General features: G+C 71.5%; 110 protein-coding genes (2 of these 110 only partly in view). 47 read left to right on the forward strand and 63 right to left on the reverse strand.

Annotation, left to right across the window (positions count from 1 at the left end; all coding sequences use genetic code 11):
• The 13 genes from AMIS_RS30720 to AMIS_RS30785 form a co-directional block, all read right to left on the reverse strand.
• Positions 1–202, reverse strand: the 5' end (the start) of a protein-coding gene (locus tag AMIS_RS30720; RefSeq protein ID WP_014446344.1) for a replication-associated recombination protein A. Its footprint begins 1,403 nt before the window's first position; only the first 202 of its 1,605 coding nucleotides appear in the window; the start codon lies at positions 200–202; its stop codon lies off the left edge, out of view.
• A 369-nt stretch (positions 203–571) separates the two neighbouring features.
• Positions 572–790 (reverse strand): hypothetical protein, encoded by a 219-nt coding sequence (locus AMIS_RS30725; RefSeq protein ID WP_014446345.1) that lies wholly within the window; start codon positions 788–790, stop codon positions 572–574.
• 17 nt (positions 791–807) lie between these two features.
• On the reverse strand, positions 808–2,070 hold the full coding sequence (locus AMIS_RS30730; protein WP_014446346.1) for an MFS transporter: 1,263 nt from the start codon (positions 2,068–2,070) through the stop codon (positions 808–810).
• A complete protein-coding gene (locus tag AMIS_RS30735) occupies positions 2,070–2,651 on the reverse strand; it encodes a winged helix-turn-helix domain-containing protein (RefSeq protein WP_014446347.1) in 582 nt (193 codons plus the stop codon). Before AMIS_RS30735 ends, AMIS_RS30730 begins: the two co-directional genes overlap by 1 nt.
• Positions 2,652–2,771: 120 nt before the next feature.
• Positions 2,772–3,260 carry a GyrI-like domain-containing protein gene (locus AMIS_RS30740; protein WP_014446348.1) on the reverse strand — a complete coding sequence of 163 codons (489 nt, stop codon included), beginning with the start codon at positions 3,258–3,260 and terminating at the stop codon, positions 2,772–2,774.
• A gap of 150 nt (positions 3,261–3,410) precedes the next feature.
• Positions 3,411–5,213 carry an aspartate--tRNA ligase gene (aspS, locus tag AMIS_RS30745; protein WP_014446349.1) on the reverse strand — a complete coding sequence of 601 codons (1,803 nt, stop codon included), beginning with the start codon at positions 5,211–5,213 and terminating at the stop codon, positions 3,411–3,413.
• Between the two features lie 75 nt (positions 5,214–5,288).
• Positions 5,289–5,822 carry a hypothetical protein gene (locus tag AMIS_RS30750; protein ID WP_157435138.1) on the reverse strand — a complete coding sequence of 178 codons (534 nt, stop codon included), beginning with the start codon at positions 5,820–5,822 and terminating at the stop codon, positions 5,289–5,291.
• 780 nt (positions 5,823–6,602) lie between these two features.
• The gene (locus AMIS_RS30760) at positions 6,603–7,550 is read right to left on the reverse strand and encodes a 2-phosphosulfolactate phosphatase (protein WP_231859124.1); all 948 of its coding nucleotides are present in this window, start codon (positions 7,548–7,550) and stop codon (positions 6,603–6,605) included.
• Positions 7,551–7,732: 182 nt separating this feature from the next.
• The gene (locus tag AMIS_RS30765) at positions 7,733–8,917 is read right to left on the reverse strand and encodes an alanine racemase (protein WP_041830162.1); all 1,185 of its coding nucleotides are present in this window, start codon (positions 8,915–8,917) and stop codon (positions 7,733–7,735) included.
• A gap of 79 nt (positions 8,918–8,996) precedes the next feature.
• On the reverse strand, positions 8,997–10,472 hold the full coding sequence (locus AMIS_RS30770) for a beta-N-acetylhexosaminidase (RefSeq protein ID WP_014446354.1): 1,476 nt from the start codon (positions 10,470–10,472) through the stop codon (positions 8,997–8,999).
• On the reverse strand, positions 10,469–11,308 hold the full coding sequence (locus AMIS_RS30775; protein ID WP_014446355.1) for a carbohydrate ABC transporter permease: 840 nt from the start codon (positions 11,306–11,308) through the stop codon (positions 10,469–10,471). The genes AMIS_RS30770 and AMIS_RS30775 overlap by 4 nt, the downstream gene beginning before the upstream one ends.
• On the reverse strand, positions 11,305–12,186 hold the full coding sequence (locus tag AMIS_RS30780) for a carbohydrate ABC transporter permease (protein WP_014446356.1): 882 nt from the start codon (positions 12,184–12,186) through the stop codon (positions 11,305–11,307). Before AMIS_RS30780 ends, AMIS_RS30775 begins: the two co-directional genes overlap by 4 nt.
• Entirely contained in the window at positions 12,183–13,445 is a 1,263-nt protein-coding gene (locus AMIS_RS30785) for an extracellular solute-binding protein (protein ID WP_014446357.1), read from the reverse strand. Before AMIS_RS30785 ends, AMIS_RS30780 begins: the two co-directional genes overlap by 4 nt.
• A 188-nt stretch (positions 13,446–13,633) precedes the next feature.
• Here AMIS_RS30785 and AMIS_RS30790 point away from each other — a divergent pair, with 188 nt between their 5' ends.
• From AMIS_RS30790 to AMIS_RS30840, 11 genes are all read left to right on the forward strand, one after another.
• Positions 13,634–14,908 (forward strand): helix-turn-helix domain-containing protein, encoded by a 1,275-nt coding sequence (locus AMIS_RS30790; RefSeq protein ID WP_014446358.1) that lies wholly within the window; start codon positions 13,634–13,636, stop codon positions 14,906–14,908.
• Positions 14,905–16,104 (forward strand): amidohydrolase family protein, encoded by a 1,200-nt coding sequence (locus AMIS_RS30795; protein ID WP_014446359.1) that lies wholly within the window; start codon positions 14,905–14,907, stop codon positions 16,102–16,104. Before AMIS_RS30790 ends, AMIS_RS30795 begins: the two co-directional genes overlap by 4 nt.
• Positions 16,104–16,484: a RidA family protein gene (locus tag AMIS_RS30800; protein ID WP_014446360.1), complete on the forward strand. Its 381-nt coding sequence runs from the start codon at positions 16,104–16,106 to the stop codon at positions 16,482–16,484. Before AMIS_RS30795 ends, AMIS_RS30800 begins: the two co-directional genes overlap by 1 nt.
• A 97-nt stretch (positions 16,485–16,581) precedes the next feature.
• Positions 16,582–18,162 carry a serine/threonine-protein kinase gene (locus AMIS_RS30805; RefSeq protein WP_014446361.1) on the forward strand — a complete coding sequence of 527 codons (1,581 nt, stop codon included), beginning with the start codon at positions 16,582–16,584 and terminating at the stop codon, positions 18,160–18,162.
• 100 nt (positions 18,163–18,262) lie between these two features.
• Positions 18,263–20,497, forward strand: coding sequence for an acyltransferase family protein (locus AMIS_RS30810; RefSeq protein ID WP_014446362.1), 2,235 nt, complete (start codon positions 18,263–18,265; stop codon positions 20,495–20,497).
• 139 nt (positions 20,498–20,636) lie between these two features.
• Positions 20,637–20,939 (forward strand): urease subunit gamma, encoded by a 303-nt coding sequence (locus AMIS_RS30815; protein ID WP_014446363.1) that lies wholly within the window; start codon positions 20,637–20,639, stop codon positions 20,937–20,939.
• Positions 20,936–21,355 carry an urease subunit beta gene (locus tag AMIS_RS30820; RefSeq protein ID WP_014446364.1) on the forward strand — a complete coding sequence of 140 codons (420 nt, stop codon included), beginning with the start codon at positions 20,936–20,938 and terminating at the stop codon, positions 21,353–21,355. The genes AMIS_RS30815 and AMIS_RS30820 overlap by 4 nt, the downstream gene beginning before the upstream one ends.
• 43 nt (positions 21,356–21,398) lie before the next feature.
• Positions 21,399–23,117: an urease subunit alpha gene (locus AMIS_RS30825; RefSeq protein WP_014446365.1), complete on the forward strand. Its 1,719-nt coding sequence runs from the start codon at positions 21,399–21,401 to the stop codon at positions 23,115–23,117.
• A 49-nt stretch (positions 23,118–23,166) separates the two neighbouring features.
• Positions 23,167–23,814, forward strand: a complete 648-nt coding sequence (locus AMIS_RS30830) for an urease accessory protein UreF (RefSeq protein ID WP_014446366.1) — start codon at positions 23,167–23,169, stop codon at positions 23,812–23,814.
• Positions 23,804–24,502: an urease accessory protein UreG gene (ureG, locus tag AMIS_RS30835; protein ID WP_041830163.1), complete on the forward strand. Its 699-nt coding sequence runs from the start codon at positions 23,804–23,806 to the stop codon at positions 24,500–24,502. The genes AMIS_RS30830 and ureG overlap by 11 nt, the downstream gene beginning before the upstream one ends.
• On the forward strand, positions 24,492–25,364 hold the full coding sequence (locus AMIS_RS30840; RefSeq protein ID WP_014446368.1) for an urease accessory protein UreD: 873 nt from the start codon (positions 24,492–24,494) through the stop codon (positions 25,362–25,364). Before ureG ends, AMIS_RS30840 begins: the two co-directional genes overlap by 11 nt.
• Before the next feature lie 132 nt (positions 25,365–25,496).
• Here AMIS_RS30840 and AMIS_RS30845 read toward each other — a convergent pair whose 3' ends face one another.
• The 7 genes from AMIS_RS30845 to AMIS_RS30875 form a co-directional block, all read right to left on the reverse strand.
• Positions 25,497–26,399 carry a sigma-70 family RNA polymerase sigma factor gene (locus AMIS_RS30845; RefSeq protein WP_014446369.1) on the reverse strand — a complete coding sequence of 301 codons (903 nt, stop codon included), beginning with the start codon at positions 26,397–26,399 and terminating at the stop codon, positions 25,497–25,499.
• Between the two features lie 196 nt (positions 26,400–26,595).
• Complete coding sequence (locus AMIS_RS30850) at positions 26,596–26,847, reverse strand: hypothetical protein (protein WP_014446370.1); 252 nt, start codon at positions 26,845–26,847, stop codon at positions 26,596–26,598.
• A 212-nt stretch (positions 26,848–27,059) separates the two neighbouring features.
• Positions 27,060–27,782, reverse strand: coding sequence for a cellulose binding domain-containing protein (locus AMIS_RS30855; protein ID WP_041830164.1), 723 nt, complete (start codon positions 27,780–27,782; stop codon positions 27,060–27,062).
• The gene (locus AMIS_RS44335) at positions 27,674–29,080 is read right to left on the reverse strand and encodes a serine/threonine-protein kinase (RefSeq protein ID WP_051042210.1); all 1,407 of its coding nucleotides are present in this window, start codon (positions 29,078–29,080) and stop codon (positions 27,674–27,676) included. Before AMIS_RS44335 ends, AMIS_RS30855 begins: the two co-directional genes overlap by 109 nt.
• 387 nt (positions 29,081–29,467) lie before the next feature.
• A complete protein-coding gene (cphA, locus tag AMIS_RS30865) occupies positions 29,468–32,233 on the reverse strand; it encodes a cyanophycin synthetase (protein ID WP_014446373.1) in 2,766 nt (921 codons plus the stop codon).
• On the reverse strand, positions 32,230–33,045 hold the full coding sequence (locus AMIS_RS30870; protein WP_014446374.1) for a cyanophycinase: 816 nt from the start codon (positions 33,043–33,045) through the stop codon (positions 32,230–32,232). The genes cphA and AMIS_RS30870 overlap by 4 nt, the downstream gene beginning before the upstream one ends.
• A 150-nt stretch (positions 33,046–33,195) precedes the next feature.
• Entirely contained in the window at positions 33,196–33,714 is a 519-nt protein-coding gene (locus AMIS_RS30875) for a PaaI family thioesterase (protein WP_014446375.1), read from the reverse strand.
• 56 nt (positions 33,715–33,770) lie between these two features.
• Here AMIS_RS30875 and AMIS_RS30880 point away from each other — a divergent pair, with 56 nt between their 5' ends.
• Positions 33,771–34,271, forward strand: coding sequence for a winged helix-turn-helix transcriptional regulator (locus AMIS_RS30880; protein ID WP_014446376.1), 501 nt, complete (start codon positions 33,771–33,773; stop codon positions 34,269–34,271).
• Positions 34,272–34,297: 26 nt separating this feature from the next.
• Positions 34,298–35,875 (forward strand): MFS transporter, encoded by a 1,578-nt coding sequence (locus AMIS_RS30885; protein ID WP_014446377.1) that lies wholly within the window; start codon positions 34,298–34,300, stop codon positions 35,873–35,875.
• 184 nt (positions 35,876–36,059) lie between these two features.
• On the opposite strand, the gene hisS is transcribed toward AMIS_RS30885, so the two are convergent.
• Together hisS and AMIS_RS30895 are read right to left on the reverse strand one after the other, a co-directional pair.
• Entirely contained in the window at positions 36,060–37,373 is a 1,314-nt protein-coding gene (gene hisS / locus AMIS_RS30890) for a histidine--tRNA ligase (RefSeq protein WP_041830165.1), read from the reverse strand.
• A 14-nt stretch (positions 37,374–37,387) separates the two neighbouring features.
• Complete coding sequence (locus tag AMIS_RS30895) at positions 37,388–38,080, reverse strand: MBL fold metallo-hydrolase (RefSeq protein WP_014446379.1); 693 nt, start codon at positions 38,078–38,080, stop codon at positions 37,388–37,390.
• 156 nt (positions 38,081–38,236) lie between these two features.
• On the opposite strand from AMIS_RS30895, the gene AMIS_RS30900 reads away from it, so the two are divergent.
• Positions 38,237–39,100 (forward strand): peptidylprolyl isomerase, encoded by an 864-nt coding sequence (locus tag AMIS_RS30900; protein WP_014446380.1) that lies wholly within the window; start codon positions 38,237–38,239, stop codon positions 39,098–39,100.
• A 152-nt stretch (positions 39,101–39,252) separates the two neighbouring features.
• On the forward strand, positions 39,253–40,080 hold the full coding sequence (locus AMIS_RS30905) for a peptidylprolyl isomerase (protein WP_041831468.1): 828 nt from the start codon (positions 39,253–39,255) through the stop codon (positions 40,078–40,080).
• Between the two features lie 694 nt (positions 40,081–40,774).
• On the opposite strand, the gene AMIS_RS30910 is transcribed toward AMIS_RS30905, so the two are convergent.
• The 8 genes from AMIS_RS30910 to ruvC all read right to left on the reverse strand — a co-directional run bounded on the left by AMIS_RS30910 (position 40,775) and on the right by ruvC (position 49,915).
• A complete protein-coding gene (locus AMIS_RS30910; RefSeq protein WP_041830166.1) occupies positions 40,775–43,219 on the reverse strand; it encodes a RelA/SpoT family protein in 2,445 nt (814 codons plus the stop codon).
• 189 nt (positions 43,220–43,408) lie between these two features.
• Complete coding sequence (locus AMIS_RS30915) at positions 43,409–43,939, reverse strand: adenine phosphoribosyltransferase (protein WP_014446383.1); 531 nt, start codon at positions 43,937–43,939, stop codon at positions 43,409–43,411.
• A gap of 57 nt (positions 43,940–43,996) precedes the next feature.
• On the reverse strand, positions 43,997–45,175 hold the full coding sequence (gene secF / locus AMIS_RS30920; protein ID WP_014446384.1) for a protein translocase subunit SecF: 1,179 nt from the start codon (positions 45,173–45,175) through the stop codon (positions 43,997–43,999).
• A gap of 2 nt (positions 45,176–45,177) precedes the next feature.
• Positions 45,178–47,070 (reverse strand): protein translocase subunit SecD, encoded by a 1,893-nt coding sequence (gene secD, locus AMIS_RS30925; RefSeq protein ID WP_041830167.1) that lies wholly within the window; start codon positions 47,068–47,070, stop codon positions 45,178–45,180.
• A 160-nt stretch (positions 47,071–47,230) separates the two neighbouring features.
• The gene (yajC, locus tag AMIS_RS30930) at positions 47,231–47,617 is read right to left on the reverse strand and encodes a preprotein translocase subunit YajC (RefSeq protein WP_014446386.1); all 387 of its coding nucleotides are present in this window, start codon (positions 47,615–47,617) and stop codon (positions 47,231–47,233) included.
• Positions 47,618–47,763: 146 nt separating this feature from the next.
• Positions 47,764–48,807, reverse strand: a complete 1,044-nt coding sequence (gene ruvB, locus AMIS_RS30935) for a Holliday junction branch migration DNA helicase RuvB (protein ID WP_014446387.1) — start codon at positions 48,805–48,807, stop codon at positions 47,764–47,766.
• Positions 48,804–49,403 (reverse strand): Holliday junction branch migration protein RuvA, encoded by a 600-nt coding sequence (ruvA, locus tag AMIS_RS30940; RefSeq protein WP_014446388.1) that lies wholly within the window; start codon positions 49,401–49,403, stop codon positions 48,804–48,806. The genes ruvB and ruvA overlap by 4 nt, the downstream gene beginning before the upstream one ends.
• Positions 49,400–49,915 (reverse strand): crossover junction endodeoxyribonuclease RuvC, encoded by a 516-nt coding sequence (gene ruvC, locus AMIS_RS30945; protein ID WP_041831469.1) that lies wholly within the window; start codon positions 49,913–49,915, stop codon positions 49,400–49,402. The genes ruvA and ruvC overlap by 4 nt, the downstream gene beginning before the upstream one ends.
• A 109-nt stretch (positions 49,916–50,024) precedes the next feature.
• Here ruvC and AMIS_RS30950 point away from each other — a divergent pair, with 109 nt between their 5' ends.
• Positions 50,025–50,549: a hypothetical protein gene (locus AMIS_RS30950; RefSeq protein ID WP_041830168.1), complete on the forward strand. Its 525-nt coding sequence runs from the start codon at positions 50,025–50,027 to the stop codon at positions 50,547–50,549.
• Between the two features lie 6 nt (positions 50,550–50,555).
• Here the strand turns inward: AMIS_RS30950 and AMIS_RS30955 are convergent, their stop codons facing one another.
• Together AMIS_RS30955 and pdxT are read right to left on the reverse strand one after the other, a co-directional pair.
• Positions 50,556–51,311 (reverse strand): YebC/PmpR family DNA-binding transcriptional regulator, encoded by a 756-nt coding sequence (locus AMIS_RS30955; protein WP_014446391.1) that lies wholly within the window; start codon positions 51,309–51,311, stop codon positions 50,556–50,558.
• Between the two features lie 15 nt (positions 51,312–51,326).
• Positions 51,327–51,959: a pyridoxal 5'-phosphate synthase glutaminase subunit PdxT gene (gene pdxT / locus AMIS_RS30960; RefSeq protein WP_014446392.1), complete on the reverse strand. Its 633-nt coding sequence runs from the start codon at positions 51,957–51,959 to the stop codon at positions 51,327–51,329.
• Positions 51,960–52,053: 94 nt separating this feature from the next.
• Here pdxT and pdxS point away from each other — a divergent pair, with 94 nt between their 5' ends.
• Positions 52,054–52,950, forward strand: coding sequence for a pyridoxal 5'-phosphate synthase lyase subunit PdxS (pdxS, locus tag AMIS_RS30965; RefSeq protein WP_014446393.1), 897 nt, complete (start codon positions 52,054–52,056; stop codon positions 52,948–52,950).
• Between the two features lie 830 nt (positions 52,951–53,780).
• Here pdxS and AMIS_RS30970 read toward each other — a convergent pair.
• The 4 genes from AMIS_RS30970 to pgsA are packed head-to-tail and all read right to left on the reverse strand — an operon-like array spanning position 53,781 to position 57,005.
• A complete protein-coding gene (locus tag AMIS_RS30970; protein WP_014446394.1) occupies positions 53,781–54,332 on the reverse strand; it encodes a hypothetical protein in 552 nt (183 codons plus the stop codon).
• 43 nt (positions 54,333–54,375) lie between these two features.
• The gene (locus AMIS_RS30975) at positions 54,376–55,512 is read right to left on the reverse strand and encodes a glycosyltransferase family 4 protein (RefSeq protein WP_014446395.1); all 1,137 of its coding nucleotides are present in this window, start codon (positions 55,510–55,512) and stop codon (positions 54,376–54,378) included.
• A 9-nt stretch (positions 55,513–55,521) separates the two neighbouring features.
• On the reverse strand, positions 55,522–56,388 hold the full coding sequence (locus tag AMIS_RS30980; protein WP_014446396.1) for a phosphatidylinositol mannoside acyltransferase: 867 nt from the start codon (positions 56,386–56,388) through the stop codon (positions 55,522–55,524).
• A complete protein-coding gene (gene pgsA, locus AMIS_RS30985) occupies positions 56,385–57,005 on the reverse strand; it encodes a phosphatidylinositol phosphate synthase (RefSeq protein WP_014446397.1) in 621 nt (206 codons plus the stop codon). Before pgsA ends, AMIS_RS30980 begins: the two co-directional genes overlap by 4 nt.
• Before the next feature lie 142 nt (positions 57,006–57,147).
• Between pgsA and AMIS_RS30990 the strand changes: the two genes are divergently transcribed.
• On the forward strand, positions 57,148–59,298 hold the full coding sequence (locus AMIS_RS30990) for an elongation factor G-like protein EF-G2 (RefSeq protein WP_014446398.1): 2,151 nt from the start codon (positions 57,148–57,150) through the stop codon (positions 59,296–59,298).
• On the opposite strand, the gene AMIS_RS30995 is transcribed toward AMIS_RS30990, so the two are convergent.
• Positions 59,295–60,446, reverse strand: a complete 1,152-nt coding sequence (locus tag AMIS_RS30995; RefSeq protein WP_014446399.1) for an FAD-dependent monooxygenase — start codon at positions 60,444–60,446, stop codon at positions 59,295–59,297. The genes AMIS_RS30990 and AMIS_RS30995 overlap by 4 nt on opposite strands.
• A gap of 53 nt (positions 60,447–60,499) precedes the next feature.
• Between AMIS_RS30995 and AMIS_RS31000 the strand changes: the two genes are divergently transcribed.
• Complete coding sequence (locus AMIS_RS31000; RefSeq protein ID WP_014446400.1) at positions 60,500–61,081, forward strand: TetR/AcrR family transcriptional regulator; 582 nt, start codon at positions 60,500–60,502, stop codon at positions 61,079–61,081.
• On the opposite strand, the gene AMIS_RS31005 is transcribed toward AMIS_RS31000, so the two are convergent.
• The 4 genes from AMIS_RS31005 to AMIS_RS31020 form a co-directional block, all read right to left on the reverse strand.
• Positions 61,052–61,522 (reverse strand): HIT family protein, encoded by a 471-nt coding sequence (locus AMIS_RS31005; RefSeq protein WP_083888844.1) that lies wholly within the window; start codon positions 61,520–61,522, stop codon positions 61,052–61,054. The two genes, AMIS_RS31000 and AMIS_RS31005, sit on opposite strands and share 30 nt — an antisense overlap.
• A 52-nt stretch (positions 61,523–61,574) precedes the next feature.
• A complete protein-coding gene (locus AMIS_RS40965) occupies positions 61,575–63,587 on the reverse strand; it encodes a GGDEF domain-containing protein (protein ID WP_014446402.1) in 2,013 nt (670 codons plus the stop codon).
• 62 nt (positions 63,588–63,649) lie between these two features.
• The gene (gene thrS / locus AMIS_RS31015; RefSeq protein ID WP_172666637.1) at positions 63,650–65,647 is read right to left on the reverse strand and encodes a threonine--tRNA ligase; all 1,998 of its coding nucleotides are present in this window, start codon (positions 65,645–65,647) and stop codon (positions 63,650–63,652) included.
• A 941-nt stretch (positions 65,648–66,588) separates the two neighbouring features.
• Positions 66,589–67,503, reverse strand: coding sequence for an ADP-ribosylglycohydrolase family protein (locus tag AMIS_RS31020; RefSeq protein ID WP_014446404.1), 915 nt, complete (start codon positions 67,501–67,503; stop codon positions 66,589–66,591).
• Positions 67,504–67,599: 96 nt separating this feature from the next.
• On the opposite strand from AMIS_RS31020, the gene AMIS_RS31025 reads away from it, so the two are divergent.
• The 4 genes from AMIS_RS31025 to AMIS_RS43480 all read left to right on the forward strand — a co-directional run bounded on the left by AMIS_RS31025 (position 67,600) and on the right by AMIS_RS43480 (position 72,375).
• Positions 67,600–68,289 (forward strand): response regulator transcription factor, encoded by a 690-nt coding sequence (locus tag AMIS_RS31025; RefSeq protein WP_014446405.1) that lies wholly within the window; start codon positions 67,600–67,602, stop codon positions 68,287–68,289.
• 2 nt (positions 68,290–68,291) lie between these two features.
• Positions 68,292–69,710 (forward strand): HAMP domain-containing sensor histidine kinase, encoded by a 1,419-nt coding sequence (locus tag AMIS_RS31030; RefSeq protein ID WP_014446406.1) that lies wholly within the window; start codon positions 68,292–68,294, stop codon positions 69,708–69,710.
• 233 nt (positions 69,711–69,943) lie between these two features.
• Positions 69,944–72,214: an RICIN domain-containing protein gene (locus AMIS_RS31035; protein WP_014446407.1), complete on the forward strand. Its 2,271-nt coding sequence runs from the start codon at positions 69,944–69,946 to the stop codon at positions 72,212–72,214.
• Positions 72,215–72,228: 14 nt separating this feature from the next.
• Positions 72,229–72,375: a hypothetical protein gene (locus AMIS_RS43480; RefSeq protein WP_014446408.1), complete on the forward strand. Its 147-nt coding sequence runs from the start codon at positions 72,229–72,231 to the stop codon at positions 72,373–72,375.
• Here the strand turns inward: AMIS_RS43480 and AMIS_RS31040 are convergent.
• Entirely contained in the window at positions 72,366–73,388 is a 1,023-nt protein-coding gene (locus AMIS_RS31040) for an adenosine deaminase (RefSeq protein ID WP_014446409.1), read from the reverse strand. The genes AMIS_RS43480 and AMIS_RS31040 overlap by 10 nt on opposite strands.
• A gap of 15 nt (positions 73,389–73,403) precedes the next feature.
• On the reverse strand, positions 73,404–74,135 hold the full coding sequence (locus AMIS_RS31045) for a methyltransferase domain-containing protein (protein WP_014446410.1): 732 nt from the start codon (positions 74,133–74,135) through the stop codon (positions 73,404–73,406).
• Positions 74,136–74,203: 68 nt separating this feature from the next.
• On the opposite strand from AMIS_RS31045, the gene AMIS_RS31050 reads away from it, so the two are divergent.
• Positions 74,204–75,181, forward strand: coding sequence for an aldo/keto reductase (locus AMIS_RS31050; RefSeq protein WP_014446411.1), 978 nt, complete (start codon positions 74,204–74,206; stop codon positions 75,179–75,181).
• A gap of 11 nt (positions 75,182–75,192) precedes the next feature.
• Positions 75,193–75,414 carry a hypothetical protein gene (locus AMIS_RS31055; protein WP_231859125.1) on the forward strand — a complete coding sequence of 74 codons (222 nt, stop codon included), beginning with the start codon at positions 75,193–75,195 and terminating at the stop codon, positions 75,412–75,414.
• 118 nt (positions 75,415–75,532) lie between these two features.
• Here the strand turns inward: AMIS_RS31055 and AMIS_RS31060 are convergent, their stop codons facing one another.
• From AMIS_RS31060 to AMIS_RS31090, 7 genes are all read right to left on the reverse strand, one after another.
• A complete protein-coding gene (locus AMIS_RS31060) occupies positions 75,533–75,736 on the reverse strand; it encodes a cold-shock protein (protein ID WP_011905669.1) in 204 nt (67 codons plus the stop codon).
• Between the two features lie 331 nt (positions 75,737–76,067).
• On the reverse strand, positions 76,068–76,340 hold the full coding sequence (locus AMIS_RS31065; protein WP_014446413.1) for a DUF4235 domain-containing protein: 273 nt from the start codon (positions 76,338–76,340) through the stop codon (positions 76,068–76,070).
• Entirely contained in the window at positions 76,340–76,678 is a 339-nt protein-coding gene (locus AMIS_RS31070) for a DUF3618 domain-containing protein (RefSeq protein WP_014446414.1), read from the reverse strand. The genes AMIS_RS31065 and AMIS_RS31070 overlap by 1 nt, the downstream gene beginning before the upstream one ends.
• On the reverse strand, positions 76,675–77,145 hold the full coding sequence (locus AMIS_RS31075) for a phage holin family protein (RefSeq protein WP_014446415.1): 471 nt from the start codon (positions 77,143–77,145) through the stop codon (positions 76,675–76,677). The genes AMIS_RS31070 and AMIS_RS31075 overlap by 4 nt, the downstream gene beginning before the upstream one ends.
• 80 nt (positions 77,146–77,225) lie before the next feature.
• Positions 77,226–78,413, reverse strand: a complete 1,188-nt coding sequence (locus AMIS_RS31080; RefSeq protein ID WP_041830171.1) for a mechanosensitive ion channel family protein — start codon at positions 78,411–78,413, stop codon at positions 77,226–77,228.
• Between the two features lie 131 nt (positions 78,414–78,544).
• A complete protein-coding gene (locus AMIS_RS31085; protein ID WP_014446417.1) occupies positions 78,545–79,369 on the reverse strand; it encodes a DUF1206 domain-containing protein in 825 nt (274 codons plus the stop codon).
• Positions 79,370–79,429: 60 nt separating this feature from the next.
• Complete coding sequence (locus tag AMIS_RS31090) at positions 79,430–79,759, reverse strand: hypothetical protein (RefSeq protein ID WP_014446418.1); 330 nt, start codon at positions 79,757–79,759, stop codon at positions 79,430–79,432.
• A gap of 41 nt (positions 79,760–79,800) precedes the next feature.
• Between AMIS_RS31090 and AMIS_RS31095 the strand changes: the two genes are divergently transcribed.
• Complete coding sequence (locus AMIS_RS31095; RefSeq protein ID WP_014446419.1) at positions 79,801–80,088, forward strand: GNAT family N-acetyltransferase; 288 nt, start codon at positions 79,801–79,803, stop codon at positions 80,086–80,088.
• A gap of 68 nt (positions 80,089–80,156) precedes the next feature.
• Here AMIS_RS31095 and AMIS_RS31100 read toward each other — a convergent pair whose 3' ends face one another.
• Positions 80,157–81,746: a glycoside hydrolase family 3 protein gene (locus AMIS_RS31100; RefSeq protein WP_014446420.1), complete on the reverse strand. Its 1,590-nt coding sequence runs from the start codon at positions 81,744–81,746 to the stop codon at positions 80,157–80,159.
• 138 nt (positions 81,747–81,884) lie between these two features.
• On the opposite strand from AMIS_RS31100, the gene AMIS_RS44730 reads away from it, so the two are divergent.
• The 3 genes from AMIS_RS44730 to AMIS_RS31110 are packed head-to-tail and all read left to right on the forward strand — an operon-like array spanning position 81,885 to position 84,620.
• Positions 81,885–82,013, forward strand: coding sequence for a hypothetical protein (locus AMIS_RS44730; protein ID WP_014446421.1), 129 nt, complete (start codon positions 81,885–81,887; stop codon positions 82,011–82,013).
• A gap of 16 nt (positions 82,014–82,029) precedes the next feature.
• Positions 82,030–82,980, forward strand: a complete 951-nt coding sequence (locus AMIS_RS31105; RefSeq protein WP_014446422.1) for a TIGR03557 family F420-dependent LLM class oxidoreductase — start codon at positions 82,030–82,032, stop codon at positions 82,978–82,980.
• Complete coding sequence (locus tag AMIS_RS31110; RefSeq protein WP_014446423.1) at positions 82,977–84,620, forward strand: RecQ family ATP-dependent DNA helicase; 1,644 nt, start codon at positions 82,977–82,979, stop codon at positions 84,618–84,620. Before AMIS_RS31105 ends, AMIS_RS31110 begins: the two co-directional genes overlap by 4 nt.
• Positions 84,621–84,699: 79 nt before the next feature.
• Here the strand turns inward: AMIS_RS31110 and AMIS_RS31115 are convergent, their stop codons facing one another.
• On the reverse strand, positions 84,700–85,143 hold the full coding sequence (locus tag AMIS_RS31115) for a hypothetical protein (protein ID WP_014446424.1): 444 nt from the start codon (positions 85,141–85,143) through the stop codon (positions 84,700–84,702).
• Positions 85,144–85,231: 88 nt separating this feature from the next.
• Between AMIS_RS31115 and AMIS_RS31120 the strand changes: the two genes are divergently transcribed.
• The 5 genes from AMIS_RS31120 to AMIS_RS31140 all read left to right on the forward strand — a co-directional run bounded on the left by AMIS_RS31120 (position 85,232) and on the right by AMIS_RS31140 (position 90,813).
• Complete coding sequence (locus tag AMIS_RS31120; RefSeq protein ID WP_014446425.1) at positions 85,232–86,500, forward strand: TIGR04053 family radical SAM/SPASM domain-containing protein; 1,269 nt, start codon at positions 85,232–85,234, stop codon at positions 86,498–86,500.
• A gap of 5 nt (positions 86,501–86,505) precedes the next feature.
• Positions 86,506–86,970: a hypothetical protein gene (locus AMIS_RS31125; RefSeq protein WP_014446426.1), complete on the forward strand. Its 465-nt coding sequence runs from the start codon at positions 86,506–86,508 to the stop codon at positions 86,968–86,970.
• Between the two features lie 136 nt (positions 86,971–87,106).
• Entirely contained in the window at positions 87,107–88,225 is a 1,119-nt protein-coding gene (locus AMIS_RS31130; protein WP_014446427.1) for a hypothetical protein, read from the forward strand.
• A 14-nt stretch (positions 88,226–88,239) separates the two neighbouring features.
• Entirely contained in the window at positions 88,240–89,427 is a 1,188-nt protein-coding gene (locus AMIS_RS31135; RefSeq protein WP_197537979.1) for a hypothetical protein, read from the forward strand.
• A gap of 3 nt (positions 89,428–89,430) precedes the next feature.
• Positions 89,431–90,813, forward strand: coding sequence for a multicopper oxidase domain-containing protein (locus tag AMIS_RS31140; protein ID WP_014446429.1), 1,383 nt, complete (start codon positions 89,431–89,433; stop codon positions 90,811–90,813).
• 2 nt (positions 90,814–90,815) lie between these two features.
• Here the strand turns inward: AMIS_RS31140 and AMIS_RS31145 are convergent, their stop codons facing one another.
• Positions 90,816–91,847, reverse strand: a complete 1,032-nt coding sequence (locus tag AMIS_RS31145; RefSeq protein ID WP_014446430.1) for a LacI family DNA-binding transcriptional regulator — start codon at positions 91,845–91,847, stop codon at positions 90,816–90,818.
• Positions 91,848–92,020: 173 nt separating this feature from the next.
• Here AMIS_RS31145 and AMIS_RS31150 point away from each other — a divergent pair, with 173 nt between their 5' ends.
• From AMIS_RS31150 to AMIS_RS31180, 7 genes are read left to right on the forward strand one after another with little or no spacing between them, the layout of a single operon-like run.
• Positions 92,021–93,193 carry an amino acid ABC transporter substrate-binding protein gene (locus tag AMIS_RS31150; RefSeq protein ID WP_014446431.1) on the forward strand — a complete coding sequence of 391 codons (1,173 nt, stop codon included), beginning with the start codon at positions 92,021–92,023 and terminating at the stop codon, positions 93,191–93,193.
• 7 nt (positions 93,194–93,200) lie between these two features.
• On the forward strand, positions 93,201–94,088 hold the full coding sequence (locus AMIS_RS31155; RefSeq protein ID WP_014446432.1) for a branched-chain amino acid ABC transporter permease: 888 nt from the start codon (positions 93,201–93,203) through the stop codon (positions 94,086–94,088).
• Positions 94,072–95,109, forward strand: a complete 1,038-nt coding sequence (locus tag AMIS_RS31160) for a branched-chain amino acid ABC transporter permease (protein ID WP_014446433.1) — start codon at positions 94,072–94,074, stop codon at positions 95,107–95,109. Before AMIS_RS31155 ends, AMIS_RS31160 begins: the two co-directional genes overlap by 17 nt.
• On the forward strand, positions 95,106–95,843 hold the full coding sequence (locus tag AMIS_RS31165; protein ID WP_014446434.1) for an ABC transporter ATP-binding protein: 738 nt from the start codon (positions 95,106–95,108) through the stop codon (positions 95,841–95,843). The genes AMIS_RS31160 and AMIS_RS31165 overlap by 4 nt, the downstream gene beginning before the upstream one ends.
• On the forward strand, positions 95,833–96,582 hold the full coding sequence (locus AMIS_RS31170) for an ABC transporter ATP-binding protein (RefSeq protein WP_014446435.1): 750 nt from the start codon (positions 95,833–95,835) through the stop codon (positions 96,580–96,582). The genes AMIS_RS31165 and AMIS_RS31170 overlap by 11 nt, the downstream gene beginning before the upstream one ends.
• Positions 96,583–96,592: 10 nt before the next feature.
• Positions 96,593–97,534: a LamG-like jellyroll fold domain-containing protein gene (locus AMIS_RS31175; RefSeq protein ID WP_014446436.1), complete on the forward strand. Its 942-nt coding sequence runs from the start codon at positions 96,593–96,595 to the stop codon at positions 97,532–97,534.
• A gap of 48 nt (positions 97,535–97,582) precedes the next feature.
• Complete coding sequence (locus tag AMIS_RS31180) at positions 97,583–99,607, forward strand: PQQ-dependent sugar dehydrogenase (RefSeq protein WP_231859126.1); 2,025 nt, start codon at positions 97,583–97,585, stop codon at positions 99,605–99,607.
• A gap of 23 nt (positions 99,608–99,630) precedes the next feature.
• On the opposite strand, the gene AMIS_RS31185 is transcribed toward AMIS_RS31180, so the two are convergent.
• Entirely contained in the window at positions 99,631–100,302 is a 672-nt protein-coding gene (locus tag AMIS_RS31185) for an MBL fold metallo-hydrolase (RefSeq protein WP_041830172.1), read from the reverse strand.
• A gap of 4 nt (positions 100,303–100,306) precedes the next feature.
• Complete coding sequence (locus AMIS_RS31190) at positions 100,307–102,868, reverse strand: ATP-binding protein (protein WP_014446439.1); 2,562 nt, start codon at positions 102,866–102,868, stop codon at positions 100,307–100,309.
• Positions 102,869–102,944: 76 nt separating this feature from the next.
• Here AMIS_RS31190 and AMIS_RS31195 point away from each other — a divergent pair, with 76 nt between their 5' ends.
• A complete protein-coding gene (locus AMIS_RS31195) occupies positions 102,945–103,985 on the forward strand; it encodes a class I SAM-dependent methyltransferase (RefSeq protein WP_014446440.1) in 1,041 nt (346 codons plus the stop codon).
• Positions 103,986–104,048: 63 nt separating this feature from the next.
• The gene (locus AMIS_RS31200) at positions 104,049–104,552 is read left to right on the forward strand and encodes a hypothetical protein (RefSeq protein WP_014446441.1); all 504 of its coding nucleotides are present in this window, start codon (positions 104,049–104,051) and stop codon (positions 104,550–104,552) included.
• A gap of 60 nt (positions 104,553–104,612) precedes the next feature.
• Here AMIS_RS31200 and AMIS_RS31205 read toward each other — a convergent pair whose 3' ends face one another.
• Positions 104,613–105,767 carry an FAD-dependent monooxygenase gene (locus tag AMIS_RS31205; protein ID WP_014446442.1) on the reverse strand — a complete coding sequence of 385 codons (1,155 nt, stop codon included), beginning with the start codon at positions 105,765–105,767 and terminating at the stop codon, positions 104,613–104,615.
• Positions 105,768–105,796: 29 nt separating this feature from the next.
• Between AMIS_RS31205 and AMIS_RS31210 the strand changes: the two genes are divergently transcribed.
• Positions 105,797–106,663: a helix-turn-helix domain-containing protein gene (locus tag AMIS_RS31210; RefSeq protein ID WP_014446443.1), complete on the forward strand. Its 867-nt coding sequence runs from the start codon at positions 105,797–105,799 to the stop codon at positions 106,661–106,663.
• Positions 106,629–107,012, forward strand: coding sequence for a VOC family protein (locus tag AMIS_RS31215; RefSeq protein ID WP_157435140.1), 384 nt, complete (start codon positions 106,629–106,631; stop codon positions 107,010–107,012). The genes AMIS_RS31210 and AMIS_RS31215 overlap by 35 nt, the downstream gene beginning before the upstream one ends.
• A gap of 15 nt (positions 107,013–107,027) precedes the next feature.
• Here the strand turns inward: AMIS_RS31215 and AMIS_RS31220 are convergent, their stop codons facing one another.
• From AMIS_RS31220 to AMIS_RS31250, 7 genes are all read right to left on the reverse strand, one after another.
• A complete protein-coding gene (locus AMIS_RS31220; protein WP_014446445.1) occupies positions 107,028–107,636 on the reverse strand; it encodes a hypothetical protein in 609 nt (202 codons plus the stop codon).
• Complete coding sequence (locus tag AMIS_RS31225; protein WP_014446446.1) at positions 107,626–108,123, reverse strand: SigE family RNA polymerase sigma factor; 498 nt, start codon at positions 108,121–108,123, stop codon at positions 107,626–107,628. The genes AMIS_RS31220 and AMIS_RS31225 overlap by 11 nt, the downstream gene beginning before the upstream one ends.
• 41 nt (positions 108,124–108,164) lie before the next feature.
• Positions 108,165–108,791 (reverse strand): response regulator, encoded by a 627-nt coding sequence (locus AMIS_RS31230; RefSeq protein WP_014446447.1) that lies wholly within the window; start codon positions 108,789–108,791, stop codon positions 108,165–108,167.
• Positions 108,788–110,065 carry a sensor histidine kinase gene (locus AMIS_RS31235; RefSeq protein WP_014446448.1) on the reverse strand — a complete coding sequence of 426 codons (1,278 nt, stop codon included), beginning with the start codon at positions 110,063–110,065 and terminating at the stop codon, positions 108,788–108,790. Before AMIS_RS31235 ends, AMIS_RS31230 begins: the two co-directional genes overlap by 4 nt.
• A 6-nt stretch (positions 110,066–110,071) precedes the next feature.
• A complete protein-coding gene (locus tag AMIS_RS31240) occupies positions 110,072–110,812 on the reverse strand; it encodes an ABC transporter permease (protein ID WP_014446449.1) in 741 nt (246 codons plus the stop codon).
• Positions 110,809–111,723, reverse strand: a complete 915-nt coding sequence (locus tag AMIS_RS31245) for an ABC transporter ATP-binding protein (RefSeq protein WP_014446450.1) — start codon at positions 111,721–111,723, stop codon at positions 110,809–110,811. Before AMIS_RS31245 ends, AMIS_RS31240 begins: the two co-directional genes overlap by 4 nt.
• 81 nt (positions 111,724–111,804) lie before the next feature.
• Positions 111,805–113,007 carry a glycosyltransferase gene (locus AMIS_RS31250; protein WP_014446451.1) on the reverse strand — a complete coding sequence of 401 codons (1,203 nt, stop codon included), beginning with the start codon at positions 113,005–113,007 and terminating at the stop codon, positions 111,805–111,807.
• 121 nt (positions 113,008–113,128) lie between these two features.
• Between AMIS_RS31250 and AMIS_RS31255 the strand changes: the two genes are divergently transcribed.
• Positions 113,129–113,569, forward strand: a complete 441-nt coding sequence (locus tag AMIS_RS31255) for an SRPBCC family protein (protein ID WP_014446452.1) — start codon at positions 113,129–113,131, stop codon at positions 113,567–113,569.
• 68 nt (positions 113,570–113,637) lie between these two features.
• Positions 113,638–113,775, forward strand: partial view of a DUF6082 family protein gene (locus AMIS_RS31260; protein ID WP_014446453.1) — the start only. 522 nt of this gene lie beyond the right edge of the window; the window shows 138 of its 660 coding nt (coding positions 1–138); the start codon lies at positions 113,638–113,640; its stop codon lies beyond the right edge, outside the window.

Raw genomic sequence — 113,775 nt, forward strand, 5'->3', positions numbered from 1 at the left:
CACCGGTCACCAGCTGGCGCAGCGGCGCACCCGGCGCGAGCAGATGCTCCTGCCCGACGAGCTCGTCCAGCGACGCCGGTCGCATCCGCACCGGCAACGGCGCGTCCGTCGAAGGCGTCCCGAATCCACCGGCGTCACCACCGGCCGGGGTCGCCGCCGGGGCGCCCGGCGGCGCGAGAGAGAAGAGCCCGTCCGTGTCCATCACAATCGACAGTACCGGCCGCCCCGACCCAACCCGAAACCGCCAACACCCAGCCAACTCCCAGCGTCGTCAGGTACCGAAGCGGCCTGTGAGACGGCTGCCGGACGCCGCAGCTGGCCGTGAGCTGCTTGCTGCCGGCCATCCGTCTCGCGTTGCCGGCGAACGCCGCACGCCGCGCTCGTCCTACCGCGACCGGCGGGTCAATCAGCGACCGGCGGGTCAATCAGCGACCGGCGGGTCAATCAGCGACCGGCGGGTCAATCAGCGACCGGCGGGTGAATCAGCGACGACCGGCCGGTGAATCAGCGACGGCCCGGGTCAGCAGTCAGCGCGTGCTGGCTGCGGCCCGGGCCGTCGCTGGGAAGAAGGTCAGCCGCGACCCGGCCGCCGGCCGTAGAAGCGACGGCCGCTCGAGCCGGTGCCGGCGCGCGGGCCGCTACCGATGCCGGCCAGGTAGAGCGAGAGCAGCAACAGACCCAGCGAAGCCAGGGTGGGGAAGTTGAACAGGTCGGGGGCGCCGAAGTTCGTGTCCAGCAGGTCAGCAAGCAGCCAGATGCCGAAGACGACGGCGGCAGCGATGGCGAGCATCAATTACCTCCGGGGGATCAGAGAGCCAGTGACCTGCTGGTACCCGTCTGGGAGTGCTCCCGAAACACCTCCTTCGATCTAACGAGGTAGAGCGGCGCCGCAGCGGCCAGCACGATGCCGCCCACGACGATCGCGGTCGGCGTCCCCGCGCCGGCTGCCACCGCGGTCAGCACGATCGCGCCGAGCGAGAAGCCGGGCTGGCCCACCATGGAGTTGAGCGAGAGCAGGCTCGTCCGGTACTCCCCCTCGGCCTGCCGGTGCAGCAGACCGGCGTGCACCGGGTTCGCCGCGCCGTGCACCGCGTAACAGAGCAGGAAAGCGCCGATCACCCCGGCCGGGCCGGCGAACAGGCCCATCCCGACGATCGTCACGCCCTGCACGATCTTCAGCGTGAACCCCGCCCAGGCCGGACCCACGCGCCGCGTCAGCAAGGGGACGAGCGCCGCCCCGGCCGCCGACGCCGCCCACGCCGCGGAGTTGACCGGGCCGAGCAGCGCACCGGCCGTGTCCGTGCTGGTGATCTCGCTGAGGCGAACCGCCATCAGCTTCTCGAAGGTCACCATCCCGACGCTCCAGAAGAACTCCACCAGGATCAGAGCCAGCACCACCCGCGAGCGGCGAACCAGCCGGAGCGCTCCGCCGATCGCGACCGGCACGCCCCGGACCGAGGTGGCGAGCGCCGCGAGACCGCGCGCCGGACGCTCCTCGGTCATCAGCAGCGCCACGGCGATGGTGCTGATCAAGCTGAGCCCGAGCGCGACCAGCACGGGCACGGTCAGCGCGCTCACCGGCCCGATCGGGCCCAGCCAGACCAGGCCACCACTGATCAGCGCGGCGCCGGCGATTGCGAGGCCGAGCACCACGCCACTGCGGGACAGGCCACCCTCGATGTCGGCTTTCGGGTCAGCGGCCAGGGCATGGTCGACATACCACGCCTCGAGGGGACCGCTGTCGAGCGCACGATAGATGCCCTGCAACAGGTAGACCACGGCGAAGAGCGCCACCGAGTCGGCGAAGCTCCAGATCGCCAGCGAGGCCAGGTTGACCACCCCGGCGATCAGCAGCACCGGGCGGCGGCCGAGTGCATCGGAGAGGCCGCCGGTGGGCAGCTCCAGCACCAGCACCGTGAACCCCTGGATCGCCGCGACGGCGCCCACCTGGGCGATGCTCAGCCCTCGCTCCAGCGGCAACAGGACCAGCACCGGGATCGTCAGCCCGACCGGAAACCAGCGCAGCCCGAGCAGGAACAGATAGCGGAATCGAGCCTGCTCGACGGTCATCACGACGCCTCCGTCTCGGACCTCGATTTCGGCAGGGCGGCCATGTAGAAGTCGACCCGGCGGGCGCCGGGCTCAGGATCGGCTCGCGCATAGCGCTCCACGACCTCGTCCAGCTCGTCCAGCATGCTGCGGACCTGGGCCGGGCTCAGGGTCAGCAGGTAGTCGGAGATCCCGCCCGTGTCGCTCCACTCCTGCGACTCCTGGGACAGGCCGTGCTGCCATGTCTCGGCCAGCTCGACGAACCGATTGACCTGGAACGTCTCCAGCCACACGACGGCGGCTGCGGCGTCCGGGTCGTCGACATAGTCGCTGCGGTGCCAGCTGGACATGTCATGGACTGCCCGCCACCACCGCTGACGGCCGCCACCCGGGCGCTCCTCCTCGACGACCAGGCCGGCTTCGGCGAGCTGCCGCAGGTGATAGCTGGTCGCGCCGGTGTTGGTGCTGAGCGTGTTGGCCAGCTGGGTGGCCGTCGCCGGCCCGTCGCCGCGCAACCGGGCGAGCAGGCGGATCCGCAGCGGATGAGCGAGCACCCGGATCTGCCGGCCGGTGAGATGGACGTGGCTGAGTTCGTCTGCCATGTCTGCACATTATCTGTGCACAAACCCTTTGCACAAGTTCTGTGCATGGCTAATGTGGAAGCGCGACCGGGCCCCCGGCGCGGACCGCGCGGAGGGCCTGGAAGGAAAGGCGACAGGAGATCAGTCAGCGAGTTTGAAGAGCAGGACCGTTTCCCACTGGTGCATGTCGGGCTGTTCGGCCGGGTTGGTCATGAGCATCTCCAACCGGCAGCCCCACACCTCCCCGGTGGGGGTGGGCGTCATGTCCCAGGTGAGGCCCCGGTCCTGTGCCCAGTCGAGGAGGCGTGCGGTGACAGCCATCAACTCATCCGGGTGGCCGACGTGAGCGACAGTCACGTAACGGCCGGCCGGCAGCGTGCCGGCGAAACCGGGCCCGTCCACCTCGACCGGCCCGGCGACCGGGATGCCGGCCTCGACCACCATCTCGGCGGCCATCTCGATCTCGCGGTAACGGAAGAACGGCGCGCCCGCGACCGGGACCCCACGGCTCGCCAGGCCGGCGAACATGGTGGGGAGGTGGTCGGCGACGCGGGCGAACTCGGTCATGGTGATCGACTCACGGCGGCCGAGGTAAGGCTGCTCGGGTCGCTGGACGATCGTCGGCTCCACCCGGACAGTCTCACAGGAATGCCCGGCAGCCGCATGCCGGCGCGGCCGGGGTGGGGAATCAGGACGGCGACACGGCCCGGTGCACCGCCGGAAACAAAGCCGGACCAGCTCGGGCAGCGAGCTGGTCCGGCGTCCCGGTCGGCCGGGGGTTCAGTTCGAGTGCTGGACCGGGGCGGCCTGTCCGTCCGTGCCAGGCGTGCCTGCCGCCGCCTTCGGCTTGGCGTCGATGCCTGCTTCGAGGCGCTGCTGCGCGGTGATCGGCGTCGGCGCGGTGGTCAGCGGGTCGAAACCGCCACGGGTCTTCGGGAAGGCGATGACCTCACGGATCGACTCGTTGCCGGAGAGCAGCATGCAGGTCCGGTCCCAGCCGAGCGCGATGCCGGCGTGCGGCGGCGGGCCGTACTTGAAGGCCTCGAGCAGGAAGCCGAACTTGTCCGCGGCCTCCTCCGGCGTGATGCCGAGCAGGTCGAAGACCCGGCTCTGCACGTCGGCGCGGTGAATACGGACCGAGCCGCCACCGATCTCGTTGCCGTTGCAGACGATGTCGTAGGCGTAGGCGAGCGCCTGGTCGGGCGCCTCCTCGAAACGGGGCTCCCACTCCTCGTTCGGCGAGGTGAAGGGGTGGTGCACCGCCGTCCAGCCGCCCTCGTCGGTCTTCTCGAACATGGGAGCGTCGACGACCCAGCAGAACGCCCAGGCCGACTCGTCGATCAGGTTCGCCCGCTTGGCGATCTCGATCCGAGCCGCGCCCAGCAGTTCCTGGGCCTCACGCCGCTCGGCCGCCGCCGCGAAGAAGATCGCGTCGCCCGGCTTCGCGCCGACCGCGTCGGCCAGCCCGGCCAGGTGCTCGGCGGACAGGTTCTTCGCGACCGGGCCGCGGGCCTCACCGGTCTCCGCGTCCAGCACGACGTAGGCGAGGCCACGGGCGCCGCGCGCCTTCGCCCAGTCCTGCCAGCCGTCCAGCTCCTTGCGGGTCTGCGACGCGCCACCCGGCATGACGACCGCGCCGACGTAACCGCCCGCGTCGATCGCTCCGGCGAAGACCCGGAAGGAGGTCCCCCGGAGGTAACCGGTGAGCTCCACCAGCTCGACGGAGTACCGCAGGTCCGGCTTGTCCGAGCCGTAACGGTTCATCGCGTCGGTCCAGGTGATCCGCGGGATCGGCAGCGGGATCTGGTAACCCGCGAGCTCGCTCCACAGCTTGGAGACGATCTCCTCGCCGAGCGCGATCACGTCGTCCTGGGTGACGAACGACATCTCGATGTCCAGCTGGGTGAACTCCGGCTGTCGGTCGGCACGGAAATCCTCGTCCCGGTAACACCGGGCGATCTGGTAGTAACGCTCCATACCGGCGACCATCAGCAGCTGCTTGAAGAGCTGCGGGGACTGCGGCAGGGCGTACCAGGTGCCGGGCTGGAGCCGGACCGGGACCAGGAAGTCACGGGCGCCCTCGGGCGTCGACCGGGTCAGGGTCGGCGTCTCGATCTCGTTGAAGTCGTGGGCGTGCAGCACCTCACGCGCGATCTGGTTGGCGCGGCTGCGCAGGCGCAGCGCCTTCGCCGGGCCGGAACGCCGCAGGTCGAGGTAACGGTACTTGAGACGCAGGTCGTCGGCCGCGGTGATGGTGTCGTCGATCGGCAACGGCAGCGGAGCCGCCTCGGAGAGAACGACCAGCTCGCTCGCGACGACCTCGATCGCACCGGTGGCCAGCTCCGGGTTCTCGTTGCCGGCCGGGCGGGCGTTGACCTCGCCGACGACCTTCACGCAGAACTCGTTGCGCAGCGCGTGCGCGTCCTCCTCGCGGAACACGACCTGGACCACGCCGGAGGCGTCACGGAGGTCGACGAAGATGACACCGCCGTGGTCGCGCCGGCGGGCGACCCACCCGGCGAGCGTCACCGTCGTGCCGGCGTCACTGGCGCGCAGTGTGCCGGCGTCATGGGTACGGATCACGGAAATGTCTCCTTACAGGGTTCGCGGGGCGCACCCGACATTCTGTCAGGCACGCCCCGCGCTGCGTGCCACGGGTTAGTCAAGGACCTTCCACGACGTGGCCCGCAGGCCGGCGGTGCCGGTGCCGCCGACGTCGATGATCTCCACAAGAGCGAGGACCGCTGGGACGCTCGCCGTCAGCACACACAGCGCCGCACCTTTCTTCACCACGACATCCGCGCCGGGCCCGAGCGGGCTGGTCCGGATCGACCGCAGGCAACCGGCCGCGTCCGTGTCGGCGTTGCTCCGCGGGCTGCCGCTCGCCGCTCCGGCGCCCAGACTCAGGCGAGGCGGCTCGTCCCCGCACCGGCTGTCGTAACGCAGGTCGGCCACCTGCTCCTGAGCGTCGGCACGCGGCTCGTCCAGGTCCAGGAAGATCACGGCGGAGCAGCCGACCTGGACACGCAGCGGCTCCTTCGCGTAGGCGACCGGGTACTGCTCGGGCGCGGGCGGCCGGTCGACAGGGGTGGTGCCGACCGGCATCGCGTGACGCATCGGAGCCATGGTGAGCGCCCGCCAGGAGAAGTAGCCGGCGACCGCCGAGACCAGCAACGCGAGGACGCTGATCACGACAGCGACGGCTGCGCCGCCGCGCCGCCGCTTGGTTGTGGGTTGCGGTTTCGCCTGATGAAGCGGCTCGGTGGGCCCCTCGGAGAAGACTTCGGGGGTACGGGTGGACCACGGCCGCTCCCGAGAGGGGTGAGGTGCGGCCGCCGGACGGTTCCGGGAGGTGCCCCGGTCGTCCGCCGGCACGGACGTCCCCTGGATCACTTGGTGACGCCGTCCCGAGCCCTGGGGGTAGGACGCGTTGGGGGCGGGATAGGCGGTGTTGCCGACGGGTGAGAACTGAGGTCGAGGAGAAGGCTGCGGCCGACCGGGCCGAGGGCTGGGCCGCCCGGCCGCCTGAGCAGGAACGTGCTGAGCAGGAACGTGCTGCACAGCAACGTGCTGAGCAGAGGCGTGCTGAGTGGGAACGTGCTGAGCAGGGACGTGCTGAGCAGGGACGTGCTGGGCAGGGACGTGCTGGGCAGGGGCGTGCTGGGCAGGGGCGTGCTGAGCAGCGGTGTTCGGGGCAGCGGTGTTCGGGGCAGGAACATGGGGCGTGGGCGGGGCGGACTGGTGGGTCGGGAGGTGGTTGTCGGGTGGATTCGCGGGCTGGTTGCCGGCTGCACGGAACACGGGCATGGCGAACTCCGGCTGCGCATAGGGGGAAAATGCTTCAACGGCGCCCAACTACCGTAAACAGGCTCTATCCCGGCAGACCATCCCTCGGTGAGGCGACCCACCACATGGATGATTTCCCATGGGCAGGCCGGTCACCGTGGCGGATGCTCCGCGGCCGGGCGGGTTTCAGGAGCGGGCTTCGCGGAACCACCCGTCGCGCAGAACCGGCACCACATCGCTGGCCCCGGCAGCCGCGGCCACCTCCACGTCGGACCGATAGCCGCCGGCGATCAGCTCCCGCCTGGAAGCCGTCTCCGCCAGAACACCGGCCGGATCGCCCGGCACAGCGCCCGGCAGAACACCCGGCAGCACGTCCGGCACTGCGCCCGGCTGAACACCCGGCACTGCGCCCGGCTGAACACCCAGCACTGCGCCCGGCTGAACACCCAGCACTGCGCCCGGCTGAACACCCAGCACTGCGCCCGGCAGATCACCGGCTATCGCGCGGTAGGCCGCGACAGCGGCACGGGCCTCCGGCGACAATCCGGTGGAGCGCTCGCCGGCACTTCCACCGGTGGGTGGCTCGGTGAGGAAATGGAGGAACGCGCCTGCGCCCCATAAGTCTTCGACCGCTGGGCGGAGCGAACCGTCCGGCCACCGTTCACCGGCGGCGACGACTGCCACCGGGCGGCCGGCCGCCTGCTCGCGCACCCAGCGGGCCGCTGCGGCGGCGTTGCACAGGCAGACGCCGACCACCGTGACACCTGCGGCGGCCAGCCCTGCCGAGATCGTGGAGCCGTTCGGTGAGGGCAGCACCAGCCGTTCGATCCGGCGGCGGGATGCGGCGGCCACGATCGTCGCCGGGGAGAGGCTGATCTCGCCGGGGCCGGCGGCGGAGCGGCCCACCGCCAGTTCGGCCCGATGGCGGGCGGCTGCCGCGGCCGCCGAGTCGTCGCGCCAGCGGTACGGCAGGACAGCCGTCCCGTGCTCCACCGCCACCGTGAGCGCGGTCGTGAACGACAGCACGTCCACCACCGCGACGAATGCCGTTCCCGGCGCGATCGCCGCCGCCCCGCCCGGCCCCCAGTCGAACCGGCGGCCGAAGTCTCCCTGCCCGAACACATCAGTAGTCACGCCGACCGAAATTAGCCAGGCCGACCGAAATAAGCCACGCCGACCGAAATTAGTCACGCCGACCGAAGGCAGGCCGACCCCAACCGGTCAGTGCTGCCCAAAGCAGTCAGGCCGACCGAAGCCGGGGCCGGCCAAAAGAATCAGACCGACCGAACACCGAAGAAGCAGTGCACCCACCCGCCTCAGAAATACGTGTGCAAAACGTCCACCACACGACGCTCCTCATCAACCACCGGGATGTCGCGCCACTTGTCGAACGCCGTACACGGATGGGAGATGCCGAACCGGATCAGATCACCCGGGACCAATTCCACCTCGTCGACCGCCAGATACGTGTGATGGTCGTTGAGCTTGTCGACCCGGATGCCGGTCGCCGCCCTCAACGAGCCCTCCGCGTCACGGACCTCCAGCGGCACCGGCAGCCCTTCGTCGAACGGCGCGTCCCGCTTTCCCATCCCGGCGATGGCGAGGCCCGGCTCCGGCGCCGACAGCACCTGCGCCCAGATCTCCAGCGCCGCCGCGAGCGGCCCCTCCCCCGGCACCCGGACGAACGGCGTGCGCTCCCGGTAGAACCCGTCGTCGTGGGTGACCGACGCGCCGGAGCGCAGGATCACCCGCGTGCCGGGGGCGAGCCGGCGGAATCGGTCGACGACCCGGTCGAACCACGCGCTGCCGCCGGCCGACACGATGGGTCGCTCCGGCAGCAGCCCGGCCTTGGTGAGCCGCTCGACGCCGTCGACGAGCCGGTCCAGGTAGGCGTCCACTTCGGCCTGGTCGTGGAGTTGCCCTTCGTACCCGGTGACTCCGGCGAGTTCCAGACCCGGCGCCGAAGCCGCGGCCCGGGCCACTTCCGCAAGCCCTTCGAGGGTACGAACCCCGGTACGCCCACCAGGGTGCCCGAGCTCGACCAGGATCCGCAGTGGACCGCCGGTGGCCGCCGCCGCCGTGACCCCGGCGACCGAGTCGACCTGGAAGTACACCTCCCAGCCGGCCGCCGACTCCCGTGCCAGCCAGCCCAGCGCCACCGGGTCGAGAACCTCGTTGGCGATCAGCACCCGTTCGACGCCGAGCCGCCGCAGGACCAGCGCCTGGTTGGGCGTGGCCACGGTCATCCCCCACGCTCCGGCCCGCAGCTGGGCTTCGAGCAGGCCGGGCGCCATGGTGGTCTTGGCGTGCGGGGCGAAGTCCGCGCCGTGCCGCCGGCAGTACGCGGCCATCGTCGCGATGTTCGCCTGCACGGCGTCACGTCGCACCACCAGCAACGGCCAGGTGAAGCCGCCGCCGAAGATGCTGGGCCGGCTCTCCCCGACCGGTGGCAGAGCCTCGTCCGGCGCCCAGAATCCCTTGCTACGCCAGTCCACAGTCACGATGGCCTCCTCAGCCGACGGTCACGAGCGACGGTCACGACGCTCACACGAGCGCGAGCGTGAGAACAATCCTTCACCCCTAAGGTCCGGAATCGCCGGGGCCTCGCAGGTCAGCGGTCATCTCGTGCAGCTCGGCGAGCCGGTCGGCGAGGGTCCGCGGGTTGCCCGGGGCGTCCGGCCGCGCGTCGGCCGGGCGCGGGCCGCTCAGCGGCCGGTAGTTGACGCCCATCGCGTCGAGCCGGCTCAGGTGCTCGGGCAGCCGGGCCAGGAAGTCGGCGAGGTCGCGCTCCTTCGGACCCCAGACGACCTCGGCGAACGCGCAGAGCCGGGGGAACGCCATGTACTCCACGCGGCGCAGCGACTCCATGTGCTCGGTCCAGAGGTTCGCCTGCGCGCCGAGCACGAGCGGCGAGTCCGGCGGCTCGTAGCGGTAGACGTCCTCGAGCGTGAGCAGCGTGCCCACCGGGGTGGGCTCGCCGGGGTCGTCCGACTGGCGGTAGTCGAGGTAGAGCCGCACGTCCGGGCAGCAGACCACCTGGTGACCGGCCCGGATGGCGACCTCGGCCGGCTCCTCGCCGCGCCACGCCGCGACGACCGCGCCGGGCGGCGCGCCACCGGCCAGGATCTCGTCCCAGCCGTAGAGGCGGCGGCCGCGCCGGTCCAGGTGCGCGGCCATCTCGGCGGTGAACGCGACCTGCAGTTCCCGTCCGCCGGGCCATTCGTCGGCCGGGCACTCGTCGCCGCCGATCCCGATCACCGGGGAGTCGAAGACGTCGCAGACGTGGTCGAGCACCTGCCGGCAGAAGTCCAGGGTGGCCGGTTCCAGGTTGAGCACGTGCGTGGAGATGCCCCAGGCGGTCCGGACGCCGCCGCGGAATCCGTTGCCCAGTTCCGGGTACGCGGCGATCGCCGCCTGCATGTGCCCCGGCATGTCCACCTCGGGCACCACGGTGATGTGCCGCTGGGCCGCGTACGCCACGATCCGCCGCAGATCGTCCGTGGTGTAGAAGCCGCCGTGCGGGCGCCCGTCGTACCGCTCGTGGACCCGCGCGCCGAGCATCGACTCGTCCCGCCATGCGCCGACCGACGTGAGCCGCGGCCATCCCGGCACCTCGAAGCGCCAGCCCTGGTCGTCGGTGAGATGCAGGTGCAGGACGTTCAGCCGGTGGAACGCCAGAAGATCGACGAACTTCAGCACATCGGGTACGGGCATGAAGTGTCGCGCCACATCGAGCAGCACCCCGCGCCACTCGAAGCGCGGCGCGTCCTCGATGCGCACGCGCGGGACAAGCGACGAGTCCCGCGCCCCGGGGGCCGGCGACGAGTCCCGCGCCCCAGGGGCCAGCGGCGAGCCGGGCGTCGCCAGCCGGTCCAGCGTCTGCCGGCCGTAGTGGAGGCCGGCCGCCGAGCCGCCGCGCAGCTCGGCGACGTCACCGGTGGTGTCCAGCACGTAGCCCTCACGGGGAAGCGCCGCATCCTCTCGGACCCGGATGCCGCCGTCGCTGATCGACAGGTGACCCTGCTCCGGCCGTACCGAATGGGGTCGGGGAATCAATCCTTCACCGCCCCGCCCAGGCCGGCCACCAGGCGCCGGCGCACCACCAGGAAGAAGATCAGCACGGGAATGGTCATCAGCGTCGACGCCGCCATGATCGCCCCCCAGTCGTTCTCGTCGGGTTTGAAGAAGACCAGCAGCGCCATCGGCAGCGTCTGGTTGTCGGCCTCGCTGATGATGAACGTCCGCGCGAACAGGAAGTCGTTCCACGCGTGGATGAACGAGAACACGCTGGTGGCGGCGAGTCCCGGAGCGACGAGCGGGAACAGGATCCGCCACAGCACGGTGAACCGGCCGGCACCGTCCAGCTGCGCCGCCTCGTCGAGCTCGTCCGGGATCGCCTGGACGAAGCCGCGCAGCATCCAGATCGCGAACGGCAGCGTGAAGGCGGTGTGCACCAGCATCAGCGAGCCGAGCGTGTTGAGGCCGACGCCCGGCACCGCGGTTCCGAGGTCGCGCACCAGGAAGAAGAGCGGGATGGTCAGCGCCTCGATCGGCACCATCTGCGCGATCAGGAACGTCACCAGGATCGTGGTGCGGAACCGGAAGTGGAAGCGGGTCAGCGCGACCGCGGCGAGGAACGCGACGAGCCCGGACGCCAGCACCACGACCAGCGCGACGACCACGCTGTTGAGCAGGTAGCGACCGAAGTCGTTGACTTCGAGGACCCGGCGGAACGCGTCCAGCGACGGGTGCAGGGTCCACGGTTTCTGGTCCAGCGACTGGATCTCGCCGGCCGGCTTCACCGCGGAGAGCACCATCCAGTAGATCGGGAAGACGGTGATCAGCGCGATCAGCACCGCCACCGCATCCAGCAGGCGACGACCGGCTCTCATAGCTGCTCCCCCGATCGGCGCAGAGTCCTGAGGTAAAGGAGGGTGACCGCGAGCAGGATCAGCATCATCACCACGCCGATGGCGGCGCCCCGGCTGTACTCACTGGAGGCGAAGGCCTGCTGGTACGCATACACGTTGAGGGTGAGATTCTGACCGGCCAGGCCACCGCCCCGGGTCATCACGTAGATCTGGGTGAAGACCTTGAAGTCCCAGATGATCGACTGGATCACCACGATCGCCAGGACCGGGCGCAGGATCGGCACCATGATCCGCCAGAACGTGCGCCACGCGCTGGCGCCGTCCAGCGACGCCGCCTCCAGCACCGACTTCGGGATGGCCTCGATGCCGGCGTAGAGCGTCACCATGACGAACGGGAACGACGCCCACACCACCACGGCGCCGACCAGGGCGAACGCGGTGTAGCGGTCGTACATCCAGTTGAAGCCCTCGATCCCGAGCAGCTGGTTCACGAAACCCAGGTCGGTGTCGAAGAGGAACATCCAGGTGGTCGAGCCGGAGACCGCGGGCACCGCCCAGGCCGCCATCGCGGCGACCGAGAGCAGCAGCCGCGGCACCCGGCTGATCCGGGTGAGCAGCACCGCGAGGCCGGCGCCGACCGCCAGGGTGGCGATCACGCAGGCGGCCGCGAACACCACGGTGGCACCGAGGACCGACCAGAACCGCGGGTCGGAGAAGAGCTCGGTGTAGTTGTCGGCGCCGACGAAGCTCGACGGCTGCCCACCGCTGACCTGTGCCTGGGTGAAGTCGAGCACCGAGAGCAGGCCGAGCTGGTACATCGGGTAGAGGAAGAGGCCCCCGAGCACCACCGCGGCCGGCAGAAGCAGCCACAGTGGCGCCCGGGTCTTGACGGACTTCACTTGGTGAGAGCCTCGTCGATCTGCTTCGCCGCCTCGTCGGTGGCCTGGTCCACGGTGGCCTTTCCGGTGGCGACCTTCTCGATCATTGTGGGCAACACCGCGGAGGCGTCCACCTTGCCCCAGCCCGGGTTCAGCGGGACGAACTTCGTGCCGGCGGCGATGGTGTCGATGAACGGCTTCACGAACGTGTCCTTCGCGGCGATCTCGTCGCTCGCGGACTTCAGCGTCGGCAGGTTGCCCATCGCGTCGTACATCTTCGCCTGGTACTTCTTGCCGGCCAGCAGGGTGAGGAAGTCGGCGGCCAGGGCCGGGCGCTGGGCGTTCTTCATGATGCCGAGGTTGTTGCCGCCGGCGAACGCGGGCGCGACCGATCCGGCCGTGACGCCGGGGAGCGGCAGGACCGCGTACTTGCCCTTGGCGGCGCCGGCGTCGACGGCGGCCCGGTTGAAGTTGCCGAGGATGCCCATCGCGGCCTTGCCGCTGGCGAAGAGGTCGACGGTCTTGCCGCCGGTCAGGTCCGCGCAGTTCTGCGGCGGGCAGTTGTTCTCGGCGATCAGATCGGTGTAGCTCTTCAGACCCTGCCGGGCGGCGGCCGAGTTGATCTCGGTGAGCTCGCCGCCGTTGGCCCAGACGAACGGCATGGCGCCGTACGTGTACTTGCCGCCGACCGCGATGCCGAACATCTCCGGCTTCTTCGCCCGGATCGTCGTGGCGGTCGTGGTCAGCTCGGCCAGCGTCGCCGGCGGCTTGAGGCCGAGCTCGGAGAAGACGTCGGTCCGGTAGTAGAGGGCGCGGACGCCCACGTACCACGGGACGCCGAGCAGGGTGCCCTCGTAGGTGGCGCTGGCCTTGGCGTCGGCGGACAGGTCGGCACCCTCGGACCAGCCCTGCAGCGTCGGCCCCAGGTCGGCCAGGCCACCGGCGGCCGCGTACTCGGGAAGGTCGGTGTTGCCGTACTCCACGACGTCCGGCGCGCTGGCCGGGTCGTTGAACGCGCCCTTGAACCGCTCGCTGCGGGTGTCCACGGCGATGTACTGGATGTCCACGCTGGTGTCCGGGTGGGACGCCGTGAACTCGGCGATCGCCTCGTTGACGACCGCCTCCTTCGGCGCACGGTTCGGCTCGTCGAAGAGCCACACCTTGAGGGCGCCGGTCTTCGGCCCACCGTCGGTGGCGGTCTCGGCGGGTGCGGAGGTGGAAGGGGCGCAGGCGGTCACGGTCAGCGCGAGGGCAGCGGCCACAGCAAGGCGTAGTCTCATCAACACTCCAGACGAACCAGGTTCGTTAATAGTTCGTTTCGATGCGGCATAGCCTGCTGTCTGACCAGGCTCTCGTCAACCCTTGAATTGGCGTTTTAACGCTGGAAACATGATGGTGACTTGACCACGGGGCTGCGTTCCAGCACGCTACGACCACCAATTACGAACCATTTGAGGACGGGGGCGGGATGGTCATCGGACTGGTCGTGCACGCCGGCCATCGAGCACGGTTCGCCGACGCGGCGAGCACGCTCACCGGCGTCGAGTTCGCCTGGGCGGTCTACGAGCACGAGGACGAGATCCGTGATCTCGTCGCCGGGCTGCTGCGCGATCACCGCCCGGACGGGCTGCTGCTGGGCCTGGTCCCGTACGCCCGGGCCCGTGACCTGATCCCGGCCGACCTGCCGTTCTCGGTCACCCGCTCGGCGGCCCTCGACCTGGCGCTGGCCTGGGCCCGGGCCCGCGGCAACGGCTGGCCGGCCACCCCGGTCAGTGTGGACACCTTCGCGACCGAGACGGTCGACGAGGTGGCCACCGCCCTCGGCCTGGACCGCACCGCGATCGCCACCTGCCCGTTCGACCCCGACCAGCCGGTCGCCGACGTGGTCGCGTTCCACCGGGAACAGCTGGCCCGCACCGGCGCGCCGTACGTGATAAGCGTCCGGATGGGCGTGGCCGCCGCGCTCGACGGGCAGACCGCCGTGCTGCACGCCCTCGCGACGCCCGGCACGATCCGGGCCGACCTGCACGAGCTGGCCCTGCGGATCCGCAACAAGCGCGCCGACGGCCAGCGGTTCGCGGCCGGGCTCTTCCTGCTCGAGACCCCCGACGACCGGGCCCGGGTGGGACTGCAGCACCTGCTGCTGAACACCCCCGAGTTCGCCGACGCCTGGATCGACCAGCGCGGCCCCCGCGGCGTCCTGGTCTTCGCGCCCGCCTCGCTCTTCGAGACGGTCACCCATCAGTGGATCGGTCTGCCGGTGCTCGCCGAGGCCCGTGACACGCTCGGCGTCCGGGCCGTCGCCGGGTTCGGCATCGGCGCGTCCGCACGGCTCAGCGTGACCCTCGCCGAACGCGCCGCCGCCCGGGCCCAGCAGGACGCCGACCCCGGCGCCTACCTCTTCACCGGCGACGGGATGACGATCGGGCCGATGGGCGCGTCGGCGGCGCCGCTCACCTACACCTACCGCGAACACGGCGGCATCGAGGACCTGGCCGGCCGGGCCGGGCTCAGCGCCGCCACCCTGTCCCGCCTCGCCGCTGTCGAGCGGGGCCTGGAGGGACGGGCCCTCTCCCCCAGCGAGCTGGCCCGGATGCTCGGCATCACCGACCCCAGCGGCAGGCGCCTGATCCGCAAGCTGACCAGCGCGGACCTGGTGATCGAGACCGGCAGCGCCCAGGAGAACCGTAAGGGCCGGCCCACCCGGCTCTACAAGCTGGCGATCACGAGGGCTCTGGGATGACCTGGGATCTTCTCCTCGCGGGCGGCTCATCCGGCGACATCGCGATCACCGGTGGCCGGATCGCCGCGATCGGCGAGTTGTCCGGCGACGCCCGGCAGGTGGTCGACGTGACCGGCTGCCTGGTCACGCCGGGGCTGATCGACGTGCACACCCACGTCGGGCCGGGTTACTGGGGCATCGACCCGGACCCGATCGCCTGGCACTCCGGCGTCACCACCTGGGTGGACGCCGGCTCCGCGGGGGCGTACACGGTGAGCGGCCTGCGCCGCGTCGCCGACACCACCGCCGTCCGGGTCCGCGCCCTGCTCAACGTCTCCGCGGTCGGCCTGGCCGGGCGCACCGGCGAGAGCCGCGACCTGGCCAACTGCGACGTCGCGCTGGCGATCGACACGATTCAGGCGAACCGGGACCTCTTCCACGGCATCAAGGTGCGCATCGACAGCGAGACCGTGGGCGCCAACGGGGTCGAGCCGCTGCGCCGCGGGCTCGCCGCCGCCGAGGCGTGCGGCGTGCCGGTGATGGTCCACATCGGCACCGCACCGCCCACCCTCGACGAGGTGCTCGACCTGCTCCGCCCGGGCGACATCGTGACGCACTGCGCGAGCGGCATCGCGGCGCCGCTCGGCCCGGCGGTGCGGGCGGCCGCCGATCGCGGGGTGCTGCTCGACATCGGGCACGGCTCGGGCGGTTTCGCGTTCGACGTCCTGGAAGCACAGCTCGACGCGGGGCTGCGGCCGTACACGATCTCCACCGACCTGCACGCGCGCTCGCTGCACGGCCCGGTCTTCGACCTGCCCACCACGATGGCGAAACTGCTCGCCTGCGGCGTCGCCCTGCCCGACGTGGTCGCGGCGGTCACCACGCATCCGGCCCGGGCGCTGGGTCTGGCCTGCTCGCTGGAGGCAGGCGCTCCGGCCGACATCGCGATCTTCGAGGTACGGCCGGAGCCGCTCCCGGTCGTCGACGCCCACCGCCAGGTCCGGGTCTCCCCGGTACGGCTCGTGAACCGGGCCACCTACGTCGCCGGTCGCCTGCTCCCGCCCCGCCTGCCGGAGCCACCCGCCCCCTGGATCCCGCTCACCGACGCGCAGCGGTCGGCGCTCGCCGCCCGCACGCAGTCCATCCGTGACCTGCTCACCACCCCGCTGGTCGGGGTGGACGGGCTGGCCGAACAGTTCCCACGAAGGAGTTCCTGATGCCCAAGCGCGCTGTGATCACCGACAAGGCGGCGCCCGCCGGTGGCCCGTACTCGCACGCCGTCGTCGCCGGCGACACCGTCTACCTGGCCGGCGCGGTCCCGATGCTGCCCGACGGCACCTGGGTGACCGGGAGTTTCGCGGAGCAGGCCCACGCCGCGTTCCGCAACCTGGCCGCGGTCGCCGAGGCCGCCGGGTCGAGCCTGGACCAGGCCGTGCGGGTCGGTGTCTACCTGCGCGACTTCGGTGACTTCCCGGAGATGAACGAGATCTACAAGGAGTACATCAAGGGCGACGACCTTCCGGTACGCACGACGCTGCCGGTCGCGCTGGTCGGCTTCGACATCGAGATCGACGCCATCCTCTACACCGGCGCCTGAGTACGTCTCCGCCGACGGCGGGCCGGACGCGTCCGGCCCGCCGTCGGCGTGTGAAGCCGGCGGATAGCGACGGAGGTAACTGGGTAGGGGGAACCTCATGCCTCAGCCCGGAGAGTTGCTAGGTGGCCGCTACCGGCTCGACGACCGGATAGCCGCAGGCGGCATGGGAGACGTCTGGCGCGCCACGGACACCGTCCTGGATCGGCCGGTCGCCGTGAAGACGCTGCTGGCCGGATACGCCGGTGACGAGTCGTTCCGGAGCCGGTTCCACCACGAGGCGCGGGCCATGGCGGCGCTGCGGCACGCGGGTGTCGTCCCGGTCTACGACTTCGGTGACACCGGTGACGGCGCCTACCTCGTGATGGCCCGCGTCGACGGCCAGCCGCTGGACCGGCGGATCGCCGAACGCGGCGCGCTGAGCCCGGCGGAGACCATGTCGATCGTGGCTCAGGCCGCGCGGGCCCTGGCGGCCGCGCACGACACCGGGATCGTGCATCGCGACGTCAAACCCGGCAACCTGATCATCGAACCGGACGGCACCGTCGTCCTCGTCGACTTCGGCGTCGCCCGGTCCGCGCAGTCGGTGACGCTCACCGGCGCGCGGGAGGTGGTGGGCACCGCGCTGTACATCGCTCCGGAGCAGGTGTCTAAGCAGGCCACCGGCCCGGCCGCCGACGTGTACGCGCTCGGCGTCGTCGCCTACCACTGCCTCGCCGGCCACCCGCCGTTCCTCGGCGACAACCCGCTCGCCGTGGCGTTGCAGCACGTGACCGACGAGCCGCCGCCGCTACCCGCCGGCGTGCCGGCGCCGGTGCGGGACCTGATCGCCACGGCGCTGGCGAAGGATCCGGCCGCCCGGTTCCCGTCGGCAGCGGCCATGGCGGACGCGGCGGACCGGGCCGTGGCCGGCACCGACCTGTCGGCGACCCTCGCCGGCGGCGCCGACACCGTCCGATTCAGTCCCGGAGCGGCCGGGACAGCGGGAGCAGCCGGGATAGCGGGAGCAGCCGGGACAACGGGAGCAGCCGGGATAGCGGGAGCGGCCGCCGCTTCGACGTCACCTGCCGAGACCGCGGTGACCTCGACCCGCGCGTGGACCCCACCGCCCGGAAGCATCCCGCCGCCGGACCCCACCGCGCGCACCGGTCCCGGCAAGCGACGCCACCTCGTCCTCCTCTCCGCCCTGCTCGCGGCCCTCATCGGCGCCGGAACCCTGATCGCGGTGGCCGACCCGTTCGGCTTCTTCCCCGCGACCGCCCCGGCGACCACCGAGCCCGCGCCCCAGGAGTCGGCGAGCAAGCCCGGCGGCGCCGCGAAGGAGAACCGGAACGACGCCGGCGAGGCCGCGACGACGAGCACCAAGGGCCAGGAGAAGAAGAGGTCCGCCGAGAGCCCGGCGGCCCGCGCCTCGCGGACCACCACGGCGCCCGCCGCCACCGCGACCACGCAGCCGGAGACCACCGCCCCGGAGACGACCGCGACCACTACACCCGCCGAGGATCCGGCGACCGCGACGACCGCGCCGGAGACCACCACGAACCCGACCGGCGACTCCGGCGGGAACGGCAACGGGAACGGCAACGGCAACGGCGGCGGAAACGGCAATGGCAACGGCAACGGCAACGGGGACGACGAGGAGGACGGGAGTAACGCGGAAAACGAGCAAGAGACCGAATAGTGACGGTATAACTGTGCTGACTCTGTGTGCCGGTCGGTAGTATCGGCACTTTCAGTCCGCAGGGCGAGTCGGCGTTTGCGGGGCGATTCGAAGGCAGGACATGTCGGTCATCCACGGCTCCGGTGTCACCTCACGTGCTTCCGAGACGTCGGCACCGGCCGGCAGACCCCGCCCGCATCTCGGCTTCCGGCCGGACATCGAGGGCATGCGCGCGATCGCGGTGACCCTCGTGGTCCTCTCGCACGCCGGTGTCGCGGCGCTGGCCGGCGGTTACGTGGGCGTCGACGTCTTCTTCGTGATCTCCGGATTCCTGATCACCACGCTGCTCCTCAAGGAGTTGGACCGTACCGGCACCGTCTCGCTGGCCAGCTTCTACGCCCGCCGGGCGGTGCGCCTGCTGCCGGCCTCGGCGGTGGTCCTGGTCGCCACGCTGGCCGGCGCCTGGCTCTGGCTGCCGTCGACCCGGTTCCACTCGATCAGCCTGGACGCGCTCTTCACCACGTTCTACGGCATCAACTGGCGCCTGGCCGACGAGGGCGTGCAGTACCTGAACGCCGACGCCGCCCCCTCGCCTCTGCAACACTTCTGGTCGCTGGCCGTCGAGGAGCAGTTCTACCTGGTCTGGCCGCTGCTCATGCTGGTCTACGCCGCGGTCTGGGCCCGCCGCCGCACCCGGCCCAAGGTCGCCATCCCGGCCCAGCGCACCTCCAGCTTCGCGGAGAGCAGGCCTGAGAACCCCGGGCAAACCCCCTCCGCGGTACGGGTGAAGCACGTCCCGCTGACCGTGATCCTCGCCCTGATCGCGGTGATCTCGCTGGTCGCCAGCATCACGCAGACCGAGTCGGCGGCCCCCTGGGCGTACTTCGGAGCGCACACCCGCGCCTGGGAGCTGGCGATCGGCGCGCTCGTGGCGGTCGGCGCCTCCCGGCTGGCCGGCCTGCCCGGCCGGTTCGCCGCCGTGCTGACCTGGCTCGGCATGGCCGCCGTGATCAGCTCGGCGTTCCTCTACGGCGAGGACACCGCGTTCCCCGGCTCGGCCGCGCTGCTGCCGGTCCTCGGGTCCGCGGCGATCATCGCGGCCGGTTGCGCCGCGCCGGCGGGCAGCGCCGCGGTGGTGCTGCGCACCCGGCCGTTCCAGCTGATCGGGCGGTACTCGTACAGCTGGTACCTGTGGCACTGGCCGGTGCTGATGATCGGTCCCGCGGCGCTCGGCCGGGAGCCGTCGCTGAAACTCGGGCTGGCGCTCTCCGCCGCGTCGCTGCTGGTCGCCGTCGCGTCGTACCACCTGGTGGAGAACCCGGTCCGGAACCGTCCCTGGATCAAGTCGAGCGCCCGCCGCGGCCTGGCCGTCGGGCTGGCGCTGACCGCGGTGACGGCCGGCCTCTCCCTGGCCGCCACCCGGTTCACCCCGTCGGTGACGACCGGTGACGCGGTCGCGGAGACGGGCGGCCTGCTCGCCGGGGCGACCGATCCGCGGGCCGAGTTGCGTACCCTGCTGGCCGAGGCCGCGCAGCAGCGCACGCTGCCGGCGAACCTGCGCCCGGCCCCGGCGGACGCCGCCAAGGACCAGCCGGTGATCTACCGGGACCACTGCCACGTCGACTATCCGTTCGTCGCCGCCGACAACCCCTGTGTGTACGGCGACCGCTCCGCCTCCGACGCGATGTTCCTGCTCGGCGACTCGCACGCGGCCCACTGGTTCCCCGCGGTCGACGCGGTCGCCCGGGAGCGCGGCCTGAAACTCTTCTCCCGGACGAAGGCCGCCTGCCAGGCCCCGTCGGTGCTGGTCTTCAACGGCGTGCTGAAGCGGCCCTACCAGGAGTGCGCGGAGTGGCGGGAGAAGGTCTTCGCCGAGATCGACGAGCAGCGGCCGAAATTCGTGGTCCTCTCCTCGAACGGCGGGGACAGCGGCGGCCTGGTCTCGCCGGAGAACAAGCCGCTGGACCGCGGGCCGGACCGGGACAAACTCTGGGTGGACGCCTGGGACCGCACGCTCGACCGGATCGAGAAAGCCGGCGCCACACCCGTCCTGCTGCTGGACACCCCGTGGCCGGCCGGGTCGACGCCGGAGTGCGTGGTGACCCACCCGGACGCGGTGAACCGGTGCGCCCGCCCGGCGCGGGAGGCGTTCGTGGAGCCCGCCCGCCGGAAACTGGTCGCGGCGGCCGCCCGGGAGCGGGGCGCCACGGTGATCGACACGAAGGACTGGTTCTGCACCGCGCAGGTCTGCCCGGCGGTCGTCGGCAACCTGATGGTCTGGAAGGACAGCAGCCACATCAGCACCGGGTACGCCGAGATGCTGACGCCGCTGCTGAGCAGGGGCATGCCGAAGTAACCGCCCGGGAAATCCGGTACCGGCCGGTACCGGATCATCGGGCGGCGATCATCGAACCGGAGGACGAACGTCCGAACCGGGGGAAACACGTCCGAAACTTCCAGCTGCGAGCATTCCGGGGCGCGATCGGGAGGTCCCTTTGTTCCTCAGCCAGCACGAGCAGGAAAGACTGCTCATCCACGTGGCGGCCGACGTCGCCCGGCGCCGCCGAGACCGGGGTCTGCGGCTCAACCATCCGGAAGCCACCGCGATCATCACCGCGTTCCTGCTGGAGGGGGCGCGCGACGGCCGTACCGTCGCGGACCTGATGGACGCCGGGCGCCGGGTGCTGACCCGCGACGACGTCCTGGAGGGGGTGCCCGAGATGCTCGCCGAGGTGCAGGTCGAGGCGACCTTCCCGGACGGCACCAAGCTCGTCACCGTGCACGGGCCGATCTCATGACGGTCCCCGGCGAGATCCTGTACGGCGACGGCGACATCGAGATCAACGCGGGCCGCCCGACCCGGGCGCTGACCGTGCACAACACCGGTGACCGGCCGGTCCAGGTCGGATCGCATTTCCACTTCGCCGAGTCCAACGCGGCTCTGGAGTTCGACCGGGACGCCGCCTGGGGTTACCGCCTCGGCGTGCCGGCCGGCACGTCGGTGCGGTTCGAGCCGGGCATCCCGCGTGACGTCACGCTGGTGGCTCTGGCCGGCCGGCGCATCGTCCCGGGCCTGCGCGGCCTGGCCGGCGGCCCGCTCGACGCCGAGGCGCCGGCCCCGGAACCCGATCCGTCCGACATCGAACCGGCCGGTTCCCTCGACGAGGACACCGGCGAGAGCCAGCCCACCGGCGACAACGGCAGCCCGCGGTGAGCCGCTCCCCGCTGCACGGGCACAGCCTGAACGGAGAGCCGGCATGACCAGACTGGACCGCAGCCGGTACGCCGCCCTCTACGGGCCCACCGCCGGTGACCGGATCCGGCTCGCCGACACCAACCTGCTGATCGAGATCGAGGAGGACCGCAGCTGCGGGCCGCGGCCCGGGGACGAGGTCGTCTTCGGCGGCGGCAAGGTGATCCGCGAGTCGATGGGACAGTCCCGCGCCACCCGCGCCGAGGGCACCCCGGACACCGTGATCACCGGCGTGGTCGTCCTCGACCACTGGGGCGTCGTCAAGGCCGACGTGGGCATCCGCGACGGGCGGATCGCGGCGATCGGCAAGGCCGGCAACCCGGACACCATGGACGGGGTCCACCCGGACCTGGTGATCGGCGCCAGCACCGAGATCATCGCGGGTAACGGCAAGATCCTGACGGCCGGCGCGATCGACAGCCACGTCCACCTGATCAGCCCGACCATCCTGGACACCGCGCTCGCGTCCGGCATCACCACGATCATCGGCGGCGGCACCGGGCCGGCCGAGGGCACCAAGGCGACCACCGTCACGCCGAACGCCTGGCACCTGGCCCGGATGCTGGAGTCGCTGGACACCTGGCCGATCAACGTGCTGCTGCTCGGCAAGGGCAACACGATGTCCACCGAGTCGATGTGGGAGCAGCTGCGCGGCGGCGCCGGCGGTTTCAAGCTGCACGAGGACTGGGGCACCACGCCTGCCGCGATCGACGCCTGCCTGACCGTGGCGGACGCCTCCGGCGTGCAGATCGCGATCCACACCGACACGCTGAACGAGGCGGGCTTCGTCGAGGAGACGTTGCGGGCCATCGCCGGGCGCTCGATCCACGCGTACCACACCGAGGGGGCCGGCGGCGGGCACGCGCCGGACATCATCACCGTCGCGTCCCACCCGAACATCCTGCCGTCCTCGACGAACCCGACCCGGCCGTACACCCGTAACACCCTCAGCGAGCACCTCGACATGCTGATGGTCTGCCACCACCTGAACTCGGCGGTGCCGGAGGATCTGGCGTTCGCGGAGAGCCGGATCCGGCCGTCCACCATGGCCGCCGAGGACTACCTGCACGACCTCGGGGCGATCTCGATGATCGGCTCGGACTCGCAGGCGATGGGCCGGGTCGGTGAGGTGATCACGCGTACCTGGCAGACCGCGCACGTCATGAAGGCGCGCGTCGGCGCACTCGCGGGCGACGGCGCCGCCGACAACAACCGGGCGAAACGGTACGTCGCGAAATACACGCTCTGCCCGGCCGTCGCGCACGGCATGGCCGAGCAGGTCGGTTCGGTCGAGCCGGGGAAACTCGCCGACCTGGTGCTCTGGGACCCGGCCTTCTTCGGCGTCCGGCCGTCGCTCGTGATCAAGGGCGGGATGATCGCGTACGCGCAGATGGGCGACGCGAACGCCTCCATCCCGACGCCGCAGCCGATGCTGCCACGGCCGATGTTCGGGTCCTACGGCGTCGTGCCGTCGCAGACGTCGGTGGCGTTCGTCGCCCCGGCGGCCATCGACGCGCTGCTCTCCGACCGGATCGGGGTGAAACGGGCGCTCGTCCCGGTCTCCGACACCCGGTCGGTGGGCAAGGCCGACATGGTGCACAACGACGCGATGCCGCGGATCGAGGTCAGCGCGGACACCTTCGAGGTACGGATCGACGGCCAGGTCATCGAGCCCGAGCCGGTGTCGGAGCTGCCCATGGCTCAGCGGTACTTCCTGTTCTGACATGAGCCGGATCTGACATGAGCCTGATCTGACATGAGCCCGATCTGACATGAGTCTTGCAACGTTGCTGCTGCTCGCGGACGGGCGGCTGCCGTCCGGCGGCCATGCCCACTCGGGCGGGCTGGAGGCCCAGGTCGCGGCGGGCCGGGTCACCGACGTCACCGGGCTGGACGGGTTCCTCCGCGGCCGGCTCGCCACCGGGGGCCTGGTCGCCGCGGCGTTCGCGGCGGCCGCCTGCGCGGACGTGAGCCGCGGCGCCGAGCTCGACGACGGTCTCGACGCGCGGACACCCTCCCCCGCGCTGCGCAAGGCGTCCCGGGCGCAGGGCCGCGCGCTGCTCCGGGCCGGCCGGGCGATGTGGCAGCTGCCCGGCAGACGCGGCCGGGACCCGCATCAGCCGGTCGCGCTCGGGTTTCTGGCCGCGGCTGCCGGGCTGACGCCCGCCGAGGCCGCGGTCGCCGCGGCGCACGGCACGATCACCGGTCCGGCCAGCGCGGCGGTCCGGCTCCTCGGGCTTGATCCGTACGGCGTGCACGCCCTGCTCGCCCGTCTCACTTCCGACTGTGACCGGATCGCGGCGCTGGCCGCGGCCCGGCAGCACGACGCGGTCGACGACCTGCCGGCCGCGGGAGCTCCCCTGCTCGACATCGGCGCCGAGCACCACGCCACCTGGGAGGTGCGTCTCTTTGCATCCTGAACTCCATGATCACGGCCCGGACGAGGTCCCTCACACCCACCCGGAAGCGGGAGTGGACCCGCACGAGCCGCTCGCCGCCGGCACCCGCGCGCTGCGGATCGGCATCGGCGGGCCGGTCGGCTCGGGCAAGACCGCGCTCGTCGCCGCCCTGTGCCGGGCGCTCGGTGCCCAGTTGCGGCTGGCGGTCGTCACCAACGACATCTACACCACCGAGGACGCGGACTTCCTGCTGCGCAACGGGGTGCTGCCGGCCGAGCGGATCCGCGCGGTCGAGACCGGCTGCTGCCCGCACACCGCGATCCGCGACGACATCTCGGCGAACCTGGACGCCGTCGAGGACCTCGAGGAGAAACTGGGCCCGCTCGACCTGGTGCTGGTGGAGAGCGGCGGGGACAACCTGACCGCGACGTTCAGCAAGGGCCTGATCGACCAGCAGATCTTCGTGGTCGACGTGTCCGGCGGGGACAAGGTGCCGCGCAAGGGCGGTCCCGGCGTCACCACGTCCGACCTGCTCGTCATCAACAAGACCGACCTGGCCCCGCTGGTCGGCGCGGACCTGTCGGTGATGGAACGCGACGCGGGCGCCCGGCGCGGCGCGCTGCCGACCGTGTTCCTGTCGCTGGCGCAGGACAAGCACGCCACCCCGGTGGCGGACTGGATCCGCTCCCTGGTGGCTGATGCGCGCTGAGGCGCGGGTCGTCGCCTGCTCCGACGGGAGTGGGGGGACCCGGCTGGACGTTCTGCGGGGGGAGTCGCCGCTGCTGCTGCGGCGGACCGGTCCGCGGGCCGGCGCCGGGGTCACCGTGCATCTCGTGGGGGGTGCGGCCGGGCCGCTGCGTGGCGACGAGCTGCGGCTGGAGATCGAGGTAGGGCCGGGGGCGTGGCTGGAGTTCCGCAGCGTGGCAGCCTCTCTTGCGCTGCCGGGACGGTCGTTCCTGCCGGCCTCGCGGCTCACCGTCACGGCCACTGTCGCGCCGGGTGGGACGCTGCGGTACCTTCCGGAGCCGCTGATCGCGGCCGCCGGATGTGACCATGTCGCGATCACCCGGGTGGACGTCGCCGAGGGCGGGTCGCTGCTCTGGCGCGACGATCTGGTGTGCGGGCGGCATCGGGAGGAGTCCGGGGACGTCCGGGCCGGCATGACCGTGCGGTACGGCGGGACCACCGTCTATCGCCATGAGCTGTCGGTCGGCCCGGGTGCGCCGGGCTGGGCGGGCGCCGCCGTCCTCGGTGAGGGCCGCGCGATCGGCACCGTCGTGGCGGTGGGCCCGGAGAGCGCCGTCATCGGCCCGGGAAGCGGCGCCGGTCAGGAAGGCGCCACCCAGCCTGCAAGCGGTTCCGGAGGCACCGGCGTGCGGGCGGATCGGAAGCCCGGCGGGGACGCCGCGGTCATGGGGCTGGCTCGGGGCGGGGTGCTGGTCAGTGCCGTGGGGGCGGACAGCCGGCAGGTGGCGGCTGCTCTGGACCCCTGGTGCGCCCGGGATCCGCGGGGCGCCGGGGGAAGCCCGCCCGTGCCGCGGGACGACCCGCGGCCCGCGTTGCAGCGGTAGCGAAAGTCGCCGGACGGCCGGGCGCGGGCAGACGGCCGCGCGGCAGGCACGGGACTCTGGCCGGCCGTACCGGAAAGGGAAGCGGGAGTGGACCGGCTGGGGTGACCGGAGGCCGCCCCAGCCGGTGCCGGATCAGGCGGCGACCGCGATCGGGACGCCGTGGCTGTCGGTCAGCGCGAGCCGCGTGTGCAGGCTGCCCTGCTGGGCCACCTTCGCGAAATACTCGGTGCGGCGACGCTGCAGACAGCCCTTGCGGGTACGGGGGCCGCCTGCCGCGACGGTGAGGAGTTCCGGCGCGAGCGAGCTGTTCAGGCCCTCCCGGAGCAGGCGCAGCGCCTCCGTGCGCAGCTGGGAGATCCGGGATTCGGTGACGCCGAGCCGGGCCGCCACCTCGCTGAGCGGTTGTTCCTGCAAGAAGGATTCCTGCACGACCTGACGCAGCCGTTCGGGAAGCGCCTGGATGGCCTGATGCAGGTAGCCGAGCCGTTCCCGCTTCAGCAACAGATCCTCCGGGCCCTCAGATGTCTCCGGCACCATCTCCTCGGCCGCTCCCGTCGGGAAACCCTGAAGGCTGAGAAGCGAGGCCTTCTGCACGTCGTCCTCGACGCTCGCGAGTTCGGTGACGCCGATGCCGAGCACCTCGGCGACCTCGGCGTCACTGGGCGTGCGACCCAGCGCGGCGGTGAGCTCCTGTCGTGCGGTGGCCGCCTTGCGCGCCCGGGCCCGCACCGATCGGCTGGCCCAGTCCTGCCCGCGCAGCTCGTCCAGGAGCGCCCCGCGGATCCGCACCGCGGCGAAGCGGTGGAACGGGATGCCCCGGGTCACGTCGAACGAACGGGCGGCTCCCAGCAGCGCCGCGAACCCGGCTGAGGAGAGGTCATCTGAGTGGACATGGCCGGGTACGCGGTTGAGCAGTTCCCGGACCAGATGGCCAACCATCGGCATGTTTTCGCGGATCAGGTCCTCGATGTCGCGCGCCGAGGGCGCGTCGTGGGTGACGCCGATGGTGGCGGGGAGTTCGGTCGTGGTGGTCACGTAGTCCTCCTCGCTTGGACGAACCGGCTGATGAACACCGGCTGACGAGAAGAACCATGGCTGCCGCAGGGTGCAGCGGAGCCCGAACTCGGTTGTTTTTATGGAGTTTTTTCATGAAAAACCTCAGAAACGAGGCGAGAAACATCGAACCCCTCCCACCCGTACGGATGGAAGGGGCTGGTGTGACTCGACGGGTCTAGTGCAGCACCGAAACGCGCGGCACCAGCATCTCCGTGAGCTCGGAGCGGACCCACTCCATCCGGCGCACCGCGACGTCCGGATGGTCACCGAACTCCGACGCGACGCCGGCCGCGCAGCCGTCACTGCCGTGCCGCAGGATCATCGTCGTGATGGCGTCCTCCACCGTTTCCCGGCTGGGACACTCCGACGGCTGCAAGCACGAGACGAACAGCGCCTCGGCGGCCAGTTCCCTGACTGTGCTGATCATGTCGATCTCCCGTGTCGACGACCTGCTTGACTCCGGTGCAACACCCGAAAGCTCATCTTCCTCACGAGTGAGACGCCGGCCGGCAGCCACGCCGTGCGAAAGCATCGCAATCCGGGGCAGAAAGCCCGGAGCAGAAGCGCCTGTCGGTATCCCCTTCACGGTAACGCGGTGATCGGCTGCTCGGCCTCCGGTTTTCCGGGTGAGCCGCCGCGTCACTCCGGGGTGACCGGATCCGGGCAGGGCTCGTCCTCGGCCTCCGCGTCGCACGGGTTGTCGATGCCGGTGCCGGGCTCGGGCGGCGGCGAGGTGCTCGGACTGGGCGAGGGGCTCGGACTAGGCGAGGGGCTTGAAGATCCGGGCTCCTCGGAAGGTGGTTTTGGTGGGGGTGCCGACGACGGCACGTCGTCACTGGGATCCGTTGTGGTCGGTTTCGACACGCTGGTGCTGGGCACTGGCTTGATCGGAACCATGGTCCGGGAGGAGGACGGCCGCGGCGCCGTCGGGCTGATGTGCACGTTGCCGCCGGGATCGATCGAGATGCCCGGCGCCGGATTGGTGGTCGGGTCGCCGAAACGCACCTGGCCGTCGGCGAGGTGCACGACCGGACGGGACGGCTGGCCCGGCTCGGCCGACACGTACGCCTCGCACTTCGTCCCGTTGAGCTTGAAGACCATCGGCGCCGCGTTGCTCTCGGTGTAGCGACCGGTGATCTGCAGGGTGACCGTTTTCTGGGCGGCCAGCGCGTTCACCGAGGAGACCGTGACCGCGCGGTCCTGCTGGGCCAGCACGGTCTTGCCGTTGCCGGAGACGGTCTGGTCGCCGTTCATCAGGAACCAGAGGTCCCACTCCCGCACCGGGGCGTCCGCCCGGTTCGCGACGGTGACCTGGGCCTTGAACCGGTGGTCGTCGTCGGACCAGACGGCGTAGCTGACCACGCAGTTGCCGGCGACGGGAACGATGCTGGCCCGCGGCGCGGCGGGCGCGCCGGCCGCTTCCGGCCGCTCCTCACCGATCGCCGACCAGCCGTAGACGAGGGCGGAGAGCAGCGCGACGGTGCCGACGACCACCAAAGCGCGGCGGGCGCGCACCTGGTTCCGGCTGTGACCGGGCCGGGCCGGGGCGCGGCGGACGCCGGGCCGCGGGCGCCGGGACGCAGCGGCGGCGGCGACGCCGGCCCGGAGGGCGCCGAGCCGGGCTCGGCCCGTTTCGGCGCGGCGGGGGACGGCTCGGTGACGGCCGAGCCGACGACCGGGTGCACCGCGTTCGGATCGGTCGGGCCACCGGCGGCAGCGGCGGCCGGGCCGAAACCCGCGTACGGATAACCGGACGGCAGGATGAAGGTGTCCTCACCGTCGGCCCAGTGCGCCTCGAAACCGGAGGTGACCGGCGGCGCCCCCGCGGCGAGGCCGGCCAGCACGTGGGCCACCTCGGCGGTCGGCGGCCGGTCCGCGGGCCGTTTCTCCAGGCAGCGGCCGATCAGCGCCTCGACGGCCGGTGGCAGCCCGTCGACGGGTGGCAGCGGCTCGGGCTCGACGTACTGATGGGCGCGGAGCAGCGCGGTGGTCGTGCCGACGTCCCACGGCAGCTGGCCGATCAGCATCCGGTAGACCAGCAGCCCCACCGCGTAGACGTCGGTGGCCGGGCTGACCTGGCCGCCCTCCAGCCGCTCGGGCGCGAGGTAGGCCGGGGTGCCCATCAGGCTCCCGTCCGGGTCGACGTCGTTCTCACCGATCAGGGCGGAGATGCCGAAGTCGACGACCTTGGCACCGGCCGGGGTGAGCATCACGTTGGCCGGGGTGACGTCGCGGTGCACGATGCCGCGCGCGTGCGCCGAGGCGAGAGCGGCCGCGACCTCGGCGCTGATCCGCACGGCGGTGGGCCACGGCAGCGTCCGGACCCGGGCCAGGACGGCGGCCAGCGACTCGCCGTCGACGAGCTCCATCACGACGTACGGCACCGGCTCACCGTCGACGGTGGTCGCCTCGCCGTAGTCGTACACATTGGTGATGTGCGGATGCGTGAGCCGCGCCGCGGCCTGAGCCTCCGCGCGCAGCCTGCGCCGGAACGAGGGATCGGTGCTGGTGGACGGCGGCAGGACCTTGACCGCGACCTGCCTGCCGAGGACTTCGTCGAACCCTCGCCACACCACTGACATCCCGCCGGCACCCAGGCGCTCGACCAGTCGATATCGACCGGCGAGCAGCCCGGAACCGGGCAGGTCCGTCGTGCTCATGTGCCCCCACATGCGCGCTTCGAGATAACACCGGGCCGCACCGCCATGCCGCCTGGTGCCGGGCGAGTCGGGCCCACCATCGGACCCTGAGCATCCCCCATCGGCGGCGAGGATGTTAGTCCCCATCCGTCCCCAGTACGACCTGCCGGAAGGCGATCTAGCAGGCACTCGTCACCGTCAGTGGGGACCGTGCGGCCGCTCGTGCGCGGGCGGGATCGGCGCTGCGGCACCGGGTGTGCACGCAGCGCCACGACTACGCGGAGATAATGCCCGCTTCGTCGGAACTTGCAGTTTCAACGATCGGAGTGTCCACCTCGGAGAGTTTCACCATCGGTCAATACCTCACTACGGAGAGAGATCGACTCTGTCCAAGATCTGTCATCCGCCTCACCCACGCGTCCGGGTCGCGGTGAGGCTCCGGGCCACCGACGGAACGGCTCCCGGCGCCGCCGCCGAAGGCAGCTTCAGCACCGGCGCCCCGGCCGCCGGAACCGCGCCGAGACCGGCCAGGAACGCCCGCGTCGCCGCCCACTTCTCGTAGATCACCAGAACCACCTCGCCCGGCGCGGCCAGACCCAGCGCCTTCGTGATCGCGTCCCGGCAGCCGTCCGCGCGCACCGCCCGCAACTGCGGGCGGCGGGCCCGCATCTCCCGCTCGACCAGATCGACGACCTCGCCCGGCCGGCGGCCCCGCGGGTCCTCGTCCTCGTAGAGCACCACCCGGGTCAGCCCGTCCGCGAGCACCTGCGCCGACGCCGCGAGCAGGTCCTCCCGGCGATCACCGGGCAGGGTCACCGCCGCCACGCAGCGCTCCGCGCCCCAGAGCCGGTGCAGCGTCCGCAGGGTCGCCGCGAGAGCCGCCGGATTGTGCCCGTAGTCCACGAACACCGACACCTCACCGACGCGCAGCAGCGTGCCCCGGCCCGGGTTCTCCACGCTCGGATCGAACTCGCCGAGCCGGTCCACCAGGCTCTCCGGGCGGGCGCCGAGAGCCCGGGCGGCGGCGATCGCGGCGAGCGTGTTCGCGGCCACGTGCAGGGCCGCGCCGCCGAGCGCGCCGGGCACCTCGGCGAGACGGATCAGGGGCGTACGCCGGGCTCCCGTGGCCTGCACCAGCCAGCCGTCGTGCAGTACGTACGCGGTCGCGCCCCGGCCCAGATGCTGGGTCACCACCGGGTTCTCCGGGTCCAGGCCGAACCAGACGAGACGCTTGCGGTCGGCCCGCACCCGGGGGCGGTCCGCGAGGCTGCGCACCCACGGGTCGTCGGCGTTGAGTACGAGCGTGCCGCCGTCCCGGACCCGCTCGGCGACCACCGCCTTCAGATGCGCCAGATCCTCGATCGAGTCGAGCCCGTCCTGCCCGAGGTGGTCGGCGGTGATGTTGGTGATCACGCCGACGTCGGTCCAGTCGTATCCCAGCCCGCGCCGCAGCAGCCCGCCCCGCGCGGTCTCCAGCACGGCCGCCTCCACCTGGGGGTCGCCGAGGACCATCTGCGCCGAGCGGGGACCCGTCGCGTCGGCCACCAGCACGGTCCGCCCGTCGATCGCCACGCCGTCGGTCGCGGCCGTGCCGACCCGCATCCCGCTGCCGCTGAGCAGGTGCGCGGTGAGCTTCGTGACCGAGGTCTTGCCGTTCGTCCCGGTGACCGCGACGGTCGGGATCCGGCCGTCCGACCCGCCCGGGAACATCGCCCGCACGATCGCGTCGCCGACGTCCCGGGCCCGGCCGTGCACTGGGGACAGGTGCATCCGCAGGCCGGGCGCGGCGTTCACCTCGATCACCCCGGCGTGCACCCGGTCCGGGTCGGCGAGCGGCGGCAGCGGCGCCGCGATGTCGGTGAGCCGCAGGTCGATCCCGGCGATGTCGAGCCCGGTCAGGCCGGCCACCCGCTGGCACACCCTGGTCACGTCCGGGTGCACCTGGTCGGTGACGTCCCGGCTGGTACCACCGGTGGAGAGGTTCGCGGTGTCCCGCAGCCAGACCGTCACCCCCTCGGCGGGCACGCTGCCCGGCGTGTGCCCCTGCCGCCACAGCGCCCGTTCGGCGTTCTCGTCCAGCTCGATCCGGGTCAGCGCCCGGCAGTGCCCGGGACCCCGCCGCGGGTCCGCGTTCGCGGCCGTGACCAGCTCGGTCACGGTGGCCCGGCCGTCGCCGACCACGTGCGCCGCCACCCGCTCGGCGGCGGCGACCACCTCGCCGGCGACCACCAGCACCCGGTAGTCCCGGCCGGCCAGCTGCCGCTCCACCACCACGTCCCCGCCGGCCTCGGCGAACGCCCGCTCCACCTCGTCCGGCGCGCTCAGGTTGAGCGCCACCCGGTGCCCCTGCGCGCCGTTGCGCGGCTTGACCACCACCGGCGCGCCGAGCTCGCCGAGGAGCGCCACCGCCTCCGCCGGGGTACGGGCGGAGCCGCCCGGCGCCACCGGGATGCCCGCCTCGCCGAGCAGTCGGCGGGTGACGTGCTTGTCACCGGCGATGTCCACGCCGATGCCGCTGGTCCGGTCGGTCATCGCGGCCCAGGCCAGGCGGCGCCGATTGCCCCAGCCGAGGCGGAGCAGACTGAGGTCGTCGAAACGTTCCACCGGGATGCCGCGGCGACGGGCCGCCTCGATGATCGACCGGGTGCTCGGGCCGGCCGCCTCCCGCTCGGCCAGAACCGCGAGGTCGGCGAGGCGCTGCGACAACCCACCCCCGCGCAGCCCCGGACCCAGGCGTACCGGCGACGGCCCGCCGTGCACCGCGAGGACCAGGTCGATCGCCGCCTCGAACAGCTCACCGGGCACCCGGGAGCCGGGCGACTCGTCCACCGGGCACTCCACGATCACGTCGTAGACGCCCGGTTCGCCGGCCCCGACGGTGCGGCCGAAGTTCACGTCCCGGCCGATCATCTGGGACAGCTCCAGGCAGACGTGCTCGGTGACGTGCCCGAAGTAGGTGCCGTTGCGCAGCCGGCTGACGAAACCGCCCGGAGCGCCGGCCGCGCAGTGGTGCTCGGCCAGGCCGGGCAGCGATCTCAGCAGCCGCTCGGTGAAGCCGGTGACATCGGTCGTCTCCAGCCCGGCGAGCTCCTCCAGACGCAGCCGGGCCACGACCGCGGGACGCGACAGGTAGACGTTGGGGCCGCGCAGGCGGCGCAGAAACTCGATCTTCATGCGGCTCGTTCCCGTTCTGCGGCGGGCGTGCCGGCGACCGGTCGGCGGCCCGGAAGGTGGAAGGTGTACCCGGCGGGCAGCACATGAATCGTGGCCCCGGCCAGCGCGATCGGCCCGCTCGGCGGGACCTGGATGTCGGTGGCGGTGCCGGCGTCCACCACCGTGACCGCGCCGCTGCCGAGCACCTCGAAACAGTCGCCCTCGGTCAGGATCGCGGTGTCCTCGTCGATGCCGAGGCCGAGTTCGTGCGGGTACCGCGCGACCGCGCTGAGCAGCCGGTTCAGCCGCCCGCGCTCGCCGAAATGCTGATCGATCAGTACGCCCGGCAGGAACTCCAGCCCCGGCCCGGTGCGCACGCTGCCCGCCGTGATCCGCTGACTCTCCCCGCCGGTGATCATCGTGGCCGACATCATCGCGGCGCCCGCGCTGGTGCCGGCCAGGATCAGATCGCCCTCGCTCACCAGCTCCTGCAGCAGCGAGTCGGTCGCCGTGCCGCCGATCACGCTGGTGATCCGCTCCTGGTCACCCCCGGTGAAGAAGACACCCGTCGCGGCCCGCAGCACCGGCTCGACCCCCGGCGCGTTGGCGTCGGCCCGCGTCACGATCCGCAGCGCCCGCACACTGCCGGCGCCGGACATCTGCGCCGCGTGGGCGGCAGCCGCCGCATCAGGTTCCGCACTGGCGGTCGCGATCACCACGATCCGCGCCGCCGCTCCCCCGGCCAGCTCGACGAACCGCGCGAGCAGCCCCGGGCCCGCGGCCCCGCCCATGATGAACAGGCGGCCGTGGTGCGGATCGATGCTGCCGTTCACCGCTCCTCCTCGACGGGGGCTCGCACACTCCGGCACAGCCGGGGCGGCCCACCATCGAGGCTAATCGGAACAAAACCGAAACATCCGCCTAATCAGATTTGTCGGGTAAGTCCGGCGGTGCTCGCCTCCCCGTCTGGCGACCTCGCCGCCTCAGGCCCCGGGCATCTCGAAAAGGAGGCAACTCGACGTCGCGTGCGCCACCAGCCGCCCCGCCGCGTCCACCAGCCGCGCCTCCGCCAGCGCGGTTCGCCGCCCTTGCTGCAACACCGCCCCGGTGCAGGTCAGACGACCCGACTCCACGGTCACCGCGCGGAGGAACTTCACGTTCAGGTCCATGCTCGTGTACCCCACCCCGGCGGGCAGCGTGCTGTGCACCGAGCACGCCGCGGCCGTGTCCAGCAGGGTCGAGATCACACCGCCGTGGACGGTGCCGAGCGGGTTGTAGTGGAATTCCTGCGGGTCGAGCGTGATCGTGACGCTTCCCTCTTCGGCGTGCAGGCCCGCCGCGTCGATCAGGTTCATGATGGGCGGGGGAGGCAGTTCGCCGGCGGCCATCGCCTGGAGGATCTCCATGCCGCTGCGCCGGCCGAGCCGGCTGGCGTGCTCGGCGGGGTCGGACCAGCCGAAGGTGCGGGTCCGGAGCGTGGCGGGGTCCTGAGTCTGCGTCATGGATTCAGGCTGGCACCGGCTTGCTGCGTCTGTCAACGAGACCTAGCGTTGGCGGCATGGTCGGACATGTCACACACCCCACCGGGAAACCCGCCGCGCTCGACTGGTCCGTCGACAACTGCACGCTCGCCCGCGCCATGGAGATCCTCGGCGAGAAGTGGACGGTCGTCGTGCTGCGCGAGGTCTTCAACGGCGTCCGGCGGTTCGACGACATGCGGGTCCGCACCGGCATCCCCCGCCAGGTGCTGACGAATCGTCTCGCCGCCCTGGTCGGGCACGGTGTGCTGCGGCGCGAGCCCTACCGGGAGCCGGGCGCGCGGGCCCGCCACGAGTACCGTCTGACCGACAAGGGCTTCGACCTGTACCCGATGCTGATCGCCGTCGCCGAGTGGGGCAACCGTTACCTGGCCGACCCGGAGGGCCCGCCGATCCGCTACGCGCACCGGGACTGCGGCGCGGAGATCCGGGTAGAGATGCGCTGCGCCGCCGGTCACGACGTGTCCGACAACCGGGCGGTGCTGCCCCAGCCGGGACCTGGAGCACATCGGCGCTCCTGAACGGCGCACGTGGGTACGTTGCACGCGTGATCACAACAACGGGTCCGTGGACGCCCTTGAAGGACCCGGTCTATCGGATGCTCTGGCTGGCCGTTCTCGCCAGCAACGCCGGCACCTGGATGCAGACGGTCGGCGCGCAGTGGCTGGTCGTGCACGAACCGGACGCGGCGACCTGGACCAGCCTCGTGCAGACCGTCACCACCCTGCCGGTGCTCCTGTTCGCCCTCCCCGCGGGCACCCTCGCGGACGCCCTGGATCGGCGGCGGCTGCTCCTTGCCGTACAGATCGGGCTCTTCGGGGTGGCCTCGGTCCTGACCGCGCTCGCCGCGCTGGACCACCTCTCTCCCCCGCTCCTGCTGGTCTTCACGTTCCTGCTCGGGTGCGGGCAGGCGCTCACGCTGCCGTCCTGGCAGGCGGTGATCCCCGAGGTGGTGCCGCACGACCAGCTGCCGGCGGCCTCCGCGCTCGGCGCGGTCAACACGAACCTGGCCCGGTCGGCCGGTCCGGCGGTCGGTGGCCTGCTGGTGGCGCAGTTCGGGTCGGCGGCGGTGTTCGGGCTGAACGCGCTCTCCTTCGCGGTCTTCGCGCTGGCCCTGGTGCGGTGGCGGCGCGACCCGCAGCCGCCGACCGGGCAGGCCGAGCGGTTCGGGTCCGCGCTGCGCGCCGGGGAACGCTATGTGCGCTGGTCACCGGTGGTCCGGCGAATCCTCGGACGGGTGCTGCTCTTCGTGCTTCCGGGCAGTGTGGTCTGGGCGCTGCTGCCGGTGGTGGCACGCCAGGAGCTGAGCATGGGCGCGCAGGGCTACGGCGTTCTGCTCGCCGCGCTCGGCATCGGCGCGATCGCCGGGGCTCTGCTGATGCCCCGCGCCCGCCGTCTGCTCAGCACCGACCAGATGATCGTCGCGACCGGGCTGGTCTACGGCGCGGCGCTGGCCGTGGTGGCGTTCGTGCCGCACACGATCGCCGTGGTGCCCGCGCTGGTCCTCGGCGGCGCTGCCTGGATGATGCTGGTGTCCCGGATGAACGCCGCGATGCAGCTGGTCCTGCCGAACTGGGTGCGCGCCCGCGCGCTCGCCATCTATCAGCTGGTCTTCGCCGGTGGCCAGGCGATCGGTGCGCTGCTCTGGGGCCAGTTCGCCTCGGCCTTCGGCCTCGATTCCGCGTTTGCCACGGCCGCGGCGGTGATGGCGGCGGGCCTTCTTCTGGTACGGGTTTGGCCCGTCCACACCCACGAGAACGACGACTACACGCCGGCCGTCTACTGGGCCGAGCCGCATCTCGTGATCGAGCCGCACCGCGACGACGGGCCGGTGCTGATCTCGGCACGGTACCGGGTCCGGCAGGAGAACGCGGCCGCCTTTCTCACCGCCATGCAGCGGGTTCGCGGGTCACGGATGCGCACCGGGGCCTCGCAGTGGGGACTGTTCCGGGACACCGCGGACGCCGAGTTGTTCGTGGAGGCCTATCTGGTGCCGACGTGGGACGAGCACCTGCGCCAGCACGAGGGGCGCCTCACCGAGTCCGACGAGCGGATGGAGGAGCGGGCGATCGCGCTGGCCGAGGGCGCGCCGGAGGTGACGCACCTGCTCGCGACCGACCGCTGAGCCGAGATGCGGGCACTCAGCGGCCGGTCGTGTGAGGGAACGCCGGGGCCCGCGGCCGGCAGTGTGTCGGAACGCCGGGCCGGCGGCCGGCAGCGTGAGGGAGCGCCGGGGCCGGCGGCGGGATGCGCCGGCGGAAGGGGCGTCAGTCGCTCCTTGCGCCGGCGGGAGCCGCGGACCGTACCGATTAAAGGCCTTTGATCTGGGGTCGGAGATCGTCGGCCGGGGGCATCCAGGTCTGCGGGTCGGCATCGACCTGCTCGCCGGAACGGATGTCCTTGACCGAGTGGCCGTCCGCGCCGGGGAACCAGACGAACGGGATGCCGCGGCGGTCGGCGAACTGGATCTGCTTGCCGAATTTCGCGGCGGTGGGCGCCACCTCGGTCGGGACGCCGCGGCGGCGCAGGCCGGCGGCGATGCGCTCACAGTTCGCGCGCTCGTCCTCGCTGGGCAGGGCGATCACGACGGCGGTGGGCACCGAGCGGGAGACGGTCAGCGCGTCCCGGCCGAAGAGCAGGCCGAGCATGCGGGAGACGCCGATCGAGATGCCGACGCCGGGGAAGCGGGTGTTGCCGACGGAGGCGAGGTTCTCGTAGCGGCCGCCGGAGCAGATCGAGCCGAACCGCTCGTAGCCTTCCAGCTGGGTCTCGTAGACCGTGCCGGTGTAGTAGTCGAGGCCGCGGGCGATCTTCAGCTCGGCACGGATCAGGCCGGGGGCGTGCTCGTTCGCCGCCTCGACGACCTGACGCAGCTCGTCCAGGCCCTCGTCGAGCAGCGGGTCGTCGACCTTAAGGGCTTTGACGTGATCGACGAACGAAGCGTCAGATGTCGAAATTTCGGCCAATTTCAGGCAGAGGCGGGCCTGCGCGTCGGTCGCGCCCGCCGTCTCGACCAGGAGCGCGGCCACCTTCTCCGGGCCGATCTTGTCGAGTTTGTCGACCGTGCGCAGGACCTGGGCGGTGTCCTCCAGGCCGAGACCGCGGTAGAAGCCCTCGCACACCTTGCGGTTGTTGACCTGGATGACCGCCTTCGGGATCGGCAGCGAGCGGAACGCGTCGCCGATCACCAGGGGCATCTCGGTGTCGAAGTGGAACGGCAGGGTGTCCCGGTTGACCACGTCGATGTCGGCCTGGAGGAACTCGCGGTAGCGGCCCTCCTGCGGGCGCTCGCCCCGCCACACCTTCTGGATCTGGTAACGGCGGAACGGGAACTGCAGCTTGCCGTGGTTCTCCGTGACGAACCGAGCGAACGGGACGGTCAGGTCGAAGTGCAGACCGAGCTGGTCCTCCTTCGTGGAGTTCTCGTCCTCCTGGAGGCGGCGCAGGAGGTAGACCTCCTTGGACGTCTCACCCTTGGAGAGAAGCGTGTCGATCGACTCGACGGCCCGGGTCTCGAGCGGGGCGAAGCCGTAGAGCTCGAAGGTGGAGCGGATCTTGTCGAGCACGTACTGCTCGATCATGCGCTGCGACGGCAGCCATTCGGGAAAACCGGAAATTGGCACTTTTACTCCGTAAGTCAGAAACCGCGGCGCGGCGCTGCGGTCAACTCCCGCAGGTACGGGTTCGACGCGCGCTCACGGCCGATGGTGGTGGCCGGACCGTGGCCGGGCAGCACGACGGTGTCGTCGGCCAGCGGCAGGATCTTGTCCCGCAGGCTGGTCATCATCGTCGCGGTGTCGCCGCCCGGCAGGTCGGTGCGTCCGATGGACCCTGCGAAGAGGACGTCTCCGGAGAAACAGATCTCTTCCGGTTCGTTCGCCGAACCTGGCAGGCGGAACAGCACCGACCCGCCGGTATGGCCCGGCGCGTGGTCGACGGTGATCTCGAGACCCGCGATGCTCAGCACCGCGCCGTCGGTCAGCTCCGCGACGTCCTCGGGCTCCGAGTACTCCAGGCGGCCACCGAAGATCTGGTTCAGGTCGGCGCTCAGACCCTTCGACGGGTCGGCCAGCATCTCCAGGTCGGCGGGGTGCACGTAGGCCGTGATGCCGCGCGCGCCGCAGACCGGCGCGACGGAGAAGGTGTGGTCCAGGTGCCCGTGCGTGAGCAGCACCGCGGCCGGGTGCAACCGGTGCTGGGCGAGGGTCTCCTCCAGCTGGTCGAGCACCCCGATGCCCGGGTCGACGATCAGGCACTGCTCGCCCGGACCGGCGGCCACCACGTAGCAGTTGGTGCCGAAGGCCTCGGCCGGGAAGCCGGTGACGAGCACGGTGGGACCTACCTATTCATGGGCGCTGCACAGGTGCGGAATCGTAACGAGCCTAGCCGGGCGGGCGCACACCACTTTCTCAGGAGGTACCCGTACACTCTTGCGGGCGTGTGGCGTGCCGCACCCCTTGACATACACAGGGAAGGACAGCGTTCGGTGGCTCCCAGCAAGGACCGGCAGCGCAAACTCGCGCGGGCGAAATTCGATCGGCAACAGGCCCGCCGAGCCGAGCGCGAGCGCCGCCGACGCCGGATCACAGCCGGCCTCGGCACCGGCCTGGCGGTGCTGCTGATCGTCGCCGGAGTGGCCTGGGCGGGCGGCGCCTTCGACAGCGACGACAACGACGCGACGACCGAGGCCGCCGACATCTGCCTGTGGACGCCGCTGGACGCGAAGACGAACACCGATCTCAAAGAGGTCGGCACCCCGCCGACGAAGGACCTGCCCGAGACCGGCACCGAGACCATGACGATCACCACCGACAAGGGCGACCCGATCCAGGTCGGCCTCGACGTGGAGAACGCGACGTGTGCGGCGGCCAGCTTCTCGTACCTGGCGGGCAAGAAGTTCTTCGACGGCACCACGTGCCACGAGATCACCACTGAGGGCGCGGTGCGCTGCGGCGACCCGACCGGCACCGGCAACGGCGGCCCGACGTACAGCTTCTACAGCGAGAACCTGCCGGCCGCGGCCCCGGAGCCCGCGCCCAGCGCGAGCGCGGCGCCGACCGCCGAGGTGACCTACCCGAAGGGCACGGTCGCGATGATCGGCAACCCGCCGGGCAGCAACGGCAGCCAGTTCCTCCTGTTCTTCAAGGACTTCACCGCGGCCAACCCGCAGTACACGATCGTCGGCACGGTCACCGCGGGCCTCGACACGCTCGAGAAGATCGGCAAGATCCCGACCGTCGAGACGACCGGGGGCGACAAGATCAGCCCGAAAGAGAAGATCACCATCAAGAGCCTGACTGTCGGTACGGCCGGATCCCCGGCCCCGTCAGCGAGCGCGGCGCAGTCATGAGCACCCCGGACGAGAGCGGCAGGACCGTGAGTGACACAGAGCTGAGTGGAAGCGACCCCAGTGGCACGGAGCTGACCGGCTCGGACGCCGGCACGCCGGACGAGAGCGGCCCCGACGCGAGTTCGGCGGACGAGACCAGCAGGAGGAACGACGTGTCGTCGATCAAGGACAGGCAGCGCGCCGCGGCGCGGGCCCGCCTCGAGAAGGAGATGGCCGAACGGGCCACGGCCGCGCGCAAGCGCCGCCGCAACCGGGCGGTCATCGGTTCCGCCCTCGCGGTGGTGGTCATCGCCGGCGTGGCGTTCGTCCTCGTCAACACGCTGAAGTCCGACGAGGAGGCCGGCGACCCGACGGTCGCCGCCGCCGGCACGGTCTCCTGCAACTGGACCCCGGCGGACGAGTCCACCGGCGGCAAGGTCAAGGACGTCGGCATGCCGCCGGCCACGGTTCCGAACACCGGCACCAGCACGCTGACCTTCGACACCAACCTCGGCAAGATCTCGGCGACGATCGACCTGGCCAAGGCGCCGTGCACCGGGGCAAGCTTCAAGCACCTCGCCGAGGCGAAGTTCCTCGACAACACCAAGTGCCACCGGCTGGTCAACGAGGACACGTTCAAGGTCCTGCAGTGCGGCGACCCGTTCGCCTCCGGCAAGGGCTACCGCGAGACCGACGGCACCGGCGGCCCGGGCTACACGATGGCCGAGGAGAACCTGCCGACCGGCTCGGCGAAGCCGTACCCGGCGGGCTCCATCGCCATGGCGAACACCGGCCAGCCCGGCAGCACCGGCAGCCAGTTCTTCATCTGCTCGGAGGACACCCAGCTGTCCCCGAACTACACGCTCCTCGGCACCATCACGAGCGGACTGGACATCGTGAAGGACGTCGTGAAGGCCGGCGATGACGGCGCGTTCGACGCTTCCGCGGGTGGCGGGCACCCGAAGAAGGAGCTCGACATCAAGACGATGACGGTGTCGTAGGTTTTTTTGGTTCTTCTGCTTCTGCGGGCGGCTCCTTCGGGGGTCGCCCGCTTTTGTTGTTTGGTCTGCGCCTGCTGGGACGGTTTTGGGCGGGGGATGGCCCACTCCGGGCGGTCAGGCTTGATCCCTGCGTGGGCCATCCCCCGCCCAAAACCTTGCCTGGTTGCGCTGGGCGACGCGCCGCCCGCTTCTCCGGTGGCCCCATCCCCCACCGTGGGCGATCCCCGGACGCTTCGGCCTCCTCCACCGCAAGTCTCATCCCCCAGCCCGAGCCCAGCACAGCCGAGCCCAGCACAGCCCGAGCCTTGCCAGCGGGCGCAGGCTCAGCGATCAGCGTGCGCACCACGCGGGCCGCAGTCGCCACCCAGCGCAACCTTGGCGATCGGCCTGCGCTCGGTGGCGGCGACCAGCGCGAGCTAGGCGACCGGCTTGCGCATCATGCGGGCCGGGGCCATCGCGCAGCGCAAGCTTGGCGATCAGCTCGGGCTGGGGGCGACGCCCAGCGCGGGTTAGGCGACCGGCTTGCGTGGGGGCGAACGCTCAGCGAAAGGCGCGCCGGAAAGCGCGACCAGGCAAGGTTTTGGGCCGGTGCTGGCCCACGCAGGGATCAAGCCTGACCGCCCGGAGTGGGCCAGCACCGGCCCAAAACCGCCCACCCGGCGCGCATAACCAAGCCAGGTGGGCCGAAAAAACCTCAAGCCCCCGACGTGACCCGATAAGCGTCGAACACCCCGTCCACCTTGCGCACCGCCGCCACCAGATGACCGAGATGCTTCGGATCGGCCATCTCGAACGTGAATCGGCTGACCGCCACCCGGTCCCGCGTCGTGGTGACCGTCGCGGACAGGATGTTCACCCGCTCCTCGGAGAGGACCCGCGTCACGTCGGCGAGCAGCTTGTGCCTGTCGAGAGCCTCCACCTGGATCGCCACCAGGAACGTCGACGCCGACGTGGGTTTCCAGCTGACCTCGACCACCCGCTCCTCCTGCTCGCGCAGGTCCTGAGCGTTGGCGCAGTCCTCCCGGTGCACGCTCACACCGCCGGAGCGGGTGACGAAGCCGAACACCGCGTCACCGGGAACCGGGGTGCAGCAGCGTGCCAGTTTCACCCAGACGTCGGAGACACCCTTCACCACGACACCCGGGTCCTGCGCGGACGAACGGTTGCGGGGCGGACGGGTCGCGACGGCGGTCTCGGCGATATCCTCGACGGCGCCCTCCTCGCCACCGAACCCGGCGACGAGTTTCTGCACGACCGACTGGGCGGACGTGGTGTTCTCCCCGACCGCGGCGTAGAGCGAAGCCACGTCGGGCAGATGCAGGTCACGGGCGATGGTGGTGAGGTTCTCGCTGGTCAGCATGCGCTGCAGGGGCAGGCCCTGCTTGCGCATCGCCTTGACGATCGCTTCCTTGCCGTCCTCGATCGCCTCTTCGCGGCGCTCCTTGTTGAAGTACTGCCTGATCTTCGTCCGGGCGCGCGGGCTCTTGACGAACCCGAGCCAGTCCTGCGTCGGGCCGGCCGTCGCCGACTTGGACGTGAAGATCTCGATCACGTCGCCGTTGGAGAGCGTCGACTCGAGCGGGACCAGCTTGCCGTTGACCCGCGCGCCGATGCACTTGTGCCCGACCTCGGTGTGCACCGCGTACGCGAAGTCGACGGGTGTGGAGCCGGTCGGCAGCGGGATGACGTCACCCTTGGGGGTGAAGACGTAGACCTCCTGGCTGGAGAGGTCGAAGCGCAGAGCGTCCAGGAACTCGGACGGGTCGCTCGCCTCCCGCTGCCAGTCGAGCAGTTGCCGCAGCCACGTCATCTCGTCGATGTGGGCCGGCGGGCCGACGATCGTCGCGCCCTTCTGCTCCTTGTACTTCCAGTGGGCGGCGATGCCGAACTCGGCGGTGCGGTGCATCGCGAACGTGCGGATCTGCATCTCGACCGGCTTGCCGGTCGGGCCGATGACCGTCGTGTGCAACGACTGGTACATGTTGAATTTCGGCATCGCGATGTAGTCCTTGAACCGGCCCGGCACCGGCTGCCAGTTCGCGTGGATGACGCCCAGCGCGGCATAGCAGTCGCGGACCGTGTCGACCAGGATGCGCACGCCGACCAGGTCGTAGATGTCGTTGAAGTCGCGACCCCGCACGATCATCTTCTGGTAGATCGAGTACAGGTGCTTGGGCCGGCCGGTGGTCTCGGCCTTGATCTTCGCCGACTTGAGGTCGAGGCTGACCCGGTTCGTCACCTGGCGCAGCAGCGCCTCACGCTGCGGCTGGTGCTCCCCGATCAGGCGGTTGATCTCCTCGAACCGCTTGGGGAAGAGAGTGCCGAACGCGAGGTCCTCGAGCTCCCACTTGATCGTGTTCATACCGAGGCGGTGGGCCAGCGGGGCCAGGATCTCCAGGGTCTCCTTGGCCTTCTGCTCCTGCTTGGCGCGGGGCAGGAAGGTCAGGGTCCGCATGTTGTGCAGCCGGTCGGCCAGCTTGATGACCAGCACCCGGGGGTCCTTGGCCATCGCGACGACCATCTTGCGGATCGTCTCCGCTTTCGCCGCGTCGCCGAGTTTCACCCGGTCGAGTTTCGTCACGCCGTCGACCAGCAGCGCCACCTCGGCGCCGAAGTCGTTGCGCATCTGCTCGAGGCCGTAGTCGGTGTCCTCGATCGTGTCGTGCAGCAGCGCCGCCACCAGCGTCGTGGTGTCCATCCCGAGGTTCGCCAGGATGGTCGCCACCGCGAGCGGGTGCGTGATGTACGGGTCGCCGGACTTCCGGTACTGCCCGGAGTGCCAGCGGGCGGCCACGTCGAACGCCTTCTGCAGCGCGCGGGCGTCGGCCTTGGGGTGGCTCGCCCGGTGCGTCGCGATCAGCGGCTCGAGAACCTCGCTGACCTGCGTGCTCTGCCAAGGCGCGTTGAACCGGGCGAGACGGGCCCGGACCCGCCTGCCGGTGGGCGCGCTGGCCAGCCCGAACCCGCCGGGTGTGTCCTCAGGAGCCAGTGGCTGTGTCGTCTCCAGGTCGACTTCATCGCCCTGGGGGTTCTCGCCGGGATTGACCTTGTCGCCGGGCGTGGCTTCGCCTCCGCCGTTCCGCGAGTTCTGGGTCGGCTGCACCGTGCCCTCCGCCGGAGGGGCGACGTCGCTGGACACCGGCCTCCTCACACCTTCGCTAGGAACCGGCCGTGGAAGTCGGTTCATGCCAGGGTTGGTCACCTTGGACCGCCCATCTTACCCGCACCGCCCTGCCGGTTGGCCCGGCCGAACCTACGAATAGGCGGCCCATGAATCAGCAACCCGTGAATCAGCAGGATCGACCGGGCGAAAAATATCGAAGACGGATCAAACGGTCAGTAGCGCATGTACCGGCCGCGGGCTCAGTCGTTGACGCCCGTCCAGGAAGCCCAGCTCCATCAGCACCGTGAAGCCGGCGACTATTCCGCCCGCCCGCTCGATCAGGTCGAGGGTGGCCTCGGCCGTCCCACCGGTCGCGAGCACGTCGTCGACGACCAGGACGCGCTGTCCCGGCTCGAAGGCGCCCTCGCTGACCTCCAGGGTCGCCTCGCCGTACTCCAGGGCGTACGAGGCGGAGAAGGCCGGGCGCGGCAGCTTGCCGGCCTTGCGCACGGGCACGATCCCGGCGCCCGTCGAATACCCGATCGCGGCGGCCATCAGGAAGCCCCGGGCCTCGATCCCCGCCACCACGTCGAAGCTGTCGTGGTACGCGATGATCCCGTCGATCACCCGTTTGAAGGCCGGGCCGTCACCGAAGAGCGGCATCAGGTCCTTGAAGACGATGCCGGGCTTCGGGAAGTCCAGCACGTCGACGGTGCCCCCGGCGACGAGCTCGGCCAGTTCTTTCTCAGTGGTCACGGTCGGACAGCCTAACGGCCCGCCATCACGAGGGATGACGGGCCGTTCGACAACGGGTCAGCGGCGCTTGCCGGGCCGGTTGCCGGCGCCGCCACCACGGTTGGTGGTGTTGCGCTTGGCGACCGGGCGGGCGCCGGGACGCGGCGTGGTGCCACCGGCGAACGCGGGCACCTCGTCGGACTCCGTGGCGTTCGCCGAGCGGGTCCGCTCGGCACGCGGGGCGACGTCGTCGGAGCGGCTCGCCCGGCGGGCCAGCACCCGGGCGTTGTGCGCCTTGATCTTCGGCTCGCGGTCCTTGAGCGCGCTCAGCACCGGGGCGGCGAACACGATCGAGGAGATGACGCCGAAGCCCATGCCGACGAAGAGCACCAGGCCGAGGTCCTTCAGCGTGCCCGCCCCGAAGAGGCCGGCGCCGATGAAGAGCAGACCGCCGACCGGCAGCAGCGCCACCAGACCGGTGTTCAGCGACCGCATCAGCGTCTGGTTGACGGCCAGGTTGGTGGCCTCGGCGTAGGTGCGGGACGTCCCGGCCGTGATGCCCCGGGTGTTCTCCTGCACCTTGTCGAAGACCACGACCACGTCGTAGAGCGAGTAACCGAGAATCGTCAGGAAGCCGATCACCGTGGAGGGCGTGACCTCGAAACCGACGAGCGAGTACACACCCGCGGTCAGGATCAGGTCGAGCATCAGCGACGCCAGCGCGGCGACCGCCATCCGCCATTCGAACCGGATGATCAGGTACGCGCAGACCAGCACCAGGAAGACGACGAGGCCGAGGACCGCCTTCTCGGTGACCGCACCACCCCAGGCCGCCGACACCTGGTTGTCGCTGACCTGGTCGGCGTTGACGCCCAGGTCGGCGACGAGCGCGGTCTTCGCCTCCTCGATCTCGGTGGTGGTCAGCGCCGAGGCGCGGACCCGGAAGAACGACTCGCCACCGGTGCCGACCTGCTGGGCCGCGAGGACCTCGGCATCCGGCGCCACCGCGTGCACGGCCGCGGCGACCTTGTCGCCCGCTTCCTCCTGGGTGAGCGTCTGGCTGTTCGCGGTGGCCGGCACGATGAACTCGGTGCCGCCGGCGAACTCGATGCCGAGCTCGAAGCCCCGGATCAGGATGCTGCCGAACGAGATGATCACGATGGCGATCGCCGTGGCGAACCAGATCTTCCGGCGACCGACGATGTTGATGTTCGCTTCGCCCGTGTAGAGGCGAGCGGCAAGACCGGAACTAGCCATGGTCAGGCCTCCTTAACGTCGGTCCGGTTGCGCAGGACGCGGCCGAGACCACTGACCCGCGGCGACAGGAACGCCTTGGTGCTGGCGAGCATCGTCATGATCGGATGCCGGAACAGGAAGACCACGACCAGGTCGAGCACCGTCGACAGGCCCAGCGCGAACGCGAAGCCCTGCACCGCGCCGATCGACACGATGTAGAGGACGACCGCACAGAGGATGGTGATGGTGTTCGCCGAGATGATCGTCCGGCGGGCCCGGTGCCAGGCGCGCGGCACCGCGCTCCGTGGCGTCCGGCCCTCGTGGATCTCGTCCTTGAGTCGTTCGAAGTAGATGACGAACGAGTCGGCGGCGACACCCAGCGACACGATGAAGCCGGCGATGCCGGCGAGGGTCAGCGTGTAGCCCATGGTCCGGCCGAGGAACACCAGCGCGCCGTAGGTGAGCAGCGCGGAGAGGCCGAGGCTCAGGAAGATGACGGTGCCGAGCAGGCGGTAGTAGAAGAACGCGTAGATCGCCACCAGGCCCATGCCGATCGCGGCGGCGAGCAGACCCGCCTCCAGCTGCTGCAGGCCCAGGGTCGCCGACACGGTCTGCGCCGGGCCGGCCTCGAAGGTCACCGGGATCGCGCCGAAGTTCAGCTGGTCGGCGAGCTCCTTGGCGGAGGCCGCGGTGAAGTCACCGGTGATCTGCGACTGACCGCTCAGGACGGCCTGGATCTGCGGGGCGGAGAGGATCGTCTTGTCCAGCACCACGGCGACGGCGCAGTGGTCGGCCGTGCCGTAGAGCGCCTGCACCGCGACGTAACACGGGTCGGTGGTGGTCGCGTTGAACGCCGTCCGGGTCAGCTCGGTCCACTTGGCCTGGCCGGTGCTGGTGAAGTCGAGCGAGACGACCCACTGGTTCTGGGTCTGGTCGAGCTGCGGGCTGGCCTCGCTGATGTCGTCACCGACGACCTCGGCCTTGTCCAGCATCACCTTGGCGCCGCCCTGGTAGCAGGCGACCACCTTGGAGTTGACGTCGTCGATCGAGCCGTTCGGCCGGGCGTCCAGCTGACCGCAGCTGATCGTCGGCACGTTGAACTGCATGTCCGGGGTGAGCACGGCCACCTCAGGGCCGGTCAGCTGGGCGAAGCCCTTGAACGGCAGGCCCGCCTTGGCGTCGGCGCTCAGGTCGACCGGGGCGGTGAGCTTCTCCGCGGCGGCCCACGCCGCGGCGCCGACCTTCTTCTTCGCGGAGGCGAGCAGCTCCTTCTGGTCCACGGTCTGTGCGGCCGGGGCGCCGGCCGGCGCGGAGGCGGCGGCGGACGGCGTCGCGGAAGGCGCGGGTGCCGACGGTGTGGCGCTGGCGGCCGGAGCGGCCTCGCCGCCACCCTGACCGCCGGTGGAGGCGGACGGGTTCGACGTGGCGGCCGGCGCGGCGCCGGAGGCAGCGGCGGACGGCGCGGCCGACGGGGCGGCGCTGCCGCTCGCGGCGACGCTCGGGGACGGCGACGCCGGGTTCAGCGCGGCCGAGGAGACGTCCATCGTCGTGCCGGTCAGCAGGCGGAACCGCATGTTCGCGGCCTGCGACAGATCCTTGAGCTGGTCGTCGGCCTCGCCGGCGAGCGACACCACGATGGTGTTGTTGCCCTGGATGACCACCTCGGCCTCGGAGACGCCGAGCGCGTTGACGCGGCTCTCGATGATCTCGCGGGCGGTCTCCATGGCCTCCGGCGTCGGCGGCTCACCCTGCTGCGAGGCGATGTACGTCGCCTGAGTGCCACCGACCAGGTCAAGGCCGAGTTTCGGCTCGAGCCGGTCGGTGAAGCTGCCCTTCGCGCCACCGGCGAAGAAGACCAGCAGATACAGGACGACGAAGACCAGACCGAGCACGCCGAGTTGGCGTCCGGGATGCATCTGTCCCTGTGGTGGTCGTGCCACGGCGTTTGGTCTCCCTGCGTTTCCGGCCGCGCGTGGGGCACGGCGCTCTCTGGTCGTGGGGCCGTCGGAACGGCGGCCTGACGAACCGGCCCGCCGGCAGATGGCGCCGAGGGCCGGTCCGGTGATGCGAGTCTGGTCAGTCCTGCTTGCGCGTCTCGGTGACCGGGCTCTCCGGCTCGTCCGCCAGCGGCTCACCGACGGGCGCGGGCTCCTCGGAGACCGTACCCGCCTTCGTCAGCACACGGGCGATCGCCGGGCGGGCAAAACGGACGTGAACGCCCGGAGCGACCTCGAGGGTGACGGTGTCGGTCTCGGCGAGCACGACCGTGCCGTGCAGGCCGCCGATGGTGACGATCTCGTCGCCGGGGCCCAGGGTGTTCTGCATCTGCAGGGCCTCTTTGCGCCGCTTCTGCTGCGGGCGGATCATGACGAAGTACATGAAGCCGAAGAGCAGAACGAGAATCAGCAGGAACGAGTAGTTGCCGCCACCCGCTGCTTGGTCAGCTGCCTGGAGCTGGAGCACGAAGAGAGCCTTCCGTAGGCCACCGGCGCGACGATGGGCGAGCGCCGGGGTGAGATGCTTATACCGGTTCGAACGGCGGCGAGTCTAATAGGTCAACCTTGAGATAACGAATGCGGCACACGTCACGTTCACATCACGAGGGAAACTCACGCGTCCCGGGCGAACAGGTCACCCTGGAAGACGCCCGGCCTGCCGTCGGACGGCGGCGTCTTGCCCAGGTGCGCCCAGCCGGCCTCGGTCGCCACCCGGCCCCGCGGGGTCCGCGCCAGCAGCCCGGCCCGGACCAGGAACGGCTCGCAGACCTCCTCGACCGTGTCGGACTGCTCGCCGACCGCGACCGCGAGCGTGGAGAGGCCGACCGGCCCGCCCTTGAACGACTCGATCAGGGCGCGCAGCACCGCCCGGTCCAGGCGGTCCAGGCCCAGCGCGTCGACGTCGTAGACCTTGAGGGCGGCCTTCGCCACCTCCTCGGTGACCACGCCGTCCGCCCGTACCTCGGCGAAGTCCCGCACCCGGCGCAGCAGCCGGTTGGCGATACGCGGCGTGCCGCGGGAACGGCCGGCGATCTCGGCGGCGCCCTCCGGGGTGATCGGCACGCCGATGATCCGGGCCGAGCGGTGCAGCAGCGCGTCCAGGTCGGCCGTGGAGTAGAAGTCGAGGTGGGCGACGAAGCCGAACCGGTCACGCATCGGCCCGGACAGCAGACCGGCCCGGGTGGTCGCGCCGACCAGGGTGAACGGCTCTACGTCCAGCGGGATCGCTGTCGCGCCCGGCCCCTTGCCGACCACCACGTCGACCCGGAAGTCCTCCATCGCGCTGTAGAGCAGTTCCTCGGCCGGTTTCGCGATCCGGTGGATCTCGTCGATGAAGAGCACGTCGCCGGGGCCGAGCCCGGTCAGGATCGCGGCCAGGTCGCCGGAGCGCTCGATCACCGGGCCGCTGGTGGTCCGGATCCCGGTGCCCAGCTCGGCCGCGACGATGTTGGCGAGCGTGGTCTTGCCCAGCCCGGGCGGGCCGGAGAGCAGGATGTGGTCGGGCGGGGTGCCCCGGCCCATCGCGCCCTTGAGCAGCAACTCCAGCTGGTCACGGACCCGGTGCTGGGCGATGAAGTCGGCGAGCCGTTTCGGCCGGACGCTGGCCTCGGCGTCCAGGTCGTCGTCGAAGGCGTCCGAGGAGACCAGGTCGCTCATCGTGTCTTGCCCAGGAGCCTGATCGCCTGGCGCAGCAGGACCGGAACCGGCGGGACCTCGCCGTCGATCGTCTCGGTCACCGCGGCCACCGCCTGATCGGCCTGCGACGCGCTCCAGCCGAGCGCGAGCACGCCCTGCCGGACCTGCTCCTGCCAGGCGCCGTTCAGCACACCGGCGCCGGTGTCGCCGAAGCCGACCGGTCCGATCTTGTCCTTCAACTCGACGATCATCTTCTCGGCGCCGCGCTTGCCGATGCCGGGCACCGCGGTGAGCACCGCGATCTCGCCACCGGCGATCGCCCGGCGCACGATGTCCGGCTGGTGGACGGCGAGCACCGCCTGCGCGATCCGCGGACCCACCCCGTTCGCCGTCAGCAGCAGGTCGAACAGCTGCCGCTCGCCGTCGTCGGCGAACCCGTAGAGGGTGAGCGAGTCCTCCCGGACGATCAGCGTGGTGGCGAGCCGGGCCTCGGCGCCGGTGCGCAGGCCGGCGAGCGTGCCGGGCGTGCAGAAGACGCGCATGCCGACGCCACCGACCTCGACCACGGCGCTGTCGTGGAGGATCGCGGCGACCACGCCGCGCACACTGGCGATCATCGATAACCCCTACGGACTGCGGCTTCCAGTTTCGCGCGGGTGCCCCCGCGCCAGATGTGGCAGATGGCGATGGCGATGGCGTCCGCCGCGTCGGCCGGCTTGGGCGGCGCGTCGAGCCGCAGCAACCGGGTCACCATGGCGGTGACCTGCTTCTTGTCGGCGGCCCCGGAGCCGGTGACGGCCGCCTTGACCTCGCTCGGGGTGTAGGTCTGCACCGGCAGCCCGGCCCGCGCGCCGGCCAGGATCGCGACCCCGCTGGCCTGCGCGGTGCCCATCACGGTCCGGGCGTTGTGCTGGGAGAACACCCGCTCGACGGCCACGCTCTCCGGTTGGTGCAGCGCGACCAGCTCGGCGAGCGAACGGTCCAGGTTCAGCAGGCGCTGGGAGATGTCCTCGTCCGGCTCGCTGCGGACCACGTGGTACGCGATCAGCTTCCCGAGCCGCCCCGGCACCCCCTCGACGACGCCGACGCCGCACCGCGTCAGCCCCGGGTCGATGCCGAGAACCCGCACCACGAACCTCCCCCTCGTACACGTGAGCGAACGTGTGTTCGACACCCTAGTACGCCACCGGGTTGCGCCCGCCGCCGACACGCCTCGACGATGGATGGCGGGAGGTGCCATGTATCTCATCCCGCCGATGGACGACGAGCCGCCGCCGGAGTACGTCGCTTTCGTCACGCTGCGCGGCGCCGAGCTGCGCGCCGATGCCGCACGCCTGGTGGGCGGCGACGCCGCGGCCGCCGAGCGGATCTATCTGCAGGCGCTCACCGAGACCGCCGGGCGATGGCGCCGGCTGCGCTGGTGGGGCCGCCTGACCGGAACCGACGCCACCGCCGGCTATGTCCGTAAATTTCTCGACAAAAGCACGGAACAATGGCGCGAAGATCAGATCTACGAAGTCCGAGTCATACCGATACATCAACAAAAACTCCGCGAGCAGCCGGCCACCCTCGCCCTCCGCAAAGCCGCCGTCCTCGACAGCACGGCCAGGACGTCGCTGGACGCCCTGGCCGATGCCGAGATCGCCTGGGTGCACGCCTGGCGCCGCAGTCAGTGGCACCACGTCGCGCGGGTGGTCGGCGGTGGAGTGCTGCTGGTCGGCGGGATGATCCAGTACTTCAGCCACCTGAGCACCGGTTACTGAGGGGGGTCACTCCTCGTCGAGCGCCGCGAGGATCTCGTCGGAGATGTCGGCGTTCGCGAAGATGTTCTGCACGTCGTCGCAGTCCTCGAGGACGTCGATCAGCTTGAGCACCTTGCGGGCGGTGTCCTCGTCGACCGGCACCGTCATGGTCGGCATGAGCACCGACTCAGCCGAGTCGTAGTCGATCCCGGCCGCCTGCAGCGCGGTCCGCACCGCGACCAAGTCGGTCGGCTCGCTGACCACCTCGAACGACTCGCCCAGGTCGTTGATCTCCTCGGCGCCCGCGTCGAGCACGGCGAGCATCACGTCGTCCTCGCTCAGCTCACCCTTGGGCACGATCACGACGCCCTTGCGGTTGAACAGGTAGGACACGCTGCCCGCGTCCGCGAAGGTGCCGTTGTTGCGGGTCAGCCGGGTGCGCACCTCGGTGGCGGCACGGTTCCGGTTGTCGGTCAGGCACTCGATGAGCAGCGCCACGCCGTTCGGCCCGTACCCCTCGTACATGATCGTCTGCCAGTCGGCGCCACCGGCCTCCAGGCCGGAGCCGCGCTTGACCGCGTTGTCGATGTTGTTGTTCGGGACCGAACTCTTCTTCGCCTTCTGGATGGCGTCGTAGAGCGTGGGGTTACCGGCCGGGTCGCCGCCACCGGTCCGGGCCGCGACCTCGATGTTCTTGATGAGCTTCGCGAACATCTTGCCGCGCTTGGCGTCGATGACGGCTTTCTTGTGCTTCGTCGTCGCCCATTTGGAGTGGCCGGACATGCGTAACCTCCGTGTCTACCGTGCGGGTGCGGCCTGGCGGACCATCTCGACGAAGTACCGGTGGACGCGAAGGTCGCCGGTGAGCTCCGGGTGGAAAGCCGTGGCAAGCAGGTTGCCCTGCCGAACGGCGACAATCCTACCGGCGGCGGGCCCGTCTGCTACGCGGCCCAGCACCCGCACGTCTTCGCCCACCTCCTCGACCCAGGGCGCGCGGATGAAGATCGCGTGAAAATCACCGCCCTCGACGTCGTCGATGGTCACCGCGGCCTCGAACGAGTCGACCTGCCGGCCGAACGCGTTGCGCCGCACGGTCATGTCGATCCCCCGGAATGTCTCCTGGTCCGGCCGCCCGTCCAGCACGGTCGAGGCCAGCATGATCATGCCGGCGCAGGATCCGTAGACCGGCATCCCGCCGGCGATGCGCTCCCGGATCGGGTCGAGCAGCCCGAAGGTGACGGCGAGGTTGCTGATCGCGGTCGACTCCCCGCCCGGGAGGACCAGGGCGTCGACGCCGTCCAGCTCCTCGGGACGGCGGATCGGCCGGGCCAGCACGTCCGACTCGGCCAGCGCGGCCAGATGCTCACGCACATCGCCCTGCAGGGCAAGCACTCCGATGTTCACCGGGCCACTGTAAGCAGGCGCCTTCATGCAGGCCACCAGCAGGGCGATTGGCTATCGGAACGGCCCTGAGCAGTTCATAGCATCGGCGATGACAGCGTCCGGAGCACGAGGAGCAGAGCCCATGTCTGACAACCAGCCCACCGTCGGAACCGCCCGCGTCAAGCGCGGCATGGCGGAGATGCTCAAGGGCGGCGTGATCATGGACGTGGTCAACGCCGAGCAGGCGAAGATCGCCGAGGACGCCGGCGCGGTCGCCGTGATGGCCCTGGAACGCGTCCCGGCCGACATCCGGGCGCAGGGCGGCGTCTCCCGGATGTCCGACCCCGACATGATCGACGGCATCATCGACGCGGTCTCCATCCCGGTCATGGCGAAGGCCCGCATCGGCCACTTCGTCGAGGCCCAGGTGCTCCAGTCGCTCGGCGTCGACTACGTGGACGAGTCCGAGGTGCTCACCCCGGCCGACTTCGCCAACCACATCGACAAGTGGCAGTTCACCGTGCCGTTCGTCTGCGGCGCCACCAACCTCGGCGAGGCCCTCCGCCGCATCACCGAGGGCGCCGCCATGATCCGCAGCAAGGGCGAGGCCGGCACCGGCGACGTCTCCAACGCCACCACCCACATGCGGAAGATCCGCGCCGAGATCCGCCGCCTGCAGACCCTGCCCGAAGACGAGCTGTTCGTCGCCGCGAAGGAGCTCCAGGCGCCGTACGAGCTGGTCAAGGAGGTGGCCGAGGCCGGCAAGCTCCCGGTGGTCCTCTTCACCGCGGGCGGCATCGCCACCCCCGCCGACGCCGCGATGATGATGCAGCTCGGCGCCGAGGGCGTCTTCGTCGGCTCCGGCATCTTCAAATCCGGCAACCCGGCCCAGCGCGCCTCCGCCATCGTCAAGGCCACCACCTTCCACGACGACCCGGACGTCATCGCCAAGGTCTCCCGAGGCCTCGGCGAAGCCATGGTCGGCATCAACGTCGACGACATCCCGGTCCCCCACCGCCTGGCCGACCGAGGCTGGTAAACCCCCTTTCCCGGTACGCATCCGCCCAGTCCCCACAAGCACCCACCCCGCCCCACCCCCGCCGGGCGACTGACGTCCGCCGGGCCGGCGCTTCCCCCCGCCGGCCCCGGCGTCCCCTACCGCCCCCCACTGCACCCGAGCCGCTCACCTCGCCACCCCGCCCCGCCAGCGCCGCCCCCGCCAGCGCCGCCCCCGCCGGCCCGTCCCAGTCGGCTGGCGCTCAGTGCTCTCCGCTGCCCGTTTTGTGAACACTGAGAGCCAGCCCGCCCCGCCCCTTCCAAGATCTGCGGACATGATCGCCGCCCGCCCGGCGATCTCGGCGACTTCCGCGCACAGTCCCGAGCCACAACTCTCCAAGATCACGGATGAGGGCCGCACGAACGTGACGTCAATGGCACCTGATTGACACGCGGCGTGACCGACACACGGCGTAAACGGCGTGGGGCGTAACCGGCGTGCGACGGACCGGCGTGGGGCTGGACCGGTGGGGCGGCTGGACCGGTGGGGCGGCTGGACCGGTGGGGCGGCTGGACCGGTGGGGCGGCTGGACCGGTGGGGCGGCTGGACCGGTGGGGCGGCTGGACCGGTGGGGCGGCTGGACCGGCTCGGGCTGGACCGTCACGAGGGCTGGACCGTCACGGGGGCGGGACCGTCACGGGAGCGGGACCGTCACGGGGGCGGGACCGGCGCGGGCGGGACCGGCCACTGGGCGTGCGGGGACGCCGGGGCCGGCGGCGGGAAGCGCCGGCCCGGCGGACGCCAGTCGCCCGGATGGGGCGGGACTGGGAGGGCGGCTTCTGGGCGGCGGGTCTCCCGCGTACCCCGGAAAGTCAGACGGCCTGGACCGGGAGCGGGGTTTCCGGTGGGGTGGTGGGGCCGGGGACCGTGAGCGGTGGCGGGAGGTCGGGCATCGTGGGTTCGACGATGTCGAAGTACTCCGGGCGGGCATGGCGCCGGGCCAGGCGGAGCAGCCGGACCAGTAGGCGGCGGCGGGCGCTCAGCGCGTCGCGGACCAGGTCGGTGTGCACCTGGCGGGCGAGGACGACACGGCGGCTGGTGGCGATGAGGGCGCGGACCGCGGGGTCGGAGGGGTCGAGGTCGACGGCTCGGAGCTGGCGGGTGAGGTCGTTCTCGGCGGATTCGCGGTCGCCGGGTTCGGCGTCCAGGGCCAGCCGGGCGGCGGCGTAGAGCTCGACCCGGTCACCGTGTTCCGCCACCACGGCCGCGGCGGCTGCCCGGCGCACCAGGTGCGCGTCGAGGGCGCGCTCGGCGGACTGTGCCCGCGCGTGCAGGCGCTCCACCCGCTGAGCCGTCCAGCCGAGGTACGCCGAGAAGACCGTCGCCAGCACGACGACTCCCACCACCCACCACATGCCGGGCATCGTAGTGCCGGATTGTGTCGGACCGTTCGTCCCCCGACCGTGGTCAGGACCACTCGTCGTCGAAAACGCGACCGTCGGTGGCCTCGATCGCGGTCGCGTAGACCTCGAGGACCCGGTTGGCCACGCTCGGCCAGTCGAACGTCGCCACCGCGGTACGGGCGCATGAGGCCAGCTCAGCCCGCCGGCGGGGATCGTCGAGCAGGTCGCCGAGCAGTGTGGTGAGGGCCGCCGCGTCGCCGTTCGGGAACAGCGCGCCGGCCCGTCCGCCGTCGAGAACCCGACGGAACGCGTCGAGGTCGCTGGCCGCGATCGCCGCGCCGGCCGCCATCGCCTCGGTGAGGATCATGCCGAAGCTCTCGCCGCCGGTGTTCGGCGCCACGTAGATGTCGACGCTGCGCAGCATCCGGGCCTTGTCCTCCTCGGAGACCAGTCCGAGGAATTCGACCCTTTCATGCAATTTGTCGGGAATGTCGGCGTAGAGTTCGTCCCGGTCGCCCGGACCCGCCACCAGCAGCCGCAGGTCCGGGCGCTGCTGCGCCAGCGTGACGAACGCGGTCCGCAGCAGCGGGAAGCCCTTGCGCGGCTCGGTGAAACGACCGAGAAAGCCCAGCGCTCCCCCGTCGCCGGGCCAACCCGGCAGCGGGGTCGCCGAGACGAACTTCGCGACCGCCACCCCGTTCGGGATCTCCACCGCGCCGCCACCGAGGTGCTCCACCTGCACCTTGCGGGCCAGCTCGCTCACCGCGATCCGCGCGGTGATCTTCTCGATCACCGGCTGGAGGAGGGTCTGCAGCCCGGCCAGCGCCCGGGACCGGGTCATCGCGGTGTGGAAGGTGGCCACCACCGGCCCGCGGGCGGAGAGCACGGCGAGGAACGACAGGCTCGGCGAGAGCGGCTCGTGCACGTGCAGGACGTCGAACTCGCCGTTCTTGAGCCAGCGCCGCACCCGGGCCGTGGAGACCGGGCCGAACGCGATCCGGGCCACCGACCCGTTGTACGGCAGCGGCACCGCCCGCCCCGCCGAGACGACATAGGACGGCAGCTCGGCGTCGTCGTCCGCCGGCGCCAGCACGCTCACCTCGTGACCGAGGCCGATCAGCGCCTCGGCCAGGTCCATGATGTGGTTCTGCACTCCACCCGGGACGTCGAACGAGTAGGGCGAGACGATCCCGATCCGCACGCCGGCCCCCTAGACCCAGAGCTTCTGCAGCATGTGCCAGTCCTGCGGGTGCTCGGCGATACCGGCCGCGAAGGCGTCCGCGAGCTGCTGCGTGGTCTGCTTGACCCGCTGGTCGAGCGGCCCGTCGCCGGGCGGGGTGATCGGCCGCAGCCGGGCCTCCACGCGCTTCTCGGTGAACCACAGGTCGACCGCGTAGATCGGCGCGCCGGACCGGATCGCCAGGATCGCCGGGCCGGCGGGCATCCGGGCCCGGCCGCCGAAGAACTCCACCTCGACGCCGCTGCGCGACAGGTCGCGGTCGGCCAGGAGAGGCACCACCCAGCCCTGCTTCAGGTGCTCACCCAGCACGTCGAGCGGCGGGCGCTCCCCACCGGTCAGCGGCAGGATCCGCATGCCGAGCCCTTCCCGGTACGCCAGGAACCGCTCATACACCGACTCCGGCTTGAGCCGCTCGGCCACCGTGATCATCTGCCAGCCGTGGGCCACCACCCAGCCGGCCGCCGCGTCCCAGTTCGCCACGTGCGGCAGGGCCAGCACCAGGCCGTTGCCCTCGGCGATCGCCTTCTTCATCACGGCGTAGGACTCGGGCTCCATGAAGAACCCGTCGAGGAACTGGCGGTGCGTCCGGCCGGGCAGCCGGAACGCCTCCATCCAGTACCGGGCGTACGAGCGCAGCCCGTCCCGCACCAGCGTGTCCGGCATGTCCGGCCCGGCGACGTGCCGCAGGTTCTCCCGTAGCCGCTGTGTGCCGCGCCCGTTCGCCTTCCAGGCCCGATCGGCGGCGGCCCGGAACACCGTCCGCGCCACCGGCTCGGGCATCAGGCGCACCAGCCGCCACCCCGCCGCGTAGCCGAGGTCCGTGAGCCGGTCCTTCACTCCGAAGCCTCGACGACGACGTCCGACTTGGCCGCCGCGACCAGCCGCTGGAAGACGGTGAAGAGCGAGAGCGCGGCGAGCACCCAGAGCGCGGCCGGCAGACCCCAGTCCACGTCGGCGGCCCCGAGCAGGCCACCGACGCCGACGATCAGCAACCGCTCCAGGCGCTCGGCGATGCCGACGTCGGCGTTCAGCCCGAGGCTCTGCGCGCGGGCCTTGACGTAGGACACGACTCCCCCGGCCACCAGGGCGATCAGGGCGGCGACGACGCCCCAGTAGTCACCCTCGGTGGCGAGGTAGTAGGCGACCGCGCCGAAGACCGCGCCGTCGGCGAGCCGGTCCATCGAGGAGTCGAGCAGGGCGCCGAATTTTCCGGTTCCGCCCCGCATGCGGGCCATTGTGCCGTCGAGCGCATCAGTGAGCGCACAGGCGGTTACGATCACAGTGCCCCAGAAGAGGTGTCCCTGTGACCCGAAGTAGGAACCGATCAGCACGCCGACGGTTCCGGCGACGGTGACCGCGTTGGGCGTGACACCGATCCGGAGCAGGAAGCGAGCGACCGGGTTGACGCCGTACGCGACGGCGGCACGGGCCGTAGTTTGAACGATCTTTGCCATGGCCGTCCCACCATATCGGCTCACCCCCGCATCGGCCGGATCGTCACCATCCGGAACAGTGGTGCTTGCGACCGATATCGCCCCGGGTGTGGGATTCATAGAACAGCGGCGTAACAAAACTGAAACGACGGGAGCGCTCGGCATGGCGCAGAAGACTTCGGAGAAGGGACTCGCCGGCGCCGCCGCGCCGGTGGTGACAGAACCCGGCAGAGTTCGCAACGTGGTGCTGGTGGGCCACTCCGGTGCGGGGAAGACGACGCTGGTCGAGGCGCTGCTCGCGGCGACCGGCACGATTCCGCGGACCGGCACGGTGGGGGACGGCACCACGGTCACCGATCACGATCCGGCGGCGATCCGGCAGCAGCGCTCGGTGGCGCTGGCCTGCGCGCCGCTGATGCACGACGGAGTGAAGATCAACCTGCTGGACACTCCCGGCTACGCCGACTTCGTCGGGGAGCTGCGGGCCGGCCTGCGGGCCGCCGACGCCGCGCTCTTCGTGGTCTCCGCGGTCGACGGTGTGGACGAGTCCACCGTCGCGCTCTGGGAGGAGTGCGCCGCGGTCGGCATGCCGCGGGCCGTCGCGATCACCCGCCTCGACCATCCGCGCGCCGACTACGAGCAGGCCCTGCAGGACTGCCAGGAGGCGTTCGGCGACAACGTGATGCCGATCTACCAGCCGATGCTCGGCGACGACGGCCAGTCGGTCGCCGGCCTGCTCGGGCTGGTCACGCTCCGGGTCCTGGACTACTCGCAGGGGTACCCGCCGCGGGCCGGCGAGGCCGAGCCGGAGCACCTCAACCCGATCGCCGACGACCGGAACCAGCTCATCGAGGGGATCATCGCGGAGAGCGAGGACGAGACCCTGATGGACCGGTACGTCGCCGGCGAGCTGATCAGCACCGAGGCGCTCGTCCCGGACCTGGAGAAAGCCGTCGCGCGGGGCAACTTCTACCCGGTGATCCCGGTCTGCGCCGGCACCGGCGTCGGACTGGACGCGCTGCTCGACGGCCTGGTCGGCGGCGCCCCCTCGCCGCTGGAGCACGAGCTGCCGGTGGTGACCGGTGTGGACGGCTCGCCGCGGCCCCCGCTGACCTGCGACCCGGACGGCCCGCTCGTCGCCGAGGTGGTGCGGACCACGATCGACCGGCACGTCGGCCGGGTCTCGCTGGTCCGGGTCTTCTCCGGCACCCTGCGCCCGGACCAGACGCTGCACGTCTCCGGTCACGGCATGGCCGAGCGCGGCCACCCCGACCACGACGCCGACGAGCGGGTGGCGCACGTCTACGCCCCGCTCGGCACCCAGCTGCGCGAGGTGCCGCACTGCATCGCCGGCGACCTCTGCGCGATCACCAAGTCGGGCAGCGCGGAGACCGGCGACACGCTGTCCGGCAAGGACGACCCGCTGCTGATGGAACCGTGGTCGATGCCCGAGCCGCTGCTCCCGATCGCCGTGGTGGCCAAGACCCGCTCCGACGAGGACGCGCTCGCCAAGAACCTGTCCCGGCTGGTCGCCGGTGACCCGACGCTGCGGCTGGAGCGCAACCCGGAGACCCACCAGCTGGTGCTCTGGACGATGGGCGAGTCACACGCGGACGTGGTGCTGGACCGGCTCCGGGCCGGGGGCGTCGAGCTGGACACCGAGCCGGTGAAGGTGGCGCTGCGGGAGACGTTCGGGGCGGGCGCCCAGGGCCACGGCCGGCACGTCAAGCAGTCCGGCGGCCACGGTCAGTACGCGGTCTGCGACATCAAGGTCGAGCCCCTGCCCCGCGGCGAGGGCTTCCAGTTCGTGGACAAGGTGGTCGGTGGCGCGGTGCCGCACAACTACATCCCCTCGGTGGAGAAGGGCGTCCGTGCCCAGCTGGAGAAGGGCCTGGTCGCCGGCTACCCGGTGGTGGACCTGAAGGTCACGCTCTACGACGGCAAGGCGCACAGCGTGGACTCCTCGGACGCGGCCTTCCAGACGGCCGGCGCGCTGGCGTTGCGCGCGGCCGCCGAGAGCGGGCAGATCACCCTGCTGGAGCCGGTCGACGAGATCGTGGTGAAGGTGCCGGAGAACTACGTCGGCGCGGTGATGAGCGACCTCTCCGGCCGGCGCGGCCGCCCGATGGGCAGCGAGTCCGACGGCGACGGGAGCCTGGTGCGCGCCGAGGTGCCGGCGACCGAACTGATCCGGTACGCCGTGGAGCTGCGCGCCCTGACCTCCGGGACCGGCACGTTCTCCCGCCGGTACGTCCGTCACGAGCCGATGCCGGCGCACCTGGCCGACGCCGCCCGCAAGGAGCACGCCCGCTAGATCGCTATGGCGTTGGCCGCCTCGTGCATCGGCGCGAGCACCTTGTCGATCATCTGCTCCTTGCGCGGGTGGAACCGCAGGGTGCGCATGCCGTAGTTGCGGAACCCGATGGCGAGGCGGCTGGACGGCACCATGTCCTTCGCCATCCTGCGGCCGAAGGCCAGGTTCTTCTCCACGTACGGGCGCATCACCCGCTCGTACCCCTCGAGCCCGCCCCCGTTGCTGAGCTGGTCGGCGAGAACGTACGCGCCGACCAGCGCGAGGCTGGTCCCCTGGCCGGACGCCGGTGACGGGCAGTACGCCGCGTCGCCGAGCAGCACCACCCGGCCGGACGAGTACCGCGGGGCGTTCACCTGGCTCAGCGAGTCGAAGTAGAGGTCCGGGGCGTCGTCGAGGGCGGCCAGGAAGTCGTCGCTGCGCCAGCCCCGGCCGGCGAACGCCCGGTGCAGCAGCTGTTTCTGCGCGCCGAGGTCCCGGCGGTCGTAGGTGAGCGGCTCGGACGCGAAGGTCATGCCGACGCGGGCGGGGGCGCCGGGGCCCATGGCGTACGCGTAGAGCAGGCGGCCGGGCTCGGTGTACATGATCTCCTCGTGGTCGATGCCGAGGTCGTTGGGCACCTCGAACGTCGAGATGTATCCGCCCAGATGGTCGATCGGCGTGTCGCCGAACGCCAGCCGTCGCGTGGTGGAGTGGAGTCCGTCAGCGGCGACGATGAGGTCGTATTCGCCGGTCCGGCCGCTGGCGAAGGTGACGCACGTGTCAGAGATGCCGGCGATGCTGTCGCCGAACACCGTCGCCACACCCGCCGCATCGTGCAGGAGACGGGTCAGATCACCCCGCATGATCTCCAGGTCGTCGCCCCGGCGACCCATCAGCAGGTCGGCCGGCAGCGAGGCGATCCGCCGCCCGTCCCGCCGCACATAGGTGACCTGCCGCATCCCGGTGTCCCGCTGCTTCGCGGCGGCGTGCACCCCCATCCGCTTCAGCACGGTGGTCGCCGCGCCGCGCACGTCGACCTTGTAACCGCCGGTCCGCAGAGCCGGCGCCCGCTCCACCAGCGTCACCTCCCACCCCGCCCGGGCCAGCCAGAACGCGCAGGCCGGACCGCCGACGCCGGCACCTGAGATCAACGCTTTGCGATTCGTCATGACTCGACTATACAAACGTCTTATACGTTTGTATAGAAGTTAGTATCACGCGCATGGGCCACCGTGAAGATCTGCTGCAGGGCGCCAAGAAGGCGCTGTTCGAGAAGGGATACGCGCACACCACCGCGCGCGACATCGTGGCCGCCTCCGGCACCAACCTCGCCTCGATCGGCTACCACTACGGCTCGACGAAATCCCTGCTCACGGCGGCGATGCTGAGCGCCTTCGAGGAGTGGGGCGACACGTTCGGGCACGCGCTCGCCGAGGAGAAGGACGACGACCCGGACGACCCGATGCTGCGCTTCTGGCAGCGGGTGATCGGTTCCATCCAGTCGCACCGGGCGCTCTGGCTGGCCAGCGTCGAGGTGCTGATCCAGTCCGAGCACACCCCGGAACTGCGCGCCCAGCTGGCCGCCGGCCTCCAGGAGGGGCGCCGCGGCATGGCCGCCATGCTCACCGGGATACCCGAGGACCAGCTGGACGACGGCACCGTGCGCACCGCCGGCTCGGTGCAGATGGCGCTGATGTCCGGGGTGCTGACCCAGTGGCTCACCGACCCGTCGACCGCCCCGTCCGCCGAGGAGATCGTGGCCGGCCTGCGCGCCCTAAACGGCGGGCCACGCCTTCAGGATTAGGTCCCTCGTCTCGGCCAGCAGCTGCGGCAGGATCTTCGTCTGGCCGATCACCGGCATGAAGTTGGCGTCCCCGCCCCACCGCGGCACCACGTGCTGATGCAGGTGGGCGGCGATCCCGGCGCCCGCGATCGAGCCCTGGTTCATCCCGATGTTGAATCCGTGCGGGCTGCTGACCGACCGGACCACCCGCATCGCGGTCCGGGTGAACGCCGCCACCTCGGCCGTCTCCGCCTCGGTGAGATCGGTGTAGTCCGCGACGTGCCGGTACGGGCAGACCAGCAGATGCCCCGGGTTGTACGGGTACAGGTTGAGCAGCGCGTAGACCGCCTCACCGCGCGCCACCACCAGCGTCTCCGGCTCCTCCAGCCCCGGCGCCAGGCAGAACGGGCAGCCCTCGGGCTGTTTCTGGCCCGCATTGCTCTGACCGGCTATGTACACCATCCGGTGCGGCGCCCAGAGCCGCAACAGGCCGTCGTCGTCCACGGGAGGAAGTCTATGCGTGCACGTGGAACAGGCCCGTGCCGCGGCGTTTCGCAACGTACATCGCGGCGTCCGCCTCTCGCAGCACGTCGTCCGGCCCCTGCCCCGGCTGCGACAGGGCGATGCCGATGCTCGCCGGAGTCCGCAACTGGTGGCCGTCCAGCGGCACCGGCTCGTTCAGCGCCGCCACCACCCGCTCGGCGATCCGCTCGGCGTCGCCCGGCTCCCGCAGGTCCTCGGTGACGATCACGAACTCGTCGCCGCCGAGCCGGGCCACCGTGTCCTCGGTGCGCACACAGAGCCGCAGACGCTCCGCCACCACCTTGAGCAGCAGGTCACCGGCGTCATGTCCGTACGTGTCGTTGACCGGCTTGAACCCGTTGAGGTCGAGCAGCAGCACGCCGACCGGCCGCCCGGTGCGCCGTGAGCGGGCCAGCGCGCCGTTCAGCCGGTCCCACAGCAGGGCCCGGTTGCCCAGCCCGGTCAGCATGTCGTGCATGGCCCGGCGGGTCAGCTCGGCGGTGAGCGCGACGCTGTCCAGCGCGAGCGAGACCTGGGTGCGCAGGGTCTGCAGCGACTTCAGCACGTCCTCCGGCAGGTCCGCGTCGCTGCCGACGGTGAGCACGCCGAAGAAGCGCTCACCGCTGAGCAGCGGGAGGATCATCAGCGGCCGGTCGTCGAAGGCGTCCAGCCCGCCGATGCCGAGGCTCGGCCAGCCCGGCACGGTGATCATCTCGTCGCCGGCGAGCCGGGCCAGCACGTCGCCGGGGACCGCCTCGGTCGCCACCCGGACACCGGCCAGCTCGTGGGAGGACGCGCCGGACGCCTCCGCCACGGTCCAGTTCTCCGGGTCGTCCGGCGACACCGTGACGACGGCGGTCCGGGCGCCGGGGCATCCGGTCAGCAGGGCGGCCGCGCCCTCGGCGGCCAGCTTGTGCACGCCGGCGGCATCCGTGGCGCGCAGCAGCGCCACACCGAGGTCGCTGAGGATCTGCTCGCGGCCCATCGACTCCCGCAACGCCCCCAGGGAGGCGTCGACCCGTACCATCAGGCGGTTGTTGTCGCGCATGCCGACGAGCTGGCGGACCACCACGAGCGCGGTCAGCGTGATCGTCCCGGCGAGCACCGGCCACGACCGGGCGTCGAGGCCACCGAGCAGCGCGACGATCAGCAGGGCGTCCGCCGCCGCCACCGCGAGGTAGGGCATCAGGCTGGCCGGTCGCCGCCCGGCCCGCGGCGCCGCCGCCGAACCGACCGCGATCCGCCGCAGGTGGGCCACCCCCATCGCGATCAGCAGCGCGATGAAGATCTGCCGGGTGGCGAGGGCCAGGTGCGCGTACGCCGTGCCGGCCACCGTCTGCTGCATCACGTTGAGCAGCGACTGCACGACGGTGGCGGCGATCGCGAACATCATCGCCGTGCGACTCAGCTCCTCGACGCCGCCGAGCATGATCCGGGCGATCGCGAAGAGCACCACCATCAGTCCGGTCGTCTTCACGAAGATGAAGATCGGCAGGCTCATCTCGGCGCCCGGCCGGCTGATCGCCGGATAGACCAGGAAGTACCAGGAGAAGATCGCGCCGGCCAGCAGCACGACGCCCATGTCCAGGCCGAGCCGCAGCTTGCTGGCCGACCACCGGTGCCGCACCGGGACGCTGAGCAGACCGGCCAGGATCAGCACCAGCGTGGCGAAGTCACACGCCTGCATCAGCGGGAACGGCGACGGATAGGACGTGTCGCCGTCCACGACCAGGTGATAGAAGGCGATCGAGGAGGCGGCCGCCATGAACGTCCAGGCGCCGGACGTGAGCAGCAGATGCCGGCGGACCGCGGGCAGGCCGGCCGCGCGGGCCGCCGCCCAGCCGCGCCACGCCAGGCAGGCCGGGACGGCCGAGAGCACCGGGGAGAAGATCTTGTATCCGACGATCTGGGCGTCCCAGCCGCCGGCGTTCGACAAGTGCAGCACGAACCAGGCCGCGGCCAGGGCGTACCCCGCCCACGCCACCGGTGGTGTCCGGAACCGCATCGCCCCTCCGCTCGCGCCGCCCGACTTACCTTCGGACGGCGCGAGCGTGAGCTGAGCCGGGGTCAGACGGCGGACGGCCCCGCGTTGGTCCGCGACCGGACCACCTCGACCACGTGCGCCACGGCCTCGTCGATCGAGACGCCGTTGCGCTGCGAGCCGTCCCGGTACCGGAACGACACGGTCCCGCCGTTCACGTCGTCGTCACCGGCGATCGCCATGAACGGGATCTTCTGCTGCTGAGCGGTCCGGATCTTCTTCTGCATCCGGTCGGTGGAGTAGTCCACCTCGGCCCGGATGCCCTCCTTGCGCAGCCGCTCGACGAACGCCTGCAGGTAGTCGGCGTGGTCGTCGCGGATCGGGATGCCGACCACCTGCACCGGCGCGAGCCATGCCGGGAACGCCCCCGCGTAGTGCTCGACCAGCACGCCGAAGAACCGCTCGATCGAGCCGAACTTCGCCGAGTGGATCATCACCGGCTCCTGGCGGGAACCGTCCGCCGCCTGGAACTCCAGTCCGAACCGGGCCGGCTGGTTGAAGTCGTACTGAATGGTCGACATCTGCCAGGTCCGGCCGATCGCGTCCTTCGCCTGCACGCTGATCTTCGGGCCGTAGAACGCCGCGCCGCCCGGGTCCATGACCAGCTCGAGCCCGGACTCCGCCGCCACGTCCGCGAGGACCTTGGTGGCCTTCTCCCACTGCTCGTCGGTGCCGATGAACTTGTCGCTGTTCGGGTCCCGGGTGGACAGCTCCAGGTAGTAGTCGTCCAGGCCGAAGTCGTCCAGCAGCGAGCGGACGAAGTTCAGCAGGTGCTTGATCTCGCCCGGCGCCTGCTCGGCGGTCACGTACGAGTGCGAGTCGTCCTGGGTCAGCCCGCGCACCCGGGTGAGGCCGTGCACCACGCCGGACTTCTCGTACCGGTACACCGAGCCGAACTCGAACAGGCGCAGCGGCAGCTCACGGTAGGACCGCCCGCGCGACCTGAAGATCAGGTTGTGCATCGGGCAGTTCATCGCCTTGAGGTAGTAGTTCGCGCCCTCGAGCTCCATCGGCGGGAACATGGTGTCCGCGTAGTACGGCAGGTGGCCGGAGGTGTGGAACAGGCCCTCCTTGCTGATGTGCGGGGTGCCGACGTACTGGAAGCCCTCCTCGATGTGCCGGGCCCGGACGTAGTCCTCCATCTCCCGCTTGATCACGCCGCCCTTGGGGTGGAAGACCACGAGACCGGAACCGATCTCGTCGGGGAAGGAGAACAGGTCGAGCTCGGTGCCGAGCTTGCGGTGGTCGCGGCGCTCCGCCTCGGCGAGCCGGTTCAGGTACGCCTTCAGCTCGTCCCGGGACGGCCACGCGGTGCCGTAGATCCGCTGCAGCTGCGGGTTCTTCTCCGAGCCACGCCAGTAGGCGGCGGCCGAGCGCATCAGCTTGAACGCCGGGATCAGCCGGGTCGACGGCAGGTGCGGCCCGCGGCACAGGTCACCCCAGACCCGCTCGCCGTCCTTGTTGAGGTTGTCGTAGTGGGTGAGCTCCCCGGCGCCGACCGCGGCGGCCTCGGCGTCCACGTCACCCTTGATGTCGACGAGCTCCAGCTTGAACGGCTCGTCCTTGAGCTCGGCCTTCGCCTCGTCGAGCGACGCGTACTCCCGCCGGCGGAAGGTCTGCCCCGCCTTGACGATCTCCTGCATCCGCTTCTCGAGCTTGCCGAGATCGTCCGGCTGGAACGGCTTCTCCACGTCGAAGTCGTAGTAGAAACCGTCCCGGATCGGCGGCCCGATGCCGAGCTTCGCCTCCGGGAACACGTCCTGCACGGCCTGCGCGAGCACGTGCGCGGCCGAGTGCCGCAGCACGTCCAGCCCGTCCGGCTCGTCGATCGCCACCGGAACCACCTCGGCGTCCGCCTCGGGCTTCCAGCTCAGGTCACGCAGCCGCCCCTCGGCGTCCCGCACGACGACGACCGCCTTGGGCCCATGCGCCGGCAGACCGGCGGCAGCCACCGCGTCGGCCGCCGTAGTCCCGGCCGGGACGACGAGAGGGTCGGCCACAGCGGGGTTACGGGGTGCAGACACGGTAGTTCTCCATTCGCTCCGAGAAACCCGGCTCATCCGGGCCGCCCACGATGCTATCCGTCCTGTTTTCCCACGCTCCGACCGGCGCGGCCAGCGATTTTCCTTTTCGGGTACGGGCGGCGGCACCCCAACCGCACCGGCCACTCCCCGAGAAGCCGCGCGACCCAGGCCCTCCGTCCAGGCCGCCCGGCGCCTTTCGCGACCGGTGCGCCCCCACCCGCCGACGGTCCCCGCTCAGCAGCCCTCCCCAGCCGGCAGCACTCCCCGGCCGGCAGCGGTCCCCGGTCAGCGGCGCTCCCCAGGGCCCAGCGCCCACGGTGACCCCCAGCCGAGCCCCACCCTCACGGTGACCCTCAGCAAAGCCCAGCGCCCACGGTGCCCAGCGCCCACGGTGACCCCGCCCCACCACAACCAGCGCCCACGGTGACCCCACCCGACCACAACCAGCGCCCACGGTGACCCCACCCGACCACAACCAGCGCCCACGGTGACCCCACCCGACCACAACCAGCGCCCACGGTGACCCCGCCCGACCAACACTCCGAGCCGGCTGGTCCGGCTGGCCCTCAGTGCTGTCCGAGCCGCTGCTGACAGCACTGGCAACCAGCTCATGTCGCCCGGCTGGTCACCAGTGCTGCCGGCCGCCCGTTTTGTCCGCACTGAGCGCCAGCCGGCACCGCCGTTTCCAAGATCTGCGACAGCGCTCATCCGTGCGAGTCTCGCTCCCCGCCGAGACGCCCCTTAACCGCGCGGCAGCACCTCAGGAACGACCAGGGCACACGGTGACCCCGGAGCCGGGTTCGGGCGCACGCTGCGTCTCGGCGGCAATCCCGACCGGAACCGCGACAATCCCGCCAGGAACAGCGACAATCCCGACCGGAACAGCGACGATCCCGACCGGAACAGGAGTGGGCGAGCGTCCCCGGCGTACCGGATCGGGGTTATTCGCCGCCCGCTGAGGCCAGCCACGGCGGCAGGGGCTCACGGGCGGAGAGCCACTCCGCCGGGATCCCGTCGAGGCCGGTGTGCGCGGCGACCACTCCCCCGGCGATGGCGGCCGTGGTGTCGATGTCGCCGCCGGCGGTGACGCAGGTGGCGATGGCGGCCGGGTAGTCGTCGAGGTGGCGGGCCGCGGTCCAGAGGGCGAACGGCACGGTGTCCTGGGCGAGCGCCCGGGCGCCGGCGCCCAGCCGGTGGGCCGCCTCGTCGGCGCGGGTGATCGCCGCTGCTTCGAGGAGGCCCTCGCGGACCAGGCCGGCCGGGGTGTGTGCGGCCACGGCCCGGAGGAACTGGGCGGGCTCGGGACGGTGGCCGTCGAGGCGGCCGGCCGCCGCCATCGCCGCGGCGACGGTCACCGCCACGCCGCCGGCGATGCCTTCCGGGTGGGAGTGGGTGACCTCGGCGGCGCGGGCGCCCTGGGCCGCGGCGTGCGCCAGCGAGTCGGCGTGCCAGGCGCCCAGCGGAGCGGCTCGCATCGCCGCGCCGTTGCCGCAGGAGCCCTCGCCGTCGAAGGCGGCCGCGGCGGCGATCGGCCAGGGCAGGCCGTCGCGGATCTCGCGCAACATCACGACGGCGCCGGGGCCGTAACCGCGGTACGGGTCGTGCAGGCGTCCCAGCCTCTCCGCGAAGGCGTCCCGGTCGAACTCGCCCTCGGCGAGCGTCACCACCAGGCAGCAGGCTTCCTCGGTGTCGTCGGTCCACTCCCACGGTGGTTCCGGGAGCCGGGACTCGAGCAGCGCGGACGGCTTGTTTCCGGGCATGAGGTACTGGGCTCCGAGGGCGTCGCCGACACTGAGGCCGGCCAGGCTCTCGCATGCCAACGCGAGACGCGTACCGGGGAAGAGGGTGAATGACATCAGCGCTTCGGATCGTATTGCATCACTGAGCGTCATCAAAGAGCTTCGCTGGATCACCCTTTAGGTTCTCCTTGCCAGGGACGCTACGGTCTTCGCATGGCCACGGTGTTGCTCGTCGAAGACGATCATGTCGTGCGCGGCGCCATGCTTCGTTCGCTCGCCGACCGGGGGCATGCCGTGCACGCCGTCGGCACGGCTCTGGAGGCGCTGCGGCGGGTCGCCGCGGAGACGCCCGACCTGGTCGTGCTCGATCTCGGACTCCCCGATCTGGACGGTTCGGACGCGCTGCGCATGCTGCGCGGCATCACCGACGTGCCGATCATCATCGCCACCGCGCGCGACGACGAGCAGACCGTGGTGCGGCTGCTGCGGGCCGGCGCCGACGACTACATGGTCAAGCCGTTCACCGGCGCCCACCTGGACGCGCGAATAGCCACCGTGCTGCGGCGGGTGGGCCGGGCCAGCCGCGCCGCGCAACCGGCGGTCTACGAGGTGGGCGAGCTCCGGGTGGACGTCGGCGAGCGCAGCGCCATGCTCGGGGATCAGCCGCTCGCGCTGACCCGCAAGGAATTCGATCTGCTGGCGTACCTGGCTGCCCGCCCGGGCCGGGTGGTGTCCCGTCGTGAGCTGTTGGAGGAGGTATGGCGACAGCCATCGGTCGGCGAGGACCAGACCATCGACGTGCATTTGTACTGGCTTCGCCGGAAACTGGGCGAGTCCGCGGCGAAGCCCCGCTACCTGCGCACCGTGCGGGGGGTCGGATTCCGGTTGGTGGCGCCGGACTGAGGTTGCGGCTGGCCTACATCACGGCCGCCACCACCGCCGTCGCCGCGCTCGTCTTCCTCGTCCCGCTCGGCTGGGGCCTGCGCAACGACCACCGGGACGCCGCGATCGCCGCGGCGAAGGAACGCGCCTCGGCGGTGGCCGGCGCGATCACCGCGGGCGCCGACGCGAAAGGCGTGGCCGCCGCGCGCCGGCTGGCCGGCGGCGACACGGTGATCCACACGCCGGGCATCGCGCCGGCCGCCGGTGGCCGGGCCGGCGCCGCCCAGATCGACGCCGCGACGCAGGCGTCCGGGCCGATCGAGGCGACGGTGGACGGCGGGATGGTCGTCCTGCGGTACTCCCCGGCCGGCGGCAAGCACTCGGTGGTCGAGGCGTTCATCCCGGCCGCGGAGCTGAACAAGGACACCGCCCGTGACTGGTGGCTGCTGCTCGGTCTCGCGGTGTTCCTGGTCGGCGGCTCGGTCGTGGTGGTGGACCGGCTGGCCCGGGGTGCCGTCAGCTCCGCCCGCAATCTGGTGGACGCGGCCCTCGCGGTCGGGTCCGGTGACCTGGACGTGCGGATAACGCCGTCCGGGCCGCGGGAGCTCGCCGAGGCCGGGTACGCGTTCAACCGGATGGCCGATCGTCTGGTCACCTCGCGGACCGACGAGCGGGAACTGGTCGCCGACCTGTCGCACCGGCTGCGCACCCCGCTGACCGCCCTGCGGCTGGACGCCGAGGCGCTCGACCCGGACGACACGCAGGTCGGTGACTTCTCCGCCGCCGAGCTGGACCGCCGTCGTGGCATCCGGCGCATCCGCACCGCGATCACGACCCTCGAGGACGAGGTCAACCACCTGATCAACACGACCCGCCAGGCGGTCGCGGCGCAGGTGGCCGCCCCGGAGGACGGGCTCTGCGACGCCAGCGAGGTGGTCCGGGAGCGGATGATGTTCTGGTCCGCGCTCGCCGGCGACCAGGACCGGGAGTACCGGGTGGTCGGCGCGCACCTGCGGATCCCGGTGCCGGTGGCCCGGGCCGAGCTGGCGGCCGCGCTGGACGCGGTGCTCGGCAACGTGTTCCGCTACACCCCGCAGGGCACCGCGTTCGAGGTGGGTCTCTCCCGCCGGGACGGCTGGGTGGCGCTGCGGGTGGACGACGCCGGGCCGGGGATCGCCGACCCGGAGCAGGCGCTGCGGCGCGGGCAGAGCAATCAGGGCTCGACCGGCCTGGGCCTGGACATCGCCCGCCGGGTGGCGCAGGCCACCGGCGGCTCGGTGAGCCTGGACCGGGCCGCGATGGGTGGCGCGAGCGTGGTGATGCTGCTCGCCGACGCGGACGCGACACCGAAGACACCGAGCAGGTTCGGGCTGGTCGGGCGGGGCCGGCTGGCTGCGGCGAAGGATCCGGGACGGCGGCGCTGGCAACGAGGACGGGAATGAGCAAGGGCTACGACGGACAAGTACCCCGAACGACACAGCGCTGGCTTATATCTCTTTTAAAAGCGTTCCCCTGGAGCGGGCGGGCTGGCAATCTTCCCTCCGATCCCATCCGGTTTCCCGGGTCGCAACCCGCAGCGCGTCCCCATCGCCGCGCCCGGCGGAACCGCCCTGTGGTGGGAGGCGGCCACCCCATGGGCCCCTCCCACCGCACCACAGCTCGACGAGGAGACGCCGTGTCCGCGCATCGCCGGCCAGCGTTCCGCGGGTCGCCTCCGGGGCGACGCCGCGCGGCAGGCGACAACAGCCGCAGGGGAACACGCTCCGCAGCGTTCCGGCTCCTTCCGGTAGCCCTCGGCCTGGCCCTGCTCGGCGTCGGCGGCGTCGTCGGCCCCAGCGTCATCGGCGTCACGCCGGCGGACGACCGGGACCGGTTCGCGCTCTCCGCGCTGCCGGCCGACGCGCCCGAGGAGGGTCTGGTCTACAGCGGTCTCAAGCTCGCCTCGGCCGGCTCGCTCTGCTCCGGCAACTACCTGCTCTACGAGCAGACCTGCACGCACGGCCCGGACGCGGCCCCGGCCGGCCTGGCGGTGCGCCGCGACGTGGCCCCGGTGACCGAGAGCCCGGCCCGTCAGGTCAGCGCGGTGCGGCGGGAGACCGGCGCGGTGCCGCTGGACGCCGAGATCGCCCGGGACGAGGGCGGCAGCGCGCTGACCGCCGACGCTCCCGCGCTGATCCCGGACGCGGCGCCGGGCCAGGCCGACTTCATCCTGGGCCCGGAGGACGTGGCCTGCTCCGGCGACGGCCGCAGCGGCAAGCGGGTCCAGCTGCTCTACCTCTACGAGTCGGCCACCGCCAGCCGGTACGCGAAGTTCCTCACCTCGTTCCGGACCTGGGCCGCCGGTGTCGACGCGATCTACGACGCCAGCGCCGGGGAGACCGGCGGCTCCCGCCACATCCGGTACGTGACCACGCCGGAGTGCCGGGTCGACGTCGCCGAGGTGCAGCTGCCGGACGACTCGCTGCGCTCGTTCACCAGCACCATCGAGTCCCTGCGCGACCTCGGCTACAACCGGACCGACCGCAAGTACCTGATGTTCTCCGACACGAACGTCTACTGCGGCATCTCCTCGTACGTGGCGGACACCCGCCCCACTCGCGGCAACCGCAACAACGGCGGGCCGTCGTACGCGCGGGTCGACGCCGGCTGCTGGGGCTCCGTGATGGCCGCCCACGAGCTGACCCACACGCTCGGCGCGGTGCTCATCGACTCGCCGAACTCGACCGGCGCGGGCAGCTGCACCGACGACCACGACCTGCTCTGCGGCGCCGACCGGTCGGGCAAGCCGATGCGTGCCGTCTGCCCGAAGACCAACGAGATCCGGCTGGACTGCGGGCACGACGACTACTTCAGCACCAATCCGCAGCGGGGCAGCTATCTGGACACCCACTGGAACGTGGCGCTGAGCGACTTCCTGCTGCGCAGCGACGGCGGCGACGACATCCCGGACGCGCCCCGCGCGGTGACGCCGCAGCCCGCCGAGCAGCAGCCGGAGCCCCCCGCGCCGTCCGTGCCCGTCTCGCCGTCGCCGTCGGCCGCCAGCGCCGAGCCCAGCGTGGCGCCGAGCGTGCAGGTGCCCTCGTCGGCGCCGCCCTCGCCGTCACCGAGCGTCTCGCCGAGCGCGGAGCCCGAGCCCAGCGTCGAGCAGAACACCGCCCCGGCGCTGCCCGAGCTGGAAGCCGTCGCGCACACGGTCGCCCCGAGCGCGCCGGCCGGCCCGGACGGCGACGCCGAGCGGGGCGCACCGGCCGAGTCACCGGGCACCACGAACGACGGAGTCCAGGCGGTCCTGGAGATCCGCGAGCCGACCAGCACGTCGGTCCGTCTGACCTGGAGCTCCGCCGCCGACGACGCGAACTACCAGGTGTCGGTCGGCGGGAAGCCGGTGGCGACCACGAAGGCGACGCGGGCCCGGCTGATCGGCCTCAAGCCGGACGCGAAGTACGTCGTGGAGGTTCGCAACCGCAAGCTCGGCTACGTCGCCAAGGGCACCGCGATCACCGCCCCGGCGGCCCGCCCGGTGCAGAACTCCTGGTTCGTGCTGACCAACTCGCTGACCGGCGGGGCGGCCGACCTGTACGCGGCCCGCGACACCGACGGCACCCCGCTCACCCTGGGCGACCAGGACGGCGGCGCGCAGCAGCAGTGGCAGCTGGTGCCCGCGGAGGACGGCACGTACTCGCTGGTCTCCCGGGCCAGCAACCGGTGCGCGGTGGCCCTGGGCGGGCGGCCGGTCGCCGGCGCCCCGCTGGTGCAGGGCGACTGTTACGCGGCCGACGGCGCCCGATGGACGCTGCAGGCCTCCGATTACGGCTTCACGGTTCGCAGCACCAGCGATGACCTGGTGATCGGCGTGGGCGCGCAGCGTTTCGGCGCGCACCGGGTGCTGGTGCTGCAGCAGGACACCGGCCAGCGCCACCAGAGCTGGACGGCCGTGCCCGACTGATCTTTGGAGTTGTCATGCCCGACGTACTGAGCAGGAAGGAGACCGAGCCGGACGAGGGTCCGGCCCGGTTCAACCGGCGGCGCCTGGTGCGCTGGCTGACCATCCTGACGATCGGCACGATCACCATGGTCGCCTGCTGGCAGGACCCGCTCTACCCGTAGGTCTCGCGGTACGCGTCGATCTCGCTGATCAGCGCCGACTTGCCGGCGTCGTCCAGGAAGCTGTGCCGGACCGCGGCACGGGCCAGTTCGGTCACGCCGTCGCGGTCCAGGCCGAGCAGGCGGGCGGCGACCGCGTACTCCTGCTCCAGGGTGGTCCCGAACATCGGCGGGTCGTCGGAGTTGACGCTGATCGGCACGCCGGCGGCGACGAGCCGGGCGATCGGGTGCTCGTCGAGGGAGGCGACCGCCCGGGTCCGCAGGTTCGAGGTCGGGCAGACCTCCAGCGGGATGCCGTGCTCCGCCAGGTACGCCATCAGCCGCTCGTCCTGCGCCGCGGCGATGCCGTGCCCGATCCGCTCGGCACCGAGCTCGCGGACGGCGTCCCAGACCGTCTCCGGCCCGGTGGTCTCGCCGGCGTGCGGGACGCTGTGCAGGCCGGCCGCCCGGGCCTTGTCGAAGTACGGCTTGAACTGCGGCCTCGGCACCCCGATCTCCGGCCCGCCCAGACCGAAACTGATCAGCCCGTCGGGGCGTTCCTCCAGGGCGATCCGGAGCGTCTCCTCGGCCGAGACCAGGCCCGCCTCGCCGGGGATGTCGAAGCACCAGCGCAGGTTCACGCCGAAGTCCCGGGCCGCGCCGGTGCGGGCGTCCTCGATCGCCTCGCAGAACGCCGGCGCGGGGATGCCCCGGCGCACGCTCGAGTACGGCGTGATGGTGAGCTCCGCGTAGCGCACCTGCTGGCGGGCGAGCTCCCGGCCGATCTCGTAGGTGAGCAGCCGGACGTCCTCGGCGTCGCGGATCAGGTCCACCACGCTCAGGTAGACCTCGATGAAGTGCGCGAAGTCGCGGAACTCGAAGTACTCGGCGAGCCGGTCCGGATCGGCCGGCACGGGCGAGCTGCCCTCGTGCCGTGCCGCCAGCTCGGCGACGATCCGGGGCGAGGCCGAGCCGACGTGGTGCACGTGCAGCTCGGCCTTGGGCAGTCCGGCGATGAATCCGGTCAGGTCGGTCAACGGATCTCCTCGGTCCTAGGCGCCACCTTTGTGGGCCACCACGAAGATACGGCGGAAGGGGAACGCCACGAGGCCGTCCCGTACCGGATGCACGACCGCGATCCGCGCCGCGAACTCCGCCCGGAACGACTGCCACTCCTCGTCGCCGAGGGCCGCGCGCACCGGGCGCAGCGCGGTCCCCTCCATCCAGCGCACCACCGGATGCTCGCCCTCGAACGGCAGCAGGTGCAGGTACGTGGTCTCCCACGCGTCGACGGCGGCGCCGGCCGCGATCAGCTGCCGCGCGTAGGTCGCCGCGTCGTCGACCGGGTCCTCCCGGTGCAGATCCGGGGCCAGGTCGCGGACAACCCGGTGGCCGGGGCTGTCGAAGTTGCCGGGCACCTGCATCGCGAACCAGGCGCCTGCCGGCAGCGCGGCGAACCACCGAGGCAGCAGCTCACGGTGCTCCGGCACCCACTGCAGCGCCGCGTTCGTCACGACGACGTCGGTGTCCGGCCCGGGCTGCCAGGCGGCGATGTCGCCCAGCGCGAAGCCCTCCGGAGCCGCGGCGATCATCTCGGGTGACGAGTCGATGCCGGTGATCCGGGCGTCCGGCCATCGCACGCCGAGGGTGCGGGTGAGCTCACCGGTCCCGCATCCGAGGTCGACGACGGCGCGCGGTGCCTCCGCGCCGATGCGCTGGACCAGGTCGAAGAACGGCCGGGACCGCTCCGAGCCGAAACGCTGGTAGACGGCGGGATCCCACATCACAACACCCCTTCAAAACCGTACGTACGTCTTGTTTCAAGCTATCAGCCGAGCGGTAGGGTCATGACGTGGAAAACCGAGATTTTCGCAGGATGGGACGGTCCGCCTCGGTGGTCGGGCTGGGCGCCTGGCAGCTCGGCGCCGACTGGGGCCAGGTGAGCGAGGCCGACGCGCACGCGACCCTGCAGGCCGCCGTCGACGCGGGCGTCACCTTCATCGACACCGCCGATGTGTACGGTGACGGCCGCAGCGAGCAGATCGTCGGCTCGTTCGTGAAGGACAAGCCCGGTCTCACCGTCGCCACCAAGATGGGCCGCCGCCTTCCCCAGGAGCCGGCCAACTACACCCTCGACAACTTCCGGGCCTGGACCGACAGGTCCCGCGCGAACCTCGGGGTGGAGACCCTCGACCTGGTTCAGCTGCACTGCCCGCCCACCCCGGTCTTCAGCAGTGACGAGGTGTTCGACGCGCTCGACACCCTGGTCCAGGAGAAGCGGATCGCGGCGTACGGCGTGAGCGTCGAGAAGGTCGAGGAGGCGCTCACCGCGATCGCCCGCCCCGGCCTCGCCAGCGTGCAGATCATCCTCAACGCGTTCCGGCTCAAGCCCCTGGAGCGGGTGCTGCCGGCCGCCGCCGAGGCCGGTGTCGGCATCATCGCCCGGGTCCCGCTCGCGAGCGGCCTGCTCTCCGGGCGGTACGACGAGAGCACCACCTTCGCGGCCGACGACCACCGCAACTACAACCGGCACGGCGAGTCGTTCGACGTCGGCGAGACGTTCTCCGGTGTGGACTTCCGGGTCGGCCTGGAAGCGGTCAGCCGGCTGCGCCCGCTCGTGCCGGCCGGCGCGACGATGGCGCAATTCGCGATCCGCTGGATCATCGATCAGCCCGGCGTGACCGTGGTGATCCCCGGTGCGCGTAACCCGGAACAGGCCCGCGCCAACGCGGCCGCCGCCGATCTCGCTCCGCTTACGCCGGAAACCCGAGAAATGATCACCGCAGTCTACGATGAGTTGATTCGCCCCCAGGTGCACGACAAATGGTGAACAATGAAACCGTGAGGCCGCCATTGCGGGGCTGGCTCACGATGTCGTTCGGTCTGCTGGCGATCGTGCTCGGTGCGGTGTGGGCGCTCGAAGGCTTGAACTACCTCACCAACCACCTGATGAGCGATCAACCGGTGTGGGTGGCGGTCGGCGGGGGCGTCGCCGTGCTCGGACTGGTTCTGATCGTCCTCGGGATGCGTCGCCGCGAGGCCGGCCGCCAGCAGCAGGTCTGAAACACGGCCGGGAAACCGGCGGTGAGCACGGGAACAAAGAGGCCCCGCATCCTCGACAAGGATGCGGGGCCACTCGCTCAGGCCGGCCTCCGCCAGGCGACCGGCTTTAGAAAAGGTCTCAGAGCGGGCGAACCTGCTCCGCCTGCGGGCCCTTCTGACCCTGGGCGATCTCGAACTCAACCCGCTGGTTCTCCTCCAGAGTGCGGTAACCGCTCGTCTGGATGGCCGAGAAGTGGACGAACACGTCAGCACCCCCGCCGTCGACGGTGATGAAGCCGAAGCCCTTGTCTGCGTTGAACCACTTCACGGTTCCTTGCGCCATGCTGAACTCTCCTTCTGAAAATGCCGGCCCGCCCAACCGCAGTAGCGCGGGGCCGATGACCGTTTTCGAGCAGCGGCGCCGCGAGGCGGCCCTTTCAGAGGACGTCCCCTCCACGAGACCTCGCGACCTCGCCCGAAGTGGGCGATGCCCCGTGGTCAAGCGGAAGCAGCGAACCACGTACACAAAAACTGGCAACACTGTACCCGAAAATGAGGCCGTAAAGCTGCCCCTCGAAGGAATCCAATAATGGGTTGCCGATATGGAAAAGGTCCCCCACTTCGCGGTGGCGAAGCGGGGGACCGGCAAGACTCCTGTCGATACCGAAGTTGATCTAGTCAGGCCAGTGCCCGGTCAGTTTGCGGGTGCTGATCGCGCCGCCACGATGGACCGCCGCCTTCACCACCGCGAAGATCGCACCCTGGATCGCGGCCGCCGCGAGGATCTCGCCCCAGCCGCGGTCCTCGTCGCCCGCGTCCGGGGCGTCGTCGTCGCCGGACACCACTTTCCAGGCCTGCTTGAACAGCACGCCGGCAAGCGTGCCGGCCGCGAAGCCCAGCGCGATGTTGACCGGTTTCAACGCGACCTTCTCCAGTTTGCCCGCCATCAGCGCCTCCCTCGCACGATCAGAATGATTCCCACCAGCGCCGCCAGCCCGGCGGCCACCAGCAGGGCCGGCGCCGGATCGGTGCGGACCCGGGTCTGCACGTCGGCGGCCGGCTCCTTGGCACGGACCGCGGCCTCGCGCACCCGGCCGGTGAACTCCGCGGCCTGGGTCAGCACCCGCTGCCGGGTCTGCTCCACCTGATCGCGGGCACGTGCCTTGACGTCCGCCTTGGCGGCGAGCGCCTGCACCGTCTCACCGAGCTCGGCACGGGTCTGTTTGATCTCTTCCCGCAGCACCGCCAGGTCCGGCTTCTCCGCGGAACCGTTTCTCTCGCTCATGCCCGGCTACGCTCCTTGACCGCGTGCTTCACCTCGTCGACATCGGCCTTGATCCCCTGGATCGCGGCCGAGGGCTCGGGCGGGACCGCGCGGCTCACCTGCTTCTTGCCCAGCAGGGCCAGCACGCCGGCGACCAGGAACAGCACGACTGTCACGATCAGGGCGGCCAGCCAGAGGTCGAGGAACAGGTCGAGCACGATGACCAGGGTCGCGATGAGCGCGCCGACGCCGTACCCGGCGAGGACCCCGGCGCCGCCGAACAGCCCCGCGCCGATCCCGGCGTGCTTGCCCTTCTCCGCCAGCTCCGCCTTGGCCAGCGTCAGCTCGTCCCGGACCAGCTTGCTGATCTGCTCGCTGGCGCGTTGCACCAGCTCACCCGTGGACTGCTCGGAGAGCGGCCGGGCGGTCACCGGCGCGGTCTGAGCGGGTATCGGCGTTACCGCAGGGCCGTTCAAGACATCGGCCATCGTGTCCCCCTTTCCGTGTGACCGGGGTATGCCCTGATCACGACGTCCTCAATCCTCGCGGGAACACGCAACACATCGGGTCAGCTACGCGACACCGCGACCGGATCCGGACCGCCGAACGCGATGCCCCGGGTGTCCCCGTCGTCGCCGCCGCTGAACACCCGGGCCTGCTCGGACGTGGCGTCCAGCCCGGTGGTGTAGACCCGGGCAGTGCCCCGGCGGGTCTGCGGGGTCGCGGTGGCCTCCACCTGGCGCAGCTCGGCGCGCATCCGGGGCAGCGCGTCACGCTGGTGCTCCCAGATCCAGCCGACCAGCCGCTCCCGGACCAGGCAGCGCAGGTCCCACAGGGCGCCCGCGTCGTTCGCGCTGACCAGGGCGCGCAACCGGACCATGCCGCCGGTCGCCTCGGTCACCTGCAGCACGCAGACCCGGCCGTCCCACAGGTCCGAGCCCTCGCAGACCTTCTGCAGCTCGGCCCGCAGCGGCTCGATCGGCGTCGACCAGTCCACGTCGACCTCGGCGGTGCCGAGCACCGCCGATCCGGTACGGGTCCAGTTCTGGAACGGTTTCGTGGTGAAGTACGAGGTCGGCAGGATGAGCCGCCGGTCGTCCCAGATCTGCACCACGACCACGGTCAGGGTGATTTCCTCGATCCGGCCCCACTCCTGCTCGACCACGACCACGTCGTCCACCCGGATCGCGTCGCTGAACGCCAGCTGGATCCCGGCGAAGACGTTGCCGAGCGTGCTCTGCGCGGCGAGCGCCGCCACGACGCTGAGCAGGCCGGCCGAGGCGAGCAGACTGGCGCCGAGCGCCCGGATGCCGGGGAAGGTCATGAGCATGACGCCGAAGGCGAGGACCACGATGGCCGCCACGGTGACCCGGCGCAGCATCACCACCTGCGTCTTGATCCGGCGGCGTTTCCGGTTGTCCGGGACGTCGGTGCGCCACTTCGCGAGCGCGACGTCCTCACAGACCAGCAGGATCGCGGCGACCAGCCAGGCCGACGAGGCGATGCAGAGCAGCACCAGCGTGTGCAGCACGCCGGCCCGGAACGAGAAATCGCCGGCGAACACCCGGATCGCCTGCTGGACCGCGACCAGGACCGTGGTGACCAGGAACGGGCGCCGGACCTTGCGCGCCAGATCGGCAGCGAGCGGCGAACGCCGGCCCACCCGGCGGACGACTTTGTGCAGGATCTCGTCGATCACGATCGTCGCGGTCGCGGCGATCACCACGGCGAGGACGGCTGTCACGAGGCTGGACACTGAGCTTTCCCTCCCAGGTGGGGTTCTGTGCCAGCGCCCTAGTTTGCCCCGGAAGGCTGTCCGCACACGGCTGACGGCAGATGTCAGACATAGCTCACATCTGCCGTCGTGCCCGGCGCGTCCGCTTGGGTTCAGATCTTGCGGTACTTGGCCTGCGCGATGCAGTAGACCCCGAACGCGGCGATACCGGCCGCGATCACCGCGAGCACCCAGACACCCCACGAGTAGGACGCCAGGGTCTTCAGGGCGGCGTCCAGGCCACGGGCCTTCTCCGGGTCGTAGTTCACGGCGGCCAGCACGACCAGCAGGCCGGCGATGCCGTACGCGACGCCCTTGGCGGTGTACCCGGCGACGCCGAGCTTGATGATCGACTCACGGGAGTTCGCCGGCATCTGACCGGTGTTGAGGTGCTTCACGAACTTGCGCTTGAGGCCGTAGTAGGCCATCCCGACGCCGATGCCGAGCACCACGAGGCCGATCAGGCCGACCAGCCAGCGGCCACCGGAGGAGCTCATCAGACCGGAGGTCTTGCTCTCGTAGTTGTCGCCCATCGAGGCGTTCGCGCCCTGGATCACCTTGACGGCCATCCAGGCCAGGTACGCGTAGAGGACCGCCCGCACCCCGGAGAGCACCCGCTCGGCCATGGCCGTGCGGTTACGCTCGCCGCTCTCGCCGATGGCCGCCTCGAAGGCCTGCCAGATCGCCATCGCCACGAGGCCGACGGCGATCACGACGAGCAGCGTCTTGCCGTAGGAGTGCCGGGCCAGCTCCTGCAGGGCCCCGGACTGGTCGCTCTCCTGCCCGGAACTGCCGAAGGCCACCTGCAGCGCGATCCAGGCGAAGAGCAGGTGAATGATGCCGTACCCGATGAAGCCACCTCGGGCGAGGTACTCCAGAGGCTTGCTCTCGGCGGCACGCGACGCGTGGTGCTTGACGTTCGAGGTCGTGGAGGACATGGCTCCAATGTGACCGAGGGCGACTTTCGTCAAACCCCGTGTGCGAATGGCGCGAGGGTGTTATCGCGAGATCTGCACCTGGACCTGGTCCTTGGTGACGCTGTCCAGCGACACCTGCAGGCCGCCGACGTCGACCGCCTGCTGGCCCTTGGTGAGCGAGACCTGCTCACCGGCGACGTCGAGGGTGACCGTGTTCTCGTCGGCGCTGACGAACTTGGCCTCCACGCCGAGGACGCTCACGCTGGCGTTTGTCTCACGGTCGATGGTCACGGTGCACTCGTCGAGGCTGCAGTCGACGTTGTCGTTGCTGCACCCGGTCAGCAGGGTGAGACCGAGGGCGGCGGAGGCGACAGCGGCAGCGAGACGGCGGCGAGGCAGAGAGATCAACACCCCTTCACGGTACGGGGTCGGAGCAAATCTAAGCTGATCGAGTGAGCGACTTCGAGGTCCGTGACAACCCCGCGGCACGCCGGTTCGAACTGCTCGTCGACGGCGAGGTGGGCGCCCTGGCCGTCTACCACACCCGTGGCGACACGGTGATCATCCTGCACACCGAGACCGCGCCCGAGATGCAGGGCCGTGGTCTGGCGAGCGAGCTGGCCCGCCAGACCCTGGATCAGATCCGTGCCCGTGGCGGCACGGTCGTCCCGTCCTGTCCGTTCTTCGCCAAGTACATCGGCGAGCACCCGGAGTACGCCGACCTGGTGCACCGGGGTTAACCGGTGCACCAGGGTTGATCGGTGCACCGGGGTTGATCGGTGCACCAGGGTCGATCAGCGCACCGGGGTCAGGCAGCCACCGGTTCGGCCGCGGGGGCCGGGACGTTCGGGCCGGCGATCAGCTCGGCGGCGGCCAGCCCGAGGGCGCGGGTGGCGCCGTGGGTGGCGATGTGGACTCCCCCGGTGACCTCGGCCGGGATGCCCATCTCGACCACTATCGCGTCCGGCCGGACGGCGAGCACCGCGCTCAGCGTGTCGGCGATCCACGGGTGCCGGTGCACGTCCCGGACCACCAGCACGAGCGGGCGGTCATCGGCGCCGGCCAGCACCGGCTCGGCGCGGTCGGCGAGCCCGTCCAGGTCGTCGGCGGTCAGCCGGCGCGAGGTGGTGCCCGGCAGCAGGCCGGCCAGCGGCGCGCCCAGGCCCCACGGCGTCTCGCTGCCGATCGCGATGTTGCGCGCCGGGGCGAACTCGACCACGTGCGGGGCGCCTGTCACCGGCAGCTCGGGACCGCCCTCGGCGACGGTCACCTTGATCGCGCGGCGGGCGGCGGCCAGGCCGACGGCCGAGCCGCGGGCGGCCGGCGGCGCCGCGAGGACCGCCACGCCGGGCTCGGCCGCGGCGTCCGCGATGGCCCGCGCGCCGGTCTCGGTCTGCCGCCGGGTGGTCCAGGCGGCGAGGGAACGGACCCGGGCGACCGCGTCCCGTAGCCGCTCCTCGGGCAGGTCTCCGCTGCGCACCGCGGCCACGATCGCGTCCCGTAGCTCGATCGCGGTCTGCTCGTCGGCGTTCTCGCCGCCGACGCAGATCGCGTCCACTCCCGCGGCGAGGGCGCGGACCGCGGCGCCGGCCAGGCCGAAGCGGCGGCTGACGCCCTGCATCTCGATGGCGTCGGTGACGATCACGCCCTGGAACCCGAGCTCCTCGCGGAGCAGGCCGGCCAGGATCCGCCGGCTCAGCGTGGCCGGCAGTTCCGGGTCGTACGCCGGGACCAGCAGGTGACCGGTCATCACCGCCTTCGCGCCGGCCGCGATCGCCGCCCGGAACGGGACCAGCTCGCCCGCGTCCAGCTCGGCCCGGCTCCGGGCGATCAGCGGCACGTCGTGGTGCGAGTCGACACTGGTGTCGCCGTGACCCGGGAAGTGCTTGGCACACCCGGCCACACCGGACTCCTGAAGACCCCGGACGAACGCCGCGGTGTGCCGGGCCGCCAGTTCCGGGTCAGCCCCGAACGCCCGTACCCCGATGACCGGGTTTGCGGGGTTGTTGTTGACGTCTGCGTCGGGCGCGTAGTCGAGCGTGATGCCGGCGTCCGCGAGGTCGCGTCCCAGGTCGCGGGCGACCGCCTCGGTCAGCTCCGGATCGTCGATCGCGCCCAGCGCCAGGTTGCCCGGGCGGGAGCTGCCGTGCCGTGACTCGAACCGGGTGACGTCACCGGCCTCCTCGTCGATCGCCACGATCACGTCCGGGTGCTCGGCCCGCAGCTGCGCGGTGAGCGCCGCGACCTGGACCGGAGACTCGACGTTGCGGGCGAAGAGGGCGACACCGCCCAGCCCGGCACCGAGCCAGCGGCGGACCCAGTCCGGTGCGGATGTGCCGACGAAACCCGGCTGCATGACAGCAGCGGCGAGTTCCGGCAGTTCGCCGTGAATGGACATGCGCCCCCGTACCTCCGATGCATTGACGAACGCCTATGTGAACGTTCTCCCTGTCCGGGGACCCATGCTCACACCCGATCCGCGATTAGTCAACAAACCTTTCTATTAGCTGTGGCACCGTCCCGGTAAACTCCGGGCGTGCCGTACACCCCCCTCGCGGCGACCGGCATCGACTGGTCCGAGATCCACGCGGTCCGTCTGCTCGGCGTCGCTCTGGCCGTCCTCTTCCTGCTCTGGGCGATCCGCCGCATGTTCGGCGGCAAATAGGGGTAACGGGCGGCCCATGCGCATCGGATACTTCCTGTCGAGCGAGGAGTACTCGCCGGCCGAGCTGATCGAACAGGCCAAGGGCGCGGAGCGGGCCGGTTTCTCGGCCCTGTGGATCTCCGACCACTACCACCCGTGGGTGGACGCCCAGGGGCAGAGCGCCTTCGTCTGGTCCATGATCGGCGCACTCAGCCAGGCCACCGGCCTCGACATCACCACCGCGGTCACCTGCCCGACCGTCCGCATCCACCCGGCGGTGATCGCCCAGGCCGCGGCCACCAGCGCGGTGCTCACCGGCGGCCGGTTCCGGCTCGGCGTCGGCACCGGCGAGGCCCTCAACGAGCACATCTTCGGTGACGCCTGGCCCGAGGCCGACGTCCGGCTGGAGATGCTGGAGGAGGCCGTCGAGATCATGCGCGAGCTCTGGAAGGGCGGCGTCGTCTCGTACCGGGGCAAGCACTACACGGTCGAGAACGCCCGGGTCTACACCCTGCCGGAGAAGCCGGTCGAGATCCTGGTCTCCGGGTTCGGGCCGAAGGCGATCGAGGTGGCGGCCCGGATCGGCGAGGGCTACGTCAGCACGATGCCGGACGGCGACATGGTCAAGCAGTTCCGCTCGCAGGGCGGTGGCGACCGGACCTGCCAGGCCGGGTTCAAGGCCGCGTTCGCCGAGAGCGAGGACGAGGGCGCCCGGATCGCGTACGAGAAGTGGCCGAACGCGGGCGTGCCCGGCGAGCTCTCCCAGGTGCTCCCCTCGCCCAAGCACTTCGAGCAGGCGTCGCAGCTGGTCACGCCGGACATGCTCAAGGAGAGCTTCGTCTGCGGCAACGACCCGGAGAAGCACCTCGAGATGATCAAGAAGTACGCCGACGCCGGCTTCGACGAGATCTACGTGGCCAACACCGGGCCGCACTACCAGGGCCTCTTCGACCTGTACGCCCGCGAGATCCTGCCGAAGCTCGCATGAGACTGGACATCCCCGTCTACGGGCCGCGGCTGCGCAAGGTCGCCCGCAAGCACTTCGGGTGGCCGTCGCTGCGGCCCGGGCAGTTCAAGCCGATGCGTGCCGTGCTGCGCCGCAACGACGCGCTCGTTGTCCTGCCCACCGGCGCCGGCAAGTCGGCGATCTATCAGATCCCGGCCGTGCTGCTGCCCGGCCCGACCGTCGTGATCTCGCCGCTGCTCGCCCTGCAGCAGGATCAGATCGCCGCACTCAACGAGCGGGACGACCCGAAGATCCGTGCGGTCCGGGTGAGCTCGGCCGAGACACCGGCACAGCAGCGCGAGGCGATCGAGGAGATCCGCGACGGCCGGGCTGAGTTCCTGTTCATCACGCCGGAGCAGCTCAGCGACCCCGAGCGGCTCGCCGAGGTGCGCGCGCTCGAGCCCGGCCTGGTCGCCGTCGACGAGGCGCACTGCATCTCGGCCTGGGGCCACGACTTCCGGCCCGACTACCTCGCCCTCGGCGACATGATCAAGCAGCTCGGGCGGCCGCCGGTCCTGGCGCTCACCGCGACCGCGTCACCGCCGGTCCGCGACGACATCATCGCGCGGCTGCGGCTGCGCGACCCCGAGATCCACGTGTCCGGCCTGGACCGGCGCAACCTGTTCCTCGAGGTCGCCTACTGCCCCGACGAGGACTACCGGTGGCGGCGCCTCACCACCATGCTCGACGTGGAGCAGCGGCCGGGCATCATCTACGTGCCGACCCGCCGGGCCGCCGAGGAACTCGCCGGGCGGCTCACCGAGGCCGGATACCCCGCCGAGTTCTACCACGGCGGGATGGCCGCGGGCCTGCGCGAGCAGCGGCACCGCGACTTCACCGACGACAAGGTCGACATCATGGTGGCGACCTCGGCGTTCGGCATGGGCATCGACAAGCCGAACATCCGCTGGGTCGCGCACGTGGCGCTGCCGGACTCCCCGGACAGCTACTTCCAGGAGATCGGCCGAGCCGGCCGGGACGGCGAACCGGGCCGTGCCGTCCTGCTCTGGCGCTCCGAGGACGAGGCCATCCAGCGCTTCTTCAACGGCGGCTCGCCGGATGCGGACGAATTGCAGGAGCTCGCCGCGGCCCTGCACCAGGGCCCGCAGACGAAGACCGCGCTGCAGAAGGCGACCGGGCTCGGCCCGCGCAAGATCGGGCAGTACCTGAACCTTCTGGAACAGGTGGGCGCGGTGCGGACCGGCGCCCGCAACAAGCTGACCGTGCCCGCGCGGGCGCCGCTGCCGGCGGAGGCCGCCGAGGCCGCGATCGAGGAGTACGAGCGCCAGCAGCTGGTGGTCGGCTCGCGAACTGACATGATGCGCGCCTTCGCACAATCCCGGCAGTGCCGCACCGAGACGCTGCTCGCCTACTTCGGCGAGGACCAGAAGCGCCCGTGCGGCCACTGCGACAACTGCGCCGACGGCAGCGCCGCCGAGGTCGACGCGGCGGAGGAGGAGGGCCCGTTCCCGGTGCACAGCCACGTCCGGCACGGCGAGTGGGGCACCGGCATGGTGATGAACTACGAGGAGGAGAGGATGACCGTCCTCTTCGACACCGTCGGTTACAAGACCCTGTCCGTCCCCGTCGTGGTCGAGCAGAAGCTTCTGGAGCCGGCGTAGCACGCGCGGATTTCCGGACATGCGGACATGTACCGAGCACCCGCGGCTCGAGCCCGCCGTCGCGGATCTGCTGCGGTAGTCACTCCGGCCAGAACTGCAGCAGATAGCGCTCGACGCCGCGCAACTCCACATCCGGCGCAGGAGTGGACGCCAGCAGCTCGGCGCGCCCGGTGACATAGGCGCGAACCCGGTAGGCGCCCGCCGCACCGACCGTGATGTCGTCGGCGTCCTCCGCGTCGACCAGCGGGTTGATCTCCAGCCAGCCGCTGTCCAGCAGCACCTTCGCCTCCTCGGGATCGCCCCAGCCGTCGGCGGGCGGCGGCTCGGCGCTCCAGGCCTCCACGGTGACGGCGGCGACGTGGTGGCGGGTGGACGCGCTCACCACGGTGATCATGTTGCGGCCGGCCTGCAGCCAGGAGGCGGGGTCCGGGCCGGCGTGCTGGTCGCCGCTGTCGTCGATGAGGTCGAAGGTGCCGTGGTCGACCAGGACCTCGGTCTCCAGCCGCTCGATCAGGTCGGGCATCGAAGCTCCTTTCTCCGCCGCCTCCGGTCACCTGAACAGGGCTGGAGGTCCCTACCGGGCAGCGCCGGGCCGGACCAGGCTGGCACAGGTGGATCAACGAACTGAAGTCACCACGAAGGACCGGCGTGGTGTGCGGGTCCCCCGGCACGATAGCGGCGACCGCCCGTTCATCGTGATCTGGGAGGCGACGCAGGCGTGCCCGCTGGCCTGCCTGCACTGCCGCGCGTCGGCGCGCCCGCTGCGGGACGCCGGTGAGCTGTCCACCGCCGAGGCGGCCGGGCTGATGGCCCAGGTCGCCGCGTTCGGCAGACCGGCGCCGCTGTTCGTCATCACCGGCGGGGACCCGTTCCAGCGGCCCGATCTGGCGGAGCTGGTCCGGCGCGGCACGGAACTGGGGCTGACCGTGTCGGTCTCCCCGTCGGGGACGCCGACGCTGACCAGGGACGCGCTCGCCGAGCTGCGGGACGCCGGCGCCCGGGCGATCTCGTTGAGTGTGGACGCCGCCGGTCCGGCCGCCCACGACGGCTTCCGGGGCGTCGGCGGGGTCTTCGCGCTGACCGTGCGGGCCTGGCGGGACGCGTCCGAACTCGGCCTGAAGGTGCAGATCAACACCACCGTCACCCGGGACACCGTGATGGAGCTGCCCGATATCGCCACGCTGATCCGGGATCGCGGCGCGATGCTGTGGAGCGTCTTCTTCCTGGTGGCGACCGGCCGGGGACGCGCCCTGGCGGGCCTGGACGCCGCCGGGACCGAGGACGTGCTGCACGCGCTGTACGACCTCGGCGAGACGGTGCCGGTGAAGACCACCGAGGCACACCACTTCCGCCGGGTCTGCCTGCAGCGGCAGATCCTGGAACGGCACGGGGTGCCGGCGGCGGACGCGCTCGGGCTGGGGCCGCTGTATCACCGGCTCCGGCAGCGGTTCGAGGAACGGGGGTTGTTCGCCGAGACGCGGCGGGTGCGCCGCCCGCCTCTGCGGGTCAGCGCCGGCAACGGGTTCGTGTTCGTGTCGCACCGCGGCGACGTACACCCGAGTGGTTTTCTTCCGGTGCCGGCCGGCAACGTCCGCGAGCAGCCACTGACGCGCATCTACCGGACCGCGCCGCTCTTCACCGGGCTGCGCGACACCGAGTCGCTGCGGGGCCGGTGCGGCGCGTGCGAGTTCCGCGAGGTGTGCGGCGGATCCCGGGCCCGGGCGTACGCGACGACCGGCGACGTGTACGCGGAGGAGCCCGCCTGCGGATATCAGCCGGGCTCGTTCCCCTACCCCGACGACCTGGCGGCCCTGGGCTTTGGTCCGTCCCGATCATGGTCGCCGGACCCTGCCCGTGACGGATCCGCTGCCGCACGCTGAGCCGCATGCTCTCTCTTGTCCTCAGCCTGCTCGCCCTGGTCCTGATCCTCGCCGGTCTCGTCATGATCGCCCAAGGCTGGGCGGGACGCCGTGACGTCGGCCGGGAACTGGCGCGGCAGCACATCAGTTTCCCGGCCGGCGACCGGCTCCCCGCCGGCCTGGCCCGGTTCGCCGGCGCCGACGTGCGCACCGGCGTGCAGGCCCGCGCCTACTCCGAGATGATCGCCGCCAACGTCGCGAAGGCCACCGGCGGCCGCAGCTACGCGGAGATCGCCGACGAGTGCATGAGGGCCGGCCACGACGAGAAGCTGGCCCGGCTGCGGGAGACCGCGTTCATGGGGCAGAGCCTGCGCGGCGCGCTTCTCGGCGCCTACCAGGCGTGGCAGGTCACGCTGCTGGTGATGGGTCTCGGCGCGCTGTTCCTGACGGTGGGAGCGGCGTTCCTGGCGGTCACCCTCCAACTGGGATGAGTCCGGTCATCCGGACCTTCACGCCGCGGTCGCGCCACCGGCCCCGGCTGCCGAGGGTGGCCCGGGACCTTCGTCCCGCCGGACCGGTGACCTCCGGCAGACGCCGGCGCGTGGCTGATCATGGGCCAATGGGGACATGGGAAATGCCGCGTCGCGCGTGCCGGTCGCCTGGCGGCTACCGGTCCTGCTGGCCGGCGGGCTCGCGCTGATCGCCGGCCTGTATGCCGGGTTGCTGCTGCTGGCCGTGCCGATGCCGGCCCCGGTCGGCTCGCTGGAGCGGGTGCACGGGCCGGTGATGGTGTTCGGGTTCGCCGGCACGCTGATCGGGCTGGAGCGGGCGGTCGCCCTCGGCGCCCGATGGGCGTTGCTCGGCCCGGCCTGCTCCGGCGCGGGCGCCATCGTGCTGATCATCGACGGCCCCGGACCCATCGGGTACGGCCTGATGATGCTCGCCGCGACCATCCTGCTCGTCGTCTACCGCTCGTTGTGGCAGCGGCAGCCCGGCATCGCGCTGCTCGCCCAGGTCGCCGGGGCGTTCGCCTGGTACGCGTCGACGCTGCTGTTGCTGGCCGGCTTCACCGTCGCCGAGACGGTGCCCTGGCTGGCCGTGTTCGTGATCGCCACGATCGCTGGAGAACGGCTGGAGCTGGCGCACGTCGGGCTGCGCGCCGCGAACGCCCCGCAGCTGCTGCTCGCCGCGCTGCTCGTGCTCGTGGCCGGTGCCACCGCGACCACGGTGTCCCCGGCCGCGGGCGGTCACCTGTTCGGTTTCGGCCTGCTGGCCGTCACCGGCTGGCTCGCCGTGTTCGACGTGGCCCGGCGGACCGTGCACGCGACCGGCCTGCCCCGCTACATCGCGATCGGGCTGCTGGCCGGGTACGCGTGGCTGGCGCTGGCCGGACTGCTGTGGGCCGGTGGCGGCACGGTGCTGGACGGGCCGCGCTACGACGCGGTGCTGCACGCGGTGTTCCTCGGCTTCACCATGTCCATGATCTTCGTGCACGCGCCGGTGATCCTGCCGGCGGTGCTGCGCCGCCCGCTGCCCTACCACCGCCTGCTGTACGTGCCCCTCGCGGTGCTGCACGTGTCGCTGCTGGTCCGGATCGGCGCGGGTGACGGTCTCGGCGCCGAGCCGGTGTGGCGATGGGCCGGGGTGGTGAACGTGGCGGCCGTCGTGGGCTTCGCCGGTTGCGCCGCCGGCCTGTCGCTGACCCGGGGGCGCGCGAGCCGCCGCCCGGCCCCGGCGCTGTCATGACCACGCTGTCACCGGTGAGCGAGCGCGCCCGATGGCATCGCCGCGCCGCGCTGGTGCCGCTGGCGTACCTGGCCGGGCTGGTGATCGTCGCGTTGGCGCACCCGTGGCTGCCGGCCTGGCGATGGCTGGCGATGCATCTGCTGCTGCTCGGCGCCGTCACCAACGCCGTGCTGGTGTGGAGCGCCCACTTCACCTCCGCCATCCTGCGGCTGCCCGCCCCGGCGCACCGCCGCGCCGACGTCGCCCAGCTGGCCGTGCACAACGCCGGGGTGGTGGCGGTGCTGGCCGCCGGCGTCACCGACCGGCCCTGGCTCGGTGTGGCCGGCGCGGTCGCGGTCTTCGCCGCGGTGCTGTCCCAGCTGATCTGGCTGGCCCGGCGGTTGCGTCGGGCCGTCCCGTCCCGGTTCGCCGTCACGGTGCGCTACTACCTGGCGGCCGCTACGGCGCTGCTCACCGGTATCCCCGCCGGCGCGTGGATGCTCGTCGTCGACGACGACACCCGTCCGCGGCTGCTGCTGTTCCACGCCCATGTCAACCTGCTCGGCTGGGTCACGCTGACGGTGCTCGGCACCCTGCTCACGTTCTGGCCCACGGTGCTGCGCACCCGGATCGCCGACGGGGCGGTGGCGGCCAGCCGTACCGCGCTCCCGGCCGCGGTGACCGGCCTGGTCGTGCTGGCCGCCGGGCTGCTGGCCTGGTGGCCGGTGCTCGCCGCCGGCGGCCTGCTGCTGTTCACGGTGGCGGCCGGGCTGACAGCCGTACCGGCGTGGCGGGCCGGGCGGGCCAAGCCGCCGGCCTCGTTCGCCGCCTGGTCCATCGCCGCCGCCGGCGGCTGGCTGTTCGCCGCCCTGCTGCTCGACGCCCGGATCCTGCTCACCGCGAATTCCTCGGCGCAGGCCGCGGATCGGTTCAGCACGACGCTGACGCCCTTCCTCGCCGGGTTCGTCGCTCAGGTGCTGCTCGGCTCGCTGGCCTACCTGCTGCCGATGGCGCTGGGCGGCGGCCCGTCAGCGGTCCGGCACCGCACCGCGATCCTGGACCGGCACGCGGCCCAGCGGGTGAGCATGTCCAATGTCGCGCTGGCCGTCTTCCTGCTGCCGGTCGGCCCGTACGTGCGGATCACCACGTCTCTGCTGGTCCTGGCCGCGCTCGTGCAGTTCCTCGGCGCCGCCGCCCGCGTGCTCCACACCGCCCGGAGGTAACCCGTGCCCGACACTCCCGCCCCGGCCCGGCCGCTCGCGCATCTGGGCGGGCTCGCCACCGGTCTGGCGCTCGTCCTGGTCGCCGTCCTGGTCGGCGCCGCCGCTCAGCGGCTCACCGGTGCGGGGCCGGCGCCGGTGTCCGCCGTCGCGGGAGTGACAGCGACCGGCCACACCACGACCGTCGCGGTCACCGCCGAGGGGATGCGGTTCCACCCCGGCAGCATCACCGTCCCGGCCGGTGACCGGCTGGTCATCGAGCTGACCAACCGCGACTCGCGCCGCCACGACCTGGTCCTCGGGACCGGTGCCCGGACGGACACGATCGGCCCGGACGCCACCGCCCGCCTCGACGCCGGGATCATCGGAACCACCGTCGACGGCTGGTGCTCACTGCCCGGGCACCGGCAGGCCGGCATGGTCCTCACCATCACCACGACCGGGCCGGCGTCCACGGCTGCCGGCGTCACCCGCGACGGTGACGGTGACGGTGACGGTGACGAGCATGCCGGGCACACGCCGTCGATCGACGCGATGGCGACCCCGGCGGCCGGGTTCACCGCCCGGGACGCCACCGCGCCGGTCTCCCCCACCGGCCGGGTGCACCGGCTCGACCTGCACGTCCAGGAGGTTCAGCGGGAGGTCGCCCCCGGCGTGCGGCAACAGCTGTGGACGTTCGGCGGGACCGCGCCCGGCCCGGTGCTGCGCGGCCGGATCGGCGACACGTTCGAGATCACCCTGATCAACGACGGCAGCCTCGACCACGGCATCGACTTCCACGCCGGCGCGCTCGCCCCGGACCAGCCGATGCGGCCGATCAACCCCGGCGAACGACTCGTCTACCGGTTCACCGCCACCAAAGCCGGCATCTGGATGTACCACTGCTCGACGATGCCGATGCTGCACCACATCGGCAACGGCATGTACGGCGCCGTGATCATCGACCCGCCGGGTCTCGCCCCGGTGGACCGGGAGTACGTCCTGGTGCAGTCCGAGCTCTACCTCGGCGCGGACTCCCAGCCCGGCGACCTCGCCACGATGCAGGCCGAACAGCCCGACGCCGTGGTGTTCAACGGCTACGTCGCGCAGTACGCCCACCGGCCGCTGCCCGCCCGCGCCGGCGACCGGATCCGGTTCTGGGTCCTCAACGCCGGGCCGAACCGCACCAGCGCCTTCCACGTCGTCGGCGGCCAGTTCGACACCGTCTACCGCGAAGGACGCTGGCAGCTACGACCCGGCGACGCCGGTGGAGCGCAGGTGCTCGACCTGGTACCGGCCGCGGGCGGGTTCGTCGAGACGGTGCTCCCGGAGGCCGGCGACTACCCGTTCGTCAGCCACGTGATGGTCGACGCCGAACGCGGCGCCCGCGGCGTCGTCGCGGTGCGCTGAGGTCAGGCCGGTGCCGGGCCGGTGGAGTTGCGGACGATCAGCTGCTGGCCGGTCGGCCGTCTGCGCGGGCGGCTGGTCGGCGGTTTCAGCGCCAGCTCGAGCGCCATCCGCCCCATGTCCGGCATCGGGAGCCGGATGGTGGTGAGGCTGGGCGCCAGGTCGCCGGCGACCGAGACGTCGTCGAAGCCGACCACGGACATCCGGCCGGGCACCGGGATGCCGCGCTCGCGGAGGACGGCGAGCACGCCCATCGCCATCGCGTCGTTGAGCGCGATGATCGCCGTGGTGTCCGGGTGCTCCTCGAGGATCTTCTCGGTGGCGACCCGGCCGCCCTCGCGGACGAAGTCGGTGTGCACGATCGGCATGTCGTCGAGGGAGAGACCGGCGGCGTGCAGCGCGGCGGCCACCCCGGCCATCCGGTCGATCACGGTGTTCAGCTCCGGGGTGCCGGCGACCAGGGCGATCCGGCGGTGACCGAGCCCGAGCAGATGCTCGCCGAGCGCGCGGCCGCCGGCCTCGTTGTCGGGCAGCACCGCGTCGGCGCCGAGCGCGTGCCGGCCGATCACCGCGACCCGGCCGCCCGCGTGCTGGTAACCCGCCAGGACCGTGCGGGCCTCGGCCTCCACCCGCGGATCGCCGTACCCGGAGCCGGCCACGATGATGATCCCGACCCGCTGGGCGATCAGGTTCCGGATCTGCCGCAGCTCGTGCTCGGGATCGCGCCCGGAGTGGCAGATCTGCACGAGCAGGCCCTGTTCACCGGCGAGCTGGATGACGCCGCCGGCGATCTCGGAGAAGTACGGGTCGTCGACCTGGTGCACGATCAGCCCCACGGTGGAGCTGGACCCGCCGGCCAGGGTCCGGGCGTACGGGTTCGCGACGTACCCGAGCTCGGCGGACACCTGGCGGACACGGTTGGCGACCTCCTCGCTCACACCCTCGCGCCCGGCGAGCGCCCGCGAGGCCGTGGCCAGTGAGACTCCCGCGCGCTCAGCGACGTCGATGAGGCGCAGCCCGGGGCCCGGTTTCGGCATCGTCGACTCCCCAGCTCTGCCAACTGAACAAAGGTATTGCCCGTGATTGATGTCACAGCATAGAGTACGCAAGCGCTTACGGAAGCGCTTTCGTACTCGGCCCGAAGGAGCGTCCGAGGATGCCGACCACGTCTTTCCGCGCACGAATCTCCGCATACTCCCTGGCTGCGACCATGATTGTCACACTCGGCGCCTGCGGCAGCAGCGACGGTGGCGACACCCAGGACGGCGACCCGATCGTCATCGGCGTCTCCCTCCCGCTGACCGGTGACTTCTCCGAGCCCGGCAAGGGCGTCCAGCAGGGTTACGAAGCCTGGCAGAAGATCATCAACGAGAAGGGCGGCCTGCTCGGCCGCCAGGTGGAGCTGAAGATCCTCGACGACCAGTCCAATGCGGACCGGGTCGTCGCCGACTACGAGCAACTGATCGGCAAGGACGAGGTCGACCTGGTCTTCGGCCCGTTCTCGACCCGCCTCGTGGTGCCCTCGGCCCGCGTAGCCGAGGAGTACGACATGCTCTTCGTCGAGCCGGCCGGCGCCGCCAAGGAGGTGTTCGAGCAGGGCTTCAAGAACCTCTTCTACGCCGCGCCCGCGGTCGCCAACGACCACTACAACCACCTCGCCGAGAAGATCCTGGCGATGCCGGCCGACCAGCGGCCCAAGACCGCGGCCTACGCGGCGATGGACGACCCGTTCGCGCAGGGCACGGCGTACGGCCTCAAGGAGAAGCTGGAGGCCGGTGGCGTCAAGACGGTGGTGAACGAGGTCTACCCGCCGAACACCACGGACTTCTCCGGCATCGCCGCCAAGATCGCCGACTCGAAGGCGGACGTGCTGGTCGGCGGCTCGCAGTACCAGGACGGCGTGAACCTGATCGTGGCCCTCCAGCAGCTGGGCTACCAGCCGGAACTGGCCGCGTTCTCCACCGCGCCGACCAACCCGGAGTTCGCCTCGGCGATCGGCAACAAGACCGCGGGCGTGCTCTCCCCCACCGGTTACAGCCAGGACGCGCCGTACGAGAGCAACAAGGAGTTCGTCGAGAAGTACACGGCCCAGTTCGGCAAGGCGCCCGAGGAGGACCAGGCGAACGGGTACACCACCGGTCAGGTGGTGGCCGCCGCGGTGACCGCGGTCGGCTGCGCCGAGCAGGGCGAGTGCCAGCAGAAACTGGTCGACTGGGTGCGCGCCAACACGGTGGACACCGTGGTCGGCCCGCTCAGCTGGGACGAGACCGGCAAGCCGAAGGGCGCGCACATGATCCAGCAGTGGATCGACGGCGACATCAAGATCGTGTTGCCGGAGGACGTCAAGGAGGCCGAGTTCCTCTACCCGAAGCCGGCCTGGTGATGCGCTGATGCCATCCGGTGCGCTGCTGTTCCAGAGCATCCTGCTGGGCCTGCTGCTGGGCGGTCTCTACGCCCTGCTGGCCTCGGGGCTGACCCTCTACTTCGGCATCATGCGGGTGGTGATGATCGCCCACTCGGCGTTCCTCATCCTCGCCGCCTACCTGGCGTGGTACCTGCACGAACGGGCCGGCATCGACCCGCTGCTCTCGATGCTCGTCACGGTTCCGCTCTTCTTCGGCGCCGGTGTCGGGCTGCAGCGTCTCCTGCTCACCCGGTTACGGCCGGCCACCCTGACCATGATGTCGGTGCTGCTGACGTTCGCGATCGCGCTGCTCATCGAGGGGTTGCTCGGCTACGCGTTCACCGGCACACAGCGGCGCATCAACCTCGGGTACGGGTCGGCCAGCCTCGAGCTGTTCGGAGCCCGGATCGCGGTGGTCAAACTGATCGCGTTCGGGCTCGCCGCGGTCGCGCTCACGACGCTCTACCTGCTGATGAAGCGCACCCGTTTCGGCTGGGCGCTGCGCGCGACCATCCAGCACCGGGACGCGGCCCGGCTGCTCGGCATCGACACCGAGAGGGTGGCCGGCTACGGCTTCGGCATCGGGCTGGCCACCGCGGCGATCGGCGGCACCGCGCTGTCGCTGGACACCACGATCTATCCGTCGCTGCACTGGCACTGGATCGGCCCGCTCATGGCGATCATCGTGGTGGGCGGGCTGGGCAGCGTGCCGGGCGCGGCGATCGCGGCGATGGTGCTCGGGATGGCGCAGAGCCTGCTCCAGATCCCGATGGGCACCACCTGGGCGCAGACGGTCTTCTACGTCGCGCTCTTCGCCACCCTGGCGTTCCGGCCACAAGGGTTCTTCGGAGGCCGCCTTGCTCAACGCTTCTAGGTACCTCAAGATCGGCGCGATCGTCCTGCTCGCGGTGGCGGTCCTCGCCTTCCCGAGCGTCGCGCCGAACCCGTACATCCTGTCGGCCGGCGTGCTGGTGCTCTACTACGCGGCGCTCTCCACCTCGTGGAACTTCGTGGGCGGCTTCACCGGCTACATCTCGCTGGGGCACGGCGCGCTCGCCGGTCTGGGCGCCTACGGCACCGGTCTGCTGGTGGCGAAGGGCGGGCTTCCGCCCTTCCTCGCCCTCTTCGCGGGGGCCGCTGCGGTCGCGGCCCTCGCGGTCCCGATCGGCTTCGCCGCCCTGCGGGTACGGGGGGCGTCGTTCGTCATCGTGTCGATCGCGCTGGTCCTGATCCTCCTGCTGGTGTTCCAGAGCTGGGCCTCGGTCACCGGGGGCTCGCGCGGACTCGTCGTCCCCCGGCCGTTCGACCTGACCCGGCCCGAGCACCACCGGGTCTTCTACTACCTCTTCGCCGGACTGGTCACCGTGGCGCTGCTGGCCTGGTGGCTGATCGACAGGTCCCGGTTCGGTCTGGGACTCAAGTCGATCCGCGAGGACGAGGACAAGGCGGAGGCTCTGGGGACCGCCACCTTCGCGTACAAATTGATCGTCTTCGTGGTCTCCGCGGGTTTCACCGCTCTGGCCGGCGGGCTGTACGCGCTCTGGTTCGGCGACCTCGACCCGGTCTTCCAGTTCTCCATCCTCACCGGCTCCTACCTGGTGCTGATGGCGCTGCTGGGCGGGGTGCGGCAGCTGTTCGGCCCGGTCGCCGGCGCGATCATCGTGGGCGTCGCCCTCGAATACTTCAAGGTCGAGTACGGCGACACCCCGCTGCACCTCGTGGCGACCGGCCTGCTGCTCGCGCTCGTGGTGCTCTTCATGCCGGACGGCATCCTGCCGGCCATCGGCGACCTGCTGAAACGCTTCGACCGGACCAAGCGGTCCTCGATCCGTGAGGTCAGCGCTGCCGAGCTTCGCGAGCAACGCCTCGCCGAGGCGAAAGGAGCGGCCCGATGACCGCGACCTCCCTGGCCACCCACGAGCTGCGCAAGGCGTTCGGCGGCGTGACCGCGCTGGACGGCGCCACCGTCGAGTTCCAGCACGGCAAGGTGAACGCGCTGATCGGGCCGAACGGCTCCGGCAAGACGACGTTCTTCAACTGCGTGACCGGCATGATCAAGCCGGACAGCGGCGTGGTCAGCTACGCCGGCAAGGACATCACCGGCAAGGCGCCGCACCGGATCGCCCGGCACGGCCTCGGTCGCACCTTCCAGCTCTGCCGGACCTTCCCTCGCATGACGGCGCTGGAGAACGTGCTCTCCGCCGTACAGCCGAAGGGGTTGATCGGGGGTCTGCGCGGGGCGAAGCGCCGCAGCGAGATCGACCGGGCGATGAGCTGGCTGACCCGGCTCGGCATCGAGCACCTGGCCGGCAACGAGGCCCGGGACATGTCCTGGGGGCAGCAGAAACTTCTCGAACTGGCGGGCGTGCTGATGGCGGAGCCGGCGACCGTGCTGCTCGACGAGCCGGCCGGCGGGGTGAACCCGGCGCTGCTGGACCGGATCGGGGTGCTGGTCCGCGAACTGAACGCGGAGGGCCGCACCTTCGTGATCGTGGAGCACAACATGGACCTGGTCATGAGCATCAGCGACCACATCGTGGTCTTCGACCGGGGCCGCCCGATCGCCGAGGGACCGCCGTCGGTGATCAAGACGGACGAGCGCGTGTTGGGGGCATACCTTGGCGTCTGAGCTTTCTCTCGTCGACATCGTCGCCGGTTACGGCCGCGCGGCGCCGGTGCTCCGCGGCTTCAGCGTCGAGGTGCCGGCCGGGAAGATCGTCTGTCTGGTGGGGCCGAACGGCGCCGGCAAGTCCACCGTGCTGAAGGTGGCCGGTGGCCTGCTCAAACCCCGGGACGGGAAGGTGCTGGTCGGCGGCGAGGACGTCACCGGCCGGGGGCCGCAGGCCATGCTCGCGGCCGGGGTGTCGCTGGTGCTGCAGGGGCACAGCGTGTTCCGGGAGATGACCGTCGAGGAGAACGTGCTGCTCGGCGCGTACACGCTGCGCGACAAGGCCCTTCTCAGCAAGCGCGTGGCGTTCGTGAAAGAGGTCTTCCCGGTGGTCGCCGACCGCTGGGGATCGCTCGCCGGTCTGCTCTCCGGCGGGCAGCAGAAACAGGTGGAGTTCGCCCGGTCGCTGATGGTGGACCCGAAGGTCGTCCTGCTGGACGAGCCGTCGATGGGTCTCGACCCGAAAGCAACCGGCACGGTGTTCGAACAGGTCGTGCGGATGCGTGACGCCGGCACGGCGGTGCTGCTCGTCGAGCAGAACGCCCGCCGCGCGCTGGAGACCGCGGACCTCGGGTGCGTGCTCGACCTCGGGCGCGTGCACATCTCCGGGCCTGCCTCGGAACTACTGGCTGATCCACAGCTCGGGGAGCTCTATCTCGGCGGCCGTCCCGCCGAGCCTGGTGTAAAACCGAAGATCTGAAAGGTCGTCCATGAGACGAGCCCTAGGAGTCACCGTCGCCGCCGTCCTGGTGGCGGCCCTCGGAACACCGGTCAACGCGGGGGATCCAGGCCCGCGTGACGTCCATCCGTCCCTCCGCTCCGATCTGATCGCGTTCTACGACTTCGACCACCCGATGCCCGACGATCCGGCCCTCGAACGGGACCAGGGCCGGTCCTCCACCGAGATCGAACTGATCAACGGTGGGGCCGCCCAGCGGATACCGGACAACGCGTACCCGGGCAGCCGGCGGGCCCTGCAGACGAAGCAGGTAACCCCGGACGCGACGACCAACGACGACTGGAAGGCCGGCGTCTACTCGGCGACCGGCGTGCGCACGCTGCGGGCCTTCAACGCCGTGGGCGGCACCACGGTGATGGGCTGGTTCAAGCGCTCCATGGACGGCCCGCTGCTCAACACCGTCACCCCGGCGCCGGACGACAGGTTCAACGCGATCGGCCTGGCCGGCGTGCTGACCGGCGACTCCGACGGGCACGGCGTCCGCGCCCTGCTGGAGCTGATCGACGTGCAGGGCACGCTGCGGCTGGTCGCCCTCGGCAGGCGGCTCGACGGTGGCGCCTCGCAGACGTTCGCGGCGACCGAGGACTGGAAGACCCTGCTGCCCAAGGACAAGTGGGTGCACCTCGCCGCCACGTTCGACTTCAACGCCGGGACGATGGCGTTGTACCGCAACGGCGTGCCGGTCGAGGGCTTCTACACCGTGACCGGCGACCCGTGGCTGGTCAGCGGTCCCGGCCCGCACGTCACCACGGCCACCGACCCGCGTGGCATCAAGATCGGCGGGAGCTTCCCGCAGAACACCGTCGAGCGCAACCCGTGTGACTGCCGGATGGACGCGCTCATGTTCCTGGACCGCTCACTGACGGCCCGGGACGTCGCGAACCAGTACCGCTACATGAGAAACCGGGGGTAACTCATGCGCCGCTTCATCCTGCCCATCCTGCTACTACTGTCCACTTTGGTGGCTTTCCCCGGCCGGGCGATGGCCGCCGAGGCGATCGACGACCCGATCCCGAACGAGCCGGTCATGTCCCGGCTCGGGCTCGTGCTCGACGAGTACGCGCAGTTCCCGCAGTCGTTCACCAACCCGCCGCTGACCGATCAGCGCCTCAACCGGATCGCCCGGATCAACACGATCCTGGAGCTGCCGGACGGCTCGGGCCGCCGCGCGGTGCCCGACCTCAACGGCAACCTGTACCTGGTGAAGAACGGGGTACCGCACGTCTACCTCGACGTGGCGGCCACGTTCGCACCGCAGTTCTTCTCCGGCCGGGGCCTGGGCCAGGGCTTCGGGTACGTGACGTTCCACCCCGACTTCAAGAAGAACGGCCTGTTCTACACGATCCACACCGAGCAGGCGACGCTGACCACGGCGGTACCGGATTACGAGCAGTCCGGCACCACGCTCTTCCACGGCGTGATCAATGAGTGGACCGCCACGAACCCGGCTGCCGACACGTTCGCCGGCACCCATCGTGAGCTGCTGCGAATCGGCTTCGCCGGCCAGATCCACGGCATTCAGGAGATCAACTTCAACCCGACGGCGAAGCGTGGCACCGCCGAGTACGGCAAGCTGTACCTCGCTGTCGGCGACGGCGGCATCGGCGTGCGCACCACCGACCCGCAGAACCTCGCCATCCCGCACGGCAAGCTGCTGCGGATCGACCCGCGCGGCACCGACTCGGCCAACGGCAAGTACGGCATCCCCGCCGACAACCCGTTCGCCGGCCAGGCCGGGGCGCTCGGCGAGATCTGGTCCTACGGTTACCGCGACCCGCACCGGTTCAGCTGGGACCCGGCCACCGGCCGGATGTACCTCGGCCACATCGGCGAGAAGACCATCGAGGCGATCTACGAGGTCCGGCGCGGCGACAACATGGGCTGGAGCGAGCGGGAGGGCGCGTTCGTCTTCGACCGCAACGCCACGAACGTCTGCGACAGGCTCTACCCGCTGCCGGAGAACGACGCCGAGTACGGGTACGTCTACCCGGTCGCCGCGTACGACCACAACCCGGCGCCGGACTGGAACTGCACCTCCGACGTCGGTGTCGCGGTCGCCGGCGGCTTCGTCTACCGGGGTCACGCGATCCCGGCGCTGCGCGGCAAGTACGTCTTCGGCGACCTGGTCGCCGGCAACGTCTTCTACACCGAGGTCAGCGAGATGAAGCGCGGTGGCCCGCCGGCCACCATCCACCGGCTGCACCTGTTCAACTCCGCCGGCGAGTCGGTCCGGATGCAGCAGCTCTCCGGCCCCGGCGCGCCGGGCGACCCGAACCGGGTGGACCTTCGGTTCGGCACCGACAACCGGGGTGAGCTCTACATCCTGGCCAAGGCGAACGGCAAGGTGTGGAAGGTGACCGGCACGAAGACCTTCGCCGCCGGTCCGGTCGGGCACCACCGGGTGCACGGGACCGCCGTCGCCGCCAACTGGGCGCCGGTGACCCCGTCGAAGTGGCAGTTCACCGGCCGGGAGCTGATCCTCGCCGAGGCCGGCGCCGACCCGGGCGCGCCGCGGCGGCCGTTCGAGTACGCGGTGCTGACCAAGGGCCCGGCGTTCTCCAGCGTGGAGGTGAACGCGGAGGTACGGCTGGACACCCCGGTCGACGTGTCGAACCGGGACGTGATCATCGTGTTCGGCTACCAGTCACCGACGCAGTTCTACTACGCGCACCTGTCCAGCGATAACACGATCTACCCGCACAACGGCATCTTCAAGGTCAACAACGCCGATCGGGAGCGGATCGACTACCAGTGGAACGGCCGGTCGCGCGGGGCCAACCCGGCGATCACCGACACCGCCTGGCACGACGTCAAGGTCAAGCACCTGCCGGCCAGCGGGCAGATCGCCGTCTACGTCGACGGCGGCAAGGATCCGATCATGACGGCGGTGGACAAGACGTTCGCCTCCGGCCGGGTCGGGTTCGGGTCGTTCGACAACATCGGGCGGGCCCGGGACTTCACGGTCACCGGAACTCCCGCGCCGTGACGAGCTGCCGTGGCCGGGTGGGTCTACCCGGCCACGGCCTCACGGAACCGCGCGACGGCACGGCCGGTCACCGCCCGGCCGTGCCCGAACACCGCGTGCTCGAACTCCCTCTCGGCGAGACGCGCCAGGCTGGCCCGCGCCTCCGCCGGATCCGCGGTGACCAGGTCGGGCGGCGGCGCGACCGTCCCCTTGCGGCTGCCGGCCGCGTCCCCGGCGAAGAGCACGCCGCCGGCACGGTCCAGCAGGTACGACAGATGGCCACGGGTGTGCCCGGGCGTGTGCAGCGCGGTGAAACCGGGGAGCGGCTCGGCGCCGTCGCCCACCAGCTGGTCCACCTTCGTCGGCTCGACCGTGCCGATCAGCTTGCTGACCAGCTTCCCCAGCCGGCCCGCCGGCGGCGGGGCCGGGAACGCGCCGGTGATGTGCGGCGCGTCGGCCGCGTGCACGACCACCCGTGCCCCGGTGCGCCGGCGCACCTCGGCCAGGCTGCCGACGTGGTCCGGGTGGTGATGGGTGACCAGCACGGTCCGCACCTCACCGAGGCTGCGCCGGATCCCTTTCAGGGCCCGCTCGATGGCCGGCGCCCGGCGCGGCAGGCCGGTGTCCACCAGGACCAGCCCGTCGTCGGTGACGACCACGTGCACGTTGACGTATCCCAGTGGGAGCTCGAAGACCCCGTCGACCACTTCCCGCACCCGATCATTGTGACAGCAGCCCGATCTCGCGGGCCCGGGCCACGGCGTGGTGGCGGTTGCGGGCGCCGAGTTTCATGAGCACGGCCGCCACGTGGGCGTCCACCGTGCGCGGCGACAGCACCAGCCGGGTGGCGATCTCCGGGTTGCTCAGGCCGCCCGCCAGCAGCCGCAGCACCTCGACCTGCCGGCCGGTCAGCCCGGCCGCGTTTCCCCGGGTCGTCACGGCCGGGCCACGCGGGATGCGGGCCAGGCCGAGCTCGCGCATCCGGGACCGGATCCGGCGGGCCAGGGGTTCCGCGCCGACACTGTCGAGCAGCCGCACCGCCGTGAGCAGGTCCGCCGGGTCGTCGCTGTGACTGCGCGCCAGCGCCTCCTCGTAGGGGCAGCCCGCCGCCTGCCAGATCCGGGCCGCCTCTGTCGCGGGACCGGCCCGCAGCAGGGCGTACGGCGGGGAAAGCGGAACCGGCGCACCCAGCCGGACCAGCCAGTAGCCGAAGGCCGACAGCCGCCGGCCGCCCTCCGCGGCGAAGCGTTCGAGATAGACCGGGGTGAGCGTCTCGGCCACCCGGGGATCGCCGCGCAGCCACGCCGCCTCCGCCATCGCCGCGCCCGCCGGGCCGATCCGCTGCGCCTCACCGATCCCCCGCGCGATCCGCCACGCCTCCTCGATCATCGTCTCGCCGCCGGGCAGGCCGCGCCGGATCCGCAGCATGCCGCGCACCACCAGGGCCGGCGCCCGCATCATCGCCGGCGCGCCCTCCTCCCAGCGGGCGTGCCGCTCGGCGTCGTCCCACTCGCACCGCGCCAGGTGCACCACCGAGCGGGTGATGTGCAGGTAGCGCAGGAAACCCAGCACCTCGGTCCGCTCCGCGAACGCCATCCCGGCGTCGAGCAACGCGCCCGCCTCCGGCATCCGCACCTCCTCGATCAGGTGCCAGGCGATGTTGGTGTAGGCGCGGCAGGCATGGTCGTCCTCGCCGGCCGCGAACGCGACCTCGAGGCTCTCCTCCAGCAGCTCCCGGCCGCGCGGATCATCGCCGTCCCAGTACGCGTAACCCACGTTGTTGAGCGCGTGCGACAGCACCGCCGCGTCACCGGCCGCGCGGGCCAGCTCGATCGCCCGCTCCCCCGTCACGATCGCCGCGGCCGGCTCGCCGCCCAGCGCGTGCAGCTGGGACTGGTTGCTCAGCCCGAACGCCAGCGCCGCCGGGTCACCCGCCTCCTCCAGCACGGTGACCGCCTCCACGGCCGTCTTCTCCGCGGGCGGGCGCTGCCCGGCGTACCAGTACAGCCGGGACAGCCGGCGCAGCGCCAGGCCGAGCGCGGCGGCGTCAGGGAGGGCGCGGCGCAGGGCGACTGCCTCCTGCTGCGCGGTCACCGCCGGGCCGTCCAGACCCAGCATGTACGACTCCTCGGCATACGCCTCCAGCAGCCCGGCCCGCTCGTCCGGCCGGAACGCCGACCGGTGTTCCAGGACCATCCGGTAGTGCGCGGCCGCCTCCCGGTGCGAGCCCACGCGAGCCGCCTCCCGGGCCGCGGCCGGCGCGTACCGCACGATCAGGCCGGTGTCCCCGGCCTCGGCGGCATGGTGCACGATCCGGGACAGGTCGGCCCCACCGTGATCCAGCAGCGCGGCCAGCACCTGCCGGTTCGCGGCGATCCGGCGGGACGCGGTGAGCCCGGCCGCCACCGCCCGCCGCATCAACTCGTGCCGGAACGCCACCCGGGCCGGCGTCACGGTCAGCACCCCGCGCTGCTCTGCCGGGGCAAGTACGGCGAGACCGCCCGGCGCCACCGCCTCGACCAGCCAGTGATCCACCGTGGACGGGATGACCGAGAGCACGCCGAGCGCGTCCCGGCAGGGCGGGTCCAGGCTCTGCAGCCGCGCGTGCACCGCCTCGGTCACGGTGGCCGGCACCGCGTCGGCGTCACCGGCGCCGAGCACCTCGGTGACGAAGAACGGGTTCCCGTTGGTGACCGCGAAGACCGTCTCCGGGTCGATCCGGGTCGTGCCGGTGAGGCTGCGCACCGCCGCCGCGGAGAGCCGGGCCAGCGGCAGCCGGCGGATCGGGGTGCCGGCGGTGAGCCCGAGCAGGCCGTGCAGCGGATGGCCGGCGCCGATCTCGTCGTCCCGGTACGTCCCGACCAGCACCACCGGCAGCGTGGCCAGGCGCCGGACCAGGAACCGCAGCACGTCAAGCGTCGCCTCGTCGGCCCAGTGCAGGTCCTCCACGACAAGCACCGTCGGGTGGCCCGGCCAGTCCAGCTCGGCCCGGAACGCCTCGAACACCCGGGACCTGTCACCGGAGGCGAGCGCCTCGGTCAGCGCCGTGCCCACCTTGCCGACCAGGTCCCGCAGCGGGCCGAGCACCCGGGGCGTGGCCAGGTCGTCGCAGTACCCGACGAGCAGCCGTCCCTCGGCCGGCAGCACCGAGCGGACCGCGGCCACGACGGTGGACTTGCCGATGCCCGCCTCGCCGGTGACGAACACGACCGACCCGTGGCCGTCCAGGGCCCGCCGGGCGGCGGCGCCCAGCTCGGCGAGTTCGTGCTCGCGCTCCAGCACTTCTAGGTAGGTCCTTCCTCCGACCTAGGTATTCGACACCGATTCCGGTGGGCGGCGGCACCCGTAGAACGGATACATGACAGTTGACGAGCACAAACTCATGGAATTCGTGCACCGATTCGTGGGCGACCTGGGCGCCACGATGGCCGCCGGCGGCATCGTCCTCGGCGACCGGCTCGGCCTCTACCGGGCCCTCGCCGCGGCGCCCGCGCTGCCTCAGGAACTCGCCGAGCGCACCGGCACCGCGCCCCGCTACGTCGAGGAGTGGCTGCGCGGGCAGGCCGCCGGCGGGTACGTCGAGTACGACCCCTCCTCCGGGCGCTACTCGCTCACCCCGGAACAGGCGTTCGCGCTGACCGACCCGGACGGCCCGATCTTCGCGCCCGGCGCGTTCCAGCTGGCCCTCGGCGCGCTGCGGTCGGCACCGCAGATCGAGTCCGCGTTCCGTACCGGTTCCGGCATGGGCTGGCACGAGCACCACGAGGACGTGTTCGACGGGTGCGAGCGGTTCTTCCGGCCGGCGTACAGCGCCAACCTGGTCTCCGCGTGGATCCCCGCGCTCAGCGGCGCCGAGGAGAAACTGCGCCGCGGCGCCCGGGTCGCGGATGTCGGCTGCGGGCACGGCGCGTCCACGGCGCTGATGGCCCAGGCGTACCCGTCGTCGGAGTTCGTCGGCTCCGACCTGCACGGCGGGTCCATCGAGCACGCGCGCAAGCGGGCCCTGTCCGGTGTCCGGTTCGAGGTGGCCGGCGCGCAGGACTTCGGCGGCGGCCCCTACGACCTGGTCACCACGTTCGACGCGCTGCACGACATGGGCGATCCGCTGGGCGCCGCCCGGCACGTGCTCAGCCGGCTCGACGCCGACGGGTCCTGGCTGATCGTCGAACCGGCGGCCGGCGCCACCGTCGCGGACAACCTGAACCCGGTCGGGCGCGCGTACTACAACTTCTCCACGTTCCTCTGCGTGCCGAGCGCGCTCTCCCAGGACGGCGGGTACTCGCTCGGCGCCCAGGCCGGCGAGGAGCCGATCCGCCGCCTGGTCACCGACGCCGGATTCACCCGCTTCCGCCGGATCGGCGAGACACCCTTCAACATCGCGTACGAGGCACGGCCCTGATTAAGGTCCCGGGTTCCGCGGGTAGGTAAGAATGCTGTCGACCCAAAGGGAAAGGACCCTCGCGTGACGGACGTACCGCTCTACGCCCAGCTGGGATTCACCGACGCCGAGTGGGGGCTGCTCGCCGGCCTGCCGCAGTCGGTGCTCACCGCGGCGAGCGCCGCCACACCCGACAGCGCCCGCAAGACCCGTGCCGAGGTGGCGGTCGGCCTCGACCGCATCTCGGACGCCCGTGCCTCGGCCAGCCCGCTGGTCGCCGCCGCCGCGGCCGCCGCGGTGGGCGAGGCCGGCGACCCGGAACTCGGCGAGGAGCCGCCGGTGATCGAGCCGGCCGACCCGGCCGGTTACGCGGCCGACGTGCTGAGCCGGGCCGCCGAGGCGACGGCGCTGCTGGCGGCGAAGGCGTCGCCGGCCGACGCCGAGACCTACAAGCACTGGCTCGTCGAGATCGCGGACGAGGTCGTGGGCGCGGCCTCGACGGGCGGGGTGCTGGGCATCGGCGGGGAGTCGGTGACGGAGAGCGAGCGCTCCTTCCGAGACGACCTGGCGAAGATCCTCGCCTCCTGACAGCCCCCGTCCCCGACTCCACACGCAGCCGCTGACCGCACGCAGCGTGTGGAGTTCGGGTCAGGCGGGTGGGTGCCAGCTCATCACCGGGTCCATCTGGCGCAGGACCAGGTCGGGGCCGAGGCGGCCGGCCCACGCCATGCCGGTGTTGCGGAGCCACTCGGCGATCGGGTTGTTCAGGCCCGCGATCCGGCCGATGCGGCGCGACGTGCGGGCGATCTCGGTGGTCCGGGGCAGGCGCTGGGCGGAGTACGCCGACACGTCGCCGTCCACCGCCGCCAGCACCGCCGCGTCCTCGATGGCCTGGCAGGCACCCTGCCCGAGGTTCGGTGTCATCGCGTGCGCGGCGTCGCCGAGCAGCGCGACCCGGCCGGCGTGGAAGGCAGGCAGCGGCTCGTCCAGGCAGCGGATGTCGGTGCGGGTCACCGACGACGCCGCCGCGATCAGGGCCGGGATCGGCGCGTGCCAGCCGCCGAAATGACGCAGCATCACGGCCTTCTCGTCAGCACCGGGCGAAGCCGGCCCGGACACACCGGCCGACGCGGGCCGGGGCGCGCCGGGTGGTGCGGGCGCCGTCGCGTAGCAGTAGACCCGGCCGTCGCCGAGTTCCACGATCCCGAAGACCTTGCCGGCGCCCCACGTCTCGGCCTGCGGGAGATTTCCACCGGGATGCGGGACGATGATCCGCCAGCTCGTCACCCCCGTGTGGACCGGCTCCGGAGAACCCGGGAAGAGCTTCCCCCGTACCCGTGAATGCAGTCCGTCGGCCGCGACCACCAGGTCAGCCGGCAGCGGGCCCTCGGCCGTGACCACCTCCCCGGTCGCCGGATCGACGTCGGAGGCCGGCAGGCCGAGGCGGAGAGTGCCCGACGCGAGGCCGGCGGCGAGCGTGTCGACGAGCGTGGCGCGGTGCAGCACGATGGTGTCGTCGCCGAAGCGGGCACGGGCGCGCGACGCGTCGGTCCGGGTGATCCACCGTCCGTCCGGGCGCCGGATCCCGGCCGCGCCCTGCAGGGCGGACAGCTCACGGATCGTTGCACCGAGGCCGAGACGATCGAGGACGCGCAGGGCGTTCGGGGCGACGGCGAGTCCGGAACCGACCACCTCGAGGGCCGGCGCGCGCTCCACGACGGTGACCTCCCAGCCGCGTCGTTGCAGCGCCACCGCGGCGGTGAGCCCGCCGATTCCCGCCCCGATCACCACAGCGCGTGACATGGCACCGATCCTCGCACGACAATCGGACGGTGGTGGTCGACGAGTACGCGCAGGCTCGCCCGGCGCCGCCGCTGCCTCCGTTCGTCGGGCTCTACTCCGGCTACCGGCAGCGCGGTGTGCCGCCGGCGCGGCATCGCGGGCTGCCCTCGCCGTACCTGACGCTGATCTTCACGCTCGACGATCCGCTGATGGTGGCGGCGCATCCCGACCCTGCTCAGAAGCCGGGCGCGTTCGGCGCTCTGCTCGGCGGGCTGCATCTGGCGCCCGCGTTGATCGCTCACGACGGCCGGCAGTCCGGCGTGCAGGTCGCGGTCTCCCCGATCGGCTGCCGTGAATTGTTCGGGTTTCCCGCCGCCGAGCTGGCGAACCTCGACGTGGACGCGTCGGCGGTGCTCGGCGAGGGCCGCGTCGGCGAGATCCGGGAGCGTCTGGCCGAGGCCGCCGATTGGCCGGCCCGCTTCGCGGTCCTGGACCGTGCGCTGGGCGCGCTGCGCGGCGACGCGTCCGGGACAGATCACACCATCGGGTACGCCTACCGCACGCTCCTGCGCGAGCCGGTGCCGATCGCCGCCCTCGCCGCCGAGATCGGCTGGAGCGGGCGGCACCTCACCGGCCGGTTCCGCGCCGAGCTGGGGTTGCGCCCGAAGGAGGCGGCCCGGCTGGCCCGCTTCGATCGGGCCCGGCGGGCGATCCGGCCGGGTGTGCTGCTCGCCGACGTGGCGGCCCTGCACGGGTACGCGGACCAGTCCCACCTGGTGCGCGACTTCCACGCGTTCGCCGGGTGCTCGCCGTCGAGATGGCTGGCCGACGAGTTCGGTTTCGTCCAAGCCATGCCGCTGCTCCCCGGCGACGATGGGACGCATGACTTACGTATGGCCGACTCTTCAGGCGCGTGACGCCCGAGCACTCATCAGGTTCCTGGTCGACGCGTTCGGTTTCGTGGAGAACGTGGTGCACGGCGAGGGCGATCGCGTGGACCACGCACAGCTGGACTGGCCGCTGGGCGGCGGGATCATGCTGGGCTCCGGATCGGGCTCGTCGACGTGGCAGCTGCCGCCCGGCACGTTCGGGGCGTACGTGGTGACCGACGACGTGGACAAGCTGCACGAGCGGGCCGCCGCGGCCGGCGCGGAGATCCTCAAGGCGCCGGCCGACACGGATTACGGGTCACGCGACTTCACCGCCCGCGACCCGGAGGGCAATCTGTGGAGTTTCGGGACGTACCCGGGCGAGCCCCGGAAGTGATCGGCCGCCCGGGGGTCAGCACTCGTGCGGCAGGTCCTCCGGGCGCATCTCCACCAGCCCGCGGTTGATCTCGGTGGACGTGGCCAGCTGCTGGTAGGCCGGGCCGACCACCAGGTCGAGCGTCGCGTCGGCGCGGGACGGCACGAAGATCACGTCGGCCTGGCCGAGCAGCATCGCGTCGAGGAAGGCGGCATCGCCGACGGCCAGGGGACCGTACCGGATCAGCGCCACCGTCCCGGACGGCAACTCCTCGCGAGCCGCGGTGCCGGCGCGGGCGGCCGGGATCCGTACCCTGATGTCGTTGATCGCCTGCTCGGCCCGGGTCGCGTCCGCCGCGCCGGAGAGCACCCGCACCGCGATGTCCGCGCTGCTGTCCGGCATCGTCAGGTCGACCGGGGCCGCACAGCCGGCCGCCGCGGGCAGCGTCCCCTCGTCACCGGGCAGGAACCGCACGGCGGTCGCGGCGCCCGCCGCGACCAGCACCGCCGCGAAACCGGCCACGGCGACCCGGCGGCGCAGCAGCTGCCCGCGGCCCCGGCCCCGGATCTCGGCGGCCGGGGCGAGCGGCACCCGCCGGACGTCGTCCTCCAGCTCGGCGAGCGCGGCACGAAGGTCACGCGGCATCGGACACCTCCACATCGGTCAGCAGCGGGGCCAGGGCGGTGCGGGCGCGGGACAGCCGGGCCTTCACGGTGCCCGCCGGGACGCCGTCACTCGACGCGATCTCCTCGACGGACATGTCCATCAGGTAGTGCATGGCGACGGCCTGCCGTTGCGCGTGCGGGAGCCGGCGCAGGGCGGCGAGCAGGGCGACCCGTTCCGGTGAGGGACCGTCCGTGGTCTCCGGCGGCGGCCCGGACCGGCTCTGCGCGGCGAGCCATCGGCGCAGGCCACGCCAGCGGTTCGCGGCCAGGTTCCAGGCGACCCGGCGGACCCAGTGCTCCGGACTGTCGTAGCCGGAGACCTCCGGCCAGCGCTGCCAGGCCCGCGCGTACGCCTCCTGGGTGAGGTCCTGCGCGTCGCCGAGGTCACCGCAGACGGCGTAGACCTGCAGCATCACCCGGCGTGCGGTGCTCGCGTAGAACGCGTCGAAGTCGGCTGTCTGCCCCATGCTCTGTAACACCCCGCTCGCGGCGGGAAGGTTGCATCGGATTATTCGCGGCCCAGCAGACCGCGCTCGAACGCCGTCGCGACGGCCGAGGCCCGGTCGCGGACACCCAGCTTCGCGTACGCGTGCAGCAGGTGCGTCTTCACCGTGGCCTCGCTGATGAAGAGCCGCCCGGCCGTCTCCCGGTTCGTGCAGCCCCGCGCGATGAGCGTCAGCACCTCCAGCTCACGCTGGCTCAGCGGCTCCTTCGCCGGGGACCGCAGCTCGCCCATGAGCCGGCCGGCGACCGCCGGGGAGAGCACCGACTCGCCCCGGTGCGCGGAGAGCACCGCCCGGAACAGCTCCTCCCGTGGGGTGTCCTTGAGCAGGTAACCGGTCGCCCCCGCCTTGATCGCCGGGAGCACGTCGCTGTCCGTGTCGTAGGTGGTGAGGACCAGCACCCGGGCCGCCGAACCGGACGCCTTCAGCTCGCGGATCGTGGTCACCCCGTCCATCACCGGCATCCGCAGGTCGAGCAGGACCACGTCCGGGTTCACCGCGCGGGCCACCGTGAGCGCCTCCCGGCCGTTGCCCGCCTCGCCCAGCACCGTGAACCGGTCGTCGGCGGCGAACATGCCGCGCAGCCCGTCGCGTACCACCGGGTGATCGTCGACGATCAGCAGCCCGATCACGCCGGCCCCGGGCACGCGCCGGCTCCCACCGCGATCGCCGGCACGCAGGCCGAGAGCGCGGTCCCGCCGCCCGGCTCGGACTCCACCTCCAGGCTGCCGGCGATCCGGGCCAGGCGTTCCCGCATGGCCCGCAGGCCGAACCCGCCCTCGGCGTTCGCGACGCACGGCTGGGCCGGGTCGAATCCGGCGCCGTCGTCGCGCACGTCCAGGGTCACCACGTCCTCCATGTAGGACAGCGTCAGCCCGACCCGGCCGGCGCCGGCGTGCCGGGCCACGTTCGCCAGACCCTCCTGCGCGGTACGCAGGAGCGTCGCCTCGATCTCCGGGAGCAGCCGGCGTGGCGGGCCGGTGGTGACCAGATCCGCTCGTACGCCGGTCCGCTCCGACCAGCCGCGCACGACGTCGCGGAGCGCGTCCGGCAGGGCCACACCGTCCAGCTGCTGCGGGCGCAGCGCCTGCACCGAGCGGCGCGCCTCGGTGAGGCTCTCCCGGGCCAGCCGTTTCGCCGACGTCAGGTGGTGCGGCCGGCTCACCGGGTCGGCCTCGGCCGCCTCCAGCTGGGTGACGATGCCGGTGAGGCCCTGCGCCAGCACGTCGTGGATCTCCCCGGCCATCCGCTGCCGCTCGTCCAGCATCCCGGCCTCGCGGGCCTGGACGAGCAGCTGGGCGTGCAGGCCGGCGTTCTCCTTGAGGGCCTGCTCCAGCTTGCGGTTCGCCTCGGCCAGCTCCTCGATCATCTGAGCGCGGCGGATCGAGTTCTTCTCGGTCTGGATCTCCACGTAGAACATCACGCCGGCGATCAGCACGTTGATCAGGACGGCGAACGCCCAGAAGATGTAGCCGCCCTCCGCGGAGAGCGTCGGGACCCCGCCGACCTGGGACAGCGCCGCGATCGCCGCCACCGGGAGCACCGCCGGCAAGCGCCAGAGGCCGTCCAGCGCGTACCCGATGAAGAGGTAGCCCGTCCAGGTGAAGAAGCCGAACAGCGGGCTCATCCAGACCAGCAGCGCGAACCAGCCGAGCATCCCGAGAAGAAAGACCACCATGAGTACGCGGCGCTCGTTCCACCGCGGATGCGACGTCACCCAGAACGCGATCCAGACGGCGGTCCCGGCGACCGCGAGCAGGATCAGCCGGAGATCCGGCGGCTCCACCACGGCGTCACCGGCGGCGATGACGAGCAGGACCGAGACGGCGAGCGTCGCGTAGGGCAACCAGGTCAGCCACGCGCCGCGCGTCATCGAGGTGCCTTCCTGCGCCTCCGCCGCCAGCATGCCCGATCACTCCCAACGGAACAGTTTCGCCGCAGCCGCACCGAAAACGAGCAGATAGCCCACCAGCACCGTAACGGAGAGAAGGTTCGGCCAGTGTCCCGTCATCGCCTCGTGCATGAGCCGCTCCCCGGCCGCGAGCGGCGTGTAGTCGGCGATGGTCTGCACCACGTCCGGCATCACCTCGCGGGGCGCGTAGAGCCCGGCCAGGAACATCAGCGGGAAGAACAGGATCAGGCCGATCGCGTTCGCCGCCTTGCCGCTCGGCGCCAGCGACGCGATCAGCAGCCCGACCGCGAAGACGCCGGCGACCGCCAGCACCACCGCGAGCAGGAACGCGATCGGGGACTCCGGGAGGGGCACGCCGTAGGCGAGGCCGGCCACCACGAACACCAGGATCGAGGAGAACACCACGGTGATCGCGGAGAACACCAGCTGGGCGCCGAGCAGCGCGACCGGCCGGACCGGTGTGGTGGCGAGGCGGCGCAGGATGCCCTTCTCCCGGTAGTTCGCCAGGACCGTGGGCATGCCCTGCAGTCCGATCATGGCGACGCTCAGCGCGATGACGATGCCGGCGTAGACGTCGACCGTCCGCAGGCCACCGAACTCGGCGGACGGCTCCCGGAACGCGGGCACGGCGCCCAGGATCGCGATCAGGACGACCGGGAAGAGGGCCGCGAAGAAGAGGTAGACCGGCTCGCGGAACGCGGTGCGGAACTCGGTGGCGACCAGCTTGGCGAAGACGTTCATGACGAGTGCTCCTCTTCGGGCCGGCCGGTCAGGCGTACGAAGGCGTCGTCGAGGGTGGCCTGTTCCAGGCGCAGCTCGACCGCGACGATGCCGTTGACGGCGAGCACCGAGGTGACCGCGTGCAGCAGGTTGCCGGTGCCGGTGACCTCGATCCGATCGCCCTGCCGGCTGACCCGGCTCACCTCGGGCAGGCCGGTGAGCAGCTCGTCCGCGATCGGGGCGGACGGCCGGAACCGGATGGTCTGATCCTCGGTGGCGGTCTGCTCGACCAGGCCGGCCGGGGTGTTCAGCGCGACCACCTCACCGTGGTCGATCACCGCGATCCGGTCGCAGAGGCGCTCGGCCTCCTCCATGAAGTGGGTGACCAGCAGCAGCGTGACGCCCCGGTCCCGGACGCCCGCGATCAGCTCCCACGTGTCGCGGCGGGCCTGCGGGTCGAGGCCGGTGGTCAGCTCGTCCAGGATCGCGATCCTCGGGTTCCCGATCAGCGCGAGCGCGATCGACAGCCGCTGCTTCTGGCCGCCGGAGAGCTTGCCGAAGTGGGTGTTGAGCTTCTCGTCGAGACCCAGGTCGCCGGCCAGCCTGCGCCAGTCCGCCGGGTCCGGGTAGAACGCGCTGTAGAGCTCCAGCGACTCCCGGACCGTCAGCTTCTCCTGCAGTTCGCTCTCCTGCAGCTGCACCCCGACCTGGGTACGCAACGCCCGGTCCCGCGGTTCGCGGCCGAGCACGGTGATCGTTCCCGAATCCGGGGCGCGCAGTCCCGCGATGCACTCCACCGTGGTGGTCTTGCCCGCCCCGTTCGGGCCCAGAATGCCGAAGATCTCGCCGGATTCCACCGTGAACGAGACGTCGCGGACAGCTACGGTGTCCCCGTACCGTTTGCTGAGGTTCTTCACCTCGATGACTGCCATGCACCAATCATGATCGATGGGTGCGCCGCCGGAATCGACCGGCGAGCGAGACCGGCCGTCAACCGATCGGTTGATGCCGGTCTACGCCACCGCTTCCTCGGTGCTCGCCGGCGTGGTCCGGCGCAGGCTCGAATAGACCGAGCCGACCTGGGAGGCGACCCGGCGCCACGAGTACGCCTGACGGGCCCGGTCCAGCGCCGCGGTCGCATAGGTGAACCGCCGCACCTTGTCGTTGATCAGCCGGCGCAGCGCCCCGCCGAGGGCCCGCGGGTCACGGGCCGGCACCAGGTCACCGGTCAGCCCGTCCACCACGGTCTCGGAGAGCGAGCCCACCGCGGTGCCGACGATCGGCACGCCGCAGGCCATCGCCTCCAGGGCGGTCTGCTCCAGCGACTGCTCGTCCTGCCAGGGCGCGGCCACCAGCAGGTCGGCGGAGCGGTACCAGTTCGGCAGGTCCCGGTGCGCGACCGAGCCGACCAGCTTGAACCGGTCGGCGACCTGGAACTGCTCGGCCAGCGCGCGCAGCATCTTGGCGCCCGGATCGGCGGGCAGCTGCTCCGCGGGCGGGCCGCCGACCACCACCACCTCGGCGCCGGGCACGTACCGCATCGCCTCGATGACATCGCCGAACCCCTTGCGCTCGACCAGCCGGCCGACCGAGAGGATCCGCGGCCGTTCCGGGTCGCGCTGCGCCGCCGGGCCCTCGGGAGAGAACCACTCGCTGTTCACCCCGGCCGGCACGATCGTGAGCCGCTCCCGGGGGATGCCGATGCGCACCAGGCCCCGTACCTCGTCCTGGGTCTGTGCCACCACCCGGTCCACCGCCCGGCCGAGCGCGCGCTCGTAGCCGGACCGCGACGGACCCTGCGGGGTCTGCGGCCGGTCGTCCAGGCCGGCCAGCTCGTGGAAGGACTGCACCACCGGGACGCCGACCTGGCGCGCCGCGGTGACCGCGGCCAGGCCGCTGGTCCAGAAGTGGGCGTGCGCGACGTCCGGCGTCCAGCCGCCGCCGCTCCACTGCTCGCCGAGCACCCGGGCGAACTCGCCCATGTGCGGGAGCAGCAGCTCCGGCGGCACCGGCTGAGCCGGTCCGGCGACCACGTGCACCACCCGGACGCCGCTCGGCAGAAGAACCACCTCGGCCACCTCGGGATCGGCGCGCCGGGTGTAGACGCGCACGTCATGGCCGAGCTCGGCGAGCGCGCCGGACAGCTCGGCGACGTGGGCGTGCTGGCCGTCCGAGCCCAGCGGGCTGGCATGCTCGGAGATCATCGCGATACGCACCGTGGTCTCCTCCAGCGAGGTTAAAGGCGGGGTTGGGTACGGGGTGCGGAATGCCCTGCAGCCCCAGACGTAAACATGGCCCGATCGTTACAAGGGCCGCCAGCAGGGTAATCCGGTCGCCGTGGCAATCGTGGCGCGTACCGTTCAAGCCCCACCCGATCGAGTCTTCGCCGTGCTGGCCGACGGCTGGACGTACAGCGACTGGGTGGTCGGCACCGTGCACATCCGGGACGTCGAGTCGTCCTGGCCGGCCCCCGGCTCCAAGCTGCATCACAAGGCGGGCCCATGGCCGCTGTCGCTGCACGACTCGTCGACCGTGCTCGCCTGCACGCCGGATCGCGAGCTGCGGCTGAACGCGGGTCTGTGGCCGCTCGGCGAGGCAATCGTCGGCATCCGGCTGGAACCGCTGAACGGCGGCTCCGCCACCCGGGTGGTGATCGAGGAGGACTTCGAGGCGGGGCCGCTGCGCTGGATCCGCAACAAGGTCAACGACCTGATCCTGCACCGCCGCAACGTCGAGACCCTCCGCCGCCTGGCCGACATCGCCGAACGCAACCGCTAGCCGCTCATACGCATTGCCGGACTTCACTACACTGAAGCGCTCCACGCCTTCCCGCGAAGGAGCGATTCATGGCACGAGAACATCGGCGCCTGACCGGACTCGCACCGATCGCGATGGGGAGCGCCATCGCGATCGCCGCCATTCTGTCACCGCTGCTGCTCGCCGTGATCAGTCAGTTCTGGCACATCGACTGGCCTTATCTGAGC

It is taken from the genome of Actinoplanes missouriensis 431 (assembly GCF_000284295.1).
Lineage (GTDB): Bacteria > Actinomycetota > Actinomycetes > Mycobacteriales > Micromonosporaceae > Actinoplanes > Actinoplanes missouriensis.

Bases quoted from the DNA above. Each gene is read 5' to 3' on its own strand.
- AMIS_RS30725 (WP_014446345.1), bottom strand. From the start codon at position 790: ATGCTCGCCATCGCTGCCGCCGTCGTCTTCGGCATCTGGCTGCTTGCT.
- AMIS_RS30730 (WP_014446346.1), bottom strand. From the start codon at position 2,070: ATGACCGTCGAGCAGGCTCGATTCCGCTATCTGTTCCTGCTCGGGCTG.
- AMIS_RS30735 (WP_014446347.1), bottom strand. From the start codon at position 2,651: ATGGCAGACGAACTCAGCCACGTCCATCTCACCGGCCGGCAGATCCGG.
- AMIS_RS30775 (WP_014446355.1), bottom strand. From the start codon at position 11,308: ATGAGAGCCGGTCGTCGCCTGCTGGATGCGGTGGCGGTGCTGATCGCG.
- AMIS_RS30785 (WP_014446357.1), bottom strand. From the start codon at position 13,445: ATGAGACTACGCCTTGCTGTGGCCGCTGCCCTCGCGCTGACCGTGACC.
- AMIS_RS30790 (WP_014446358.1), top strand. From the start codon at position 13,634: ATGGTCATCGGACTGGTCGTGCACGCCGGCCATCGAGCACGGTTCGCC.
- AMIS_RS30795 (WP_014446359.1), top strand. From the start codon at position 14,905: ATGACCTGGGATCTTCTCCTCGCGGGCGGCTCATCCGGCGACATCGCG.
- AMIS_RS30800 (WP_014446360.1), top strand. From the start codon at position 16,104: ATGCCCAAGCGCGCTGTGATCACCGACAAGGCGGCGCCCGCCGGTGGC.
- AMIS_RS30805 (WP_014446361.1), top strand. From the start codon at position 16,582: ATGCCTCAGCCCGGAGAGTTGCTAGGTGGCCGCTACCGGCTCGACGAC.
- AMIS_RS30810 (WP_014446362.1), top strand. From the start codon at position 18,263: ATGTCGGTCATCCACGGCTCCGGTGTCACCTCACGTGCTTCCGAGACG.
- AMIS_RS30820 (WP_014446364.1), top strand. From the start codon at position 20,936: ATGACGGTCCCCGGCGAGATCCTGTACGGCGACGGCGACATCGAGATC.
- AMIS_RS30825 (WP_014446365.1), top strand. From the start codon at position 21,399: ATGACCAGACTGGACCGCAGCCGGTACGCCGCCCTCTACGGGCCCACC.
- AMIS_RS30830 (WP_014446366.1), top strand. From the start codon at position 23,167: ATGAGTCTTGCAACGTTGCTGCTGCTCGCGGACGGGCGGCTGCCGTCC.
- AMIS_RS30840 (WP_014446368.1), top strand. From the start codon at position 24,492: ATGCGCGCTGAGGCGCGGGTCGTCGCCTGCTCCGACGGGAGTGGGGGG.
- AMIS_RS30850 (WP_014446370.1), bottom strand. From the start codon at position 26,847: ATGATCAGCACAGTCAGGGAACTGGCCGCCGAGGCGCTGTTCGTCTCG.
- AMIS_RS44335 (WP_051042210.1), bottom strand. From the start codon at position 29,080: ATGAGCACGACGGACCTGCCCGGTTCCGGGCTGCTCGCCGGTCGATAT.
- cphA (WP_014446373.1), bottom strand. From the start codon at position 32,233: ATGAAGATCGAGTTTCTGCGCCGCCTGCGCGGCCCCAACGTCTACCTG.
- AMIS_RS30875 (WP_014446375.1), bottom strand. From the start codon at position 33,714: ATGACGCAGACTCAGGACCCCGCCACGCTCCGGACCCGCACCTTCGGC.
- AMIS_RS30880 (WP_014446376.1), top strand. From the start codon at position 33,771: ATGGTCGGACATGTCACACACCCCACCGGGAAACCCGCCGCGCTCGAC.
- secF (WP_014446384.1), bottom strand. From the start codon at position 45,175: ATGGCTAGTTCCGGTCTTGCCGCTCGCCTCTACACGGGCGAAGCGAAC.
- secD (WP_041830167.1), bottom strand. From the start codon at position 47,070: ATGCATCCCGGACGCCAACTCGGCGTGCTCGGTCTGGTCTTCGTCGTC.
- ruvB (WP_014446387.1), bottom strand. From the start codon at position 48,807: ATGAGCGACCTGGTCTCCTCGGACGCCTTCGACGACGACCTGGACGCC.
- ruvA (WP_014446388.1), bottom strand. From the start codon at position 49,403: ATGATCGCCAGTGTGCGCGGCGTGGTCGCCGCGATCCTCCACGACAGC.
- AMIS_RS30950 (WP_041830168.1), top strand. From the start codon at position 50,025: ATGTATCTCATCCCGCCGATGGACGACGAGCCGCCGCCGGAGTACGTC.
- AMIS_RS30955 (WP_014446391.1), bottom strand. From the start codon at position 51,311: ATGTCCGGCCACTCCAAATGGGCGACGACGAAGCACAAGAAAGCCGTC.
- pdxT (WP_014446392.1), bottom strand. From the start codon at position 51,959: ATGAAGGCGCCTGCTTACAGTGGCCCGGTGAACATCGGAGTGCTTGCC.
- pdxS (WP_014446393.1), top strand. From the start codon at position 52,054: ATGTCTGACAACCAGCCCACCGTCGGAACCGCCCGCGTCAAGCGCGGC.
- AMIS_RS30970 (WP_014446394.1), bottom strand. From the start codon at position 54,332: ATGCCCGGCATGTGGTGGGTGGTGGGAGTCGTCGTGCTGGCGACGGTC.
- pgsA (WP_014446397.1), bottom strand. From the start codon at position 57,005: ATGGCAAAGATCGTTCAAACTACGGCCCGTGCCGCCGTCGCGTACGGC.
- AMIS_RS30990 (WP_014446398.1), top strand. From the start codon at position 57,148: ATGGCGCAGAAGACTTCGGAGAAGGGACTCGCCGGCGCCGCCGCGCCG.
- AMIS_RS30995 (WP_014446399.1), bottom strand. From the start codon at position 60,446: ATGACGAATCGCAAAGCGTTGATCTCAGGTGCCGGCGTCGGCGGTCCG.
- AMIS_RS31000 (WP_014446400.1), top strand. From the start codon at position 60,500: ATGGGCCACCGTGAAGATCTGCTGCAGGGCGCCAAGAAGGCGCTGTTC.
- AMIS_RS31005 (WP_083888844.1), bottom strand. From the start codon at position 61,522: ATGGTGTACATAGCCGGTCAGAGCAATGCGGGCCAGAAACAGCCCGAG.
- AMIS_RS40965 (WP_014446402.1), bottom strand. From the start codon at position 63,587: ATGCGGTTCCGGACACCACCGGTGGCGTGGGCGGGGTACGCCCTGGCC.
- AMIS_RS31020 (WP_014446404.1), bottom strand. From the start codon at position 67,503: ATGTCATTCACCCTCTTCCCCGGTACGCGTCTCGCGTTGGCATGCGAG.
- AMIS_RS31025 (WP_014446405.1), top strand. From the start codon at position 67,600: ATGGCCACGGTGTTGCTCGTCGAAGACGATCATGTCGTGCGCGGCGCC.
- AMIS_RS43480 (WP_014446408.1), top strand. From the start codon at position 72,229: ATGCCCGACGTACTGAGCAGGAAGGAGACCGAGCCGGACGAGGGTCCG.
- AMIS_RS31045 (WP_014446410.1), bottom strand. From the start codon at position 74,135: ATGTGGGATCCCGCCGTCTACCAGCGTTTCGGCTCGGAGCGGTCCCGG.
- AMIS_RS31060 (WP_011905669.1), bottom strand. From the start codon at position 75,736: ATGGCGCAAGGAACCGTGAAGTGGTTCAACGCAGACAAGGGCTTCGGC.
- AMIS_RS31065 (WP_014446413.1), bottom strand. From the start codon at position 76,340: ATGGCGGGCAAACTGGAGAAGGTCGCGTTGAAACCGGTCAACATCGCG.
- AMIS_RS31070 (WP_014446414.1), bottom strand. From the start codon at position 76,678: ATGAGCGAGAGAAACGGTTCCGCGGAGAAGCCGGACCTGGCGGTGCTG.
- AMIS_RS31075 (WP_014446415.1), bottom strand. From the start codon at position 77,145: ATGGCCGATGTCTTGAACGGCCCTGCGGTAACGCCGATACCCGCTCAG.
- AMIS_RS31085 (WP_014446417.1), bottom strand. From the start codon at position 79,369: ATGTCCTCCACGACCTCGAACGTCAAGCACCACGCGTCGCGTGCCGCC.
- AMIS_RS31100 (WP_014446420.1), bottom strand. From the start codon at position 81,746: ATGTCCATTCACGGCGAACTGCCGGAACTCGCCGCTGCTGTCATGCAG.
- AMIS_RS31105 (WP_014446422.1), top strand. From the start codon at position 82,030: ATGCGCATCGGATACTTCCTGTCGAGCGAGGAGTACTCGCCGGCCGAG.
- AMIS_RS31110 (WP_014446423.1), top strand. From the start codon at position 82,977: ATGAGACTGGACATCCCCGTCTACGGGCCGCGGCTGCGCAAGGTCGCC.
- AMIS_RS31115 (WP_014446424.1), bottom strand. From the start codon at position 85,143: ATGCCCGACCTGATCGAGCGGCTGGAGACCGAGGTCCTGGTCGACCAC.
- AMIS_RS31125 (WP_014446426.1), top strand. From the start codon at position 86,506: ATGCTCTCTCTTGTCCTCAGCCTGCTCGCCCTGGTCCTGATCCTCGCC.
- AMIS_RS31130 (WP_014446427.1), top strand. From the start codon at position 87,107: ATGGGAAATGCCGCGTCGCGCGTGCCGGTCGCCTGGCGGCTACCGGTC.
- AMIS_RS31145 (WP_014446430.1), bottom strand. From the start codon at position 91,847: ATGCCGAAACCGGGCCCCGGGCTGCGCCTCATCGACGTCGCTGAGCGC.
- AMIS_RS31150 (WP_014446431.1), top strand. From the start codon at position 92,021: ATGATTGTCACACTCGGCGCCTGCGGCAGCAGCGACGGTGGCGACACC.
- AMIS_RS31155 (WP_014446432.1), top strand. From the start codon at position 93,201: ATGCCATCCGGTGCGCTGCTGTTCCAGAGCATCCTGCTGGGCCTGCTG.
- AMIS_RS31165 (WP_014446434.1), top strand. From the start codon at position 95,106: ATGACCGCGACCTCCCTGGCCACCCACGAGCTGCGCAAGGCGTTCGGC.
- AMIS_RS31175 (WP_014446436.1), top strand. From the start codon at position 96,593: ATGAGACGAGCCCTAGGAGTCACCGTCGCCGCCGTCCTGGTGGCGGCC.
- AMIS_RS31195 (WP_014446440.1), top strand. From the start codon at position 102,945: ATGACAGTTGACGAGCACAAACTCATGGAATTCGTGCACCGATTCGTG.
- AMIS_RS31205 (WP_014446442.1), bottom strand. From the start codon at position 105,767: ATGTCACGCGCTGTGGTGATCGGGGCGGGAATCGGCGGGCTCACCGCC.
- AMIS_RS31215 (WP_157435140.1), top strand. From the start codon at position 106,629: ATGACTTACGTATGGCCGACTCTTCAGGCGCGTGACGCCCGAGCACTC.
- AMIS_RS31220 (WP_014446445.1), bottom strand. From the start codon at position 107,636: ATGCCGCGTGACCTTCGTGCCGCGCTCGCCGAGCTGGAGGACGACGTC.
- AMIS_RS31225 (WP_014446446.1), bottom strand. From the start codon at position 108,123: ATGGGGCAGACAGCCGACTTCGACGCGTTCTACGCGAGCACCGCACGC.
- AMIS_RS31235 (WP_014446448.1), bottom strand. From the start codon at position 110,065: ATGCTGGCGGCGGAGGCGCAGGAAGGCACCTCGATGACGCGCGGCGCG.
- AMIS_RS31240 (WP_014446449.1), bottom strand. From the start codon at position 110,812: ATGAACGTCTTCGCCAAGCTGGTCGCCACCGAGTTCCGCACCGCGTTC.
- AMIS_RS31245 (WP_014446450.1), bottom strand. From the start codon at position 111,723: ATGGCAGTCATCGAGGTGAAGAACCTCAGCAAACGGTACGGGGACACC.